115 protein-coding genes and 2 pseudogenes (2 of these 117 running past the window's edge) are annotated in these 113,069 nt (G+C 61.5%); 95 read left to right on the top strand and 22 right to left on the bottom strand.

Annotated elements, in window-relative coordinates:
- Window positions 1-133, top strand: partial view of a type II toxin-antitoxin system RelB family antitoxin gene (gene relB / locus HX866_RS15690; RefSeq protein WP_177092623.1) — the 3' portion only. It extends 59 nt beyond the left edge of the window; only the last 133 of its 192 coding nucleotides appear in the window; its start codon lies off the left edge, out of view; the stop codon is at window positions 131-133.
- Window positions 123-392, top strand: a complete 270-nt coding sequence (locus tag HX866_RS15685) for a type II toxin-antitoxin system RelE/ParE family toxin (protein ID WP_177092622.1) — start codon at window positions 123-125, stop codon at window positions 390-392. Before relB ends, HX866_RS15685 begins: the two co-directional genes overlap by 11 nt.
- A gap of 6 nt (window positions 393-398) precedes the next feature.
- On the opposite strand, the gene HX866_RS15680 is transcribed toward HX866_RS15685, so the two are convergent.
- From HX866_RS15680 to HX866_RS15655, 6 genes are all read right to left on the bottom strand, one after another.
- Window positions 399-1,733, bottom strand: coding sequence for a sensor histidine kinase (locus HX866_RS15680; RefSeq protein ID WP_177092621.1), 1,335 nt, complete (start codon window positions 1,731-1,733; stop codon window positions 399-401).
- Window positions 1,734-1,807: 74 nt separating this feature from the next.
- Window positions 1,808-2,233 (bottom strand): Spy/CpxP family protein refolding chaperone, encoded by a 426-nt coding sequence (locus tag HX866_RS15675; protein ID WP_177092620.1) that lies wholly within the window; start codon window positions 2,231-2,233, stop codon window positions 1,808-1,810.
- A gap of 207 nt (window positions 2,234-2,440) precedes the next feature.
- Window positions 2,441-3,118, bottom strand: coding sequence for a response regulator transcription factor (locus tag HX866_RS15670; protein ID WP_177092619.1), 678 nt, complete (start codon window positions 3,116-3,118; stop codon window positions 2,441-2,443).
- 32 nt (window positions 3,119-3,150) lie between these two features.
- Window positions 3,151-3,561, bottom strand: a complete 411-nt coding sequence (locus HX866_RS15665) for a translation initiation factor 2 (RefSeq protein WP_177092618.1) — start codon at window positions 3,559-3,561, stop codon at window positions 3,151-3,153.
- 107 nt (window positions 3,562-3,668) lie between these two features.
- Window positions 3,669-3,968 carry a YciI family protein gene (locus HX866_RS15660; RefSeq protein ID WP_177124938.1) on the bottom strand — a complete coding sequence of 100 codons (300 nt, stop codon included), beginning with the start codon at window positions 3,966-3,968 and terminating at the stop codon, window positions 3,669-3,671.
- A gap of 1 nt (window position 3,969) precedes the next feature.
- Window positions 3,970-4,566 (bottom strand): septation protein A, encoded by a 597-nt coding sequence (locus HX866_RS15655; RefSeq protein WP_177092616.1) that lies wholly within the window; start codon window positions 4,564-4,566, stop codon window positions 3,970-3,972.
- Window positions 4,567-4,650: 84 nt separating this feature from the next.
- Here HX866_RS15655 and HX866_RS15650 point away from each other — a divergent pair, with 84 nt between their 5' ends.
- The 6 genes from HX866_RS15650 (at window position 4,651) to HX866_RS15625 (ending at window position 10,958) form a co-directional block, all read left to right on the top strand.
- Window positions 4,651-5,514 carry a PHP domain-containing protein gene (locus HX866_RS15650; protein ID WP_177092615.1) on the top strand — a complete coding sequence of 288 codons (864 nt, stop codon included), beginning with the start codon at window positions 4,651-4,653 and terminating at the stop codon, window positions 5,512-5,514.
- A gap of 13 nt (window positions 5,515-5,527) precedes the next feature.
- Entirely contained in the window at window positions 5,528-6,157 is a 630-nt protein-coding gene (locus HX866_RS15645; protein WP_177092614.1) for an L-threonylcarbamoyladenylate synthase, read from the top strand.
- A gap of 120 nt (window positions 6,158-6,277) precedes the next feature.
- Entirely contained in the window at window positions 6,278-6,976 is a 699-nt protein-coding gene (locus HX866_RS15640) for a segregation and condensation protein A (protein WP_177093350.1), read from the top strand.
- A gap of 12 nt (window positions 6,977-6,988) precedes the next feature.
- Window positions 6,989-8,026 (top strand): SMC-Scp complex subunit ScpB, encoded by a 1,038-nt coding sequence (scpB, locus tag HX866_RS15635; RefSeq protein WP_177140073.1) that lies wholly within the window; start codon window positions 6,989-6,991, stop codon window positions 8,024-8,026.
- Between the two features lie 125 nt (window positions 8,027-8,151).
- The gene (rluB, locus tag HX866_RS15630; protein ID WP_177100107.1) at window positions 8,152-9,357 is read left to right on the top strand and encodes a 23S rRNA pseudouridine(2605) synthase RluB; all 1,206 of its coding nucleotides are present in this window, start codon (window positions 8,152-8,154) and stop codon (window positions 9,355-9,357) included.
- 251 nt (window positions 9,358-9,608) lie between these two features.
- Window positions 9,609-10,958 (top strand): MFS transporter, encoded by a 1,350-nt coding sequence (locus tag HX866_RS15625; protein WP_177140072.1) that lies wholly within the window; start codon window positions 9,609-9,611, stop codon window positions 10,956-10,958.
- On the opposite strand, the gene HX866_RS15620 is transcribed toward HX866_RS15625, so the two are convergent.
- Complete coding sequence (locus HX866_RS15620; protein WP_371319255.1) at window positions 10,918-11,814, bottom strand: helix-turn-helix domain-containing protein; 897 nt, start codon at window positions 11,812-11,814, stop codon at window positions 10,918-10,920. The two genes, HX866_RS15625 and HX866_RS15620, sit on opposite strands and share 41 nt — an antisense overlap.
- Before the next feature lie 379 nt (window positions 11,815-12,193).
- Between HX866_RS15620 and HX866_RS15615 the strand changes: the two genes are divergently transcribed.
- The 3 genes from HX866_RS15615 (at window position 12,194) to HX866_RS15605 (ending at window position 17,753) form a co-directional block, all read left to right on the top strand.
- Entirely contained in the window at window positions 12,194-14,686 is a 2,493-nt protein-coding gene (locus tag HX866_RS15615; RefSeq protein ID WP_218179700.1) for an autotransporter family protein, read from the top strand.
- A 134-nt stretch (window positions 14,687-14,820) separates the two neighbouring features.
- Window positions 14,821-16,917 (top strand): tetratricopeptide repeat-containing sulfotransferase family protein, encoded by a 2,097-nt coding sequence (locus HX866_RS15610; RefSeq protein WP_177140071.1) that lies wholly within the window; start codon window positions 14,821-14,823, stop codon window positions 16,915-16,917.
- 14 nt (window positions 16,918-16,931) lie between these two features.
- Entirely contained in the window at window positions 16,932-17,753 is an 822-nt protein-coding gene (locus HX866_RS15605; protein ID WP_371318763.1) for an alpha/beta hydrolase family protein, read from the top strand.
- Between the two features lie 16 nt (window positions 17,754-17,769).
- Here the strand turns inward: HX866_RS15605 and HX866_RS15600 are convergent, their stop codons facing one another.
- Together HX866_RS15600 and HX866_RS15595 are read right to left on the bottom strand one after the other, a co-directional pair.
- Entirely contained in the window at window positions 17,770-18,735 is a 966-nt protein-coding gene (locus HX866_RS15600; RefSeq protein WP_177092607.1) for a leucyl aminopeptidase, read from the bottom strand.
- Window positions 18,736-18,794: 59 nt separating this feature from the next.
- The gene (locus HX866_RS15595) at window positions 18,795-18,932 is read right to left on the bottom strand and encodes a hypothetical protein (RefSeq protein WP_040063234.1); all 138 of its coding nucleotides are present in this window, start codon (window positions 18,930-18,932) and stop codon (window positions 18,795-18,797) included.
- A 667-nt stretch (window positions 18,933-19,599) separates the two neighbouring features.
- Between HX866_RS15595 and HX866_RS15590 the strand changes: the two genes are divergently transcribed.
- Window positions 19,600-21,012 carry an amino acid permease gene (locus HX866_RS15590; RefSeq protein ID WP_177092606.1) on the top strand — a complete coding sequence of 471 codons (1,413 nt, stop codon included), beginning with the start codon at window positions 19,600-19,602 and terminating at the stop codon, window positions 21,010-21,012.
- A 132-nt stretch (window positions 21,013-21,144) separates the two neighbouring features.
- A complete protein-coding gene (arfB, locus tag HX866_RS15585) occupies window positions 21,145-21,558 on the top strand; it encodes an alternative ribosome rescue aminoacyl-tRNA hydrolase ArfB (RefSeq protein WP_177092605.1) in 414 nt (137 codons plus the stop codon).
- Window positions 21,559-21,562: 4 nt separating this feature from the next.
- On the opposite strand, the gene HX866_RS15580 is transcribed toward arfB, so the two are convergent.
- From HX866_RS15580 to HX866_RS15570, 4 genes are all read right to left on the bottom strand, one after another.
- Window positions 21,563-22,762 (bottom strand): MFS transporter, encoded by a 1,200-nt coding sequence (locus tag HX866_RS15580; protein WP_177092604.1) that lies wholly within the window; start codon window positions 22,760-22,762, stop codon window positions 21,563-21,565.
- A 167-nt stretch (window positions 22,763-22,929) separates the two neighbouring features.
- The gene (locus tag HX866_RS34370; protein WP_256261166.1) at window positions 22,930-23,061 is read right to left on the bottom strand and encodes a hypothetical protein; all 132 of its coding nucleotides are present in this window, start codon (window positions 23,059-23,061) and stop codon (window positions 22,930-22,932) included.
- A gap of 166 nt (window positions 23,062-23,227) precedes the next feature.
- On the bottom strand, window positions 23,228-23,542 hold the full coding sequence (locus tag HX866_RS15575; RefSeq protein WP_177092603.1) for a cupredoxin domain-containing protein: 315 nt from the start codon (window positions 23,540-23,542) through the stop codon (window positions 23,228-23,230).
- A 13-nt stretch (window positions 23,543-23,555) separates the two neighbouring features.
- Window positions 23,556-24,527: a metallophosphoesterase family protein gene (locus HX866_RS15570; RefSeq protein WP_177092602.1), complete on the bottom strand. Its 972-nt coding sequence runs from the start codon at window positions 24,525-24,527 to the stop codon at window positions 23,556-23,558.
- 148 nt (window positions 24,528-24,675) lie between these two features.
- Between HX866_RS15570 and HX866_RS15565 the strand changes: the two genes are divergently transcribed.
- Entirely contained in the window at window positions 24,676-25,188 is a 513-nt protein-coding gene (locus HX866_RS15565) for a sigma-70 family RNA polymerase sigma factor (RefSeq protein WP_177092601.1), read from the top strand.
- A complete protein-coding gene (locus HX866_RS15560; RefSeq protein ID WP_177092600.1) occupies window positions 25,181-25,948 on the top strand; it encodes an anti-sigma factor family protein in 768 nt (255 codons plus the stop codon). Before HX866_RS15565 ends, HX866_RS15560 begins: the two co-directional genes overlap by 8 nt.
- A gap of 127 nt (window positions 25,949-26,075) precedes the next feature.
- Here the strand turns inward: HX866_RS15560 and HX866_RS15555 are convergent, their stop codons facing one another.
- The 3 genes from HX866_RS15555 to phhA all read right to left on the bottom strand — a co-directional run bounded on the left by HX866_RS15555 (window position 26,076) and on the right by phhA (window position 28,516).
- Complete coding sequence (locus HX866_RS15555; RefSeq protein WP_218177286.1) at window positions 26,076-27,272, bottom strand: amino acid aminotransferase; 1,197 nt, start codon at window positions 27,270-27,272, stop codon at window positions 26,076-26,078.
- Complete coding sequence (locus tag HX866_RS15550) at window positions 27,272-27,628, bottom strand: 4a-hydroxytetrahydrobiopterin dehydratase (RefSeq protein WP_040063248.1); 357 nt, start codon at window positions 27,626-27,628, stop codon at window positions 27,272-27,274. Before HX866_RS15550 ends, HX866_RS15555 begins: the two co-directional genes overlap by 1 nt.
- Window positions 27,629-27,730: 102 nt before the next feature.
- Window positions 27,731-28,516 (bottom strand): phenylalanine 4-monooxygenase, encoded by a 786-nt coding sequence (phhA, locus tag HX866_RS15545; protein ID WP_177140070.1) that lies wholly within the window; start codon window positions 28,514-28,516, stop codon window positions 27,731-27,733.
- A gap of 292 nt (window positions 28,517-28,808) precedes the next feature.
- Between phhA and HX866_RS15540 the strand changes: the two genes are divergently transcribed.
- Window positions 28,809-30,368 carry a sigma-54-dependent transcriptional regulator gene (locus HX866_RS15540; RefSeq protein ID WP_177092598.1) on the top strand — a complete coding sequence of 520 codons (1,560 nt, stop codon included), beginning with the start codon at window positions 28,809-28,811 and terminating at the stop codon, window positions 30,366-30,368.
- A 23-nt stretch (window positions 30,369-30,391) separates the two neighbouring features.
- On the opposite strand, the gene HX866_RS15535 is transcribed toward HX866_RS15540, so the two are convergent.
- Together HX866_RS15535 and HX866_RS15530 are read right to left on the bottom strand one after the other, a co-directional pair.
- Window positions 30,392-31,114, bottom strand: coding sequence for a TylF/MycF/NovP-related O-methyltransferase (locus HX866_RS15535; protein ID WP_100938982.1), 723 nt, complete (start codon window positions 31,112-31,114; stop codon window positions 30,392-30,394).
- On the bottom strand, window positions 31,111-31,977 hold the full coding sequence (locus HX866_RS15530; protein WP_177092597.1) for a hypothetical protein: 867 nt from the start codon (window positions 31,975-31,977) through the stop codon (window positions 31,111-31,113). The genes HX866_RS15535 and HX866_RS15530 overlap by 4 nt, the downstream gene beginning before the upstream one ends.
- Before the next feature lie 337 nt (window positions 31,978-32,314).
- On the opposite strand from HX866_RS15530, the gene HX866_RS15525 reads away from it, so the two are divergent.
- The 66 genes from HX866_RS15525 to HX866_RS15200 all read left to right on the top strand — a co-directional run bounded on the left by HX866_RS15525 (window position 32,315) and on the right by HX866_RS15200 (window position 101,914).
- Window positions 32,315-33,055, top strand: coding sequence for a flagellar basal body rod protein FlgF (locus tag HX866_RS15525; protein WP_177092596.1), 741 nt, complete (start codon window positions 32,315-32,317; stop codon window positions 33,053-33,055).
- Between the two features lie 46 nt (window positions 33,056-33,101).
- The gene (gene flgG / locus HX866_RS15520) at window positions 33,102-33,887 is read left to right on the top strand and encodes a flagellar basal-body rod protein FlgG (RefSeq protein WP_177092595.1); all 786 of its coding nucleotides are present in this window, start codon (window positions 33,102-33,104) and stop codon (window positions 33,885-33,887) included.
- A 55-nt stretch (window positions 33,888-33,942) separates the two neighbouring features.
- Window positions 33,943-34,620, top strand: a complete 678-nt coding sequence (flgH, locus tag HX866_RS15515) for a flagellar basal body L-ring protein FlgH (protein WP_177092594.1) — start codon at window positions 33,943-33,945, stop codon at window positions 34,618-34,620.
- A gap of 11 nt (window positions 34,621-34,631) precedes the next feature.
- Window positions 34,632-35,741 carry a flagellar basal body P-ring protein FlgI gene (locus tag HX866_RS15510; RefSeq protein ID WP_177092593.1) on the top strand — a complete coding sequence of 370 codons (1,110 nt, stop codon included), beginning with the start codon at window positions 34,632-34,634 and terminating at the stop codon, window positions 35,739-35,741.
- A gap of 13 nt (window positions 35,742-35,754) precedes the next feature.
- Complete coding sequence (flgJ, locus tag HX866_RS15505) at window positions 35,755-37,053, top strand: flagellar assembly peptidoglycan hydrolase FlgJ (RefSeq protein WP_177093347.1); 1,299 nt, start codon at window positions 35,755-35,757, stop codon at window positions 37,051-37,053.
- Window positions 37,054-37,063: 10 nt separating this feature from the next.
- Window positions 37,064-39,115 carry a flagellar hook-associated protein FlgK gene (flgK, locus tag HX866_RS15500; RefSeq protein WP_177092592.1) on the top strand — a complete coding sequence of 684 codons (2,052 nt, stop codon included), beginning with the start codon at window positions 37,064-37,066 and terminating at the stop codon, window positions 39,113-39,115.
- 13 nt (window positions 39,116-39,128) lie between these two features.
- On the top strand, window positions 39,129-40,694 hold the full coding sequence (locus HX866_RS15495; RefSeq protein WP_177092591.1) for a flagellar hook-associated protein 3: 1,566 nt from the start codon (window positions 39,129-39,131) through the stop codon (window positions 40,692-40,694).
- A gap of 112 nt (window positions 40,695-40,806) precedes the next feature.
- Window positions 40,807-44,400 carry a glycosyltransferase gene (locus tag HX866_RS15490; RefSeq protein ID WP_177125009.1) on the top strand — a complete coding sequence of 1,198 codons (3,594 nt, stop codon included), beginning with the start codon at window positions 40,807-40,809 and terminating at the stop codon, window positions 44,398-44,400.
- Between the two features lie 170 nt (window positions 44,401-44,570).
- Window positions 44,571-45,344, top strand: coding sequence for a glucose-1-phosphate cytidylyltransferase (rfbF, locus tag HX866_RS15485; protein WP_177092589.1), 774 nt, complete (start codon window positions 44,571-44,573; stop codon window positions 45,342-45,344).
- Window positions 45,326-46,408 (top strand): CDP-glucose 4,6-dehydratase, encoded by a 1,083-nt coding sequence (gene rfbG / locus HX866_RS15480; protein WP_177092588.1) that lies wholly within the window; start codon window positions 45,326-45,328, stop codon window positions 46,406-46,408. Before rfbF ends, rfbG begins: the two co-directional genes overlap by 19 nt.
- Window positions 46,405-46,965 (top strand): dTDP-4-dehydrorhamnose 3,5-epimerase family protein, encoded by a 561-nt coding sequence (locus HX866_RS15475; protein WP_177140069.1) that lies wholly within the window; start codon window positions 46,405-46,407, stop codon window positions 46,963-46,965. The genes rfbG and HX866_RS15475 overlap by 4 nt, the downstream gene beginning before the upstream one ends.
- Window positions 46,962-48,188 (top strand): class I SAM-dependent methyltransferase, encoded by a 1,227-nt coding sequence (locus HX866_RS15470; RefSeq protein WP_177140068.1) that lies wholly within the window; start codon window positions 46,962-46,964, stop codon window positions 48,186-48,188. The genes HX866_RS15475 and HX866_RS15470 overlap by 4 nt, the downstream gene beginning before the upstream one ends.
- A 5-nt stretch (window positions 48,189-48,193) precedes the next feature.
- Window positions 48,194-49,051 (top strand): NAD-dependent epimerase/dehydratase family protein, encoded by an 858-nt coding sequence (locus HX866_RS15465; RefSeq protein WP_177125013.1) that lies wholly within the window; start codon window positions 48,194-48,196, stop codon window positions 49,049-49,051.
- The gene (locus tag HX866_RS15460; protein ID WP_177140067.1) at window positions 49,041-50,111 is read left to right on the top strand and encodes a class I SAM-dependent methyltransferase; all 1,071 of its coding nucleotides are present in this window, start codon (window positions 49,041-49,043) and stop codon (window positions 50,109-50,111) included. Before HX866_RS15465 ends, HX866_RS15460 begins: the two co-directional genes overlap by 11 nt.
- A 20-nt stretch (window positions 50,112-50,131) precedes the next feature.
- A complete protein-coding gene (locus HX866_RS15455) occupies window positions 50,132-50,866 on the top strand; it encodes a cephalosporin hydroxylase family protein (protein WP_177092584.1) in 735 nt (244 codons plus the stop codon).
- A 53-nt stretch (window positions 50,867-50,919) separates the two neighbouring features.
- Window positions 50,920-53,844: a TIGR00180 family glycosyltransferase gene (locus tag HX866_RS15450; RefSeq protein ID WP_177125005.1), complete on the top strand. Its 2,925-nt coding sequence runs from the start codon at window positions 50,920-50,922 to the stop codon at window positions 53,842-53,844.
- A 30-nt stretch (window positions 53,845-53,874) separates the two neighbouring features.
- Window positions 53,875-54,876 carry a UDP-N-acetylglucosamine 4,6-dehydratase (inverting) gene (gene pseB / locus HX866_RS15445; protein WP_177092582.1) on the top strand — a complete coding sequence of 334 codons (1,002 nt, stop codon included), beginning with the start codon at window positions 53,875-53,877 and terminating at the stop codon, window positions 54,874-54,876.
- Complete coding sequence (gene pseC, locus HX866_RS15440) at window positions 54,873-56,042, top strand: UDP-4-amino-4,6-dideoxy-N-acetyl-beta-L-altrosamine transaminase (protein ID WP_177140066.1); 1,170 nt, start codon at window positions 54,873-54,875, stop codon at window positions 56,040-56,042. The genes pseB and pseC overlap by 4 nt, the downstream gene beginning before the upstream one ends.
- A gap of 34 nt (window positions 56,043-56,076) precedes the next feature.
- Window positions 56,077-56,697: a pseudaminic acid biosynthesis-associated methylase gene (locus HX866_RS15435; protein WP_177140065.1), complete on the top strand. Its 621-nt coding sequence runs from the start codon at window positions 56,077-56,079 to the stop codon at window positions 56,695-56,697.
- Window positions 56,694-57,404 carry a pseudaminic acid cytidylyltransferase gene (gene pseF, locus HX866_RS15430; protein ID WP_177140064.1) on the top strand — a complete coding sequence of 237 codons (711 nt, stop codon included), beginning with the start codon at window positions 56,694-56,696 and terminating at the stop codon, window positions 57,402-57,404. The genes HX866_RS15435 and pseF overlap by 4 nt, the downstream gene beginning before the upstream one ends.
- On the top strand, window positions 57,401-58,906 hold the full coding sequence (pseG, locus tag HX866_RS15425; RefSeq protein WP_177140063.1) for a UDP-2,4-diacetamido-2,4,6-trideoxy-beta-L-altropyranose hydrolase: 1,506 nt from the start codon (window positions 57,401-57,403) through the stop codon (window positions 58,904-58,906). The genes pseF and pseG overlap by 4 nt, the downstream gene beginning before the upstream one ends.
- The gene (gene pseI / locus HX866_RS15420) at window positions 58,899-59,951 is read left to right on the top strand and encodes a pseudaminic acid synthase (RefSeq protein ID WP_177124999.1); all 1,053 of its coding nucleotides are present in this window, start codon (window positions 58,899-58,901) and stop codon (window positions 59,949-59,951) included. The genes pseG and pseI overlap by 8 nt, the downstream gene beginning before the upstream one ends.
- A 229-nt stretch (window positions 59,952-60,180) precedes the next feature.
- Window positions 60,181-61,107 carry a ketoacyl-ACP synthase III gene (locus HX866_RS15415; RefSeq protein ID WP_177140062.1) on the top strand — a complete coding sequence of 309 codons (927 nt, stop codon included), beginning with the start codon at window positions 60,181-60,183 and terminating at the stop codon, window positions 61,105-61,107.
- A gap of 81 nt (window positions 61,108-61,188) precedes the next feature.
- The gene (locus HX866_RS15410) at window positions 61,189-62,481 is read left to right on the top strand and encodes a motility associated factor glycosyltransferase family protein (protein ID WP_177140061.1); all 1,293 of its coding nucleotides are present in this window, start codon (window positions 61,189-61,191) and stop codon (window positions 62,479-62,481) included.
- Entirely contained in the window at window positions 62,478-62,747 is a 270-nt protein-coding gene (locus HX866_RS15405) for a hypothetical protein (protein WP_177140060.1), read from the top strand. Before HX866_RS15410 ends, HX866_RS15405 begins: the two co-directional genes overlap by 4 nt.
- 192 nt (window positions 62,748-62,939) lie before the next feature.
- The gene (locus tag HX866_RS15400) at window positions 62,940-63,791 is read left to right on the top strand and encodes a flagellin domain-containing protein (protein ID WP_177092573.1); all 852 of its coding nucleotides are present in this window, start codon (window positions 62,940-62,942) and stop codon (window positions 63,789-63,791) included.
- 67 nt (window positions 63,792-63,858) lie between these two features.
- Complete coding sequence (locus tag HX866_RS15395; protein WP_177092572.1) at window positions 63,859-64,230, top strand: flagellar protein FlaG; 372 nt, start codon at window positions 63,859-63,861, stop codon at window positions 64,228-64,230.
- Between the two features lie 82 nt (window positions 64,231-64,312).
- The gene (gene fliD / locus HX866_RS15390) at window positions 64,313-65,755 is read left to right on the top strand and encodes a flagellar filament capping protein FliD (protein ID WP_177124998.1); all 1,443 of its coding nucleotides are present in this window, start codon (window positions 64,313-64,315) and stop codon (window positions 65,753-65,755) included.
- 130 nt (window positions 65,756-65,885) lie between these two features.
- Complete coding sequence (gene fliS / locus HX866_RS15385) at window positions 65,886-66,281, top strand: flagellar export chaperone FliS (protein WP_177092570.1); 396 nt, start codon at window positions 65,886-65,888, stop codon at window positions 66,279-66,281.
- Between the two features lie 10 nt (window positions 66,282-66,291).
- The gene (locus HX866_RS15380; RefSeq protein ID WP_177092569.1) at window positions 66,292-66,588 is read left to right on the top strand and encodes a flagellar protein FliT; all 297 of its coding nucleotides are present in this window, start codon (window positions 66,292-66,294) and stop codon (window positions 66,586-66,588) included.
- A 170-nt stretch (window positions 66,589-66,758) separates the two neighbouring features.
- Window positions 66,759-68,234 carry a sigma-54 dependent transcriptional regulator gene (locus HX866_RS15375; protein ID WP_177092568.1) on the top strand — a complete coding sequence of 492 codons (1,476 nt, stop codon included), beginning with the start codon at window positions 66,759-66,761 and terminating at the stop codon, window positions 68,232-68,234.
- Between the two features lie 128 nt (window positions 68,235-68,362).
- The gene (locus HX866_RS15370) at window positions 68,363-69,559 is read left to right on the top strand and encodes a sensor histidine kinase (RefSeq protein ID WP_256261182.1); all 1,197 of its coding nucleotides are present in this window, start codon (window positions 68,363-68,365) and stop codon (window positions 69,557-69,559) included.
- The gene (locus tag HX866_RS15365; RefSeq protein WP_177092566.1) at window positions 69,556-70,968 is read left to right on the top strand and encodes a sigma-54-dependent transcriptional regulator; all 1,413 of its coding nucleotides are present in this window, start codon (window positions 69,556-69,558) and stop codon (window positions 70,966-70,968) included. The genes HX866_RS15370 and HX866_RS15365 overlap by 4 nt, the downstream gene beginning before the upstream one ends.
- Before the next feature lie 132 nt (window positions 70,969-71,100).
- Complete coding sequence (gene fliE, locus HX866_RS15360; RefSeq protein ID WP_177092565.1) at window positions 71,101-71,430, top strand: flagellar hook-basal body complex protein FliE; 330 nt, start codon at window positions 71,101-71,103, stop codon at window positions 71,428-71,430.
- A gap of 21 nt (window positions 71,431-71,451) precedes the next feature.
- Entirely contained in the window at window positions 71,452-73,239 is a 1,788-nt protein-coding gene (fliF, locus tag HX866_RS15355; RefSeq protein ID WP_177092564.1) for a flagellar basal-body MS-ring/collar protein FliF, read from the top strand.
- Window positions 73,232-74,251, top strand: a complete 1,020-nt coding sequence (fliG, locus tag HX866_RS15350; RefSeq protein WP_100939016.1) for a flagellar motor switch protein FliG — start codon at window positions 73,232-73,234, stop codon at window positions 74,249-74,251. Before fliF ends, fliG begins: the two co-directional genes overlap by 8 nt.
- Before the next feature lie 10 nt (window positions 74,252-74,261).
- On the top strand, window positions 74,262-75,044 hold the full coding sequence (fliH, locus tag HX866_RS15345) for a flagellar assembly protein FliH (protein ID WP_177092563.1): 783 nt from the start codon (window positions 74,262-74,264) through the stop codon (window positions 75,042-75,044).
- Entirely contained in the window at window positions 75,034-76,392 is a 1,359-nt protein-coding gene (gene fliI, locus HX866_RS15340) for a flagellar protein export ATPase FliI (RefSeq protein WP_177092562.1), read from the top strand. Before fliH ends, fliI begins: the two co-directional genes overlap by 11 nt.
- Window positions 76,393-76,398: 6 nt before the next feature.
- Window positions 76,399-76,848: a flagellar export protein FliJ gene (fliJ, locus tag HX866_RS15335; RefSeq protein ID WP_177092561.1), complete on the top strand. Its 450-nt coding sequence runs from the start codon at window positions 76,399-76,401 to the stop codon at window positions 76,846-76,848.
- An 88-nt stretch (window positions 76,849-76,936) separates the two neighbouring features.
- Entirely contained in the window at window positions 76,937-77,242 is a 306-nt protein-coding gene (locus HX866_RS15330) for an STAS domain-containing protein (RefSeq protein ID WP_040069840.1), read from the top strand.
- Between the two features lie 5 nt (window positions 77,243-77,247).
- Complete coding sequence (locus tag HX866_RS15325; RefSeq protein ID WP_177092560.1) at window positions 77,248-78,954, top strand: ATP-binding SpoIIE family protein phosphatase; 1,707 nt, start codon at window positions 77,248-77,250, stop codon at window positions 78,952-78,954.
- Window positions 78,955-78,995: 41 nt separating this feature from the next.
- Window positions 78,996-79,340 (top strand): Hpt domain-containing protein, encoded by a 345-nt coding sequence (locus HX866_RS15320; RefSeq protein WP_177093345.1) that lies wholly within the window; start codon window positions 78,996-78,998, stop codon window positions 79,338-79,340.
- 103 nt (window positions 79,341-79,443) lie between these two features.
- The gene (locus HX866_RS15315; RefSeq protein WP_177092559.1) at window positions 79,444-80,910 is read left to right on the top strand and encodes a flagellar hook-length control protein FliK; all 1,467 of its coding nucleotides are present in this window, start codon (window positions 79,444-79,446) and stop codon (window positions 80,908-80,910) included.
- A 209-nt stretch (window positions 80,911-81,119) separates the two neighbouring features.
- Entirely contained in the window at window positions 81,120-81,626 is a 507-nt protein-coding gene (gene fliL, locus HX866_RS15310; RefSeq protein ID WP_177092558.1) for a flagellar basal body-associated protein FliL, read from the top strand.
- Between the two features lie 9 nt (window positions 81,627-81,635).
- Window positions 81,636-82,604 carry a flagellar motor switch protein FliM gene (gene fliM / locus HX866_RS15305; protein ID WP_103495952.1) on the top strand — a complete coding sequence of 323 codons (969 nt, stop codon included), beginning with the start codon at window positions 81,636-81,638 and terminating at the stop codon, window positions 82,602-82,604.
- Between the two features lie 56 nt (window positions 82,605-82,660).
- Window positions 82,661-83,128 carry a flagellar motor switch protein FliN gene (gene fliN, locus HX866_RS15300; RefSeq protein ID WP_177092557.1) on the top strand — a complete coding sequence of 156 codons (468 nt, stop codon included), beginning with the start codon at window positions 82,661-82,663 and terminating at the stop codon, window positions 83,126-83,128.
- Window positions 83,129-83,563, top strand: coding sequence for a flagellar biosynthetic protein FliO (fliO, locus tag HX866_RS15295; RefSeq protein ID WP_177092556.1), 435 nt, complete (start codon window positions 83,129-83,131; stop codon window positions 83,561-83,563).
- Window positions 83,563-84,315: a flagellar type III secretion system pore protein FliP gene (gene fliP / locus HX866_RS15290; protein WP_177092555.1), complete on the top strand. Its 753-nt coding sequence runs from the start codon at window positions 83,563-83,565 to the stop codon at window positions 84,313-84,315. Before fliO ends, fliP begins: the two co-directional genes overlap by 1 nt.
- Before the next feature lie 15 nt (window positions 84,316-84,330).
- The gene (fliQ, locus tag HX866_RS15285; RefSeq protein WP_100939027.1) at window positions 84,331-84,600 is read left to right on the top strand and encodes a flagellar biosynthesis protein FliQ; all 270 of its coding nucleotides are present in this window, start codon (window positions 84,331-84,333) and stop codon (window positions 84,598-84,600) included.
- A 1-nt stretch (window position 84,601) separates the two neighbouring features.
- The gene (fliR, locus tag HX866_RS15280) at window positions 84,602-85,384 is read left to right on the top strand and encodes a flagellar biosynthetic protein FliR (protein WP_177092554.1); all 783 of its coding nucleotides are present in this window, start codon (window positions 84,602-84,604) and stop codon (window positions 85,382-85,384) included.
- Between the two features lie 3 nt (window positions 85,385-85,387).
- Window positions 85,388-86,527, top strand: a complete 1,140-nt coding sequence (gene flhB, locus HX866_RS15275) for a flagellar biosynthesis protein FlhB (RefSeq protein WP_177092553.1) — start codon at window positions 85,388-85,390, stop codon at window positions 86,525-86,527.
- Window positions 86,528-86,714: 187 nt separating this feature from the next.
- Window positions 86,715-87,374, top strand: a complete 660-nt coding sequence (locus HX866_RS15270) for a hypothetical protein (RefSeq protein ID WP_177092552.1) — start codon at window positions 86,715-86,717, stop codon at window positions 87,372-87,374.
- Window positions 87,375-87,493: 119 nt separating this feature from the next.
- Window positions 87,494-89,623, top strand: a complete 2,130-nt coding sequence (flhA, locus tag HX866_RS15265; RefSeq protein WP_177092551.1) for a flagellar biosynthesis protein FlhA — start codon at window positions 87,494-87,496, stop codon at window positions 89,621-89,623.
- An 11-nt stretch (window positions 89,624-89,634) separates the two neighbouring features.
- On the top strand, window positions 89,635-90,963 hold the full coding sequence (gene flhF, locus HX866_RS15260; protein ID WP_177092550.1) for a flagellar biosynthesis protein FlhF: 1,329 nt from the start codon (window positions 89,635-89,637) through the stop codon (window positions 90,961-90,963).
- 121 nt (window positions 90,964-91,084) lie between these two features.
- Window positions 91,085-91,918: a flagellar synthesis regulator FleN gene (fleN, locus tag HX866_RS15255; RefSeq protein ID WP_040069867.1), complete on the top strand. Its 834-nt coding sequence runs from the start codon at window positions 91,085-91,087 to the stop codon at window positions 91,916-91,918.
- Window positions 91,915-92,655 carry an RNA polymerase sigma factor FliA gene (gene fliA / locus HX866_RS15250; protein ID WP_177092549.1) on the top strand — a complete coding sequence of 247 codons (741 nt, stop codon included), beginning with the start codon at window positions 91,915-91,917 and terminating at the stop codon, window positions 92,653-92,655. Before fleN ends, fliA begins: the two co-directional genes overlap by 4 nt.
- Window positions 92,656-92,825: 170 nt before the next feature.
- A complete protein-coding gene (locus tag HX866_RS15245; RefSeq protein ID WP_003183998.1) occupies window positions 92,826-93,197 on the top strand; it encodes a chemotaxis response regulator CheY in 372 nt (123 codons plus the stop codon).
- Window positions 93,198-93,219: 22 nt separating this feature from the next.
- The gene (locus HX866_RS15240) at window positions 93,220-94,008 is read left to right on the top strand and encodes a protein phosphatase CheZ (protein ID WP_177140059.1); all 789 of its coding nucleotides are present in this window, start codon (window positions 93,220-93,222) and stop codon (window positions 94,006-94,008) included.
- 14 nt (window positions 94,009-94,022) lie between these two features.
- On the top strand, window positions 94,023-96,314 hold the full coding sequence (locus tag HX866_RS15235; RefSeq protein ID WP_177100158.1) for a chemotaxis protein CheA: 2,292 nt from the start codon (window positions 94,023-94,025) through the stop codon (window positions 96,312-96,314).
- 52 nt (window positions 96,315-96,366) lie between these two features.
- Window positions 96,367-97,503: a protein-glutamate methylesterase/protein-glutamine glutaminase gene (locus tag HX866_RS15230; RefSeq protein WP_177092546.1), complete on the top strand. Its 1,137-nt coding sequence runs from the start codon at window positions 96,367-96,369 to the stop codon at window positions 97,501-97,503.
- On the top strand, window positions 97,503-98,243 hold the full coding sequence (locus tag HX866_RS15225) for a flagellar motor protein (protein ID WP_177092545.1): 741 nt from the start codon (window positions 97,503-97,505) through the stop codon (window positions 98,241-98,243). The genes HX866_RS15230 and HX866_RS15225 overlap by 1 nt, the downstream gene beginning before the upstream one ends.
- A gap of 10 nt (window positions 98,244-98,253) precedes the next feature.
- The gene (gene motD, locus HX866_RS15220; protein WP_177092544.1) at window positions 98,254-99,141 is read left to right on the top strand and encodes a flagellar motor protein MotD; all 888 of its coding nucleotides are present in this window, start codon (window positions 98,254-98,256) and stop codon (window positions 99,139-99,141) included.
- 51 nt (window positions 99,142-99,192) lie between these two features.
- A complete protein-coding gene (locus HX866_RS15215) occupies window positions 99,193-99,981 on the top strand; it encodes a ParA family protein (protein WP_177092543.1) in 789 nt (262 codons plus the stop codon).
- An 84-nt stretch (window positions 99,982-100,065) separates the two neighbouring features.
- On the top strand, window positions 100,066-100,965 hold the full coding sequence (locus HX866_RS15210) for a CheW domain-containing protein (protein ID WP_177092542.1): 900 nt from the start codon (window positions 100,066-100,068) through the stop codon (window positions 100,963-100,965).
- A 73-nt stretch (window positions 100,966-101,038) separates the two neighbouring features.
- Window positions 101,039-101,521 carry a chemotaxis protein CheW gene (locus HX866_RS15205; RefSeq protein WP_040069887.1) on the top strand — a complete coding sequence of 161 codons (483 nt, stop codon included), beginning with the start codon at window positions 101,039-101,041 and terminating at the stop codon, window positions 101,519-101,521.
- Window positions 101,522-101,914 carry a DUF2802 domain-containing protein gene (locus HX866_RS15200; protein ID WP_177092541.1) on the top strand — a complete coding sequence of 131 codons (393 nt, stop codon included), beginning with the start codon at window positions 101,522-101,524 and terminating at the stop codon, window positions 101,912-101,914. It begins immediately after the preceding gene.
- A gap of 54 nt (window positions 101,915-101,968) precedes the next feature.
- Here HX866_RS15200 and HX866_RS15195 read toward each other — a convergent pair whose 3' ends face one another.
- Both HX866_RS15195 and HX866_RS15190 read right to left on the bottom strand, forming a co-directional pair.
- Window positions 101,969-102,763, bottom strand: a complete 795-nt coding sequence (locus HX866_RS15195; protein ID WP_177140058.1) for a hypothetical protein — start codon at window positions 102,761-102,763, stop codon at window positions 101,969-101,971.
- 244 nt (window positions 102,764-103,007) lie between these two features.
- On the bottom strand, window positions 103,008-103,961 hold the full coding sequence (locus tag HX866_RS15190) for an alpha/beta hydrolase (protein WP_256344929.1): 954 nt from the start codon (window positions 103,959-103,961) through the stop codon (window positions 103,008-103,010).
- A 127-nt stretch (window positions 103,962-104,088) separates the two neighbouring features.
- On the opposite strand from HX866_RS15190, the gene aroC reads away from it, so the two are divergent.
- The 6 genes and pseudogenes from aroC to HX866_RS34365 all read left to right on the top strand — a co-directional run.
- A complete protein-coding gene (aroC, locus tag HX866_RS15185; RefSeq protein WP_177092538.1) occupies window positions 104,089-105,180 on the top strand; it encodes a chorismate synthase in 1,092 nt (363 codons plus the stop codon).
- Window positions 105,180-106,340, top strand: a complete 1,161-nt coding sequence (locus tag HX866_RS15180; protein WP_177140056.1) for an MFS transporter — start codon at window positions 105,180-105,182, stop codon at window positions 106,338-106,340. Before aroC ends, HX866_RS15180 begins: the two co-directional genes overlap by 1 nt.
- Window positions 106,337-106,957 (top strand): methylthioribulose 1-phosphate dehydratase, encoded by a 621-nt coding sequence (locus HX866_RS15175; protein WP_177092536.1) that lies wholly within the window; start codon window positions 106,337-106,339, stop codon window positions 106,955-106,957. The genes HX866_RS15180 and HX866_RS15175 overlap by 4 nt, the downstream gene beginning before the upstream one ends.
- A gap of 101 nt (window positions 106,958-107,058) precedes the next feature.
- Entirely contained in the window at window positions 107,059-107,604 is a 546-nt protein-coding gene (locus tag HX866_RS15170; protein ID WP_177092535.1) for a 1,2-dihydroxy-3-keto-5-methylthiopentene dioxygenase, read from the top strand.
- 31 nt (window positions 107,605-107,635) lie between these two features.
- Entirely contained in the window at window positions 107,636-108,319 is a 684-nt protein-coding gene (mtnC, locus tag HX866_RS15165; protein WP_177124989.1) for an acireductone synthase, read from the top strand.
- A gap of 427 nt (window positions 108,320-108,746) precedes the next feature.
- Window positions 108,747-108,926 (top strand): annotated as a pseudogene (locus tag HX866_RS34365) (helix-turn-helix domain-containing protein); the annotation flags it as partial.
- Window positions 108,927-109,003: 77 nt separating this feature from the next.
- Here the strand turns inward: HX866_RS34365 and HX866_RS15155 are convergent.
- Complete coding sequence (locus HX866_RS15155) at window positions 109,004-109,276, bottom strand: DUF3509 domain-containing protein (protein ID WP_177092533.1); 273 nt, start codon at window positions 109,274-109,276, stop codon at window positions 109,004-109,006.
- A gap of 327 nt (window positions 109,277-109,603) precedes the next feature.
- Here HX866_RS15155 and HX866_RS15150 point away from each other — a divergent pair, with 327 nt between their 5' ends.
- The 6 genes and pseudogenes from HX866_RS15150 to HX866_RS34360 all read left to right on the top strand — a co-directional run.
- A complete protein-coding gene (locus HX866_RS15150; protein WP_103495928.1) occupies window positions 109,604-110,122 on the top strand; it encodes an ankyrin repeat domain-containing protein in 519 nt (172 codons plus the stop codon).
- A 146-nt stretch (window positions 110,123-110,268) separates the two neighbouring features.
- A complete protein-coding gene (locus tag HX866_RS15145) occupies window positions 110,269-110,799 on the top strand; it encodes a hypothetical protein (protein ID WP_177092532.1) in 531 nt (176 codons plus the stop codon).
- An 87-nt stretch (window positions 110,800-110,886) separates the two neighbouring features.
- Entirely contained in the window at window positions 110,887-111,075 is a 189-nt protein-coding gene (locus tag HX866_RS15140; protein ID WP_121138082.1) for a PLDc N-terminal domain-containing protein, read from the top strand.
- A 242-nt stretch (window positions 111,076-111,317) separates the two neighbouring features.
- Window positions 111,318-111,506, top strand: a complete 189-nt coding sequence (locus HX866_RS15135; RefSeq protein ID WP_177093343.1) for a hypothetical protein — start codon at window positions 111,318-111,320, stop codon at window positions 111,504-111,506.
- 44 nt (window positions 111,507-111,550) lie between these two features.
- Window positions 111,551-111,721 carry a hypothetical protein gene (locus tag HX866_RS15130; protein ID WP_177100174.1) on the top strand — a complete coding sequence of 57 codons (171 nt, stop codon included), beginning with the start codon at window positions 111,551-111,553 and terminating at the stop codon, window positions 111,719-111,721.
- A pseudogene (locus HX866_RS34360) lies at window positions 111,717-111,809 on the top strand (polyamine aminopropyltransferase); the annotation flags it as partial. The gene HX866_RS15130 and the pseudogene HX866_RS34360, both read left to right, overlap by 5 nt.
- On the opposite strand, the gene HX866_RS15125 reads toward HX866_RS34360, so the two are convergent.
- On the bottom strand, window positions 111,804-111,956 hold the full coding sequence (locus HX866_RS15125; protein ID WP_177092531.1) for a DUF3309 family protein: 153 nt from the start codon (window positions 111,954-111,956) through the stop codon (window positions 111,804-111,806). The pseudogene HX866_RS34360 and the gene HX866_RS15125 sit on opposite strands and share 6 nt — an antisense overlap.
- 319 nt (window positions 111,957-112,275) lie before the next feature.
- Here HX866_RS15125 and HX866_RS15120 point away from each other — a divergent pair, with 319 nt between their 5' ends.
- A protein-coding gene (locus HX866_RS15120) for an SDR family oxidoreductase (protein WP_177092530.1) crosses the window boundary here: on the top strand, window positions 112,276-113,069 show its 5' portion. Its footprint extends 22 nt past the window's final position; the window shows 794 of its 816 coding nt (coding positions 1-794); its start codon is at window positions 112,276-112,278; its stop codon lies off the right edge, out of view.

The following is a 113,069-nucleotide window of genomic DNA, read 5'->3' as shown; positions in this document are numbered from 1 at the left end:
CTATGACCGTTGGTTTCGTGCCAAGGTACAGGCTTCCCTGGATGACCCTCGTCCCAACGTCCCACATGATGAAGTGATGGCTGAAATGCGTGCCTTGATCGCTTCGAAGCGCAATCGAAACGATGCAGGTTGAGTGGCGGCCCGAAGCTCGGGCCGAACTCCGTGAGATCCTGAATTACATCGCTGATCGCAATATTGTGGCGGCCGAGAACTTAAACGACGCCATTGAGGATGCGATCTCAGTCCTTCCTTTACATCCTTCCCTCTATCGATTTGGCCGTGTGCCGGGCACTCGTGAAATCATCGTGCATCCGAACTATCTGGTGGTCTACCGCGTTACAGATTTCATCGAGATAGTCACGGTGTTGCATGCACGGCAAGAGTACCCCTAACGGTACTTAAACCAGTGCGCCAGGCTCCAGGGGCAGATCCAGTTTGGCGACAAACCCTCCTTCGGGATGATTCCCCAGTACCAGGCTGCCACCGTGCCGCTCCGCTGCCCGCCGGGCGATGGCCAGCCCCAGGCCGTGGCCCGGGGCGGTCTGGCCGGGTGCCCGGTAAAAGGGTTCGCCCAGTTGCGCCAGATGCGCAGCCTCCACGCCGGGGCCATGGTCGCGCACGCTGATTTCGATGCGTTCACCCTGACGTTGTGCATGCAACTCAATGGCTTGGCCCTCGGGATTGAACCGCTGGGCGTTGCGCAGCAGGTTATCCACAGCGCGTTCGATCATGGTCGGCCAGCCCTTGAGGTTCAGCGGCGACTCGCCGTCGAAGTGCACCGGCTGCTCCGGACAGCCCAGGTTGGCATCTTTCTGCAAAGTGGAGAGCAGTGGGCTGAGGTCGACTTCTTCGGCGCTGGCCTGGTCGGAATCGACCCGGGCCAGGGTGAGAATCTCACTGATCAGCGCTTCCAGTCGGTCGCACTCGCGGGTCAGGCGTGGCCAGAGCCGTTCGCGTTCCTCTGGGCCGGCGCGTTCGGCCAGGGCCAGGGCAATGCGCAGGCGTGCCAGGGGTGAGCGCAATTCGTGGGAAACATCCCGCAGCAGTTGGCGCTGGCTGCCGATCAGGCTTTGCAGGCGTGCGCCCATCAGGTTGAAATCCTTGGCCAGCACCCCGAACTCATCGCGCCGCCCGGCCAGTTTCGCCAGGCTGTTCTGCTGATAAGTGGTCTGTCCCAGGTCATGCACGGCACCGCGCAGGCGGCTCAGGGGGCGGGTGATGGACAGGGTCACGAGCAAGCTGAACAAGGTCAGCACCACCAGGGCAATGCCCAGGGCACTGAGGGGTCGCAGCAGGCTTTCGCGGTGCCAGGCGTCCAGTTCCGGGTGGGGAATACGGTAGATCAGCAGGTAGGTCTCGCCGCTTTTCGGGCTGGTGTACTCCACCGTCAGGCGCCGCCAGGGCAGCTTGCGGTCATCGTTGTTCTGGCGTGCTTCAAAAGCCGCGGCCCGGCGTGGAAAAGTCCCGCGGACCAGCGGATCGCCCCCTTCGTTGAGTACCTGGACGTCAATGTGATAACGCTGCTTGCGCTGTTCCAGAATCGCCTGGGCCGCTTCTTCGCCCTGGCTTTCATAGGTTTGCGTCCACTCTTCGGCCAGGGTATTCAAGCCCGGATGACGACTGAGAATCCAGTTGTCCTGGTTGAGGATATGCATGAGCAGAATCGATAGGCCCGCGACAAGGGCAATGGCCAGCCAGAAGCTGGCCAGGATGCGCCAGAACAGTGATCGCACAGCAAGTCCTCAACCAAACGGTACAAACGAAGAAAACCCGACGGCGTTGGCCGTCGGGCTGGAGCATCAGCGGATTATTGCGCTTTTTGCGGTTGTTGCGCCTTCCAGGCTTGGAATTCTTTCCATTCGGCGCGACGTTCGGCCTGTTTTTTCTGCATTTCGTCAAAGGCCTTCTGCTGTTCAGGTTTCAGCAGGGCACGGATCTGGCCCTGGGTTTTCTGGCGCGAGGCGTCCAGCTCAGCCTTGAATGCCGTTTGATCGGCTGGCGAGAGTTTTTCCAGGTATTTGCCGACGATCTCTTTACGAGCGTGCCATTGTTCGCCCATCAGCTTACGGATCTGATGGCGCTGTTCCTTGGTCAGGTCCAGTTTTTGGAAGCCACCTTTACCGTGATGCTGGCCGTATGCCGGGCCGCCCATCGGGCCACCGCCTTCAGGCATGGCCATGGCCACGGTAGGGAGTGCAGCGGCGAACATCAGGGCGATAAGGGTCTTGCGCATGGTGTTTCTCCTTGTCTCGATTCCGGTCAGTCCGGATGAGTACAGATTAAGGAGTTCAAGGTCAGCGGCGGTCAGCGGAGGGTAAAGCTTGGGTAAAGACGTTTTTGCGGCGGGTTGACACTTGTGGGGGGGGCTGCCGCAATGTCGGTCAGTCTGGATGGACACTATCCATGTAGGAGCCGGCAATCCGGCTCCCACGCAGGAACGTTACAGGCTGTAGTAGTAACCACGGCTACGCAGGGCGACGATGCGCGGACGTCCGTCCGAGTGCGGGCCGATCTTCTTGCGCAGGTTGCTCACGTGCATGTCCAGGCTGCGGTCGTATAAGGTCAACTTGCGGCCCAGGGCGATCTGCGCCAGTTCCTGTTTGTCGAGGGGCTCGCCGGGTTGTTGCAGCAAGGCTTCGAGCAGGCGGCTTTCGGAGACGGTCAGGGTGAAGTCCTGCTGGTCGATGGTGACCACGCCCCGCATGGGGCTGAAACACAGGTCGCCCAGTTCCATCTGGCTCGGGGCGGCGGTCGGGTGGCTGCGGCGCAGTACGGCGCGCAGGCGTGCGGTCAGTTCCCGAGGGTCACAGGGCTTGGCGAGGTAGTCGTCGGCACCTAGTTCCAGGCCGAGAATGCGGTCCAGGGGTTCACCACGGGCCGACAGCATCACCACCGGCAACTCCGGGTGATCGCTGCGTAACTGTTTGAGCAGTTCCAGGCCGCTGCCATCGGGCAACATCACATCCAGCACCACGGCGGCCGGGGCGCTGTCCGCCAGGGCCTTGCGCGCGCTGTGGCCATCGTGGCAAGCGCGTACCTGGAAGCCTTCCTGGCTCAACCAACTGGTCAGGAGCTCACATAACTCCTGGTCATCGTCTATCAGTAACAGGTCGCTCATGACTCTCTCGATTACGGATCGCTAATGGCCGCTCAATTCAGCCATTGCCGACGTTGTCTACGTCCGCCGCTGGCGAAGATACCGCAGAGCAGGGCCAGGAGTGCAACTCCCGCACCGGTCACAAACCATTGCTGCTGATCGGTCAGCAGGCGTGGACCGGTACTGGCCTGGATTTCCTTGAGTTGCAGCTTCAGGCGCTGGTTTTCCTGGCGCAGGCGGCTCAATTGGGCGCTTTCGCGTTCGGCGTCGGCGCTTTGTAATTGTTGGCTCAACTCTGCTCGTTGTCGTTCGCTTTCTTTCAAACGTTGCTGCAAATCGGTGATCTGGCTGCCGGCACTCAAGGACAAGGGTGTCGAATTACTCGAACCCTGGCTCTCTTCGGCATGGGCGGCAGCCCCTATCGACAAGATGACCACTAGCAGCAACAACGGACCTTGGCGCATCGCAAACTCCTGATTCCAATCGGCATTGGGCAGGTTGTCGGCTGATGAACGAGAATAATGAGCGATTGGGCCGCGATGAACCCGGAAGGTTCATCGCACCGATCATTTTATGGCAGGACTTGCTTGAACGGTTTTACCAGCACGTTGGCGTAGACGCCGCCGGCGACGAACGGGTCGGCCTCGGCCCAGGCTTGCGCCGCTGTCAGGCTGTCGAATTCGGCGATGATCAGGCTGCCGCTGAAGCCGGCGGCGCTCGGGTCGTTGCTGTCCACGGCCGGGTGCGGGCCGGCCAGGACCAGACGGCCTTCAGCCTTGAGCTGATGCAGCCGCTCCAGGTGCGCCGGGCGCACGGCCAGGCGTTTTTCCAGGGAGTTTTCGACGTCGGTGGCGATAATCGCGTAGAGCATGTCAGTCCTCGGTTTTCGGGATGGTCGGGTCGGCGTCGTGCAGGTGGCGGGACAGGTAGATGCCCTGGCCGACCAGGAACAGCAGGGTCATGCCCAGGCTGCCGAACACCTTGAAGTCGACCCAGTACTGCTGGAACGTGAAGGCGACAAACAGGTTGGCGCCGCCGCAGAACAGGAAAAACACGATCCAGGCCAGGTTCAACCGGGTCCAGATCGGCTCGGGCAAGCTCAGGGCGTGGCCCATGATGCGCTTGATCAGCAGGCGGTCACCGATGAAGTGGCTGCCGGCAAAGGCCAGGGCGAACAGCCAGTTGACCACCGGGGCTTTCCATTTGAGGAAGGTTTCGCTGTGGAAGGCCAGGGTCAGGCTGCCGAAGACCAGGCAGGCGATCAAGGTCAGCCACTGGCTCTTCTCCAGCTTGCGATGGGTGATGAACAGGGCGCCGTAGACCACCAGGGAACTGACGATCAGCATCGCCGTGGCGCTGTAGATACCGCCCACGGTCAGGCTGTGGCCGGCGATCTCCATGACCCGCGGTTCGATCTTGTAGACGATGAAGAACAGGAAGAGCGGGATGAAATCGATGAATTGTTTCACAGTGGCAGCCAGAAGCAGGATGTGACGGCATAATAACAAACATAATTGCCAGCGAAAGCGTCACCTAGAGGTTATTCAACTCCCGTGGAAATCGACCTGCACTGCCATAGCACGGCCTCCGACGGCGCTCTCGCGCCCGCGGTCCTGGTTGCCCGTGCGCACGAGAGAGGCGTGCGAGTCCTGGCCCTGACCGATCACGACACCCTCGAAGGTCTGGCCGAAGCCCGTGCGGCGGCGGATGCGCTGGGTATGCGGCTGGTCAATGGCGTCGAGCTGTCCTGCACCTGGGGCGGCGCGACCATCCATGTGCTGGGCTACGGTTTCGACGTCATGGCCCCGGCGCTGGTGGAGGCCATCGCCCGTTTGCACGAGGGGCGCTGGCTGCGTTCCGAGGAAATCAGCCGCAAGCTGGCGCTCAAGGGCATGCCCGGCGCGCTGGAAGGCGCGCGGGCGATCCAGCAGGAGCTGGGCGACAGCGGCAATGCTCCGGCGCGTCCGCATTTCGCCGATTTCCTGGTGCGTGAAGGGTTCGTCAAGGATCGCGCCGAAGCCTTTCGCAAGTGGCTTGGCGCGGGCAAGCTGGGGGACGTCAAGCTGCACTGGCCGACCCTGGAAGACACCGTCGGCACCTTGCGCGAGTCCGGGGCCTGGGTCAGCCTGGCCCATCCCTGGCACTACGATTTCACCCGCAGCAAGCGCCGCAAGCTGATTGCCGACTATATTCAAGCAGGTGGCCACGCTATCGAGGTGGTCAATGGGCATCAACCCGCCGAGCAGGTAGGCAGTCTGGCGATCCTTGCCCGTGAGTTCGGGCTGCTGGTCAGTGCCGGCAGTGATTTCCATGGTCCTGGAGGCTGGTCCGAGATCGGTGAGTACCGCCCGGTCCCTGAAGATCTGCCGCCACTCTGGTGTCGCTTCAAACATGAGCAACTTACTGCCGTCGTCTGAACAGGTAGAAAATGTGAGTCAGTTTTTCCAAATTCATCCGGAAAACCCGCAGGCGCGCCTGATCAAACAGGCGGTGGAGATCATTCGCAAGGGTGGGGTGGTGATCTATCCCACCGATTCGTCCTATGCCATCGGTTGCCAGATCGGCGACAAGGCGGCGGTCGAGCGCGTGCGCCGTTTGCGGCAGTTGGACGATAAGCACAATTTTGCGCTGATCTGCAGTGATCTCTCGCAATTGGGGTTGTTCGCCAAAGTCGATACCGGCCTGTTCCGTCTGCTCAAGGCCCATACGCCAGGGCCCTACACCTTTATTCTGAACGCCACCCGGGAAGTCCCGCGGCTGTTGCTGCATCCGAAAAAACGTACCATCGGCCTGCGCATCCCCAGCCACCCGATTGCCCTGGCGCTGCTCGAAGAGCTGGGCGAGCCGCTGATGAGTGTCAGCCTGATCATGCCGGGGGAGACCGAGCCGATGAGCGATCCCTACGAGATCCGCCAGTTGCTCGAACATCAGGTCGACCTGGTGATCGACGGCGGTTTCGGCGGGATCAAGGCGTCGACGGTGATCAACCTGGCTGACGGCGAGCCGGAAGTCGTGCGTGTGGGCTGTGGTGATCCTGCGCCGTTCATGGTCGAGGCCTGAATGTCCGCCGTGGAAACCGTCGACAGCCAGGCCGATGCCCAGCAGGAATTGCCGTTCGCCCTGGTCTATGGCCAGGCGGTCACCGAGATGCCGGTGGACTTGTATATCCCGCCGGACGCCCTGGAAGTCTTCCTCGAAGCCTTCGAAGGTCCGCTGGACTTGCTGCTCTACCTGATCCGCAAGCAGAACATCGATATTCTCGACATCCCGGTGGCGGAAATCACCCGTCAGTACATGGGTTATGTCGAACTGATGAAGTCGGTACGTCTGGAATTGGCGGCCGAGTACCTGGTGATGGCGGCGATGCTGGCCGAGATCAAGTCGCGGATGCTGCTGCCGCGTTCGGCTGAAATCGAGGCGGAAGAGGACGATCCGCGGGCTGAACTGATCCGCCGCCTGCAGGAGTATGAACGTTTCAAGAGCGCCGCCGAGGGCCTTGATACCTTGCCCCGGGTCGGTCGCGATGTGCTGGTGCCCAAGCTCGATGCGCCCGAGGCCCGGGCGCGCAAGCTGTTGCCGGACGTGAGTCTGGAAGAGGTGTTGATGTCCATGGCCGAAGTCCTGCGCCGTGGCGACCTGTTCGAAAGCCACCAGGTCAGCCGCGAGCAACTGTCGACCCGCGAGCGCATGAGCGATGTGCTGGAGCGCCTCAAGGGCGGCGGCTTCGTACCCTTTGTCGAGCTGTTCACGGCCGAAGAAGGGCGCTTGGGGGTGGTGGTGACCTTTATGGCGATTCTCGAGCTGGTCAAGGAATCCCTGGTCGAACTGGTGCAGAATGAACCCTTTACGGCGATCCATGTGCGGGCGCGCGCTGAATAACGAGCACAATCCATGAACCTGAGTGAACCCCGCGAGCTGGCCCCGCTGCTTGAAGCCTTTCTGTTGGCCTCGGGAAAGCCGCAATCCCTGGAGCGGCTGTTCGAGCTGTTCGAGGAGGCCGAGCGGCCTGAGCCGCCGGTCTTCAAGAAAGCCCTGACCATTCTCGCCAAGTCCTGCGAAGGGCGCGCCTTCGAGCTGCGGGAGGTGGCTTCCGGCTATCGCCTGCAGGTGCGCGAGAAATTCGCTCCTTGGGTGGGGCGGCTGTGGGAAGAGCGTCCACAACGTTATTCCCGGGCAATGCTGGAAACCCTGGCGCTGATTGCCTATCGTCAACCCATTACCCGGGGCGAGATCGAGGATGTGCGCGGCGTGGCGGTCAACAGCCAGATCGTCAAGACCTTGCTGGAGCGCGAGTGGATCCGGGTCGTCGGTTACCGTGAGGTGCCAGGTAGACCGGCGATGTTCGCCACCACCAAGGCGTTTCTCGACCATTTCAACCTGAAGAACCTCGACGACCTGCCGCCCCTGGCCGAACTGCGGGAGATGGAGCCCGAGCCGCTGCTCGATGTCGAGGACGCACCGGTGCCCGCGAGCCTGCAGGCCCTGGCCGATGCCAGCCTCGATCCGGAGGGTGCCGAGGCGCCGAAGGAGGAAACCAGTTTCCATACCCTGTTGCTGGAGCTGGACTCCATGGAAGAGGGGATCAAGACTGACTTCGATGATTTGCTGCGCGACGGCGATATGGCGCCGATAGGTGAGTTACTGCCTGCGGAGCCTGTGCTTGAAGGCGTTGAGCCGGATGTGACGGTTGAGGCCGTCGAGGTCGACGAAGCGCTGGAAGAAGCGCTGGAGCCGGAGCCGGAAATAGCCGAAGAGCCTGAAGCGCCGGCGCCGGACCTGGTGGGCGCCCAGCAAGCCCGGGAACAATTGCTCGCGGCGGTTGCGGCGCTGGACAAGGCCGCCGGCCAGCCACAACTGAGCGATGAAGAAGCCGAGGCCCTGGCCCTGGCCGAGGCCATCGAACAGGAACGACACTTGTTCGACGATTGATTGCGCAGGTGCATAATGGCCAACATCGGCGTATGATTCGCGCCCCCGCGGCGATCCCTTCGCCCAGGCAACAGATTCAATTTCTTCAGGCCAAGGCCTGAATCGACACACCGGGAGGTGCCCAGATGAGTGATATCAAGCAGAAAGACGACCAGGAAATCGGCCCAGCAGGCGAAAAACTGCAGAAGGTCCTCGCCCGTATCGGCGTCGGCTCGCGCCGCGACGTGGAAGGCTGGATCAGCAAGGGCCGGATCAAGGTCAACGGCAAAGACGCCACCCTCGGCCAGCGCGTCGACATGCATGACGCCATCACCATCGATGGCAAGGTGATCAAGCGTGAAGAGGCGTCCGAATCGGTTCGCCGCGTGATCATGTACAACAAGCCCGACGGCGAAATCTGCACCCGTGACGACCCGGAAGGCCGTCCGACCGTGTTCGACAAGTTGCCGCGCCCGAAAGAAGGCCGCTGGATCAATATCGGCCGTCTGGACATCAACACCACCGGTCTGCTGATGTTCACCACCGACGGTGAGCTGGCCAACCGCCTGATGCACCCGTCCTACGAAATGGACCGCGAGTACGCTGTGCGTGTCCGTGGTGAAGTGGACGAGGAGATGATTGCCCGCCTCAAGGCTGGCGTGATGCTCGAAGACGGTCCGGCGAAGTTCACCGATATCCAGGAAGCGCCTGGCGGTGAAGGTTTCAACCACTGGTACCACTGCGTGGTGATGGAAGGTCGTAACCGCGAAGTGCGTCGTCTGTGGGAGTCCCAGGGCTTGGTGGTCAGCCGCCTGAAGCGCGTGCGTTTCGGTCCGGTGTTCCTCAATTCCGACCTGCCGATGGGCCGCTGGCGTGAAATGACCCAGTACGAGGTGGATGTCCTCAGTGCCGAGGTCGGCCTGACGCCGGTAGCGATGCCGCAGCTCAATGCCAAGAGCAAGGACAAGCTGGAGCGTATGCAGCGCAAGTCCTCCCGTCCGGTCGGCAAGGGCGAGCGTGTACGGACCTTGCGTCCGGCTGCTGGTGCACCTGTCGAGCGCAGCGAACGCGAGCCGCGGATCGAAGGCGAGCGTCCGGCCCGCAAGCCGGCCCCGCGCCAGGATGGCGAGCGCGCACCGCGAGCTCCACGTCCGGCGGCCGGTCGTGGCGAGTCGACCCGTGGTACGCCAGTGGCGGATCGTCCGACCGACAGCAAGCGTCCGGCCAAGCCGGCACCCAAGACCAAGCGTCCAAGCCTGGTCCTGGACAAGGACGCGCCGTCGGGCAAACGTCGTGGCGCACCGGCCGGTTCCGGTCAGCGCCCGGGGTTCGGGCGTCGCAAGCCTGAGTAAAGCGGGCGCTTGAGCGCACCGCGAGACCCGAAACCCCATGACGTGCCAACGTCATGGGGTTTTGTTTTTTTAGGAGGCGATATCAATTTGACATTGACTGTCCTTCCGGGTACCCAGGCTGCATCGGTAGCTGATTCGCAACGGAAGAGCGGTATCACCCGTACAATCACTACATATCTGCACACATGTTCATGGCAAGGAGGCTGAAGTGAGCGTTTTCTGATTTTCAGTACTGTCCAAGGGCAGGGGAAATGCAAAATTCCGCGGTATCTCCACAAGCTTCAGCGTCATTAATCGAGTTGTCGGCACGCGCCCGTGCGCACAAAAAACGCGTGGCCCTCGCCGCCGCTATCGGTAATGGCTTGGCGACTTATGATTTCACGGTTTACAGCTTTTCGGCAGTGGCCATCGGCAAGATGTTCTTTCCTTCCGGCAACGCGTTTGTATCGCTGTTGCTGTCGTTGCTCACCTTTGGTGCCGGGTTCGCGATGCGTCCGATCGGTGCGTTGTTCATTGGCCATCTGGCCGATCGCAAAGGGCGAAAGGCGGGCCTGACCTGCTCTATCGCGTTGATGACGCTGGGCACCGCGTTGATGGTATTTGCGCCGCCCTATAGCGTCATGGGGCCAGGGGGCACGCTACTGATCGTCGTCGCGCGGCTGATGCAGGGGGTCGCGGTGGGCGGCGAGATTGGCGTTTCCTCGGTGGTGCTGATGGAACTGACCGCCCGGAAGAGCCGTTGTTATGGGGTCAGCTGGCGCGCGGCGAGCCAGGCTGCGGCCGCGCTGGCAGGGGCTCTGGTCGGCGCCTTTACCACGATGTTGCTGAGCCCTGAGGCATTGCTCCAGTGGGGTTGGCGTATTCCGTTTGCCGCCGGATTGCTGATTGGGCCGGTCGGCTGGTACCTGCGTCGGCAAATGCCTGACGCGGTGATGAATAAGTCCCGTCGCCCGGCCATGAAGACACTCCTGGCGCAGCACTCCCGGCCGTTCTGGCTAGGCATACTGTTGATGGCAACACCGACAGCCGGTATTTATATACTGGTGTTTTACATGCCCATTTATCTGGTTGGCACGCTGCATATGCCAGCGACCGTCAGTCTGCTATCGGCCTGTCTGTCGAGTACCCTGATCTTCATCGGCGTGCCACTGCTGGCACACGTCGCCGACAGGCAACGCCTGCGCAAGCCGATCCAGTATTGGACGATGATCAGCAGCATCGTGCTGGTTTACCCGGTTTTCCTGCTATTGACGAGAGGGATTGGCGAGCCACTCTCATTGCTGGTCATCGGTGGGTATTCGCTGCTGTTGTTGTGCAGCAACGCCGCCACCACCGTGATGATGTTGGAAGCCTTTCCCCGTCATTATCGGGCGACGGCCATTTCGACGATCTACAGCCTGGGAACACTGATTTTTGGTGGCTTTTGCCCCTTTATCGTGGCCTGGATGATCGGCGTGACCGGCAATCCAATGGCACCTGCCTGGTATCTGTTGGCAGTCATGTGTATCAGCCTGTTTGCACTGATCCTGTTTCCAGACAGCCTTCAACGATTACGTTCGATCAGGTCCGCGAACCCTTGCGCAGACGCTGCGACGCGATGAACCGCAGATCCTGGGGTGCCATTTCGTAGGTCCGACGAAAGGCCCGGGTAAAGTCCGAAGCGCTTTTGAAACCCAGCCCATAAGCGATTTCCGTCACCGACACGTTCGGGGATTTGACCAGTTCATCGGCCGCTTCGCGCAGCCGGCGATTGCGAATATAGGCGCCAAGTCCCCCCTCATGCTCGAACAGACGATAGAGCGTCAGGCGGGGTAATTGCAGGGCTTCCAACAAATTTTCGGGGGACAGTGAGGCTTGATGGAGGTTGGCCTGAATATAACGTCGGGCTTTGTCGAACATGGCTGCGCGCACCGCGGCACGTGCGTTGCCGCTGAGTTTGCTCTGTTTGCCAAGCGCGGCGAGCAGCAGTTGCACACTCACATCGAAGGCACTGTCCGCTTCATGTGCACTCAGCCCGGGAAGGTTCCTGGAAAACGCCAGCACCTGCTCAATGAACAATTGCATCAGGGGAGAGGTGTTTTCAAACACTCTGCCGTGGATGGCTTCTGCATGGGGAAAGGCTGCGTCCACCACTGGCCGGGGTACGAAAAATGTCAGCACCTGGCAAGCGCTACGTTGCATGCGTATCGGCTGATTCAGATCGGTGGCGAAAACACTGGCGGTCGAATGCCCTCGACCGCATGACGGACCGCCCCTCCCAACGGAGTCGATCCCGCCCGCCGTGAATACGTGAAAGACATAATCGCGCTGGTTGTCCGTGGAGATACGTGCCACTGAACGATCGAGCACCATGGCATCGCTGCGGCAATCGGTGAAGCGTCCAGTGCCGAGATCGTATCGGTCGATGACCCCATGGAAAGAGGCTTCGACTTGTGCCAATGAAGGCAGTACATCCATGACATGACCGACCCGCTCTCGCCAGGCCAGCAACTGTCGAGATACTGGCTCACCACTGACATTGAAGTGATGGTGCTGGAGTTCGAGAACAGGCCATGGACCACCATTGGGTTTTTTGATTGTGGCGCTATCCATCCAATCGTTTCCGCCAAGACGTGGTTAGCCACACGTTAACGCACGATGGCACTCAGGTTCAAAAAAAGTTCAAGAACTGATACGCACGGTCAAGTGCTTTTCGGAAAGTCTGGCAAAATGCCACCCAAAAAACGTAGAGCCTAAAAGCTGCCAGTCAGGTCGTGATTCAGGAAGGCGTGCTGTTACGCATGGTCGATCCTGAAAATCACAACGACCCTTTTATTACCGTTCGGGGAAACACCACATGCACTCGTCCAGACATCCATCATCACGAACACCAGGCCGCTTGACGGTCCTGGCCATCGCCATTGCTTCGGCGTTGGCCGCAGGTCAGGCCAGTGCAACCCTTCCTAATGTTGGTTTAAACAACAGCGCCCCGATCTCCACTCTGAACAATCCGCTGGGGACCACCATCAGTGGCGGCCTTAACGGGATTGTCAACTCCTCCAGTATCGGGACGCTGAGCAACAGCGGCACTGTTTCTGGCAACAGCGCTGCCATTGTCAGCACGGGTACCATCACTTCGCTGAACAATGAGACTGGCGGTACTATTTCTGGCGGCAACACAGGTATCAGCAACGGCGGCAACATAGGGACGTTGAGCAACAGCGGCACCATTCACGGTGGCTCCTCCTCTGGCGTTTACAATTACAGCAGCATCGGGACACTGAGCAACAGCGGCAGTATCTCCAGTAGCAGCAATAATGGTGTGGGTAACTTCGGTACCCTCACCTCGCTGAACAATGAGGCTGGCGGCAGTATCTCGGGTGGGCTCACGGGTGTTTACAACGGCGGTGGCGCTACTCTCACCTCGCTGAACAATGAGACTGGCGGCACTATCTCTGGCGGGCAGACGGGTATTTACAACGCCGGCCACATCGGGACACTGAACAACAGCGGTATCATCACGGGCACCCAATACGCCCTTTACGACAATTCAGCGGCGACTCTGGGCACTCTTATCAACTCCGGCACCATCGCCGGCACGATCCGCAATGACGCCACACAGGATCTGATGATCAATGGCGGCACCGGCTCGGAGTTCGGCATCCTGACCGGCGCAGGCGTCGGTGGTGTGAGCGCCGGCAACATCGGTCAGATCACCAATAGTTTCTCGAACCTGGTATTCGGCTCTGGCAACCTGTTGCTCAATGACAACATCAACGTTTCGGGTGACCCTACCCATACGGTGTCCAACCTGGCGGCCACGCTGCTGCTCAATAACACGATCCATATCAACGGTAATTACACCCAGGGCAGCAGCGCCAGCCTGATCCTCGGTGTGGCCGACAACGCCGTGACCACCGGTAATATCAACACCGACGCCGGCTATGGGCGCCTGGTGGTGTCCGGTAGCGCGAACATCGCCTCGGGCTCCACGATCGGTCTGCAGAAGCTGGGCAGCTATGGCTTTGCCCAAGGCCAACGCTACGTGGTGATTCAAGCCAATGCCGAGGGGACAAACTACAACGCCGGCACCCTTCACTACAGCGTTGCGGGTTTTAACGCAGCGGGCACCAGCGTGGCCGATGGCACGAATGCCGACTTGCTGGTAACGCTGGGAACGGTGGCGTCGACAGCGCCGCTCAACCAGGCGACCAGCGCCAATGGCAACGCCACCCTGGCCGGGCTGTTCCATTACGACGGTCTGAATGCCGGCTTGATGAACCTGTTCAACGCCGCCGCCGCCCTTGATTCTTCGGCTGCCGGCAACCACGCCGGGGCGCAGTTGAGCCCGACCGCGAACACCAGTGCCGCTACCCAGGCGTCCACCGCCTCCACCGTGCAAGTGCTCAACGTCGCCGCGGCGCACCTCGATGGGTTGCGTACCGCGCAGAACGATAGCGTCGGCAGCGGTGTCGCCACCGGTGAAAGCGCCCGCAACACCGGGCTTTGGGGCCAAGCCTTCGGTGGCAGTTCGCGCCTGGGTGAGCGCGACGATATCGCCGGTTACCATGCCCGCTACAGCGGCTTCCTGCTCGGCGCCGATGGGTTGGTCAACGACAGCTGGCGCGCCGGCGGCCTGTTCAGCTACACCAAGACCACGGTCAACAACGACGGCGACAACAGCGGCAGTTCCGCCGATGTTAAGTCCTATGGCCTGTTCGGTTATGCCAGTTACCAGGCCCAGCCGTGGTACCTGGACCTGTCGCTCGGTGCCATCCAGCATCAATACGACACCCAGCGTGAAATCGATTTCAACGGCTTTAACGGTTCGGCCAAAGGTCAGCATGACGGCATGCAGTACATCGCTTCCGCGGTGGTCGGCTACCCGATCGACCTCGGCCCGACGCTGGCCCACACCATCCTTACGCCAATTGCCGGCCTGACCTACAGCACCTTGCGCCAGGACAGCTACACCGAGAGCGGCGGCAATGGTGCGGCACTGCACCTGGACTCCAGCAACACCACTTCGCTCAAGAGCGACCTGGGCGCCAAGCTGGAGCGTTCCTTCGCCACGTCCTACGGCAGCGTAGTGCCTTCGGCGCAACTGACCTGGCGGCATGAGTATCACGACAACGGCCTGCAATCGGTCGCCAACTTCGCCGCCGATACCTCGGGCGCCACCAGCTTCACCAGCCCGGGCGCGAAAGCGATTGCCGACACCGGCGTGCTGGCGTTGGGCGTGACCCTGCTGCGCAGCGAAAACCTCAGCCTGGGGGCGAAGTACACCTTGGAGGCGGCGAATGGTTACACCGCCAATACCGGCGATGTGCAGGTGCGCTGGAACTTCTGATCCGCTACATTGCGCTTAGCCGAAAACGCCTGTTGTTCAGTGATGAGCAATGGGCGTTTGTCTTTCGGTTGGTAGCGGATGTGAACAAAGATTCGTTGCACAACAGTTTTCACCTCCCATTTAGAAGGTCTTGTATGAGCGGCACACCGACAACTTCCGGCACCCCACAACTGACGTTTGTCGAAGCCATGGCGCTGGCTCATCAATACTGGAACGCGGGCCAGGCACAACAGGCCGAGCAGCTGTGCCAGCGCATCCTGGGGCAATGGCCGCAACAGGCCGATGCCCTGCATTTGCTCGGGCTGATCGCCCATGCGTTCGGTCGGCTGGAGTTGGCCGTGAGCTACCTGCGCCAGGCTTGCCAAACACTGAGCGCACCGGCGATCTACTTCAGCAATCTGGCCGAGATGTGCCGCCAGCAAGGCTTGCTGGTCGAGGCCGAACAGGCGGCTCGACAGGCTGTTGCGCTGGACCCCGCGCTGGTGGATGCCTGGAGCAACTTGGGGATCATCCTGCAGGAAAGCGGCAAACTGGACGACAGCCTCGCGTGTTTGCAGCGCGTCGTGGCGCTGCGGCCGGAAGCGGCACAAGCCCACAACAACCTGGCCAATACCTATCGCCGCCTGGATCGACAAGACCACGCCGAGTGGCATTACAAACAGGCGTTGAGCCTCGATCCGAATTACGCCGAGGCCTGCAGCAACCTGTCTTTTTTGCTGAGTTCACAAGGGCATTTCGATGAGGCGGTGGCGGCCGGACGCCGGGCTGTCGAACTCAACCCGCGGTTGGTCGATGCGTACCTGAATATCGCCGAAGCCGAAACCCAACGCCTGAACCATGGCGAAGCGTTGCGTTGGTTGGATGCCCTGCACCGGGTTGCCCCCGGCCATGTCGGTGGCTTCACGGCACGGGCCATGGTCTTGAGAAAGGGCGGACTCTTCGACGAGGCCCTGCACTGCGCGCGGCAAGCCTTGGCATTGGCGCCCAATGACGCCAGTGTGCACAACGCCATGGGCAATGCGCTTCAGGCCAGTGGCCTGCACGATCAGGCCCTGGAGCATTTCAATCAGGCGGTGGCGCTGCCTGGCTCGGTGACCGAAGAGGCGATGATCGCACGGGGCGTGCTGCTCCTGGAAAGTGGTCGCAAGGAAGAGGCCGCCGTGGCCTTTGAACAGGCGTTGAGCGCGTTTCCGGGGTCGATCCGCGCACTGACGGGGCGCTCGGACAGCAAAACCTTTAAACCCGGTGATGCCGATATCGCCGCCATGGAGGCCGGGTTGGTGCGCGAGGGGGGTCTGCTGCTGGCCGACAAACTGTCGACCCACTTTGCCTTGGGCAAGGCGTATCTCGACACGGGTGATTCCACGCGAGCCTTCCATCACCTGGATAGCGGAAACCGACTCAAGCGCTCCACCTTTGCCTATGACTCTCAGACTGCGCGGCAATGGATGCAGAGCATTGCCGGGTTGTTCAGCGATGAATTTCAATCTGCGCGCCAAGGGCAGGGCGCGGCATCGTCGCTGCCGGTCTTCATCGTCGGCATGCCACGCTCCGGCACCACCCTGGTCGAGCAGATCCTCGCCTCCCATCCGCGGGTGCAGGGCGCGGGAGAATTGTCGTCGCTGCGTCTGGCAGTGGAAAACCAAGGAAGATTTCCGCAAAACCTGGCCAACTGCTCAGCGCAGGATCTGGCCAGAATCGGTCATGACTACCTTGAGCGAGTCAAACCCCTGGTCGACGCACGGGATCGCCTGGTGGACAAGATGCCGGGCAATTTTGTCTATGCCGGCCTGATTCCGTTGATCCTGCCCGGTGCCCGTATCATTCACTGCCGCCGCGATCCGGTGGATACCTGCCTGTCCTGTTACAGCAAGCAATTCAGCGGCGATCAGCCGTTCAGCTACGACCAGGCTGAATTGGGGCAGTTCTATCGCGATTATGAAGTCTTGATGAGTCACTGGCGCCAGCTGCTACCTGCCGAATCCTTTATTGAAGTGGACTACGAGTCGGTGCTGGACGACCTTGAAGGGCAGGCCAAGCGCTTGATCAGCTTCATTGACCTGCCGTGGGACGAAGCCTGCCTGGACTTTCACAAGACCCGGCGCGTGGTGCGCACTGCCAGCGTCAATCAGGTGCGCCAGCCCCTCTACAAAACCTCGAAAGGTCGCTGGCGTGCGCATGCCGAACAGCTTGGGCCGCTGTTGGCGGCGCTGGGCCTTGCCGAGGCATGAAAGGCTTGAACAGGGTGCTGCTCACGTGTCTGTGTGCGCTGCTGGGCATACTCGCAGGCTGTGCCGATCCGAACCGACACGCCGAAACCCTGGCGCACACCGCTCACTTGCAGCGAGAACAGGTCGATACCGACAGTTTTGTGCTGACCAGCTTTTACCGGATAACCCGTCCTGACCTGCCGCTGAACCTCTACATCGAGGGCGACGGCCTGGCCTGGCGCTCGCGTACGACCCCGTCGGAAAATCCAACGCCGCATCAGGCCGAAGGCCTGGCGTTGGCAGCGGCGGATCCGGCGGCCAACGTCGTGTACCTGGCACGCCCCTGCCAGTTCACACCGCTGGCGCTCAGCCCGCGTTGTGATAAAGCCTACTGGACGCAAAAGCGCTTTGCCGAGGAAGTCGTGGTGGCAATGAACCAGGCCGTGAGCCACTTTGCTCTCCAGGTGCCGGGGCAGCGCATCCATCTGGTCGGCTATTCGGGAGGCGCTGCCGTGGCGGTATTGATCGCCGCCCGGCGTAGCGATATCGCCTCGCTGCGCACCGTGGCCGGCAACCTCGATCATGCCGAGATCAATCGCCTGCATCACGTCTCGGCGATGCCGGAGTCGCTCAATGCCATTGATGTTGCACGCCAGGTGGCGTCCATCCCGCAGCTTCACTTCAGCGGGGCCGACGACAGTGTTGTGCCACCGCTGATTGCGCAGCGTTTTGTCAGCGCCGCTGCCGGTGTCTGCGCCCATAGCCAGATCGTGCCGGGCATGGGCCATGAAAGCGACTGGGCCACGCTCTGGCCGGCACTGCTCAAAATCCCTTTGCGGTGTGCAATGGGGCCTTAGCCAGACCGAGTCATCGTCAAAACGCAAACTGCCCGTCAAACACCGGCTTGTCATCCAGCGCCAGCACGCCGCTGGCAAAGATCAGGTCCAGGTGATGGCTGCCCTTGGCGCCACCGCCCAATCCCAGATGCAGGCCGCAATGGCGCTCCTCGAAGCCCGAGTTGCGCGCATACAGGGCCTTGACCCCCTCATTCGTACCGATCCCCAGTTCCTCGACCCGTCGGTTCGACGGATTGGCATTCAGGTACTTGTTGAAGTCCGCCTCCAGCCCTGGCACTTCGGTGGCAATGCGGCAGATGGTCGAATCCTCGATCCACAGCTCCAGCGGCGACTCCAGCACCCCATACTTGCGGGCAAAGGGAATGGTGCTGAGGAAGGTCCCGACAAACTTCACGCAACCGTTGATGGCATCGCTGTGGGTGGCGATTTCCCCAGGGGCCAGGTCGTGGTTGCCGACGCCATTGATATTGGTCCACTTGTGGATGCTGCTCAGCGGCGCGTGCAGATGCGAACCGTGGCGGTCCTTGAAGCTCAAGGTCGTGGCCTGGGACATGCGCTCGATCAGGTTCTCGTTGAGATCGGCAATGCGTTGCGGGCTGATACTGAAGGTGTCGTAGAAATAGTCGCCATAATCCTTGAAAAGCAGCGATTTTCGCCATTGCTCGGCCATGACGCCATGTAGCGCATGCAAGAACTCGGGGCCTTGGGGGCGAGGTGGGGAGAGCATCGAGGAATCGTAGAAGAAGATATACAGGTCGCTGTCGCCGATGGCTTTGATCAGACTCTCGGCCGGTTCGAGGTCCAGGCGCCGGGCATGGAAGTCGAACTGCTGGTGCTGGGCGTCCTGGCCGATGATGGCCTCGGCGATCTCGCTGTACTCTGGCGTATGGCCCAACAGGATCTTCGGCTGGCTGAGCCCTTCCAGGGCCGGGTGCCAGGCGAGGTAGTAGAGAAAATGTTCGAGGGCGCGGGTCTTGTCCATGACGTCGTTCCTGGTCCTGCAAGAGGGTGGGTGCGGCAAACCGCACCCACCTGACGGCCTTAGAAAGGCCACATCGCGGTGCCGAACGGCACGACAGCATCGGCTTGCATCATTTCCACGGCCGCTTCGTGGGTGGGGGCTTCAAACCAATCGTCCAGTTGCAGTTCAGTGCTCACGTCCTGATCCGAGACTTGCATGGTGAATCTCCTTGGGAATGTTATTGCTGGACGGTCGAAAAGGCTTTCTGTGAGGAAAAGTCCTACGCATGAAATCCATTTCTCCGGCTTGCCGTCTGTAGGTTTCGGCAAGTGGCTGAAAACCTAGTGCAGGATCCCGGTGAGCGCAAAAAAAATATTTTCAAAAAATTTTTCCAGAATTTGAGCACAAAAAACTTCTCCAGGAAAAACAGCGATTCAGTCGCTAAAGTCAGAGCTAAACAGTTCGTCTGTCAATTTTAGAACAGAGAGTTTTATGCCTTTATTGGCAAGAAAACGTGACAGTTTGTCAGGAAAAGCTGACGATCTGGACAGTAAAAGTGCCTGTTAAGGGAGCGTTCTGACGGACGTAAGGAATAGTTGCCGAGGATGGCTGTAGGATTTTTCTTTGTCGCTAAAACGGCCCTTGTCCTCCCGCGCTGGGGGCGGTGAGATGCGCGGATGCCTGCCGGTGGCGGTCTGGCGGTGTACAATGCGCGGCGTTTTACCTGTGACTCAACTGCGTACCCGCGCATTTTTGTGGCTGTCGGCGACTGCCTTGCGATGTCCCGAAAGCCCGTGCACTCAAGGCTATCCGCCTTGTTCACTCCATCGCGTCATAAGCGCGATGGGTTCGATTTCGTCACAGATAAAAACAAACAGGTGACGCATGACCCCAGATACACCCCTTGCTTCGGGCGAGCTTAAGCGCGGCCTGAAAAATCGTCATATCCAATTGATCGCCCTTGGTGGCGCCATCGGTACCGGCCTGTTCCTGGGTTCGGCCGGGGTGCTCAAGTCCGCCGGTCCGTCGATGATCCTCGGCTACGCCATCTGCGGTTTTATCGCCTTCATGATCATGCGCCAGTTGGGCGAGATGATCGTCGAGGAGCCGGTTGCCGGTTCGTTCAGCCACTTTGCCCACAAGTACTGGGGCGGTTTCGCTGGTTTTCTGTCGGGTTGGAACTGCTGGATCCTCTACATCCTGGTGGGCATGTCGGAACTGACCGCCGTCGGCAAGTACGTCCACTACTGGTGGCCCGATGTCCCGACCTGGGTCTCGGCTGCGGCTTTCTTTGTCTTGATCAACGCGATCAACCTGGCCAACGTCAAGGTTTTCGGCGAAGCGGAGTTCTGGTTCGCGATTATCAAGGTGGTGGCGATCGTCGGCATGATTGCCCTGGGCAGCTATCTGCTGGTCAGCGGCCACGGCGGTCCACAGGCCTCGGTGAGCAACCTGTGGGAGCACGGTGGGTTTTTCCCCAATGGGGTTAGCGGCCTGGTGATGGCCATGGCGATCATCATGTTTTCCTTCGGCGGCCTGGAAATGCTCGGTTTCACCGCCGCTGAAGCCGACCAGCCGAAAACCGTGATTCCCAAGGCCATCAACCAGGTGATCTACCGGATCCTGATTTTCTACATCGGTGCCCTGGTGATCCTGCTGTCGCTGACCCCATGGGACAGCCTGCTGAGCACACTGAATGCTTCGGGCGACTCCTACAGCGGCAGCCCGTTCGTCCAGGTGTTCTCGATGCTCGGTAGCAACACTGCGGCGCATATCCTCAACTTCGTGGTGTTGACGGCGGCGCTGTCGGTGTACAACAGCGGCACCTACTGCAACAGCCGCATGCTGCTGGGTATGGCCGAGCAGGGTGATGCACCGAAGGCGCTGGCCAAGATCGACAAGCGCGGCGTACCGGTGCGTTCGCTGCTGGTTTCGGCGCTGGTGACCTTCATCGCGGTGGTGATGAACTACCTGATGCCGCAACAGGCCCTGGAATTGCTGATGTCCCTGGTGGTGGCGACCCTGGTGATCAACTGGGCGATGATCAGCTACTCGCACTTCAAGTTCCGCGAGCATATGAACCGCACGAAGCAGCGCCCGCTGTTCAAGGCCCTGTGGTATCCCTATGGCAACTATGTGTGCCTGGCGTTTGTGGTGTTCATCCTGGGTATCATGCTGATGATTCCGGGGATCCAGGTCTCGGTGTACGCGATTCCGGTGTGGGTGGCGTTCATGTGGGTCTGCTACGGCATCAAGAATCGGCGCAGTGCCCAGCAGGCATTGTTGGCGGTGAAGTAGGCCGCTCTGCGTTGCAAGGACAAACCCGGCAGTTGCCGGGTTTGTTGTTTCTGTGGGCCTGTGGATGGGCGAACCGGCTCGCCGGGGTGCAGATCGGGTATCCTGAACACCCTGACGTCGGACGCTTTTCAAATGCTGGTGATTTCCAACAATGTGCATCTGCCGGATGCCGAGATCGAGTGGACGGCCATTCGCGCCCAGGGTGCGGGTGGGCAGAACGTCAACAAGGTCTCCAGCGCCGTGCACCTGCGTTTTGATATTCCGGCTTCGTCCCTGCCGCCGTTCTACAAGGAGCGCCTGCTGGCCCTGCGTGACAGTCGTATCACCAGCGAAGGGGTGATCGTGATCAAGGCCCAGCAATACCGGACCCAGGAGCAGAATCGCAACGATGCCCTGGAGCGCCTGACCGAACTGATCCTCAGCGCCACCAAGGTGGAGAAGAAGCGCCGTGCGACCAAGCCGACCCTCGGCTCGAAGAAGCGTCGCCTGGAAGGCAAGTCCCAGCGCGGCGCGATCAAGGCCGGACGGGGCAAGATCGACTTCTAGGCCTTCAGGCTTTTTCCCGTAACTCGCGTTGTTTCGGCGCCTGCCGGTAGAGATAAAAACTCAGCAGCAACCCGGAAAATGACGCCAGGGCGGCGAACAGGAAGATCGAGGCAAAGCCCAGGCCTGCCGCGATCGCCCCGGCCAACGGCCCGGTGATGCCCAGCGACAGGTCGATGAACAATGAGTAGGCACCCACCGCCGCGCCGCGACTGGATGCCGGCACCAGGTTCACCGCCTCGACTCCCAGCGCCGGGAACACCAGGGAGAAACCGAATCCGCTCAAGGCCGCGCCGGCCAGTGCCCACTGGGCGTCCGGTGCCAGCCACAACAGCAGCAGGCCGAGGGTTTCCACCGACAGGCAGGCAATCGCCACGCGAAAGCCTCCAAGTCGATTGATCAGGTTGCCGAATAACAACCGTGCACTGATAAAGCTGGCACCGAACAGGGTCAGGCAGAGCGCTGCGTTATCCCAGTGCTGGGTGCTGTAATACAAGGTGATAAAGGTGGCGATGGTGCCGAAACCGACACCGCCCAGGGCCAACGCCGTACCGTGGGGCAGGACGCGACCCAGTACATGAAGGAAGGGCAGGCGAACACCGACGACAATCGGTGCAGCCCGCTTCGGCCAGGCCAGCAGCAGGCCCAGCGTGGCCAGTAGCAGGATGCTCACACCGATGCTCCACAGACCGAACCGACTGGCCATCCAGACCCCCAGCGGTGCACCGATGGCCAGTGCGCCGTAGCTGGCGATGCCGTTCCAGGAAATCACCTTGGCGGTGTTCGTCGCGCCGACCCGGCTGATGCCCCAGCCGATGGCCCCGGTGCCCACCAGGCTTTCCGCGCTCCCCAACAGCACGCGACCGACGAACAGGCTGCCCAGGCTCAGTAATGGCAGCCCCTGGAGAAAGCTCGACAACAGCATGAACACACCGCTCAGGCCACAGCCTGCCAGGCCGAATATCACCGCGCGCTTGCAACCCTGGTTGTCGATGATCCGGCTGGCATAAGGGCGGCTCAAGAGGGTCGCCAGGTATTGGACGCTGATCACCAGGCCGGCGATGACCGTGCCGAAGCCCAGGTCACTGTGTACATAGCCGGGCAGCACGGCCAGGGGAATGCCGATGTTCAGGTAACCGATAAAGGTAAACAGGACAATGGAAACGACTTGCAGCGTGACCGCCAGGGGCCGCTGTGTATCAGACATGGACAGGGACCACCGTTGACGCGGAGAAGAAAGATAGGAAGCTTATGATAGCGGTGTGAGACCGGTTGCAGGAGGGGGGAAGCGAAAAAACTTGCGGGAGGCTGTGTATCCGGTTGCGTGAAAAACACCAGGGAACAGGCTTTTCACGCGACCGGTTGAGCAAGCGTTCAGTCTTCGCTGTCGGCCTTGAGGCTTTCTACGGCCTCGTTGTTTACCGGCTGCTGGGCAGCGGTTTGTGGCGGGGTTTTCTGCTCAGTTTCGTGCAGGCTTGGGAAGGGGAAGTTGGGTATCTCATGCATCGTCGTCGCTCCTCGCAAGGTCTGTTTTTAAATCGCTGGGTAGATCCGCGCTTTTAAAAAGCCTGGGCAGGATACAGCAGTGAAAATGACAGAAAGACTTTTTTCACCCCGGGTTCGACGGCCATTCGTCAGTTCTGCGGGAGCCGGCAGGCCGGCTCCCACAAGGTCAGGGGCTGACGATGATTTTTCCGATCATCTGCGGATGCAGTGCGCAGAAGTACTCATAGGTGCCCGCGGTCGTGAACTCATAGGAATAGCTGTCGTTGGTGTCCAGCGCGCCCGAGCGGAACAGCTTGTGGGTTTCGGCCACGGTGTGGGGGATCTGGTCGTCGTTGACCCAGGTGACCTTGGTACCGGGCGCGACGGTCAGTTCCTTGGGGCCGAACATGAATTCCTTGATATCGATTTTCACTTCCTGGGCCCGAACCGGGATCGACACCGCCAGGCAAACCAGTGCCAGCATCTGTAAAAGCTTTTTCATTTCCATGTCCTCCTTAAACCAGTGTCGAGTCAATCAGCGCCAACGGGTGATCACCTTGTGTCGCACGGACATCGGTAATCCCCAGGTAATTGCGCAACTGATCGGCGGCCACGGTCATCGGCCCGGGCGAGGGGGCGGCCCCCGGCGCCGGTTGCGGGTAGGCCGTACCGCGCGCGGTGTGGAAGGTGATGTTGCCTTCGACCTTCTGGATCACCTGGTGGATATGCCCATTGAGCACGGTTACCGAGCCATATTTGCGCAGCAGGGCAATGGCCTGGTCGCCGTCTTCCGTGCCCCAGCCCCAGGGCTGATAAATGGTCCACAGGGGAATGTGGGTGAACACCACGATCGGTGTGCTGGTTGCCACTGCCCGCAGGTCATCGGCCAGCCAGGCGAGCTGGTCGGCACCGAGGTTGGCCTCATGGCCGGCCTGGAAATTGAAGACGTTCACCAGCGCGATGAAGTGCACGCCATGGTCGTCGAAGCTGTACCAGCCGTTGCCCTTGGTGCCCTTGCCGTAACGCTGCAGATAGAGCTGGCCGCCGCCTTCGTCGAGGGTGTCGTGTTCGCCTGGCACATAGTGCACGGTCGCGGGCAGGGCCTTGAGCAATTGCGCGGCGGTGTCGAACTCCTCTGGCTTGCTGAGATGGGTAATGTCCCCGGTGTGGAGAATCAGCGACGGTCGTTTGGGCAGGGCGATGACCTTGTCGATGGCCACTTGCAGGGTCTTCACCGGCTCGGGGTTGGCTTCCTTGTTGAAACCGATATGCGAATCGCTGATTTGTACGAAGTGAAAGCTCGCGGCCAGGGCGGCCGGGTCGGTGGGTTGGCCGTTCTGGTCCAGGGCAAAGGCCCGTGGAATGCCACCGCTCAAGGCCCAGAGGACCCCGGCGCCGGCCCAGGCCGAGCATTTGAGCAGGTTCCGGCGCTCAGGATCGAGCGGGCCGTCGGTACGTTGGTCTTGGGGTGTTGGGTGCAGGTCCATGGGAACGCCCTCGCTGGCGGTCTACAGTGATTGAGCTCACATCTGTAAAACCGGGCGACGCGGGACTTTATTCCAGAAAATAAAAAAATTATTTCGGGAATAAAACCGGCTCTTTCACCGTTATAGGGACAAAGGTATCGGAGCCACTATGAAGCGATTCGAGGCGCTGTTTGCGCCGCATCTGGATGCGGCCTATAACCTCGCGCGCTGGCTCACCGACAGTGAGAGCGCCGCGCAGGATGTGGTTCAGGAAAGTGCGTTCAGGGCCTTCAAGTTCCAGCACCGTTTTGTCGACGGCAATGCCAAGGCCTGGTTCCTGACCATTGTCCGCAATGAAAGCTACAACTGGCTCAAGGCCTCGATGGGGCCGCGCTGGGTCGCCATCGACGAAGAGTGGCTGCAGGACGACTCGGCGCTGGCGGATGTCCGTACACCGGAGTCACAGGTCATCCGGGCCGAGGCGTCCGAGCAACTGCGCCTGGCGTTGTTGGCGCTGGCGCCGGCCTTCCGCGAAGTGATTGTCCTGAAGGAGTTGGAAGACATGCCCTACAAGGACATAGCGAAAATCGTCGATATCCCCTTGGGGACCGTCATGTCACGGTTGGCCCGGGCGCGCGGAATGCTCAAGCGCGAACTGCTGAAGTTGCACACCTATGAATGAACTCGACTGCAAGACCTGTGGTGAATGGATCCATGGCTACCTCGACCATGAACTGGATGCGGCGACTGCGGCGCGGGTAGCCGCGCATCTGGTGGGCTGCACCGAGTGCGCACGCCTGCATGAGCAGGCCCGCCAATTGATCGATGACGTCAAGATTCGGGCCCCCTATTACCGCGCGCCCGAAGCCCTCAGTCGGCATCTGCTGGGGGCTGCCCCGGCGCGCTCCTGGGATGTCGCCGGTTTCCTGCAGGGGTTGCGAACCTCGTCGGGACGCTGGTGGGCCCCGGTGTTCTCGGCGGCGGCGTTAAGTCTGGCGCTCATGCTCTACGTCGTGACGCCGTCCGCCGAGCAGCCCTGGCTGGATGAGGCGGTGTCCAGTCATGTGCGCTCGCTGATGGCCGAGCATCTGAATGATGTGGTGTCGTCCGACCGGCACACGGTGAAACCCTGGTTTACCGGCAAGCTCGATTTCGCACCGCCGGTTTTCGACTATGGGGCGCAGGGCTATCCGTTGTTGGGTGGTCGACTGGATTATCTGCAACACCAGACCGCTGCCGCGCTGGCTTACCGGCATGCCAAGCACACCATCAACCTGTTTATCCTGCCAACGGCCGAGGCTGATCGGGCTCGGGAGAGCCTGTCGTTGCGCGGCTATAACGTGGTCTCATGGCGACGTGATCACCTGCGCTTCATCCTGGTTTCGGACCTGGAGAAGGGCGAGTTGGAGGCGTTCGGGCAGTTGGTCGAGAAGGGTGGGTGAGCGGGGCGGTGTCCTCTGTAGGAGCGAGCTTGCTCGCGATGGGCGTCAACGATAACGCGGGGAAATTGATGCCCCGTGGTGCCAGAGCCACCATCGCGAGCAAGCTCGCTCCTACAGAGGGTCGTAGTTACTCCTTACAGACTGCCGCAATCGCCTGCGCCAACGCTGCCAGGCGCGTCGCATCGATACCGGCCACGTTGGCCCGACCGGAGCTGACCATATACACGCTGTGCTCGTCGCGCAGGCGTTGGACTTGGGCCGGCGACAGACCGGTGTAGGAGAACATGCCACGCTGCACGCCAATGTGCGCAAACCGCTCGGCCAGACCATGGGGCTGCAGTGCCTCCACCAAACCGCTGCGCAGTTGGGCAATGCGCGCACGCATGGCCTCCACTTCATCGGCCCACAGGCTCTTCAGCTCGGCATTGCCCAGAATGGTGGTCACCACCGCCGCACCGTGATCCGGTGGGTTCGACCACAGGTTACGGGCCACCGCGGCCAGTTGGCTGCGCACATCCAGCAGTTTTTCAGCATCGCCGGTGCAGACGATCAGCGCGCCGGTGCGCTCACGGTACAAACCGAAATTCTTCGAGCAGGAACTGGTGATCAGCACTTCCGGCAGTTCCCGGGCGAACAAGCGCACCGCCCAGGCATCCTGCTCCACGCCATCGCCAAAGCCCTGGTAGGCGAAGTCGATCAGCGGCAGCAGTTCGCGGCGACGGACGATGTCCAGCACCTTGTACCAGTCGTCGTGGGACAGGTCGAAGCCGGTCGGGTTATGGCAGCAGGCGTGCAACAGCACCACATCACCCTGGGGCACCTGCTCCAGGGCCGCCAGCATGCCCTCGACGTTCAGGCGGTTATCGCTGTCGACGTAAGGGTAGTGACTGATCTTCAAGCCGGCGGCGGCGAAGATGGTCTCGTGGATCGGCCAGGTCGGATCGCTGAGCCAGATGCCACGGCCCGGCAGGCAGTGGGCGATAAAGTCGGCACTCAGGCGCAAGGCACCGGTGCCGCCCGGGGTCTGGGTCGCACCGACGCGCTGGGCTGCGATCAGCGGCGAGTCGGCGCCCATCACCAGCTCGTTGAGCAGGCTGCCGAAGCGCAGGTCGCCGTGACCACCGATATAGGACTTGGTCCGCTGTTCGTCCACCAGTCGCTGTTCGGCCAGCTTGACCGAGTGCAGGATCGGGGTCAGGCCCTGGGCATCCTTGTAGACGCCGACGCCCAGGTCGAACTTGTGCGGATTGGTGTCCTGGGCATAAGCCTCCAGCAACCCGAGAATCGGGTCGCCGGGTACACGCGCGATGGCGTCGAAATGCATTATTTACGGCCCTCGGCGGCGTGGCTGACCTCGTCGGTGCGTGCCGCCATGATGAAATCGTTACGGTGCAGACCCTTGATCGAATGGCTCCACCAGGTCACGGTGACTTTGCCCCATTCGGTCAGTAGGCCCGGGTGATGGCCTTCGGCTTCGGAAATCTCGCCGACGGCATTGGTGAAGGCCAGGGCGAACTTGAAGTTCTTGAACAGGAAGACCTTCTCCAACTGCATGATGCCGTCCCGGACTTCGATGTTCCAGTCCGGAATCTGTTTGATCAGTACCGGCAGTTCTTCGTCGCTGACCTGGGGAGCATCGGCACGGCAGGCTTCGCAGTGGGCTTGGTTCAAGGTGTTCATGGTGGATTCCTGAAATCGATTTTTTATTCAAGGACGCCGTTCGAATACGCTATTCGAAAACGTCGGTTCGAGAAAGCCGCAGGTACCGCGCAAAGTCGCGGATCAGGCGGCCTTGGGCGGAAATTTCGGAGTGTGCAGACCCAACTGCATACCGCGCTCGACCATGCCCATGATGTCTTCGTGGGCCAGGTCGAACAAGCGCTTGAGGTCCGGCAGGACGAAGTACAGCGGTTGCAGGATATCGATGCGATAAGGCGTGCGCATCGCCTCCAGCGGGTCGAAGAGCTGGTGTTCGGGCTGGTCGGACAGGCTGTACACGCTCTCCTTCGGTGAGGAGAGAATGCCACCGCCATAGATGCGTCGGCCTTGGGGAGTGTCCACCAGGCCGAATTCGATGGTCATCCAGTACAGGCGCGCCAGGTACACCCGTTGCTCTTTGCTGGCTTGCAGGCCGAGCTTGCCGTAGGTGTGGGTGAATTCGGCGAACCAGGGGTTGGTCAGCAGCGGGCAGTGGCCGAAGATCTCGTGGAAAATATCCGGCTCTTGCAGGTAGTCGAGTTCTTCTTCGGTGCGAATGAAGGTCGCAACCGGAAACTGTTTGTTGGCCAGTAGCTCGAAAAAGGTCTGGAACGGAATCAGCGCTGGCACCCGGGCGACTTGCCAGCCGGTGGTGGCGCCGAGGACCTGGTTGATCTCGCTCAGTTGCGGAATCCGGTCGTGGGGCAGGGCCAGCTTTTCGATGCCGTCCAGGTATTCCTGGCACGCGCGGCCCTCGATCACTTTCAGTTGACGAGTGATCAGGGTATTCCACACGGCATGCTCGGCGGCCGGGTAGTCGATAAAACCTTGCGCATCGGGCTCGCGAGCCACGTAGTGCGTCTGCTTCATACAGCTCTCCTGCTGGGGATGCGTTCTTGTTATGTGTAGCGATGGGCCTAGTGTTAACCCGTTGAGGGGCTGTGCGCATCTGGGGTGAAGCGTTGGAGAACGAGATGAAAGCCGGTATTTCGTAAAGAAAACGTTACGAATTGGCGCGCTGCTGATTCATAAAGCGTTTTGCCGTGGTGCTCTGGTTGGTTTTTGTCACATAATCTTGACGACTAACTGCGGTGTACTGGAAAAAGTGCCCGCTCCGCAGGGGCTGACGCGCCCCGGCCATCGCCCTTCTTCGAGCCTTTCCATGCGTATCAAAGTGCATTGCCAGAACCGCATCGGCATTCTTCGCGACATTCTCAACCTGCTGGTGGACTACGGCATCAACGTTGCCCGTGGCGAGGTCGGTGGCGATCAGGGCAATGCCATCTACCTGCACTGCCCGAATCTGATCAACCTGCAGTTCCAGGCCCTGCGGCCCAAGTTCGAAACCATTGCCGGTGTCTTTGGCGTCAAGCGCGTCGGCTTGATGCCCAGTGAACGTCGGCATATGGAACTCAACGCTCTGCTCGGGGCGCTGGAGTTTCCGGTGCTGTCCATCGACATGGGCGGCTCGATTGTTGCCGCCAACCGCGCGGCGGCGCAGCTGCTCGGGGTCAGGGTCGATGAGGTGCCGGGTATCCCGTTGGCGCGCTACGCGCCGGATTTCGATCTGCCGGAGTTGGTGCGCGCCAACAAGTCGCGGATCAATGGTCTGCGGGTCAAGATCAAGGGTGACGTTTTCCTGGCGGATATCGCCCCGTTGCAGTCGGAACACGATGACAGCGAGGCGATGGCCGGCGCGGTGCTGACCTTGCACCGCGCCGATCAGGTCGGCGAGCGCATCTACAACGTGCGCAAGCAGGAACTGCGTGGCTTCGACAGTATCTTCCAGAGTTCGAAAGTCATGGCCGCGGTCGTCCGTGAGGCCCGGCGCATGGCGCCGCTGGACGCGCCGTTGCTGATTGAAGGTGAGACCGGCACCGGCAAGGAATTGCTGGCGCGGGCCTGCCACCTGGCCAGTCCGCGTGGGCAGGCACCGCTGATGGCACTCAATTGTGCGGGGTTGCCGGAGTCCATGGCTGAAACCGAGCTGTTCGGTTACGGCCCCGGCGCGTTCGAGGGCGCCCGCGCCGAGGGCAAGCTCGGGCTGCTGGAGCTGACGGCCGGCGGCACCTTGTTCCTCGATGGGGTCGGGGAGATGAGCCCGCGTTTGCAGGTCAAGTTATTGCGCTTTTTGCAGGACGGCGGGTTTCGTCGGGTCGGCAGCGATGAGGAGGTGTACCTGGATGTGCGGGTGATCTGCGCGACCCAGGTCGATCTCTCGGAGCTGTGTTCGCGGGGTGAGTTTCGCCAGGACCTCTATCACCGCCTCAACGTGCTGTCCCTGCATATTCCGCCGCTGCGCGAGTGCCTGGACGGGTTGGCCCCGCTGGTGGAGCACTTCCTCGACCAGGCCAGTCGACAGATCGGCTGCCCGTTGCCGAAGCTGGCGCCGGCGGCGATGGATCGTCTTGCGCATTATCACTGGCCGGGCAATGTCCGGCAGTTGGAGAACGTGCTGTTCCAGGCGGTTTCCCTGTGTGAGGGCGGGGTGGTCAAGGCCGAGCATATCCGTCTGCCGGATTATGGCGTGCGCCAGCCCCTGGGGGATTTTTCCCTGGAAGGCGGGTTGGACGAGATTGTCGGTCGGTTCGAGCGGGCGGTGCTGGAGCGTCTGTACTCGGAGCATCCGAGCAGTCGCTTGCTGGGTAAACGGCTGGGGGTTTCCCATACCACCATTGCCAACAAGCTGAAGGAATATGATGTCGTCAAGGGCGGGCAGTAACCAAGCCTCCCGCCCCGGCCCGATCAGATGTGGAAGTAACCCACGCACGAGTCGAACGGCAGGCGCTTGAGCTCGATCTTGTTCATGTCGAACACTTCACGCAGGGCCTTGGTCTCGCCCGGGAAGTTGCGATAGGCAACTTCGTCGAGCACCACGATGGCACCTTTTGGCATGTACGGCAGGAAGGTTTCCAGGGCAACCTTGGTCGGCTCGTAGAGGTCGGTGTCGAGGATCAACATGGCCACGACCAGGTCCGGACGGGACTTGACGAATTCCGGCACGGTCTTGCAGATGTCGCCCTTGACCAGCTCGCAACGGGGGATGCGGTTGACCGGACGCAGCAGGTCGTTGGCATCGATCATGTCCTGGATCAGCGACTGGTCGGTGTCGGAGAACATGTTCTCGTTGATGTCGGCCGGGTCTTCGTCCTTGTTGATGCTGGTGAAGCCTTCGAAGGTGTCGAAACCGACGATCGAACGGTTGATCGCGTACGGCTCGAGGATCATCGACAGGTGCATGTAGAGCATCAGCGAGTTGCCCTTGTACACGCCGCATTCAATGATCGCGCCCGGTACGTCCATGACTTTCTTGAACAGCTCCATGCGCGACAGCGCGGCGGTCACGTTGATGCGGTTGGCGAACACGAACGGTGCGTCGGCCACGTACTCGGCATCGACCCGCTTGAGCACGCCGGCACGGGTTTCGTTGTATTGAGCCTCGGCAGGCGTAATGCGGCGCTTGGTCATTGATAGATTCCTTGGAAATTCGAGAAGTCGTGGGCGTGGAAATAGTCTTTGAAGCCGGCCCCGACATCCGGGCAGGCGCTGTCGACGTTGGGGGCGCCGCGCTTGTGCTGCAGGTCGTCCAGGTGCATCAGGCGGAAGTCCACGCTGAAGCGGGTCTGTTCGGTGTAGTTGGGGACGGTGCCATGCAAATGTGAACCGGAGAAGATCAGCATCTCGCCGGTGTTGCCGGCAATCCGCATTTCCGACGAGGTATCGATGTCGGCCAGGGGCACCGGGTGGACACGTACTTCCTCGGTCAGGTTGTCCTTGGCCTTGTGCCGCTGGTTGTTGATCCAGTCGTTCAGGCTCCAGTCCTTCGAGGTGTTGAGCACCGGTTTTTCGAAGTAACCGGCATTGATCATCATGGTCTGGTTCGGGGCGATGGTGTAGACCGGCATCCAGGTGTTGATCTGGCAATCGACGCTGCCGTACCAGGTATCGCGATGGGGCTTGTAGGCGTAGCTGACGCCGGCGTGCAGGTAGTTGTAGTTGGGTACGACGCGCAGGCGCGGCACATCGAAGATGTACTCGCGCGGGTCGATGCCGACTTCATGAATGAATCCCAGGATCAGGTCCTTGACGCGCTGGCTGTTGGTGAACTGGCCCTTGAGGCGGGTCACCCGGCTGACGAATTCCTCGACTGGCATCATCTTGTGCAGGGACTGGTGATCGGTCTCACCGTCGAAGGCCAGGGTGATGCTTTCCTTGGCAAAGCTACAGAGCTCTTTGGCGGTCGCCAACTGGGTGTCCAGGAAGATGGCGCCTGAATAGATGTCTTCCTTGAAGTCAGCTTTTTTCTGTAGTTGGTTGATGTACAGGTTCACGTCAGCCCTCCTGAATACTGTGGCTAATTCTGAATGTCGGCAGTCCCTGGGCAAACTTGACGTTGGTCGCCGTATATCGGGTTGGCTTGCAAGGTCTATTCCAGGGTGGTTTTTCTGGCGCCCGTCGCGCCGCAGAGGAATGACCGATATTTGCCGCCAGCGGCATAACGGCGCCGCTTTTTCGTCTGCCCTCAAGACCTTGAAAGCCTGCGAAAGGTACTCAAACTCCCGCTCTGTTGGCTTGTCCTGCGTCAAAAAACAAGTTGGTTCGGAAATTGCTTGCGCCACTCAAAGTACAGCGGTGGCGGCAAACGCCCGTCAGGAATGAGGAAAGACTGTGGACAAGTACCTTTACGTGGCAATGACCGGTGCGGCCCAGAATGCCCTGGCGCAAAAGGCCCATGCCAACAATCTGGCGAACCTCTCGACCAACGGTTTTCAGCGTGACCTGGAACAGGCTCGTTCGATGCCGGTGTTCGGTGACAGCTTTCCGTCGCGTGCCTACGCCATGTCCGAGCGTCCGGGGACGGATTTCACGGAGGGCCCGATGGTCGAGACCGGTCGCGATCTCGACGTGGCGGTGGCCGGTGACGGCTGGGTGGCCGTGCAGACGCCTGACGGCGGCGAAGGTTACGTGCGCACCGCAAGCATGAATATTGACGCCCTCGGGGTGTTGCGTGCCGGCAACGGCATGCCGGTCATGGGCAATGGCGGGCCGATTGCCGTGCCGCCCGAGTCGAAGATCGAAGTGGGTGAGGACGGCAGCATCAGCATTCGTGCCATGGGTGAGGGGCCGCAAGTGATTGCGGAAGTCGATCGCATCAAGCTGGTCAACCCGGATCTCAAGAACATGGTCAAGGGGCCGGATGCCGTGATTCATACCAAAGACGGTACGACAGCGCCGGTCGATGCCAACGTCAAGGTGGTCTCGGGCTTCCTGGTTGGCAGCAACGTCAATGCCGTCGAGGAAATGACTTCGGTGCTGGCCCTGTCCAAACAGTTCGAATTGCATATCAAGATGATGAGCACCGCCAAAGAAGATGACACGGCTATGGCTCGGGTCTTGCAGAACAGCTAATCACCAGAACGTAGCGCCGTAAAACAGGCGCGCGAAGGAGAACAGAATGCTTCCGGCTCTATGGGTTGCAAAAACAGGTTTGGCGGCACAAGACACCAACCTGACGACTATTTCCAACAACCTGGCCAACGTCTCGACCACCGGCTACAAACGTGATCGCGCCGAGTTCCAGGACCTGCTGTACCAGATCAAGCGTCAGCCGGGTGCCGAGTCGACCCAGGACAGCGAACTGCCGTCGGGTCTGCAGCTGGGTACGGGTGTGCGGATCGTCGGCACCCAGAAGAACTTCGCCGCTGGTAGCCTGCAAACCACCGACCAGCCGCTGGACATGGCCGTCAACGGCCGCGGTTTCTTCCAGATCCTGCAACCGGACGGCACCACGGCCTATACCCGTGACGGTACCTTCCACCTGAGCAACACCGGGCAGATCGTCACCGCCAACGGTTTCACCCTGCAGCCGGCGATCATCATCCCGAACAACGCCCAGACCTTCACCGTGGGCCAGGACGGCACGGTCTCGATCACCGTCGCCGGCAACCCGGCTTCGCAAGTGATCGGCAATATCCAGACCGCCGACTTCATCAACCCGGCCGGCCTGCAGTCCAAGGGCGGCAACCTGTACCTGGAAACCGCCGCCAGTGGCGCGCCGCAAGTCGGCACCCCGGGCCTCAACGGTTTCGGTACCACCGAGCAGAGCACCCTGGAAACCTCCAACGTCAGCACCGTGGAAGAAATGGTCAACATGATCACCACCCAGCGGGCCTACGAAATGAACTCCAAGGTGATCTCCACCGCCGACCAGATGCTCCAATACGTCGCACAGAACCTGTAATCAAGTCTATGGGGCGGCCTTAAGGGCGCCTGCAACACCGTGAGGTAATAGGGTCATGAATCGGTTGTTTCCCCTGCTCGCATTGAGCTCGATGGTGCTGTTGGCCGGTTGCATGAGCCCGCCACCCAAGCCCAATGACCCGTATTACGCGCCGGTGTTGCCGCGCACCCCGTTGCCCGCTGCGGCGAACAACGGTTCGATCTACCAGGCGGGCTTCGAGCAGAACCTGTATGGCGACCGCAAGGCTTTCCGGGTCGGCGATATCGTCACCATTACCCTGAACGAAGCCACCCAGGCGAGCAAGAACGCCAACTCCGACCTGTCGAAGAAAGATGCCAACAACTTTGGCCTGACCACGCTCTTCGGCTCGTCGGTGACCAGCGGCAACGCGAACCTGAGTGTCGGCTATGGCGGCACCAAGACCACCGACGGTTCGTCCAAGGCTGCGCAGAGCAACAGCCTGACCGGTTCGATCACCGTGACCGTGGCTGACGTGCTGCCCAACGGCATCATCGCCGTGCGTGGCGAGAAGTGGCTGACCCTCAACACCGGCAATGAGCTGGTGCGTATCGCCGGGATGATCCGGGCGGATGATATCGCCACCGACAACACCGTTCCGTCCACTCGCGTGGCCGATGCGCGCATCACCTACTCGGGTACCGGCGCGTTTGCCGACACGAGCCAGCCGGGATGGCTGGACCGCTTCTTCCTCAGTCCGCTCTGGCCTTTCTAGGTGCTATGACCATGTTCAATTTCAAGCATGTGATGGCGGCTGTGCTGCTGATGTCTACCGCTCTCGGTGCCCAGGCCGAGCGGTTGAAGGATATCGCCAGTATTTCCGGTGTGCGCTCCAACCAACTGATCGGCTACGGCCTGGTGGTTGGTCTCAACGGTTCGGGTGACCAGACCACGCAGACACCCTTTACCCTGCAGACTTTCAACAACATGCTTTCGCAGTTCGGCATCAAGGTGCCGGCCAACGCCGGGACCGTGCAGTTGAAGAACGTCGCGGCGGTGTCGATCAGCGCTGATCTGCCGGCGTTCGCCAAACCGGGGCAGGTGGTGGATATCACCGTCTCGTCCATCGGTAACGCCAAGAGCCTGCGTGGCGGCACCTTGTTGATGACGCCACTCAAGGGTATTGACGGTAACGTCTACGCCATCGCCCAGGGCAACCTGGTGGTGGGTGGTTTCGATGCTTCGGGCGCGGACGGTTCGAAGATCACGGTCAACGTTCCGTCGGCCGGTCGTATTCCCGGCGGGGCTTCGGTGGAGCGCGCGGTACCGAGTGGTTTCAACCAGGGCAACAGCCTGACCTTGAACCTCAACCGCTCCGACTTCACCACCGCCAAGCGGATTGTCGACAAGGTCAACGACCTGCTCGGTCCGGGCGTGGCCCAGGCCATCGACGGCGGCTCGATCCGCGTCACCGCGCCGCTGGATCCGAGCCAGCGGGTCGACTACCTGTCGATGCTGGAGAACCTCGAGGTTGATCCGGGCCAGGCGGTGGCGAAAGTCATCATCAATTCGCGCACCGGCACTATCGTGATCGGCCAGAACGTCAAGGTTTCACCGGCTGCAGTGACCCACGGCAGCCTGACCGTGACCATTACCGAAGACCCGATCGTCAGCCAGCCGGGGGCGTTGTCCAACGGCACCACGGCGGTGGTACCGCGTTCGCGGGTCAATGCCCAGCAGGAAGCCAAGCCGATGTTCAAGTTCGGCCCGGGGACCACCCTGGACGAGATCGTTCGTGCGGTGAACCAGGTGGGTGCGGCGCCAGGCGACTTGATGGCGATTCTCGAAGCCTTGAAACAGGCCGGCGCCTTGCAAGCCGACCTGATCGTGATTTGAGGTCGTCGATATGGTGGATATGCGCAAGAGCGGGCTGACAACGACCGGCGACTCCGGTGCCTACAGCGACCTGAATCGACTGAACAGCCTGAAGGTCGGCGACCGCGACAGCGACGCCAACATTCGCAAGGTGGCGCAGGAGTTTGAGTCGCTGTTCGTCGGCGAAATGCTCAAGTCCGCGCGCGCGGCCACGGATGTCATCGGCCAGGATAACCCGCTCAATACCCCGGCGACCAAGCAGTACCAGGAAATGTACGACCATCAGTTGGCCGTGACCATGTCGCGCCAGGGTGGCGGTATCGGCCTGGCCGATGTGCTGGTACGCCAGATGACCAAGAACAAACCGAAGCGGCCTGCCGATGGCGGGCTCAAGGTCGGGCCGCCGGCCGGCACGGTCGCCACCGAAGCGCCAGTGGCGACACCGATCGACGCCGGCATCACCACGGCGGCGACCGCGGCTTCGCCGTTCGCGCGCTCCAATGGCCAGCGGCCCTTGTGGGCCACGCGGGTCGCGAGCCCGGCCCACAACAGCGATGGCAGCCTGCACAACGACATGGCCAAGATCAACCAGCGCCGCCTGGCATTGCCGAGCAAGCTGACCGATCGCCTGGTCGCCGGGCTGGTGCCATCGGCTGACGGCAGCCTGGCCGCGCTCAACGCCCAGCCCGTGCCGGCGCGCAGCAGTGCTCTCAGCGATGCCGTGCTCCAGGGGCAGGCTCAGACTGCCCGCAGTGTGGGCGGCGTGTCTAACTCGAATATGCAGTTCTACGGTCGTGCCATGGCCCAGCCGCCGTTGGCGCCAGCCAAACAGGCTTTCAGTTCGCCCGACGAATTCGTCGCCACCATGCTGCCAATGGCGGAGCAGGCGGCCAAGCGTATCGGTGTCGACCCGCGTTATCTGGTGGCCCAGGCGGCCCTGGAAACCGGTTGGGGCAAATCGGTCATGCGTCAACAGGACGGCAGCAGCAGTCACAACCTGTTCGGCATCAAGGCCGGCAGCAGTTGGCAGGGGCCCCAGGCCCGCGCCATCACCAGCGAGTTTGAAAATGGCCAGATGGTCAAGGAAACGGCGGACTTCCGTTCCTATGGTTCCTACCAGGACAGCTTCGATGACCTGGTCACCATGTTGCAAAGCAATAATCGCTATCAAGATGTGCTGAAGTCGGCCGATAAACCTGAACAGTTTGTACGCGAGTTGCAAAAGGCCGGGTATGCCACCGACCCGGACTACGCAAGCAAGATTTCGCAAATAGCAAAACAGATGAAGAGCTACCAGAACTACGCTGCGGCGGGCGCTTCCACGAATTTATAAGGTCTGAATCATGAGCTTGCTCAATATTGGTATGACGGGGTTGAACGCGGCCTCGACGGCTTTGAACACCACCGGTAACAATATTTCCAACGTGAATACGCCGGGCTATTCGCGTCAGTCGACCGTTCAGACCAGCTCTGCCTCGCAGCAATATGGCAACGTGTTCATCGGCACCGGCACGACCCTGGCGGATGTCCGTCGGGTCTACAGCGCCTACCTGGATTCACAGTTGCAGACCTCGACGGCGCTCAACAGCGATTCGTCCTCGTACCTGGCCCAGGTCACGCCGACCGACTCGATGCTGTCCGATGCCAACACCGGCATGACTGCTTCGTTGCAGCAGTTCTTCTCTTCCCTGCAAAGCGTGTCCACTACCCCGACGGATGATGCGTCCCGCCAGACCACGTTGACCAGCGCCCAGGCCTTGAGCAACAAGCTCAACAGCCTCTCCCAGCAGTTGAGCCAGCAGAACACCGGAATCAACAGCAACCTGTCGGACATGTCCGACCAGGTGAACAAGCTGGCGACCACCATCGCCCAGTACAACGATCAGATTTCCAAGGTCACCACCGCCGCCGGGGCACCGAACGACCTGCTGGACCAGCGCAGCGAAGCGGTGCGCCAATTGTCCGAACTGGTCGGGACCCAGGTGGTCCAGCGTGGTTCGAGTTATGACGTCTATATCGGCAACGGCCAGCCGCTGGTGATGGGCAACACCACCAACACCCTGTCCGCCGTGCCGAGCAAGGACGACCCGAGCCAGTCGGCCTTGCAACTGGATCGTGGCAGCAGCACCGTCGATATCACCTCCACCGTGACCGGTGGCGAGATCGGTGGTCTGCTGCGCTATCGCAGCGATGTACTCGAGCCGTCGATCAACGCGCTGGGGCGCATTGCCATGGTCACGGCCGACCAGATGAACAAGCAACAGGCCCAGGGCATCGACAAGAACGGCAACTTCGGCTCGCCGCTGTTCACCGATATCAACAGCCCCTCGCTGATCAGCCAGCGCAGTATCGCCAACGCGAACAACAGCGCCGGCTCCGGCAACCTGAACGTGACCATCGCCGACACCGGCGCGCTGACCACCAACGATTACCAGGTTACCTTCAGCAGCGCGACCAACTACAGCGTCACGCGCTCCGACGGCACCGCCATGGGCACCTTCAGCACCACGACCACGCCGGCCCCGGTGATCGACGGGATCACCCTGAGCCTGACCGGCGGCGCGATGAGTCCCGGCGACAGCTTCAAGGTGACCCCGACCCGCAGCGGTGCCAGTGATATCCAGACGGTGATGACCAACGCGCAGAACATTGCCGCGGCGGCGCCGCTGACCGGTGTCACCAGTGCCAACAACGGTGGTACCTACACTCAGCCGACCCTGGTCGACCAGTTGGGCACGTCCAACGCGACCAATAACGCGCAACTGCAGGACGCCATCAAGTACGGCACGCCGGTCAAGATCGTCTTTGGCGCACCCGGTACTGGTGCGACCGCGGGTACCCAGAGCTACACCCTGACCGACGCCCAGGGCAACACCATGGGCACCGGCACCATCGTGCCGGGGCAGTCCAACACCCTGAACCTGAACGTGAACATGGTCGACTCCACCGGCGCTGCGGTGCTGGACCCTGTGACCGGCCTGCAGAAGACGTTCACCGTTCAGACCACTGTGGCTGGCAACCCGACAGCCGGTGAAAGCTTCACCATGTCGATGACCGGCGCCGGTTCTTCGGACAACCGTAACAGCACCGCCCTGATCGCCCTGCAAAACAGCAAGACCGTGGGCACGGGCGCCACGAACGGCGGCAGCAGCATCTCGGATGCCTATGGCTCGTTGATCTCCACTGTCGGTAGCAAGGCGGCCCAGGCCACCTCGGACAACACGGCGACGACGACCATCCTGACCAACGCCACCAACGCGCAAAGCTCCCTGTCCGGCGTCAACCTGGACGAAGAGTCCGCCAACCTGGTCAAGTACCAGCAGTACTACACGGCCGCGTCGCAGATTATCAAAGCCGCCCAGGCTATCTTCAGCACGCTGCTCAGCAGCCTTTAAGGAGTCGTGATTCATGCGCATTTCCACCGCCCAGTATTACGAAACCACGGCTGCCAACTACCAGCGTGGCTACAACGACACACTCAAGACCAGTGCCGAGGCCAGCAGCCTGGTCAAGTACAACACCGCCGCCGATGACCCTGTGGGCGCGGCGCGGTTGGTGCAGTTGGGGCAGCAAAGCGCTGCATTGACCCAGTACTCGACCAATATCGGTTCGCTCAAAGGTTCGCTCAGCCAGTCGGAAACGGCGTTGAGCTCGATTCAGAGCGCCATGCAAACGGCCCGCGAAACCGCGCTGGCGGCCATCAGTGGCACCAACACCGATGCCGACCGCAAGGCTTATGCCGCGCAATTGGGGCAGCTTCAGGGACAGATCCTCGGGCTGATGAACAGCCAGGATGCCAACGGCAACTACCTGTTCGCCGGTTCGAAAACCAATACCCAGCCCTATACCGCCAATTCCGACGGCACCTACAGCTACAACGGCGATCAGTCGCAGTTGAACCTGGCCGTTGGTGCCAATAATTCGGTGGCCAGCAATGTGACCGGCTGGGACGCGTTCCAGCAGTCCATCAACACCGCCCGCACCCAGGTCACCCTGACCTCGCCGGCCGTGGACGACGGCCGCGTCACCCTGTCCAACGGCCAGGTCAGCAACAGTGCGACCTACGACGCCAAGTTCAGCGCAGGCCAGCCCTATACCGTCAGCTTCCTCAGCAGCACCCAGCTCAAGATCACCGATGCCAGCGGCAACGACGTCACTTCCGAAGCCAGCCAGAACGGCGTGATCAGCAACACCAGCGGCACCAATCAGACGGTCAACTTCCGTGGTGTGGACCTGGGGCTGAGCATCAACCTGCAGTCCGGCGATGTGCCGGATACCGTGATTGCCGGGCATAGCTTCACCCTGGCCGCGCAGCCGGATACCTTCAATACCACGCGCAGCGCCGGCAATCCGTCGACCACGGTGGTGACCGGGGCAACGACAACCAACCAGGCGGCCTACGACAGCACCTTCCCTTCCAGTGGGGCGATCCTCAAGTTCACCAGTGCCACGGCCTACGACCTCTACGCGTCGCCGATCACGGCCAGTAGCCGGCCGGTGTCCTCGGGCACCATGACCGGTTCGACGGCGACGGCGGCGGGGGTCAGCCTGACCTTGAGCGGTGCGCCGGCGGCCGGTGATCAGTTTGTGATCCAGCCGAACAATCACCAGACCCAGAACATCCTCGACACCTTGAACCAGATGATCACGTCGTTGAATACGCCGGCTGATGGCAACCCGGTTGCCCAACAGAAGCTGCTGGCGGTCATGAACGCGGGTGTCAGCAACGTCTCCAGCGCCATGGACCAGGCCGGCAGCTCGATCACCGCCATCGGTACCCGCGGCCAGACCATTGATTCCCAGGATGCCACCAATCAGAGCCTGGTTATCGCCAACACCACCGCTCAAGGGTTGATTGTCAACGCCGACCCGGCGGCGGTCATGACTCAACTGACCTTGCAGCAGACCATGTTGCAGGCGGCGCAGTTGGCGTTCAGCAAAATCAGTCAATTGGGCCTGTTCAACAAGATCTGATTCGACCCGGACGCGGGAGTCATCGTGGCTCTCGCGTCTCCATCAACCGCCTTTTTCAGCGGTGCGAGTGGCTCGTCCGATCGGGTAAGTCGCGCTGCTTGCGAGCCCCGCCGTGAACCCACTCCCCCTCGTCAGTCTCGTCATTCCCGCCGTCAATCCACGTTTTTTTGCCAAAGCCCTGTACAGCGCCTTGGGCCAGGGTTACGGCAATCTCGAAATCATCGTATGCGATGACAGCCAGGATGACGAAATCGGCCGCCTGGTCGAGGTCATGGGCGAAGAGGCGGGTCGGGCGATACGTTATGTCCGTAACGCGCGCAAGCTCGGGCATGTGGCTAACGTGCTCGCGGGGCTTGAGTTGGCCCAGGGCGAGTTCATCAAGTTTCTCTATGACGACGACCAGCTGTTTGGCGCCTGTATCGAACGTCAGGCCCAGGTCCTGATCGAGCAGACCGACGTCAATCTGGTGCTGGCGCAGCGCATGTTCTGGGACGCCTACGATCTGCAACTGCCGATGCGTCTTGAGAACGCGACGTTGGCGCCCACCTGCTCGGTCTTCAAGGGCGAAGACCTGCTGGCGATTTTCGAGACCTTTCCAGTCAACATCCTGGGCGGTTTCAGCAATGCGCTGCTGCGTCGCGCGGATGCGCTGGAATGGCTGCCTGCCTTGACCCAGCCGGGGCATTGTTTTGTCGCTTCGCTGGAGCTTGCGTTTTACATCTGCCTGTTGCGTCGCGGCAACATGGTGATGCTGAACCACGTCCTGAGTGTCGAGCGTCGTTACCCGGAACGCCCCAACCGGCAGCAGGCGATACGTGAGGCGGTGCTCTCGGAGCGTGAGTGGCTGCTGCAAATGCTCAAGGCGCGCAGTGGCGAGTCGGCCCCGGCCCATGGCTGGGTCCGCTTGTTGCCGCTGACCCGTGCCGCAGAGTCGCCACGGGTCTGGGATGAGCTGGCGTTGCTGCGGACCCTGGGCACCAAGCAGACCACCGAGATCTGGCGCGTCGGGGTGACCAGCGAAAGTTTTTCCGAAATGTATGCCCAGTGGCTGGCCTGTCGGACCCTGACGGAGCCTGAGCGCAAACTGCTACCCGATGCTCTGCTCGAATGGTCGTGGCAGCCGAAGATCGTGGCGGTGGTGATCGATCGTGAAGGCAGTTTCGCCGCCCTCGACACGACCCTGCAGAGCCTGGCCGGGCAGCTCTATCCGGCCGAGTTGACCCTGGTACTGTCTGACACCTGTAACGAAGCCGTGCTGTTGGACCGGGTATTTACCTTGCCGTTGCAAGAGGACTGGCAGCAGCAACTCAATGAGCTGTTGGCCCAGATTGACGGCGCTGACTGGTTTTATCTGTTGCGTGCCGGCGATCGTCTGGTGGAGCCCGCGCTGTTGGTGCTGGCTGATCGCATCGTGCAGGCGGGCGAGGAATGCTGTTTTTATAGTGACGAGAGCTGTTTGCACGACGGCGAGTCAGCGGAGCCGGTGTTCAAGCCCGACTTCAACCTGGACCTGATGCGCAGCTATCCGTATGTCGGCCGTGTCCTGGCCTTCAAGCGCGAGCCTTTCCTGGCGCTCGGTGGCTTCGAGTCGCGACATGGCGAATTGGCGCCTCACGACCTGCTTTGGCGGCTGGTCGAGCAGTTCGGTACCCAGGTGGTCGGGCATATTACCGAGGTGCTGGTGGAGTCCGTGCTGTCGCTTTCCCAATGGATCTCGCTGCCCGAGTTGCTCGAACTGAACGCACCGCTGCTCGAGGCGCATCTGTGGCGCCTCGGTGTGGCCCATGAGCTGCGTGACAGAGGTCGTGGGTTGTTCAACCGTGTGGATTATCTGCACGCCGATCGACCGCTGGTCTCGATCATTATCGTCTGCAAGGATCAGTTGGCGGCGGTGCAGCGTTGTGTCGAAACCTTGTTGGAAAAAACCGTTTACAGCGAGTACGAGTTACTGCTGGTGGATAACGGCAGTGAAAGTCCGGAGGCGTTGGCCTGGCTGAACGCCATGGCGAGCATGGGCAGCGATCGCTTGCGCGTATTGACCTTTGCGCATCAGGGCCGGGCTGGCGTTATCAACGCCGCTGCCGAGCAAGCCAGGGGCGACTATCTGTTGCTGTTCAACCCCTATCTGATGGTGACTGACGGCCTTTGGCTCGACGAGATGCTCAACCATGCCCAGCGCCCGGAAGTCGGCGTGGTGGGCGCCAAGCTGTTCAATGCCGACGGGCAGGTGGTCCATGCCGGTCTGGTGCTTGGCTTGCATGGGCCGGCGGGTCTGCCTTTTCATGGCGAGTCCCTGCAGTCCCCGGGCTATATGCATCGTTTGCAGATCGCTCATGACCTGAGTGCGGTCGGTGCCGATTGCATGATGGTGCGCAAGAGCGTGTTCGACAGTGTGCAGGGGTTGGATGAAGCACAGTTTGTGCACTCGCTCAGTGAAGTCGATTTGTGCCTGAAGATTGGACGCAGCGGTTACCTGGTGGTCTGGACCCCCGATGCGCAACTGGCCCTGGGGGCCCGTCCGGGCGTTGTGCTCGAGGCGGACCAGCAGGTCTTGCGTGAGCGTGAGCAAGAGGCTTTTTATCTGCGCTGGCTTCCGGTCATCGCACGGGACCCGACCTACAATCCCAACCTGAGCTTGCGGGCTCTGGGCGGCGGCAGTTTCGGCCTCGAACCGGGCCTGCTGTCTGGATGGACGCCGTTTTCCGTTCGCAGTCTGCCGAAGGTGCTGGCGATTCCGGTGAATGCCTCGGCCATCGGCCACTATCGGGTGACGCAACCGCTGATCGAGCTGCAAGCCGCGGGGCGTGCGGTCGGACGGGTCATGTATGAAATGCCGTCGATTATCGAAGTCGAGCGTCAGTCTCCTGACGTTATCGTGCTGCAGGGGCGTTATACCGAAGGGCCGATCAATGAATGCGTGCCGCTGAAGACCTACTCGAATGCCCGGCGCATCTATGAGCTGGATGACTATGTGATCCAGCCGACCAAGAAAAACGCCCATGTCCGCAATATGCCGACCCGTGACGAGATGGAAGCGCTGGTTCGTCGTGGTATCGGCCTGTGTGATCGGGTCGTGGTCTCGACCGAGCCGCTGGCCGACGCCCTGTCGTCCATGCACAGCGATATTCGTGTGGTTCCCAATATGCTGGCGACCCAACTGTGGACAGGCTTGAAGGGGCAGCGCCGGACGTCGAAAAAGCCCCGGGTCGGCTGGGGCGGCGGCACCAGTCACTCCGGTGACCTGGCGGTGATTGCCGAGGTCGTGCGCGAGTTGGCGACGGAGGTCGACTGGGTCTTTTTCGGCATGTGCCCGGACGACTTGCGCCCTTACATGCATGAGTTCCATGGGGTCATCGCGCTGGATATCTATCCGGCGAAACTGGCGAGCCTGAACCTGGACCTGGCCCTGGCGCCGCTGGAGTTCCACATCTTCAACGACTGCAAGAGCAATCTGCGGCTGCTGGAGTACGGGGCTTGTGGTTATCCGGTGATCTGCACCGATACCAAGGCCTATACCGGCTATCTGCCGTGCACCAAGGTCAAGACCAACTCCACGGATGAGTGGTTGCAGGCCATTCGCATGCATCTGTCCGACCCCGATGCCAGCTACCGCATGGGCGACGAGTTGCGTGAGATCGTTCTGCGCGACTACATGCTGCGCGGCGACAACCTGCGTTACTGGGAGAACGGCTGGCTGGCCGATTGATCCCCCTGTAGAGCTGGCGCGTTTCCTGCAAGTCCCCCTGCATATCGCCATAAATCGTGCATTTGGCGGCGCGGCCCACGGGCGGTGTGCCGCTGGCGCGATTTGACCCGGCAGTCTGGGAAGTCCCACAGCGCCTCAGCAGGCGCTGTGTCGAACAGGAGGGGACGTTGATGAAGGCAGTTATTCTGGCGGGTGGCCTGGGCACGCGGATCAGCGAGGAATCGCACCTCAAGCCCAAGCCGATGATCGAGATCGGCGGCAAGCCAATTCTCTGGCACATCATGAAGCAGTACTCCGCCCACGGTATTCACGACTTCGTGATCTGCCTGGGGTACAAGGGCTACGCCATCAAGGACTTCTTCGCCAACTACTTCCTGCACACCTCCGACGTCACCTTCGACATGAGCAACAATCGCATGGACGTTCACCAGAACTACAGCGAGCCATGGCGCGTGACCCTGATCGACACCGGCGAAGAAACCATGACCGGCGGCCGCCTGCGCCGTGCCGGGCGTTACCTGGAGAAGGAAGAGGCGTTCTGCTTCACCTACGGTGACGGTGTCTCGGACCTGAACATCGGCGCGCTGGTGGACTTCCACCGGTCCAGCGGCAAGTTGGCGACGGTCACTGCCGTGCAGCCGCCAGGCCGCTACGGCGCACTGGAGCGCGACGGCGACATGGTCCGTGGTTTTATCGAGAAGCCCCGTGGCGATGGTGGCTGGATCAACGGAGGTTTCTTCGTCCTGTCGCCCAAGGTGCTCTCGCTGGTCAAGGACGATAGCTCCGTGTGGGAAGCCGAGCCCTTGGCGGAACTGGCGGCCCAGGGGCAACTGAATGCCTTCCAGCACGATGGCTTCTGGCATCCGATGGACACCCTGCGGGACAAGAATCATCTGGAGCAACTGTGGCAGAGCGGGGAGGCCCCATGGAAGCAGTGGGACTGAGCCGCGCCTTCTGGAGTGGCAAGCGGGTCCTGCTGACCGGCCACACCGGTTTCAAGGGCAGTTGGCTGGCGCTCTGGCTCGAGAGCCTGGGGGCCCAGGTCAGCGGCTTCGCCCTCGACCCCGGCACCGAGCCCAGCCTGTTCGAACTGGCCCGGGTCGGCGAGGGCCTCAATGACCAACGCGGCGATCTGCGCGACCTCGGCGCCTTGCTGGAACTGATCGCCGAGACCGAACCGGAAATCGTCCTGCACCTGGCGGCCCAGCCGCTGGTACGCGAGGCCTATCGTGATCCGCTCGGCACCTACTCGAGCAATGTCATGGGCACCCTCAACCTGCTGGAAGCGATTCGCCAGGTCGGTGGGGTACGCGCCTGCGTACTGGTGACGACCGACAAGGTCTACGCCAACCAGGAATGGGCCTGGCCCTATCGCGAGAACGAAGCCCTCGGCGGCCATGATCCCTACAGCAGCAGCAAAGCCTGTTGCGAGTTGTTGGCGCAGTCCTATGTGGCGTCCTTTTTTCCCGCTGAACGCTACGAGGCCCATGGCCTGGCGGTGGCGACCGCGCGGGCCGGCAACGTCCTGGGGGGCGGCGATTTTTCCCCGGAGCGACTGATCCCCGATGTGCTCCGGGCCTGGTCGGCGAATGAGCCGGTGACCCTGCGTTATCCACAGGCGGTACGGCCCTGGCAGCATGCCCTGGAACCCCTGGCCGGCTACCTGCAACTGGCCGCCGCGCTCTATGAGCGTGGGCCGGAAGCGGCGGGGGCGTGGAACTTCGGACCCGGCGAGGATGACATGTGCAGCGTCGGCGACGTCGTCGCCCGGCTCGCCGGACGCTGGCCACACGCGCCGGGCCTACGGGTCGAACCCAGCGAACTGCATGAGGCCGGCCTGTTGCGCCTGGACAGCAGTCGCGCCCGGCAGTTGCTCGGCTGGCAACCGCGCTGGTCGTTGCAGCAATGCCTGGAACAGACCCTCGACTGGCATCTGGCCTGGAAAAACGCCGAGGACATGCGCGGCGTGACCCTGGCGCAGTTGAATCTGTACCGGGGTGAGCTTTGAGTGAATTCCTGATTCAGGCTTTGCCCCTCAGGGGGCTGTTCAGCGTGCAGCACAAGCACCATGCCGATCAGCGCGGGCATTTTTCCCGGCTGTTCTGTGAAGGCAGCCTGAGTGCGTTCGGCGAGTCTTTTCATATCCGCCAGATCAACCATTCCTGCACCCGCGAGCGGGGCAGCGTGCGCGGCCTGCATTATCAGAATGCACAGGCCCCGGAAGCCAAGCTGATCACCTGTCTACGCGGTGAAGTCTGGGATGTCGCGGTAGACCTGCGTCCGGATTCAGCGACCTTCCTGCAGTGGCACGCCGAGCACCTGCGTGCCGGCGATGGTCGCAGCCTGTTGATTCCCGCCGGTTTCGCCCACGGTTTCCAGACCCTCAGCGACGACGCCGAACTGCTCTACCTGCACAGTGCCGACTATACGCCGGACGCCGAGGGCGGCCTGTCGGTGTTCGATCCGCGCCTGGCAATCGCCTGGCCCGAGGCTGTCAAAAATCTGTCGGCCAGGGACAGCAGTCACCCCCTGATCGATACGTCTTTCCCTGGAGTGCGTTTATGAACTGCCGAGGTTGCGGCACCCCGCTGGTTTTGCCGTTGATCGATCTGGGCACCTCGCCGCCCTCCAATGCTTACCTGCGGGCTGACCAGTTGGAGCAGGCCGAGCCATGGCTGCCGTTGAAAGTCGCCGTATGCCAGAGCTGCTGGCTGGTACAGACCGAGGACTACACCCGCGCCGATACGCTGTTCGATGCCGACTACGCCTACTTCAGTTCGTTTTCCAGCACCTGGCTGGCGCATGCCGAGTGTTATGTGGCCGAGATGGTCGAGCGCTTCGAACTGACCGCGGACAGCCGTGTGGTGGAGGTGGCCGCCAACGATGGCTACCTGCTGCAATATGTCGCCGGGCGCGGTATCCCGTGCCTGGGCGTCGAGCCGACCCGCAGCACCGCCCAGGCGGCGCGGGACAAAGGCCTGGAGATCCGCGAGCTGTTCTTCGGCCGCGACAGCGCCTTGCAGTTGCTTGAAGAGGGCTGGGCGGCCGACCTGATGGCGGCCAATAACGTGCTGGCCCATGTGCCGGACATCAATGACTTTCTCCAGGGTTTCGCGACGCTGCTCAAGCCGACGGGGGTGGCCACTTTCGAGTTCCCACACCTGCTGGCCTTGATCGCCGGACAGCAGTTCGACACCCTGTATCACGAGCACTACTCCTATCTGTCGCTGACCGCCGTGCAGGCCTTGTGCGTGCGCAACGGCCTGGAAATCTTCGATGTCGGCGGCTTGCCGACCCATGGCGGTTCGTTGCGGGTCTTCGTGCAGCGCGCCGACGGTTCGCGTCGCGCGGTGCAAGCGGTGGTTCGCCAGGTGCTGGAAGCCGAACTGGCCGCGGGGGTGAAGACCCCGACGTTCTACGCGACCCTGGCACCGGCCGCCGAACGTATCAAGCACGACCTGCTGCGCTTCCTGCTGCAGGCCAAGGCCGAAGGCAAGCGCGTGGTGGGTTATGGCGCGGCGGCCAAGGGCAACACTTTGCTCAACTACGCCGGGATCCGCTCGGACCTGTTGGCCTGGGTGGCCGATGCCAACCCGCACAAGCAGGGCAAGTTCTTGCCGGGCAGCCGCATTGCCGTGGTCTCGCCCGAGCGTATCGCAGCGGAAAAACCGGACTACGTACTGGTGTTGCCGTGGAACCTGTTGCAGGAAGTGAGTCAGCAGCAGGCTGTCGTGCGCGAATGGGGCGGGCGTTTTGTCGTCGCCGTGCCCGAGTTGACGATCCTGTGAGTGGCCTGAAAGTGCTGGTGACGGGGGCGACCGGTTTTGTCGGTCGCCATCTGGTCTCGGCCTTGCTCGCGCGGGGGCATTCGGTACGCGCCGTGGCTCGCAACCCTGAGGCCGCGCGCAAGCTGCCGTGGATCGATGAGGTGGAATTTGTCGCCGCCGATGTGCATGCCGCGGACCTGGACCTGGCCACGTTGACCGAAGGCGTGGATGCCCTGGCCCATCTGGCCTGGCCGGGGTTGCCGAACTACCAGGCGCTGTTTCACTTCGAACACAACCTGTTCGCCGATTACCGATTTATCAAGCAGGTGGTCGAGGCCGGCATCCCCCAGGTCCTGGTGACCGGCACCTGCTTCGAATATGGCTTGCAGAGTGGGCCATTGAGCGAAGCGACAGCGCCGCAACCGAGCAACCCCTACGGCCTGGCGAAGAACACCCTGCGCCTGTTCCTGGAGACGTTGAGTCAGCAGTTGCCGTTCAACCTGCAATGGGCGCGCCTGTTCTACCTGCACGGCGAAGGACAGAACCCCAACAGCCTGCTGGCCAGCCTGGACCGTGCCATCGAGGCCGGCGACAGTCACTTCAACATGTCGGCGGGCGAGCAACTGCGCGATTACCTGGCGATTGAAGTGGCCGCCGATTACCTGGCGCGGCTGCTGGAACAACGGGATTTTTCCGGCGTGGTCAATTGCGCCAGCGGCCGGCCGATCGCGGTGCGGACCCTGGTCGAGCAGCGCCTGCGCGAGCGTGAGTCGTCCATCGCGTTGAACCTGGGTCACTACGGTTATGCCAGTCACGAGCCCATGGCGTTCTGGGGCGTGGCCGAGCGACTGCAACAGCTACTGGGAGTCGAACATGGCGCATGAGTTGTATCGGGCAGCTGAGCTGCCGGTCCTGCAAAACCGCACCTTTGCCGACGCGGCCTCGGCCAGGGCTTCGGCCAGTGCCGATATCGTGTTGGTACAAGATGAAGTCAGCGGCTTGATCTTCAACCAGGCCTTCGATGCCGAGAAGTTGAGCTACGACAGCGACTATCAGAACGAGCAGGCCCATTCCGGCCAGTTCCAGCAGCACCTGAACGATGTGGAAGGCATCATTGCCCGGCACTTCAAGGGCCGGAGCCTGATCGAGGTCGGTTGCGGCAAGGGCTATTTCCTCGAGCTGCTGCGTGGCCTGGGCTACGCCATCACCGGCATCGACCCGGCCTACGAGGGCAGCAATCCCGAAGTGATCAAGGCCCCGTTCACCCGAGGCCTGGGCCTGGCCGCCGATGCCCTGGTGCTGCGTCATGTGCTGGAACATATCGCCGATCCGGTGGCGTTCCTGGCGGCGATGGCCGAGGCCAACCAGGGTGGGCAGATCTATATCGAGGTGCCTTGCTTCGACTGGATCGTCGAGCACCGAGCCTGGTTCGATCTGTTCTATGAACACGTCAACTACTTCCGTCTCGATGACCTGCGCCGCTTGTTCGGCACCGTGCACGAGGCCGGCCATCTGTTCGGCGGGCAGTACCTGTACATCGTCGCCGACCTCGGCAGCTTGCGCCTGACACCGACCGAGTCGGTGCGGCACCAGCATTTGCCGGATGATTTCACCGCCAGCCTGGCCAAGGCGATCCGCATCATTGGCGAAGCTCCCGAACAAGGCTCCTGCATCTGGGGCGCGTCCTCCAAGGGCGTGATCTATTCACTGTTCCTGCAGCGGGCGGGCGTGGCGGTGGACCAGGTGGTGGATATCAATCCGGCCAAGCAGGGACGTTACCTGCCCCTCAGCGGTGTGCGCGTGTCGTCGCCGCAGGAAGCCCTGGACACCTTGCCCGAAGGTGCCAACCTGTTTGTGATGAACTCCAATTACCTCGAAGAAATCAAGCGCATGACGGGTGGGCGATACGTCTACCACGCCGTCGACAGCGCCTCCTTTCAATGAACTTTTGCCGAGACCGAACAATGACCAAGACCGTTATGCAAGCCTTCGAAGCCGAATGCCAAGCCGAAATCGCCGCCCAGGGCCAGGATGAAAAACTCCAGGGCCTGGCCCGTGACTTCTTCAACGAGTCGGCCAAGCACAAGTACAGCTACCACTTCTCCTGGATGGGCCGGCCGATCATTCAGCTGCCCCAGGACATGATGGCGATGCAGGAGATCATCTGGCAGGTCAAGCCGGACCTGGTGATCGAGTGTGGTATCGCCCATGGCGGTTCGATCATCTACTACGCCTCCCTGCTGGAACTGCAAGGCCATGGCGAAGTGCTGGGCATCGACCGCGATATCCGTCCGCACAACCGCGAGGCCATCGAGAGCCATCCGATGAGCAAGCGCATCAGCATGATCGAGGGTTCGAGCATCGAGATGTCGACTGTCGAGCAGGTCCGTGCGGCTGCCGAGGGCAAGAAGGTCATCCTGGTGCTGGATTCCAACCACACCCACGATCACGTGCTGGAAGAGCTGCGCCTCTACGCACCGCTGGTTTCGGTCGACAGCTACTGCGTGGTGATGGATACCGTGGTCGAAGACATGCCGGCGGAGTTTTTCCCTGATCGTCCGTGGGGTCCGGGCGATAACCCGAAGACCGCGGTCTGGGCTTATCTGAAAGAGAACAATGATTTCGAGATCGATAAACAGCTGCAGAACAAGCTGTTGGTCACCGTTGCACCTGATGGCTACCTGCGCCGGGTTCGCTAAGTAGCCAGATCATCCTGAGTTCATTTGTCGATTCGAAGTTTTGGGGAAAGGTTATGCAAGGCAACTACGTTTCTGAGCAGGCGTTGGTCCTGGGTGATTTGTTGACGGTGGTGCTGGTCACCCATAACCGGCCGGCGTTCCTGCGCCGGGCGGTGAAGTTCTACAGCGCGTTGCCTTGCAAACTGCTGGTGCTGGATTCCTCCCCGGTGGCCTATGCCGAAGTCGCGCTGGGGCATGATTCGATCGAATACCTGCACGTGCCGCAGTACGACTACTGGAAACTGCAGAACAAGTTCGCCCATGGCGTGATGAGCGTGACCACGCCGTACATGGTGTTTGCCGCCGACGACGACTTTATCGTTCACGGCGCGCTGACCGAGTCGGTGGCGTTTCTGGAGAACAATGCCGACTACGGCATGTGCCATGGCTACTGCATGATGTACCTGTCGTTGCCGAACAGCGTCAGTTACTACCGACGTGACAAGAAGGTCTGTGAGGACTACGCCTCCGAGCGGGCCCAGGATCGCGTGGTGGACTACATGCACCAGTACGTGCCGCCGTTCTACGCCGTCCACCGTACCGCGCTGATGCGCGACTGGCATTCGGCCCTGCCGGAAGGCACCAGTTTCCAGTGGCAGGAAATCGGCCATGTCTACTACATGCTTGCCCGGGCCAAGGCGCGCATCCTGCCGATTCCCTATGTGGTCCGTGAGGTCAACTATGGCGATTCGGAACACAGCACCGAGGTCTATCACTCGCTGACCTACACCGATGCCAAGTCGGTGGCCGAGCGTGAGGCGTTTGCCGAGTTCCTGGCCTCGTTGCCTACCGCGATCGAGGGCCTTGATCCGGCACAGGGCAAAGCCTTTGCCCTGGAAAGTTTCGAAGCCATGACCGACAGCTTGCGTACCGGGCGCGCGCTGACCATGGAAGGGCTTTTCGAGTCCACCTGGGTCAGCATCAAGGATGCTCCCGTGCGGCGTTTCGGGCCCAAGCAGTACATGGAAATGCCTTACTACAACCAGGCATTTTTCGATCAGTTGACCCAATTTGAATTCCTGCTCCATGGGATGCCGGCCGGCCGCGTGCAGTTGATGGGGCTGGAGGGGATATGGACCCGCCAGGACGCCCTGATGCGTGCGCACAACAACGACACCCCGGAAAGCGTGGTGGATCGTCTGTGGCAGGCCCAGGCGTGCAACCTGTTCAACCGCCGGGTGGTCAAGCGTCTGGCCCAGCAGCTGGAAAGCCTGGGCGAAGAGCAGGAAGCCCGGGATATGTTCGCCTGGGCCGAGCGCCTGGACGCGGTCTCCAGCGAAGACAATCACTCGACGTTCAAGGCGATGCTTTCCGGGCGTCTGCTCGACTGGCTGAAAGCCCGTGAACCGTCCAATGCCGAGCTGGATGCGATTGGCAACTACGCGGCGGCGCAGGGCCGGGGGCCGGTGTTCGGCCTGCTGGTACTGAATCTGGACGACGACATCGGCAAGTTGCAGGTCACCCTCGACAGCCTGGCGGAAGGGCACAGCAAGGCCTTCCGCATCGTCGTCTTCACCACGGGCGAGCCGCAGACGGCGACCACCCTGCAGAACACCCTGCACTTTATCCGGGTGACCCCCGGCAACCTGGTGGACAAGCTGAACCAGACGATCCGCCAATTGCCTTGCGACTGGGTGCTGCTGACCGAGGCCGGTGACGAGTTCACCGCCGGCGGCCTGCTGCGCGCCGGTCTCGAACTGCGCGCGGCCGAGGGCTGTCGTGCGGTGGCCACCGATGAAATCCAGCGCGACGTCAATGGTGCGTTGACCGATGTGTTCCGTCCTGACTTCAACCTCGACCTGCTGCAAAGCGTACCGGCGCTGATGGCCAGGCACTGGTTGATCCGCCGTGAAGCATTGCTGGAGGTGGGCGGCTACAAGGCCGACTTCAGCAAAGCCCTGGAATTCGATCTGTTGCTGCGCTTGATCGAGCAGGGCGGCATGGCCGGATTGGCTCATCTGGACGAGTCGTTGCTGATTTCCAGCCTGCCGGCGCTCGAAGAGAACGCCCATGAACGCCTGGCGTTGCTGCGTCACCTGGGCACGCGTGGCTACAAGGCCCAGGTCACTTCGCAGAATCCGGGCAGCTACTTTGTCGATTATCGGCATACCGGGCGCCCGCTGGTGTCGATCATCCTCCACGGCCAGGCCGACTTCGTCGAGCTGGAGCGCTGCCTGAACGCCGTCCTGCAAAAGACCCGCTACCTGAAATACGAAGTGCTGGTGGCCGATCACCCGAGCTACAGCGATGCCCTCGCAACGTGGCTCCGGGCACAGCCCCTGGCCGGCAAAGTCAGTGTGCTGCAAGGCGACTGGTCGAGTGCCTCGGCGTTCTGCAACGCGGCGGCAGGCCAGGCATTGGGCGAGTACCTGGTGCTGCTCGCGCAAGACAGCGAAGTGGTCAACCCCAACTGGATCGAGTCGCTGCTCAACCAGGCCCTGCGCCCGGAAGTCGGTGTGGTCGGCGCCAAGCTCTACGGTCGTGATGGGAAGGTCTCCCAGGCCGGGCTGATTCTCGGCTTGAACGGCGGTGTCGGTTCGCCTTTTGTCGGCGAGAAGACGGAGGCCAGGGGCTACATGCAGCGGTTGGCGGTGGAGCAGAACTATTCGGCCGTTTCGGCGGTGTGCCTGATGGTGCGCAAGGCGTTCTTCGAGGCCGTCGGTGGCCTGGACGAAGGTGACTTTGCCGAGGCCTTCGCCGATATCGATCTGTGCCTCAAGATCGGCCAGGGTGGCGGCCTGATCGCCTGGACGCCGCAAGTGCAGGTGCTCCACCCGGGTCTCCTGCCCGAGGCGCCACAGGCCCTGGCCGTTCTGCGCGAAAAATGGGCGGCGAACTTCCAGCACGACGCTGCCTACAACCCACACCTGTCCTTGACGGGCAAGGGGTTCAGCCTGGGCAGCGCCAGCCCAGTGGGATGGGCGCAGTTGCTCGTTTAAGCCTGGCAGACAGTTAAAGGGACTCACGGCATGTTCAACGGCAAATCGATTTTCATCTCCGGCGGCACCGGCTCGTTCGGTCGCAACTTCATCCGCCGCCTGCTGGAGCAGTACCAGCCGCGGCGGGTGGTGGTGTTCTCGCGTGACGAGCTCAAGCAGTACGAGATGCAGCAGACGTTCAACGCGCCGTGCATGCGCTATTTCCTCGGTGATGTCCGGGATGCCGAGCGTTTGCGCCTGGCCATGCGCGGTATCGATTTTGTGGTGCATGCCGCGGCCCTGAAGCAGGTGCCGGCGGCCGAGTACAACCCCACCGAATGTATCCGCACCAACGTCAATGGGGCGGAAAACATCATTGCCGCGGCCATCGACAATGGCGTGCAGAAGGTTGTCGCCCTGTCCACCGACAAGGCGGCCAGCCCGATCAACCTCTACGGGGCGACCAAGCTGCTGTCGGACAAGCTGTTTGTCGCCGCCAACAATATTGCTGGCGAACAGGCGACCCGCTTTGCCGTGGTGCGCTACGGCAACGTGGCCGGTTCGCGGGGTTCGGTGGTGCCGTTCTTCAGCAAACTGATCGCCGAGGGCGCCCGGGAACTGCCGATCACCGACGAGCGCATGACCCGTTTCTGGATCACCCTCGACCACGGCGTGCAGTTCGTGCTCGACAGCTTCGCCCGTATGCACGGTGGTGAAGTGTTCGTCCCGAAGATCCCGTCGATCCGCATCGTTGACCTGGCGTCCGGCATGGCCGCTCACCTGCCCCATAAACACGTGGGCATTCGACCGGGTGAGAAGCTGCATGAGCTGATGGTGCCGCTGGACGATGCGCGCATGACCCTGGAGTTCGCCGACCACTACACCATCCAGCCGTCGATCCGCTTCACCAGCGTCGATGTCGATTTTGCCGTGGACGGCCTGGGTGAGCAGGGCAAGGCGGTCGGCGAGACGTTCGAATACCGTTCCGACACCAACCCCGACTTCCTCGATGTGATGCAGATCGCCGATCTGCATGCCGGGCTGTCGATATGACGCCCTATCAGATTCCCTATGGTCACCAGAGCATCGAGCAGGCAGATATCGACGCGGTGGTCGAGGTGCTTCACTCGCCCTGGTTGACCCAGGGGCCGACCGTGCCGCGCTTCGAGGCGGCGCTGGCGGCGCATTGCCAGGCCGATTTCGCCGTGGCGGTGTGCAATGCCACGGCGGCTTTGCATATCGCCTGCCTGGCGGCGGACCTGGGGCCGGGGGACCTTTTGTGGACCAGCCCCAATACCTTTGTCGCTTCGGCCAACTGCGGTCGCTACTGTGGGGCCGAGGTGGACTTTGTCGACATCGACCCGCTGACCCTGAACCTCGATGCCGGCCTGCTGGCAGAGAAACTGGCCGCCGCCGAGGTGGCCGGTCGGTTGCCCAAGGTCGTGGTGGCGGTGGCCTTTGCCGGCCAGAGTTGCGATATGCGCGCCATCGCCGCCTTGTCCGAGCGTTATGGCTTCACGCTGATCGAGGATGCCTCCCATGCGGTCGGTGCCTCCTACCTCGGGCGACCGGTGGGCTGCGGTGCCTTTGCGGCGATGACCATCTTCAGTTTCCATCCGGTGAAGATCATCACCTCGGCCGAGGGCGGCATGGTCCTGACCAACCGCCCCGAATTGGCCGAGCGCCTGCGTCGCCTGCGCAGCCATGGCATCACCGGTGACCCGACGCAGATGAATGTGCCCGCCGAGGGCCTGTGGTACTACCAGCAGTTGGAGTTGGGCTTCAACTATCGGATGACCGACCTGCACGCGGCCCTGGGCCTGGCGCAAACGGCCCGGCTCGACAGCTTTGTCGCCCGCCGCCGTGAACTGGCCGCCCGCTATGACCGCTTGCTGGCCGAGTTGCCGCTGCAACTGCCGGTGGCCCAGGCCGGCGCCGAGTCGGCCTGGCACCTGTACGTGGTGCGTTTGCAGCTCGAGCAGATCAAGGTCAGCCAGCGTGAAGCCTTCGAGACCTTGCGCGCCGCCGGCATTGGCGTGAACCTGCATTACATTCCCGTGCACCTGCAACCCTATTACCGTGAGCAGGGCTTCAAGGACGGGGACTTCCCCGAAGCCGAGCGTTACTTCGGTGAAGCCCTCAGCCTGCCGTTGTTCCCGTTGCTCACTGAAGCGCAGCAGGACTATGTGGTCGAACAGTTACGAAACCTTGTCGGTTAAACGACGCTCAATGACCCGAGGATAAGCACCCGACATGCGTGAGTTCAGCGAGCAGGAAGTGTTCTGGCGTGGTGAGTTCGGCGATCAATACGTGGGCCGCAACCAGGGTCAGGCCTTGGTCGCCGCCAACCTGGCGCTGTTCGCCAAGGCCCTGGCGCGTACCGGTCGGCTCGCCAGCCTGCTGGAGTTGGGCACCAACACCGGCAACAATCTGCAAGCCTTGCATCAGTTGCTGCCCGCGTGTGCCCTGCAGGGCGTGGAAATCAATGCCAAGGCCTGTGAGCAGGCGCGTGAGCTGGGCATCGCCGAGATCTGGCACGGCTCGTTGTTCGATTACCCGCGCGAGCGTAGCTTCGACCTGACCCTGAGCAAGGGCGTGCTGATCCACCTGGCGCCTGAACTGCTGGCGACGGCCTATGAGCAGCTGTATACGCTCAGTGGACGCTATATCCTGATTGCCGAGTACTACAACCCGGTGCCAGTGGAAGTGTCCTATCGCGGTAACAGCGGCAAGCTGTTCAAGCGTGACTTCGCCGGGGAAATGCTCGACCGTTACCCGGACCTGCAACTGCTGGACTACGGTTTCAGTTACCACCGCGATCCGCAGTTCCCGACCGACGACATCAACTGGTTCCTGTTGGAAAAGCGCTCTTGAGTGCAATTGCAATCATTCCGGCGCGCGGTGGCAGCAAGCGTATTCCGCGCAAGAATCTCAAGCTGTTCCATGGCGAGCCGATGATTGCCCGCTCGATTCGCCTGGCGCTCGATTCGGGGCTGTTCGAACATGTCGTCGTCAGTACCGATGACGAGGAAATCGCCGCCCTGGCCCTGGACCGTGGGGCAGAGGTGCCCTTTATGCGCCCGGCGGCCCTGGCCGATGACTTCACCGGCACGGCGGCGGTAATCGCCCATGCCGTGGAGGCCTTGCAGCAGGCCGGGTATGTGTTTGAGCATGCCTGCTGCATCTACGCCACCGCGCCGTTGTTGCAGGCGCGGTTTTTGCGCCAGGGCCTGGATCTGCTCGAGGCCCACGCTGAAAAGTCCTTTGCGTTTTCGGTCTGCGAATTCGGTTTCCCGGTCCAACGCGCCTTGACGCTGGGCCAGGACGGCGGGTTGACGCCGCTGTACCCCGAGCATCGACAGACTCGCTCCCAGGATTTGCCCCGCGCCTTCCAGGATGCCGGACAGTTCTACTGGGGGCGCAGCGCGGCCTGGCTGCGAGGCGATGTGTTGTTTTCGGAGCAAAGCCTACCGGTGATCCTGCCCCGGCATCTGGTTCAGGACATCGATACCGACGAGGATTGGCGACGCGCCGAGTATCTTTACAGTGCCTTGCTGGCCGGCGGGGAGCTGGAACCATGAGGGTGCTGATTCGCGCCGACGCCTCGCCGGCCATTGGCAGCGGTCATGTGGCGCGCTGCCTGAGCCTGGCGCAGGTGTTGCGCAGTGGCGGCGCCGAAGTGCTGTTCGCTTGCCGGGCCTTGCCCGGGCACTCGCTGGCGCGGATCGCCGAGCAGGGTTTTCGTGCCCTGGCGTTACCGGCCGAGTATGCCGGCGAGGTGCCTCGTCTGGATATCGAGGCGCCGTTGCTGTGGCAGGCGGATATCGCCGCCCTGGGTGCCTGTCTGGTCGGCGAGCCCGACTTCGACTGGATTGTCGTCGATCACTATGGCCTCGATCACGCCTGGCAAACCGCCGCTCGCCAGTGGGCGCGGTGGATTGCGGCGATCGATGACCTGAACAATCGCCAGCATGCCGTGGATATACTCTTCGATCAGAATTTCACTGCGGGCGATCCCGAGTACGCCAACCGCTGCTTGCAGCCCTGCCGTGAGCTTTTCGGTCCGCGTTATGCGCTGATTCGTGACGAGTTCTGCCAAGGTCCGCTGCCCATCAACGTGCAACCCCGTCGGGTACTGGTGAATTTTGGTGGGCTGGATGCTGCCGGAGAAACCTGGAAAGCCATGCGCGCCCTGGCGGATTTCAGCGCGTTGGAAGTGGATTTTATCGCCGGCACCGCCAACCCCATGCTGGCCTCGATCCAGGCCCTGGCGGCTGATCGTCCGCAGTGGCGGGTGCAAACCTTTGTCAGCGACTTCGCCGCGCTGATGGCCCGGGCCGATCTGTTTATCGGTGCCGGTGGCGGTACCAGTTGGGAGCGCGCGGTCCTCGGCCTGCCGACCCTGTGTATTGCCGTGGCGCCCAACCAACGTGCGAATGCCGAGCGGCTGGCGGCAGCCGGCGTGCATGTCTATCTCGGTAGCAGCGACGAAGTGGACGTCGACAGCCTTCGCCAGGCCATCGGTTTTGTCCTCGGCAATGTCAGTCTGCGGCGCAGTTTGGCCGAGCAGTCGCGGCGTCTGGTGGATGGGTTGGGGGCGCGGCGGTTCGCCGTGGCCCTGGCCGGTGCCAACCTGGGTTTGCGCCGGGCCACGGCAGCGGATTCGCAGTTGTTGTTCGACGGCCGCAACGCCGAGTCGGTGCGGCGTGCTTCGTTAAGCCACGAACCCATCACTTGGCAAGCCCATCAGGCCTGGCTGGCCGCCAGCCTGCTCAAGCCCGGGCGCCTGCTACTGGTCGCCGAGGCGGCGGATGGCCCGGTGGGCATGTTGCGCTACGATCTTGTGGGCAGCCGTGCCGAAGTCTCCCTCTATCTGTTCCAGGGCCGCGCCGGTTTGGGTTGGGGCAGGGCGCTGCTGGCACGGGGCGAAGCCGCCTTGCGTGAACACTGGCCGCAGGTGACGGCGATTGACGCCCAGGTACTGCCGGACAATCCGGCTTCCATCGAATTATTCCGTCACGGCGGTTATGTCCAGTCGGTCTGCCGTTTCGAGCGAGTGGTAAAGGATCAGCACCATGACTAGTTTCAAGATCGGCCAGCGGGTGATCGGCGCGGACGCGCCACCCTTCATCATTGCCGAGATGAGCGGCAACCATAACCAGTCGCTCGAAGTGGCGTTGCGGATTGTCGAGGCAGCGGCCAAGGCCGGTGCCCATGCGCTCAAGCTGCAAACCTATACCGCCGACACCATGACCCTGGACCTGGACGAAGGCGAGTTCTTCATCCAGGACCCGGCCAGTCTCTGGGCCGGCTCGTCGCTCCATGCCTTGTATGAAAAGGCCCATACGCCCTGGGAGTGGCACGCGCCGATCTTCGCCCGTGCCCGGGAACTGGGCATGCTGGCGTTTTCCACGCCTTTCGATGAAACGGCGGTGGCGTTTCTCGAAAGCCTCGACGTGCCGGCCTACAAGATCGCCAGTTTCGAAAATACCGACCTGCCGTTGATCCGGCGCGTGGCCGCGACCGGCAAGCCACTGATCATTTCCACCGGCATGGCCAGTGTCGCCGAACTGGATGAAACGGTGCGCACCGCCCGGGCCGCCGGTTGCCGGGACCTGGTGCTGCTCAAATGCACCAGCACCTACCCGGCCAGTCCGCAAAACAGCCATGTGCGGACCATTCCTCACCTGCGTGAATTGTTCGGCTGCCAGGTCGGCTTGTCCGATCACTCCATGGGCGTGGGGGTGGCGGTGGCCGCGGTGGCGTTGGGGGCGACGGTGGTGGAGAAACATTTCACCCTGGATCGCGCCGATGGCGGTGTGGATTCGAGCTTTTCCCTGGAGCCCGCCGAACTGGCCAGCCTGGTCGTCGAGACCGAGCGCGCCTGGCAGGCCCTGGGCCAGGTGCACTACGGCGTCACCGAGGCGGAACGCAAGTCCCTGGTGTATCGCCGCTCGCTGTACGTCACCCGCGATATGGCCGCGGGGGAAACCTTCAGCGCCGACAACCTGCGGGCGATCCGCCCCGGCCTGGGACTGGCGCCCCGGCACCTCGACGCCGTGCTCGGGCGCACGGCCCGACAGGCCCTCAAACGTGGGACGGCGCTGGCCTGGTCACTGATCGAATAGTGCTTTGTCGGGCTGATTCGGCAAAATAGCGTGACCTGTGAGTCATAACGCGCATCTTCACTGTATTGTATCGACCTGGAAGATGGCGCCCGGCGCGTAAGTGATCCGGTGATAGCCTTTTGCTCTTTCAGCAGTCGCTCCCCCGTGGGCGGCGTCAAATCTCTGTTTGTCGGCAGCCTTCGGTCCTGGGGAACGAGGGTTTTCAGCTGTTTATTATTGGGAAGCCGTAATGATTGGCATAAAAAGCATTGCGAGCTACGTGCCTGTAGCCGGCGTGGACAATTACGCACAAGGTGCAAAATTCGAGAAGGATGAAGCCTTCATCCTCGGCAAGATCGGTTCGGCTTTCTTGCCGCGCAAGGATGACGGGCAGGAAACTTCGGACCTGTGTGTCGAAGCCGTGAACGCGTTGTTCGCCCGCAATCCCGAGCTCAAGCGCGAATCCATCGATGCGCTGATCGTGGTCACCCAGAACGGCGATGAGGAAGGCCTGCCGCACACCGCCGCCATCGTCCAGGACAAGCTCGGCCTGCCCACCACGGTGGCCGCGTTCGATATTTCCCTGGGTTGCTCCGGTTATGTCTATGGCATCTACGCGATCAAGGGCTTCATGGAAGCCGCTGGCCTGAAGAACGGCCTGCTGGTGACCGCCGACCCCTATTCGAAGATTGTCGACCCGGAAGATCGCAACACCACCATGCTTTTCGGTGATGCGGCGACGGCCACCTGGATGGGCGAAGACGCGCCCTGGCAGTTGGGCAAGGCCAAGTTCGGCACCGACGGGGCCGGCGCGCCGCACCTGAAGGTCAGCAATGGCGTGTTTTTCATGAACGGCCGCCAGGTCTTCAACTTTGCCTTGCTCAAGGTTCCGGCGCACCTGCACGAGTTGCTCGAAGAGTCCGGCCTGCAAACGGACGATATCGATGCGTTCTGCATTCACCAGGGCAGCGCGGCGATTGTCGATGCCGTGGCGCGGCGTTTCGAGGGCGAGCCCGAGAAGTTCATCAAGGACATGGTCGAGACCGGCAACACGGTGTCATCGAGTATTCCGCTGTTGCTGGAAAAACATGTCCTGGACTCGACCTGGAAGCGCGTAGCCCTCAGTGGCTTCGGCGTGGGGTTGTCGTGGGGCTCGGCGATTATTCATCGGCCTTGATTGCATAAGGTCGCAAAATGGCGCTCCAGGTGAGATAACCTGCGAGCGCCATTTTTTTGCGCGGACGTTGAGTGAGGCGGCATGAGCGAAAGTTTCGAGCAGAATCTGCTGGTCATTGGCGACCGTTGGCCGGGCTTGCTGGCGCGACTGTTGGCCGAGGACAGCGAGTCGTTGCCGGTCGAACTGGTGGAAGGGCTGGGTTCGACCCTGAGCGTGGGCGGCATCCAGCTCACCAGCCGGCATGATCGTACCGCCGAGGCCCGCCTGCAGGCCGCCAGCCTGCCGCCGCAGAGCCCCTTGCTGCACCTGTACGGCACCGGGCTGGGGGATCTGCAACAGGTCCTGCTGGAGCGACCGACACTGCAACGCCTGTGTGTGCATGTCCTCAATGGCGCGTTGTTCAAGTTGGTGCTGGGGCTGTTGGATCAACAGTCCTGGCTGAACGATCCGCGGGTCGAGCTGAGCTACGCCGCCGACCATCCCGAGATTCTCTTGCCGTTTTTCGCGCTGCCGGCCGAACTGGTACTGGCCGATGATTACAATGCGCGGATGCGTGATCGCCTGGTTGGCGAGGTGCACCTGACCTTCAATAACCGTGAGTTCGATCCGCAGTCCACGGAAATTGTCCAGCGCCTGCTGGATACCCGCGAGGTGTTTGGCACGGATCGCGATGTCGCCGAGCTGTTTGAGACGCGCCCGGGCCAGCACCTCTATGTGATTGGCACCGGGCCGACGCTGGAGCAGCAGTTCGACAAGTTGCGCGCGATCAGCGCGCAACCGGACCGGCCGTTGCTCATCAGTGTCGACACCGCCTACCGGCCTTTGCGTGAGCAGGGGATCAGGCCGGATATCGTGGTCAGCATCGATCAGCGCATCGGTTTCCGGCATTTGCCCCCCGAGTTGTCCGATGGCATTCCCCTGGTCTATATGCCGATGAGCGATCCCCAGGTGCTGCATGCCTGGAAAGGCCCGCGCTACGGTGGTTATTCCATCAGTCCGATCTATGCCTCGGTGCGTGAGCAATGCCGGCGCGGTCTGTTGTTCGTCGGCGGCAGCGTGCTGCACCCGGCGGTCGACCTGGCGGTGAAGATGGGCGCGGCGCGCATCACCCTGTTCGGTGCCGACTTCGCCTTCCCGATGAACAAGACCCATGCCGGTTGGAACGATGGCGATCTGGGCCCGGGTGTCGACCTGGCGCAGCACTGGGTCATGGACGGTCAGGGGCAGCGGGTCAGGACGCAGTTGAACTTCCGGCGTTACCTGGTGGAGTTGGAGCGCTACATCGCCCGTCATCCGCAGGTGGCGTTCTTCAACAGCAGTCGGGCGGGGGCGCGGATCGTCGGTGCCGGGTTCGACCAGGAGTTTGTCCAATGAGCCGGCTGGCGCAGTGTGTCGGGGAGGCCCGTGAATGTGCCGGGCTGTTTCGCCTGGGCCGCGATGTGGAGGCGGCCTTGAACATGGTCGAGGTGTTCGATGCCGCGCAGTTGGCGTTGGCGAGCGCGCCGCAGGAGGTTCGGCAACAGTGGGCGCAACTGTTGACGCGCATGCTGGTTTGTCAGGAGTCCCAGGACTGGTTGGGGCTGGCCGACTGGATGGAATACGAACTGGTGGGGCTGCTGGAGTCGGTGGCAATTCCCTGACGTCATTTTTCCTCTGGGGGCAGGGCGCCAAGCCCTTGTTTTCCAAGGGGTGGCAGGGTGATGGCAATTTTTTTGAAAAAAGCCCTCAAGCAACTTGCAATCCCGACGATAACTATTACGAAGGTTCTCTAGGCCATACCCGGCGCTTGCCAGGGCCGGAAGCCGCAGTACCCAACCAACGAGGATTTCGTCATGGCTTTAAGCGTAAATACCAACGTCACTTCCCTGGCTGTTCAGCAGAACCTGAACAACGCCGCCTCTTCTCTGTCCACCGCGATGACCCGTCTGTCTTCGGGCTTGCGCATCAACAGCGCTGCGGACGACGCCGCTGGCCTGCAGATCTCCACTCGTATGAGCAGCCAGATCCGTGGTATGACCGTAGCGATCAAAAACGCCAACGACGGTATCTCCCTGGCACAGACCGCTGGCGGCGCGATGTCGACCGACACCGACATTCTGCAACGTATGCGTGAACTGGCCGTACAGGCCCGTAACGGTACCAACAGCACCGCGGACCAGACCGCAACCAACGCTGAATTCGCCCAGATGTCGGACGAATTGACCCGTATCGCTTCCAGCACCCAGCTCAACGGTAAATACCTGCTGAACGGTTCGGCCGGCGTTGTCACCCTGCAAGTAGGTGCTAACACCGGTACCGCCAACCAGATCAGCCTGAACCTGAGCGGCAAGTTCGACGCCGTCAGCCTGTCCGTGGACAGCGGTACTCTGGTTCTGACCGGTGCTACCAGCGCCGCCGCCGCTTCCAACATCGACAACGCAATCACCGCGATCGACGCCGCAATTGCTGCCATCGGTGCTACCCAGGCCAGCCTTGGTGCTTCGCAGAACCGTCTGACCAGCACCATCAGCGTTCTGCAGAACGTCGATCAGAACACCACTGCTGCACAGGGTCGTATCCAGGATACCGACTTCGCTGCTGAAACCGCCGAGCTGACCAAGCAGCAAACCCTGCAACAGGCTGCTACCTCGGTTCTGGCCCAGGCCAACCAACTGCCTTCCTCTGTACTGAAGCTGCTTCAGTAATTTCGGGATTGGTTTTGGCGGGGGGGTGTGCTTGTCACGCTCTCTCGCTTTTTCACGTTGAGAGGTGATGGATATGGACATGAGTGTAAAGCTTGGCCTGTCTTACCCCGCTGTTACGCCGGCCAGTACGAGTCCTGTTGCCGACAAGCCGGTACCGGCTGCGGCGACGCCTCAGGCGGTAACACCCGTTTCGGCCGCCAGCAAGGACTCGGCCTCTTCCGATAGGCTCAAGCAGGCTGTGCAGGATATCGAGAAGTTTGTTCAATCGATCAAGCGCAATCTGGAATTTTCCATCGACGAGCCCTCCGGGCAAGTCGTAGTCAAGGTGATCGCCAGTGACTCGGGTGAGGTGATTCGACAGATCCCCACCGAGGAAGTCTTGAAGCTGGCTGACAGTTTGAGTTCAGCGAGTAATGTGCTGTTTGATGCGAAAGCCTAACCGCTGGCATGAATCGTGTGTGCAGGTACTTTTGGCACTGATAAGGGTCAAAAGACTGACTGCAAATTGAAGGGAGATAAACATGGCAAGTCCAATTTCACCGTCTGTGGGCCTGGGTTCCGGCCTGGATATCACCTCGATCGTGACCGCATTGGTCAACGCCGATAAAACGGCCGCGCAGACACAGATCACCAATTCGCAAGCCACCAACACCATGCAGCTTTCCGGCGTGGGTTCACTGAAAAGTGCGCTGACGACCTTCCAGACTGCATTGACCAACCTCGGCAGCACGACCACTCCGCAGTTCGCCGGCTTCTCGGCAACTTCCGGAACACCGTCGACCTTGACGGCCACCACCGACAATACCGCGGTGGCCGGTAGCTACAACATTACGGTGAATGCCCTCGCCACAAGCTCGCAGATAGCCAGTGCTTCTTTTTCCGGTGGGGCGAGCAGTGCCATTCCGAGTGGTACCCTGACCATCAGTCAGAATGGCACTAATTACAATGTCACCATTCCGGCCAATGCGACGCTGCAGAGCACCCGTGACGCGATCAACTCCTCGCTCTCGGGTAACGGCATATCCGCCAACATCGTGACCGACAGCAGCGGCGCTTCGCGTCTGGTGTTCGGCTCCACCACCACCGGCGCGGGTTCCGATTTGTCGGTCAGTGGTATTGCCGGCCTGCAAATCGACGGCACCCAGGTGATGTCCAATCCCCCGACGGCAACCAGTTCGGGGGCGATCACTGCGACGGCCCAGAATGCCAGCCTGACGGTCAACGGTCTGACGGTCACCAGCACGAGCAATACCGTCAGCGGTGCTGTCAGTGGTATGACACTGAATCTGCTCTCGGCAGGGACTCCACCCGCGGGCGCGAGCTCGACGGTCACCGTGGGCACCAATAGCTCCGGTCTGCAAAGCTCGATCCAGACGTTCGTGAACGCCTACAACAGCCTGATGACCACCATCGGCACCCTCACGACCCCATCGACCGATGCCAATGGTAATGTCGTGCCGGCGGCGTTCACTGCCGACTCCATGCCTCGCTCGCTGATTTCCAGTATCCGTGGTGTGCTCACCACGCCTGGGTCGGGTGGTCAGTTGGCGGTGCTGTCGCAACTGGGTGTGGGGACCGATCCGGTTACGGGTAGCCTGAACTTCAACACCACGACGTTCAACCGGGCCATGACCACCGATGGCCTGAGCGGTCAGGTGCAGACGCTGTTTACCGGGACCACCGCCAACTCGGGGTCGGACGGTGTGCTGGCGCGGATGACTGCAGCGATCTCCTCCTACGTCCAGACCGGCGGTTTGCTCGATCAGCGTACCGACAGCCTGAACACCCAGGCCAGCAGTCTGACCAGCCAACAGGCGGCATTGGATCTGCATGTCACCAACATGACCGCCACCCTGACGGCCAAGTACAATGCGATGGACACGCTGGTCGGACAGTTGAAGGCGACCTCCAGCAGTATCACGTCGTTCTTCGCCTCGTTGACGGCGCAGCAGTCGGCCAGCTAAGGGCCGGCTTCACGCCAAAAACCCGGCTGCGTTTACCGCGTGCCGGGTTTTTGCCTTCTGGGTCTAAAGTTTTATGACTCAAAGGCGATACACTTGTTATACGAACCCTTGAGTGGCAATGAGGTAGAACATGAATCCGATGCTAGCCCTTCGGCAATACCAGAAGGTAGGTGCCCAGGCCCAGACCTCCGAAGCCAGTCCTCACCGTCTGGTGCAGATGTTGATGGAAGGTGGTCTGGATCGTATCGCCCAGGCCCGGGGGGCTATCCAGCGCAAGGACATTCCGGGCAAGGGCATCGCCATCGGCAAGGCTATCGATATTATCGGTGGGTTACGCGATGGTCTGGACCTGGAGAAATCGGTGGATTCGGTGGGTAGTCTGGACAAGCTTTACGCCTATATGGCGACGCGCCTGCTGCAAGCCAATATCAACTCGGACATCGGCATGCTCGACGAAGTCACCGGCCTGCTGACGACGGTCAAGGAAGGTTGGGACGCCATCGCACCGCCGGGTCCGCAGTTCTGAGGAGAACATCATGAGTCTCGTACTGCAGCGTATCGAAGAAACCCGTGAAGCCCTGGTGAGGGCTTTGGCTGGGCGTGACTGGGAGTCCATCACCCAGCTGGACCTGGCCTGTCGCGCTTGCATGGAAGATGTGCTGGGCGAGACGGGGCTGGACGAGGAGGCACTGCGCCTCAAGCTGGAAGAATTGCTGCACGTCTATCGTATGCTGCTGGAAGCGGCGATGGGCGAACGCCAGTCGATTGTCGATGAGATGTCGAAGATCCAGCAAGCAAGGAACGCTGCAAAGGTTTACCATCTGTTCGGTTAATGTTGGGTTAATCGAACCGTATTGCGCCATAAATTTGACTATGTACGCTTTTTTGACTTAACTAGTGCTGTTTCCAGATTTCAGTCGTCCTTGAAGGCCGTTTCCGGCCTCGGATGTCTAGCTTGCCCACCCGTACCGGGCATCGAGTTGACTAGGGAAGTTGCTATTGCATGTGGCGTGAAACCAAAATTCTGCTGATCGATGACGATAGCGTTCGCCGCCGCGACCTGGCGGTGATCTTAAATTTTCTCGGCGAAGAAAATCTCTCCTGTACCAGCGATGACTGGCAGCAGATGGTTGGCTCTTTGTCGTCCAGTCGCGAAGTGCTGTGCGTCCTGATCGGGACGATCAATGCAGCGAGCGGACTGAATGGCTTGCTTAAGACACTGTCGACCTGGGATGAGTTCCTTCCCGTGCTGCTTCTGGGCGACATTTCTTCTGCCGACCTGCCTGAAGACCAGCGTCGCCGGGTCCTGTCCAACCTGGAAATGCCCCCCAGCTACAGCAAACTGCTCGACTCCCTGCACCGTGCCCAGGTCTATCGCGAGATGTACGACCAGGCCCGTGAGCGCGGTCGGCAGCGCGAGCCCAACCTGTTCCGCAGCCTGGTCGGTACCAGTCGTGCCATCCAGCACGTACGTCAGATGATGCAGCAGGTGGCCGATACCGACGCCAGCGTGCTGATCCTCGGCGAGTCCGGCACCGGCAAGGAGGTGGTGGCGCGCAACCTGCACTATCACTCCAAGCGTCGTGACGCACCCTTTGTGCCGGTCAACTGCGGGGCGATCCCTGCCGAGTTGCTGGAAAGCGAACTGTTCGGTCACGAGAAGGGCGCCTTTACCGGAGCCATCACCAGCCGTGCCGGGCGTTTTGAGCTGGCCAACGGCGGTACGCTGTTCCTTGACGAGATCGGCGACATGCCGCTGCCGATGCAGGTCAAGCTGTTGCGTGTGCTGCAGGAGCGTACCTTCGAGCGCGTGGGCAGCAACAAGACCCAGAGCATCGACGTACGCATCATCGCGGCGACCCACAAGAATCTCGAGAGCATGATCGAGGTCGGCAGCTTCCGCGAAGACCTCTACTATCGCCTGAATGTGTTCCCCATCGAGATGGCACCGCTGCGTGAACGCGTCGAAGATATTCCGTTGCTGATGAACGAGTTGATCTCGCGCATGGAGCACGAAAAGCGCGGTTCCATTCGTTTCAACTCGGCGGCGATCATGTCGCTGTGCCGTCATGCCTGGCCGGGCAACGTCCGCGAGTTGGCCAACCTGGTGGAGCGCATGGCGATCATGCATCCGTACGGGGTGATCGGCGTTGCCGAGCTGCCGAAGAAATTCCGCTACGTCGATGACGAAGACGAGCAACTGGTGGACAGCCTGCGCAGCGATCTCGAAGAGCGGGTCGCGATCAATGGCCATACCCCTGATTTCACCACCTCGGCCATGCTGCCGCCCGAAGGCCTCGACCTCAAGGACTACCTCGGTGGTCTGGAGCAGGGCTTGATCCAGCAGGCGCTGGACGACGCCAATGGCATCGTGGCCCGCGCCGCCGAGCGCTTGCGTATCCGCCGTACTACCCTGGTGGAGAAGATGCGCAAGTATGGGATGAGTCGTCGCGAGGGTGATGAACAGGCGGATGATTGACGCCCGTTTTTCAACCTGCTGAAAAGTGGCCGGTTTTTTTTCGGCACGGGTATTGCTAAGTCTCTTGTAACGTTCCGTTTAAATGACGGTCAGTCAAGCGAGAGAACACCATGCCCCATGCCGCCCCGATGTCACCTGTCCCTGAAGCCACGGAGACCTCGTCGTCCGTCGAGCAGGTCAGCCGGTTGGGCCTGGAGCAGGCCTTCTCGCTGTTCAATCAGATGTCGACGCAACTCAACGATTCCTACAGTCTGCTCGAAGCCCGGGTCACCGAACTCAAGGGCGAGTTGGCCGTGGTTAGCGCCCAACGCATGGCGGAACTGGCGGAAAAAGAGCGTTTGGCCAATCGCTTGCAGAACCTGCTTGACCTGTTGCCGGGTGGGATCATCGTCATCGATTCCCATGGCCTCGTCAGTGAAGCCAATCCGGCGGCCCGGGAGCTGCTCGGACTGCCGCTGGTGGGTGAGCTCTGGCGTCAGGTGATTGCCCGTTGCTTCGCTCCGCGCGAGGACGACGGCCATGAAATATCCCTCAAGGACGGTCGGCGCCTGTCGATCTCCACCCGTTCGCTGGACGCCGAGCCGGGCCAGTTGGTCCTGCTCAACGACCTGACTGAAACCCGTCTCCTGCAGGATCAGTTGGCCCGGCATGAGCGCCTGTCCTCGCTGGGGCGCATGGTTGCCTCCCTGGCGCACCAGATCCGCACACCGCTCTCGGCGGCCTTGCTCTATGCCAGTCATCTCACCGAGCAGGCCTTGCCGGTGGAAACCCAGCAACGCTTTGCCGGGCGCTTGAAAGAGCGCCTGCATGAGCTGGAGCATCAGGTGCGCGACATGCTGGTGTTCGCCCGTGGCGAGCTGCCGCTGACCGATCGGCTGACGCCTGGCGCCTTGATGCAGGCGTTGCAGGCGGCGGCACAGATCCATGTCCAGGGCGCCGTTGTGCGCTGGCAGTGCGACAGTCATGTCGGTGAATTGTTGTGCAATCGCGACACCCTGGTCGGGGCGTTGCTGAACCTGATCGAAAACGCCCAGCAGGCCAGCGCGGGTGGGGTGCGTCTGAAAGTGCACCTGTACGCTCGCGGCGCCACCTTGCGCCTGTGTGTCAGTGACAATGGTTCGGGAATCGCCCCGGCCGTGCTGGCGCGCCTGGGTGAACCGTTCTTTACCACCAAGACCACCGGCACCGGCCTCGGCCTGGCCGTGGTCAAGGCCGTTGCCCGGGCGCATCAGGGTGACATGCAACTACAGTCGCGGCTCGGGCGTGGCACTTGTGCGATGGTCTGCCTGCCGCTGATTCCGGGTGCCATGGAGGCTCAAGAATGATACCGCTGCTCAAGGTCCTGCTGGTTGAGGATGATCATGCCTTGCGTGAGGCGCTGGCCGATACCCTGCTGCTGGCCGGGCATCGCTTCCATGCGGTCGGTTCGGCCGAGGAGGCGCTGGAGGCTGTGGCCGCGGAGCCGTTCGCTCTGGTGATCAGTGACGTCAATATGCCGGGCATGGACGGACACCAGTTGCTCGGTCTGTTGCGTGCGCGCCAGCCGCAATTGCCGGTGTTGCTGATGACTGCCCATGGGGCGGTGGAGCGGGCGGTGGATGCGATACGCCAGGGTGCGGCCGATTACCTGGTCAAGCCGTTCGAGCCCAAGGCCTTGCTTGATCTGGTGGCGCGGCACGCCCTGGGGCAGTTGAGCGCGGTGGACAGCGAGGGGCCGATCGCCTCGGAGCCGGCCAGTGCGCAGTTGCTCGAACTGGCGGCACGGGTGGCGCGCAGCGATTCGACCGTACTGATTTCCGGCGAGTCCGGCACCGGCAAAGAGGTGCTGGCGCGTTATATCCATCAGCAATCCCCGCGTGCCAGTCAGCCGTTTATCGCCATCAACTGTGCGGCGATTCCCGACAACATGCTCGAGGCGACCCTGTTCGGTCATGAAAAGGGTTCGTTCACCGGCGCCATCGCGGCCCAGGCCGGCAAGTTCGAGCAGGCCGATGGCGGGACCCTGCTGCTCGATGAGATTTCCGAAATGCCCCTGGGTCTTCAGGCCAAGCTGTTGCGCGTGCTCCAGGAGCGCGAGGTCGAGCGGGTCGGTGCACGCAAACCGATCAGCCTGGATATCCGTGTGGTGGCCACCACCAACCGTGATCTGGCGATCGAGGTGGCGGCGGGGCGTTTCCGTGAGGATCTTTACTATCGCCTGTCGGTTTTTCCGCTGGCCTGGCGTCCGCTGCGCGAACGTACCGCCGATATTCTGCCACTGGCCGAGCGCCTGCTCGCCAAGCATAGTGCCAAAATGAAACATGCCTCTGTTCGACTGTCACCCCAGGCCCAGGCTTGCCTGATAGGCTATCGCTGGCCGGGTAATGTGCGTGAGCTGGACAATGCGATCCAGCGGGCGTTGATTCTGCAGCAGGGCGGTTTGATCCAGGCCGAGGATTTCTGCCTGGCTGGCCCGGTCGGCACGCTGTCCGTGTCTGGGCTCGCGGCGATCGCCCGGCCGTCTGTCGGCGAGCCCGTGGTGGCCGAGGGGGCGCCGGGGGAGCAGGCCGGAGGCCTGGGTGACGACCTGCGTCGGCGCGAATTCCAGATGATTATTGACACCCTGCGCGCCGAGCGCGGGCGGCGCAAGGAGGCTGCCGAGCGGCTGGGTATCAGTCCGCGTACGCTGCGCTACAAACTGGCGCAGATGCGCGACGCAGGCATGGATGTCGAGGCCTATCTGTTTGCTACGTAAGTCGATTCAGGCTCGGATGTCGTGTATCGGATTTTGTTCGAGAACGACAAGGAGCTGGCACCCTTGTTGCTAATCCTTCACTAACAGCTGCACAAGTGTCAAAAAATTGCAGGCCGCCGGAGAGAGACTTTCATGAGCCAGGGTGTTGAATTTAATCGCTTGATGCTGGACATGCGCTCCATGCAAATGGATGCCATGGCTCAATCCAAATCGACTGCAGCCGTGCCGGAAGTCAGCGGCAGCAGCTTTTCTGATTTGCTCGGCAATGCCATCAACAAGGTCAACGATGTGCAGACCGCATCGGGCCAATTGTCCAACGCATTCGAGATCGGCAAGAGTGGCGTCGACCTGACTGACGTCATGATCGCCTCGCAGAAAGCCAGTGTTTCGTTCCAGGCCTTGACCCAAGTGCGCAACAAATTGGTTCAGGCCTATCAAGACATCATGCAGATGCCGGTCTAAGGGTTAGGGACGTAAATAGTCATGGCAGAAGTTCTCGCCGATAACGTACCGGCCAAGTCCAGTCCTTCAGACGGTAAACCACCGCTGTTCGGGCTGTCCTTTCTGGAAAATCTTTCCGAAATGACCATGCTCCGTCAGGTTGGCCTGATGGTCGGCCTGGCGGCCAGCGTGGCGATCGGCTTTGCCGTGGTGTTGTGGTCCCAGCAGCCTGACTACCGGCCGCTGTATGGCAGCCTGGCGGGGATGGATGCCAAGCAGGTCATGGAAACCCTGGCGGCGGCGGATATTCCCTACACCGTCGAGCCGAACTCCGGCGCGCTGCTGGTCAAGGCCGATGACGTGTCCCGGGCCCGCCTGAAACTGGCTGCCGCCGGCGTGACGCCGAGCGACGGCAACGTGGGTTTCGAGATTCTCGACAAGGACCAGGGCCTGGGTACCAGCCAGTTCATGGAAGCGACCCGTTATCGGCGCGGCCTGGAAGGCGAGTTGGCGCGGACCATTTCCAGCCTGAACAACGTCAAGGCTGCCCGTGTGCACCTGGCGATCCCGAAAAGCTCGGTCTTCGTGCGTGATGAGCGCAAGCCCAGCGCCTCGGTACTGGTTGAGCTGTATTCCGGCCGCTCCCTGGAGCCCGGCCAGGTGCTGGCCATTATCAACCTGGTGGCCACCAGCGTTCCTGAGCTGAACAAGTCGCAAGTCACTGTCGTCGACCAGAAGGGCAACCTGCTCTCCGACCAGGCGCAAAACTCCGAATTGAGCATGGCCGGCAAGCAGTTCGATTACAGCCGGCGCATGGAAAGCATGCTGACCCAGCGGGTGCACAACATCCTGCAACCGGTTCTGGGCAACGACCGCTACAAGGCTGAAGTCTCCGCCGATGTGGATTTCAGTGCGGTCGAGTCGACTTCCGAACAGTTCAACCCTGACCAGCCAGCACTGCGCAGCGAACAGTCGACCACTGAACAACGGACTGCCAGCAGCGGTCCGCAAGGTGTACCGGGGGCCCTGAGCAACCAGCCACCAGGCCCGGCCACTGCTCCGCAGACCACCGGCGGTGCCGGCGCGTCGACCGGTGCAATTGCCGCCGGCCAGCCGCTGCTCGACGCCAATGGCCAGCAGATCATGGACCCGGCCACCGGCCAGCCTATGTTGGCGCCGTATCCGGCGGACAAGCGTCAACAATCGACCAAGAACTTCGAACTGGATCGCTCCATCAGCCACACCAAGCAACAGCTGGGTCGCTTGACCCGTCTGTCGGTGGCGGTGGTGGTCGACGACCAGATCAAGGTCAACCCGGCCAATGGCGAGACCACCCGTACACCGTGGAGCGCCGACGAATTGGCACGTTTCACCCGCCTGGTCCAGGACGCCGTCGGTTTCGAGGCGGCTCGTGGCGACAGCGTCAGTGTGATCAACGTGCCATTCTCCGCCGAGCGTGGGGAAGTGATTGCCGATATTCCGTTCTACTCGCAACCCTGGTTCTGGGATGTGGTCAAGCAGGTACTGGGTGTGCTGTTTATCCTAGTACTGGTGTTCGGTGTCCTGCGTCCGGTGCTCAACAACATCACCAGTGGCGGCAAGGGCAAGCAGTTGGCGGGTTTCGGCGGCGACGTCGAACTCGGTGGCATGGGCGGCCTGGATGGCGAACTGGCCAACGACCGTGTCAGCCTGGGTGGCCCGCAAAGCATCCTGCTGCCAAGCCCGAGCGAAGGCTATGACGCACAGCTGAACGCCATCAAGAGTCTGGTAGCCGAAGATCCGGGCCGTGTGGCACAGGTCGTCAAAGAGTGGATTAACGCCGATGAGTAATAACGCCGCCGTCAACCAGAAGCTGACCCGTGTCGACAAAGCCGCGATCCTGCTGCTGTCGCTGGGCTCCACGGATGCTGCACAAGTGTTGCGCCACATGGGCCCCAAGGAAGTCCAGCGGGTCGGCGTGGCGATGGCGCAGATGCGCAACGTGCACCGCGAGCAGGTCGAGCAGGTCATGAGCGAGTTCGTCGAGATCGTCGGCGACCAGACCAGCCTGGGCGTCGGCTCCGACGATTACGTGCGTAAAATGCTCACCCAGGCCTTGGGCGAAGACAAGGCCAACGGCCTGATCGACCGCATCCTGCTGGGTGGCAACACCAGCGGCCTGGACAGCCTCAAGTGGATGGAGCCGCGGGCGGTGGCGGACGTGATCCGTTACGAGCACCCGCAGATCCAGGCGATTGTCGTGGCTTACCTCGATCCCGACCAGGCCGGCGAAGTGCTGAACAACTTCGACCACAAGGTGCGCCTGGACATCATCCTGCGGGTTTCGTCGCTGAACACGGTACAGCCGGCGGCCCTCAAGGAACTCAACCAGATTCTCGAGAAACAGTTCTCCGGCAACTCCAACGCGGCCCGTACCACCTTGGGCGGTATCAAGCGTGCCGCGGACATCATGAACTTCCTCGACAGCTCGATCGAAGGCCAGCTGATGGACTCGATCCGCGAAGTCGACGAGGATCTGTCGACCCAGATCGAAGACCTCATGTTCGTCTTCAACAACCTTTCCGACGTCGACGACCGCGGTATCCAGGCGCTGCTGCGCGAAGTGTCTTCCGACGTCCTGGTGCTGGCGCTCAAGGGCTCCGACGAAGGCGTCAAGGAAAAGATCTTCAAGAACATGTCCAAGCGTGCGGCGGAACTGTTGCGCGACGACCTCGAAGCCAAGGGTCCGGTTCGCGTCAGCGACGTCGAGACTGCGCAGAAGGAAATCCTTACCATCGCCCGCCGTATGGCCGAAGCCGGAGAAATCGTCCTCGGTGGCAAAGGCGGCGAAGAGATGATCTAAGGATCAAGCCATGACCGATCCAACCGATCTGATCCGCGCTCGGGACGTGGGTGGTTTCGACCTCTGGTCGCTGCCCAGTTTCGACCCGCATGTCGAGGAGCCCGAACCCGAACCGGTAGAAGAACTACCGGTCGAGATGGAAGAAGTGCCGCTGGAGGAAGTCCAGCCACTCACCCTTGAAGAACTCGAAAGCATTCGCCAGGAAGCCTACAACGAAGGCTTCGCCGTGGGTGAGCGCGAAGGTTTTCACAGTACCCAGATCAGGGTCCGCCAGGAAGCCGAAGTCGCCCTCGGTGCCAAGCTCAAGGCCCTGGAAACACTGATGGCCAATCTGTTCGCGCCCATCGCCGAGCAGGATCGGCAGATCGAGCAGAGCCTGGTGGGCCTGGTCGAGCACATGGTTCGCGAGGTCATCCAGCGTGAGCTGAAGACCGATTCCAGCCAGATCGAGCATGTCCTGCGCGAAGCCCTCAAGCTACTGCCGCTGGGCGCCGAGAATGTCCGTCTGTACATCAATCCCCAGGACTTCGATCAGATCAAGGCCCTGCGCGAGCGTCATGAAGCCACTTGGCGCATCGCCGAGGACGAGGCCCTGCAGGCCGGTGGTTGCCGGATCGAAACCGAACACAGTCGGATCGATGCGACCGTTGAAACCCGCATCAGCAAGGCCATCGCTCAGTTGTTCGATCAGCTCCACGAACAATCCCTGCACCCGGCGGTGCCCGACATGGCACTGGAGCTGGAGGAGGCGCTGACGGCGGCTTCCGAAGCGGACCTGTCCGATGCGTCTTGAACGCACCAGCTTCGCCAAGCGCTTGGGCGGTTACGCCGAAGCCATCGATCTGCCTGGGCAGCCGATTCTCGAAGGACGCCTGTTGCGCATGGTCGGCCTGACCCTCGAAGCCGAGGGCTTGCGCGCCGCCATGGGCGCGCGCTGCATGGTGATCAACGACGACAGCTATCACCCGGTGCAGGTCGAGGCCGAGGTGATGGGCTTTTCCGGTGGCAAGGTATTCCTCATGCCGGTGGGCAGCGTGGCCGGTATTGCGCCGGGTGCCAGGGTGGTGCCGCTGGCCGATACCGGGCGCCTGCCGATGGGCATGAGCATGCTCGGGAGGGTGCTTGACGGCGCCGGTCGGGCCCTCGACGGCAAGGGTGGGATGAAGGCCGAGGACTGGGTGCCGATGGACGGTCCGACCATCAACCCGCTCAACCGCGACCCCATCAGCCAGCCGCTGGACGTGGGCATTCGCTGCATCAATGGTTTGTTGACCGTGGGCCGTGGCCAGCGCCTCGGGCTCTTCGCCGGTACCGGCGTGGGCAAGAGTGTGTTGTTGGGCATGATGACCCGCTTCACCGAGGCCGACATCATCGTCGTCGGCCTGATCGGCGAGCGGGGTCGCGAGGTGAAGGAATTTATCGAGCACATCCTCGGCGAGGAAGGCCTCAAGCGTTCGGTGGTGGTGGCTTCGCCGGCGGACGATGCGCCGCTGATGCGTTTGCGCGCCGCCATGTACTGCACGCGGATTGCCGAGTACTTCCGCGACAAGGGCAAGAATGTCCTGTTGCTCATGGATTCCCTGACCCGTTTCGCCCAGGCCCAGCGGGAAATCGCCCTGGCCATCGGCGAGCCGCCAGCGACCAAGGGTTATCCACCTTCGGTGTTCGCCAAGCTGCCCAAGCTGGTGGAGCGGGCCGGTAACGCCGAGGCGGGCGGCGGCTCGATCACCGCGTTCTACACCGTGTTGTCCGAAGGTGATGACCAGCAGGACCCGATTGCCGACTCGGCGCGGGGTGTGCTCGATGGGCATATCGTCCTGTCCCGGCGCCTGGCCGAGGAAGGCCATTACCCGGCAATCGATATCGAAGCCTCCATCAGCCGGGTCATGCCAGCGGTGGTCAGCCCCGAACACATGAGCCGCGCCCAGCATTTCAAGCAGCTCTGGTCGCGTTACCAGCAGAGTCGCGACCTGATCAGTGTCGGTGCCTATGTCGCCGGCGGCGACCGTGAGACCGACACGGCTATTGCCCTGCAACCGGCGATGGTCAAGTACCTGCGCCAGGGTCTGAACGCCAATATCAGCCTGGGCGAAAGCGACGCACATCTGGCGTCGGTGTTCGCTCCCGCGGCTGGCGGTTGATCGATCATGGCCCTGAGCCGTGCTGCGCGCCTGGCCCCGGTGGTCGATATGGCGGAAAGCACCGAGCGCACGGCTGTCCAGCGTCTCGGCTATTTTCAGGGGCAGGTGCGGGTCGCGGAAAACAAGTTGGAGGATCTCGAGCGTTTTCACCTCGAATATCAGGAACAGTGGATTCAGCGTGGCAGCCAGGGGGTCTCCGGCCAATGGTTGCTGGGCTACCAGCAGTTTCTCGCCCAGCTGGATACCGCGATCGGCCAGCAGCGCCAGAGCCTGGCCTGGCACCAGAACAATCTCGACAAGGCGCGTGAAGCCTGGCAACAGGCCTATGCCCGGGTCGAGGGCCTGCGCAAGCTGGTGCGGCGTTATGTCGACGAAGCGCGCCAGTTGGAAGACAAGCGGGAACAGAAATTGCTGGATGAGCTATCTCAGCGTTTGCCACGGCAGAGTCCGTATTGATCTGCAGGAATTTTGACGCTCACAGTTGCCCTACCCTCGGCGGGGTGCTAAACCTTGTACACGTCGCCACTGACAAGGAAGCTGGATCATGGCTGTAGTCGCAGAAGTATCGCCCGATGGCGCAAAGTTGACGATCTCGATCAAGGGGCGTTTCGACTTTGGCCGGCATCAAGAATTTCGTGAGTCTTACGAGGGACTTGCCAAGAAACCGTCATCCATCGTGGTCGACTTGAAAGAGGCGACCTATCTGGACAGTTCCGCACTGGGCATGTTGCTCTTGCTGCGCGATCACGCCGGTGGTGATCATTCCGATGTACGGGTGATCAACAGCAATTCTGACGTGCGCAAGATCCTCGCCATTTCCAATTTCGACAAACTCTTCGACATCGGCTGATCCTGATGCAGTCGGGAGCGGAATCGCTGACGGTACTGATCGCCGAGGATGGCGCGGCCGATCGATTGTTGCTCTCGAGCATCGTCAGGCGCCAGGGCCACGGCGTGCTGACCGCCAGCAATGGTGCCGAGGCCGTCGCCTTGTTCGCAGCGCAGCGACCCCAACTGGTGCTGATGGATGCGATGATGCCGGTGATGGACGGTTTCGAGGCGGCGCGTCGGATCAAGGTACTGGCGGGTGAGTCCCTGGTGCCGATTATCTTCCTGACCTCGATGACCGAAGTCGATGGGCTGGTGCGCTGCCTGGAAGCCGGCGGCGACGACTTTCTGGAAAAACCCTACAACCAGGTGATCCTCGGGGCCAAGATCAAGGCCATGGATCGCCTCCGGCGCTTGCAGGACACCGTCCTGCAACAGCGCGACCTGATTGCCCGGCACCATGACTACCTGCTCAACGAGCAGCGGGTGGCCAAGGCGGTGTTCGACAAGGTGGCCCACGCCGGCTGTCTGAACGCGCCGAATATCCGCTATATGCAATCGCCTTATGCGCTGTTCAACGGCGACCTCTTGCTGGCGGCCTATACCCCGGCCGGCGACATGCACGTGCTGCTCGGCGACTTCACCGGCCATGGCCTGCCGGCGGCGGTTGGGGCGATGCCGCTGGCAGAAGTGTTCTACGGCATGACCGCCAAGGGCTATGGCCTGGGGGAAACCCTGCGGGAGATGAATGCCAAGCTCAAGCGTATCCTGCCGGTGGACATGTTCTGTTGCGCGACCTTCCTCTGCCTGAGCTCGCAGCGTCAGGTGGTGGAGGTGTGGAATGGCGGCATGCCCGATGGCTACCTGCACCAGGTCGCCACGGGGGAGCGCCTGCAACTGGTGGCCCAGCATTTGCCGCTGGGGGTGTTGGGGGCCGAGTTGTTCGACCACCGCACCAATGTCTACCCCATGGCCCACGGCGATCGGGTGTTCCTGCTTTCTGACGGAGTGATCGATACCTGCGACAGCGACGAGCAGTTGTTTGGCGTGGAGCGTCTGCAGGAGGTCTTCGCGGCCAATCTGGAACCGGATCGCCTGTTCGAGGATATCCAGGACGCCTTGCATCGCTTTCGTGGCGAGGCCCGCGATGATGTGAGCATGGTCCAGGTCACTCTGCCGGCACCCACCCGGCAGCTGCCGAACACCATGATCTATTCCGACAGTGGTGAGTCCTGCCCGCTGGATTGGTCGGTGAGTTTCGAATTTCGTGCGGCGACCCTGAAGCGTTTCAATCCGTTGCCGTACATGTTGCAGTTGCTGATGGAGGTGCATGGCTTGCGCACGCAGAGCGGGGCGCTCTACAGCGTTCTCGCCGAACTCTACTCCAATGCCCTGGAACACGGTGTCCTGGGCCTTGATTCGAGCCTCAAGCGCGATGTGCGGGGATTTGCGCAATACTATGAGCAACGTAATCGACGTCTGCTCGAACTGGAAGAGGGATTCGTCCGCGTGCGCCTGCAGGTGATCCCCCAGGGCGAGGGCGGTCGGTTGAGCATACAGGTCGATGACAGCGGCAATGGTTTTGACGTGAGCCAGGTGATGGACCGTCCGGCGACGACCGACCGGCTGTCGGGGCGCGGCGTCGGGCTGGTACGCCAGCTCGGCCGCAATGCTTGCTGGTCGGACAATGGGCGCAGTGCCCACGTGGAGTTTTCGTGGGAGGCTCAGGCATAATTCGCGGGTGTGGAGCAGGGAGCGATGAAGTGAACAACGATATGGAACATCTGGACCGCGATGCACTCAGTGCATTGCAGGACATCATGGAAGATGAGTATCCGCTGTTGCTGGATACTTTTCTGGAGGATTCGAGAAAGCGCCTGGTGCAGTTGCATCAGGTGAGCAATGCCGTGGACCTCGGAGCCGTGGCCCACAGCTTCAAGGGCAGCAGCAGTAACATGGGCGCGCTACGCCTGGCCGAGCTTTGCCGGCAGTTGGAACAGCTTGCCGCGCAATCGCCGCGGGTGGGTGTCGAAGAGCTGATCAACCAGATTGATCATGAATATGAAGTGGTGCGGCGTTTTTACGAAACCGAGCGCGAGCGCTTTCCGGTCAGGCCTTAGCACCCGGATGGGGCGCGCCTGAGTCGGCAGGGCGAATTTGGCCCGAACCTTGCTATTACTTCCTGCACTGTACTTATGACCCCGTGCAGCGGAGACCGTATCAATGTCATTCGTCCCTAATTCGCTTCTCCAGGCCAGCGCTGCCGTCAAGCCGCAAGCGGATCCTGTCATTCCGGCGCCAACCGTTGTCGCGCCGCCCAAGGACAATGCTTTCAGCTTCGCGCAGGTCTACCAGAATACCCAGAGCAATCCGGCCCAGGTTGCCTTCAATCCGGTCAAACCGATGGCGGACAAGGCTCCGGTGGTAGCGTCGAAACCGGATGCGCCGGCCAGCAACGCCAATAATCAGGATGCCGCCCCACAGTCGTCGGTTGCCGGTAGCGGCAAATCCTTGCCTGCCGACAAGACCACCAAGGTGGATGGCAAGACGGCCTCTGCCGATGACAAGGGTGCCCCTGACAAGACGGCGGCTGACGGCACGACGGCATCGACCGATACCTCGAAGTCCGACGACAAGACGGCTTCCAGCGACGACACCGGCACGACGACCGATACGCCCGTCGCCGTGGCGACGCCGGACCCGACCGTTGACCCGGCCCTGCTCCAGGCCGCTGCGGCTGCGACTCCGGTTCCCGCTGCAGCGGCACCGGTCGATCCGACTCTGATCCAGGCTCCGCTGGCGACGGCGGTCAAGGCCGCGACCACGCCGGCGACAGCGCCTGGCGCTGGCGGTGATTTCGACCCGTCCGCCGATCCGCTGGACAACCTGCCGGCAGTACGCCTGGCCATGGAGCAGGGGGGGCACGTCTCGAGTGGCAGCCAGACCTCGGCGAAGTCCACCGATAACACCAACACTGATGCCACTGATTCGACGCTGGCGCAGAACCAGGCCAATAACGTCGTCACCATGCTGGATCAGAAAACCGATCCGGGCAGCAGCGACCAGGGCGGCGACAAATCCTTCAAGAGCCTGATCGATGATGGCCTCAAGGATATCAAGAGTGCGTCCAGCGACACCCGGGTCGACGACTTCGCCAATCGCCTGGCGGCCCTGACCCAGGCAGCCACGCCCAAGAGCGCGAATGCGTTGCCGGTCAACCAGCCGTTGGCGATGCACCAGAGCGGTTGGAGCGAGGAAGTGGTTAATCGGGTCATGTACCTCTCCAGTGCCAACCTCAAGTCGGCGGAGATCCAGTTGCAGCCCGCCGAGCTGGGGCGCCTGGATATCAAGGTGAACATGTCCGCCGACCAGCCGACGCAGATCAGCTTCATCAGCGCCCACGCCGGGGTGCGCGACGCCCTGGAAGGCAACATGCCACGCCTGCGTGACATGTTGCAGCAGCAAGGCCTGGGGCAAGCCGATGTCAGTGTTTCCGACCAGGCCCGTGGCTGGGCCGGCCAGGGCCAGGGCGCGCAGCAGCAACAGCAGCAGGCGCAAAAAGGCAGTGGCACCGGCGCTAGCCTGGGCGACGACAGCCAGGATGACCTGTCGATTGCCGCGGTCAGTGAGGCGGCTGCCGTCAGCGCCAGCGTGGTGGTGGGGTCCAGCGCGGTCGACTATTACGCCTGACGCCGCCCGCGCTGTAGGGGCGACGCCGTCACTGTGGGAGCCGGCTTGCCGGCGATGAGGCCCTCGAGCCTGGCGGCGTCCATCCGGACGCCATCGCCGGCAAGTCAGCTCCCGCAGGATTCATGCCTCCCTTGCTTCCAATCTGGCATAACACTTGCTCCAGCCTTGCCGTACGACTATGAAAAATCGAATAGTGACGGATTATTGGCATGGCGAAGAGCGAAGCAGCGGTAAAAGAACCCGGCAGTAAAAGCAAACTCAAGCTCATCATCGTCATTGTGCTGGGCGTGCTGCTGGCCGTCGGCTTGTCGGTGGGGGCGACCTGGTACTTCATGCACAGTGCCCAGAGCAAGCCGGCACCGGCACCGGCCGAAGCCGCCACCAGCGGTAAGCAGCCGGCGATCTTCGAGCCCATGGCGCCAGCCTTTGTCACCAACTTCAAGGACGCCACTGGCCGCCAGCGCTACATGCAGGTGAGCATCACTTTGCTGGCGCGTAACCAGGCCGACCTGGATGCTCTCAAGGTGCACATGCCGGTAATCCGCAACAACCTGGTGATGCTGTTCTCCGGTCAGACCTACGAAACCCTGGCGACTCCGGTCGGTCAGGAACTGCTGCGCCAGAAAGCCACTGCCAGCGTGCAGGAAGTGGCGCAGAAGGAAGTCGGCAAAGTGGTGGTCGAACAGCTGCTCTTCACTAACTACGTATTGCAGTAGGATCACGACATGGCCGTGCAGGATCTGCTGTCCCAGGATGAGATCGACGCCCTCTTGCATGGCGTCGATGACGGTCTGGTACAGACCGAAACCGCTGCCGAGCCCGGCAGTGTCAAAAGTTACGACCTGACCAGCCAGGATCGCATCGTCCGTGGACGCATGCCGACCCTGGAGATGATCAACGAACGTTTCGCCCGCTACACCCGCATCAGCATGTTCAACATGTTGCGCCGTTCCGCCGACGTGGCGGTGGGTGGTGTGCAGGTGATGAAGTTCGGCGAATACGTGCACTCGCTCTATGTTCCCACCAGTCTCAACCTGGTGAAGATCAAGCCGTTGCGCGGCACCGCCCTGTTCATCCTCGACGCCAAGCTGGTGTTCAAGCTGGTGGACAACTTCTTCGGCGGCGATGGCCGCCACGCCAAGATCGAAGGCCGTGAATTCACCCCCACTGAACTGCGGGTGGTGCGCATGGTGCTGGAGCAGGCGTTCATCGACCTCAAGGAAGCCTGGCAGGCGATCATGGAAGTCAATTTCGAGTACATCAACTCGGAAGTGAACCCGGCCATGGCCAACATCGTCGGTCCCAGCGAAGCGGTGGTGGTATCGACCTTCCATATCGAACTCGACGGTGGTGGCGGCGACCTGCACGTGACCATGCCGTACTCGATGATCGAGCCGGTGCGGGAAATGCTCGACGCCGGTTTCCAGTCGGACCTGGACGACCAGGACGAGCGCTGGGTCAAGGCCCTGCGCGAAGACGTGCTCGATGTCGCCGTGCCGCTCAGTGCCACGGTTGCCCGTCGCCAGCTGCGCCTGCGGGACATCCTGCACATGCAGCCGGGCGACGTGATTCCGGTTGAGCTTCCGGAAGAGATGGTCATGCGCGCCAATGGCGTGCCGTCGTTCAAGGTCAAGCTCGGTTCCCACAAGGGCAACCTGGCACTGCAAGTGATTGAGGCGATCGGGCGCCGCTAGGGTGTCGATCAGGAATGCGCTGTGTTAACTGAATTTCTGCTTGCCGAGGACAACTGATGGCTAATGATAACGATATGACTTCTCCGGACGACCAGGCCCTGGCTGACGAATGGGCTGCCGCACTGGAGGAAACCGGTGATGCCGGCCAGTCCGATATCGATGCCTTGCTGGCGGCTGATTCCGGCAACTCGTCGGGTGGAAGCCGTCTGCCCATGGAAGAGTTCGGCAGCGTGCCGAGGAACAACGATCCGGTCACCCTGGACGGTCCGAACCTGGAGGTGATCCTCGACATTCCGGTGTCGATCTCCATGGAAGTCGGCAGCACCGATATCAACATCCGCAACCTGCTGCAATTGAACCAGGGCTCGGTGATCGAGCTTGATCGCCTGGCCGGCGAGCCATTGGACGTACTGGTCAATGGCACGCTGATCGCCCACGGTGAAGTGGTGGTGGTCAACGAAAAGTTCGGTATCCGTCTGACCGACGTGATCAGCCCGAGCGAACGCATCAAGAAGTTGCGCTGAATGAGCCGGCTTCTCGGCATCTTGCTGCTGTCGCCCCTCAGTGCCTGGGCGGCGGAGCCGCTGGCCACGGCAGCGGCGGCCACGCCGAGCGCGCCTGGCAGCATGGCCGGGCAGTTGACGCAACTTTTGCTCGGCTTGCTGCTGGTGCTGGGGATCATCTTTGTCCTCGCCTGGCTGTTGCGTCGTGTGCAACAGGTCGGGCCGGGGGCCAAGGGGCGGCAGGTCATCGAGCTGATCGGCTCGCGGGCCCTCGGGCCACGTGATCGCCTGGTGCTGGTGCAGGTCGGCAACGAGCAGATCCTGCTCGGGCTGACGCCAGGCACCATCACTCCGTTGCATGTGCTCAAGGAACCGGTCCAGATGCCGAGCGGCGAGCAGGCCACGCCTGAGTTCGCTCAACGCCTGATGGAATTGCTGGGTAAGGATAAGAAGTGATGGGCGCTTTGCGTTTAGTCTTGACGCTGGTCTTGCTGTTGGCGGCGCCGTTGGCGCTGGCCGCCGATCCGTTGTCGATCCCGGCGATCACCCTGGGCACCGGGGCCAACGGCCAGCAGGAATATTCGGTCAACCTGCAAATCCTGCTGATCATGACGGCGCTGAGTTTTATTCCAGCGTTCCTCATGCTGATGACCAGTTTCACCCGGATCATCATTGTCTTCTCGATCCTGCGTCAGGCCCTGGGCCTGCAGTCGACGCCGTCGAACCAGATCCTCACGGGCATGGCGCTGTTCCTGACCATGTTCATCATGGCGCCGGTCTACGACAAGGTGAATCATGACGCCCTGCAGCCCTACCTGGCTGACAAGATGTCGGCCCAGGACGCGGTGCTCAAGGCCGAGGGGCCGCTGAAGGACTTCATGCTGGCACAGACCCGCAGCAGCGACCTGGAGCTGTTCATGCGCCTGTCCAAGCGTACCGACATCGCTACGCCCGACCAGGCGCCGCTGACCATTATCGTGCCGGCCTTCGTGACGTCGGAGCTGAAGACCGCGTTCCAGATCGGCTTCATGATCTTCATTCCCTTCCTGATCATCGACCTGGTGGTGGCCAGTGTGCTGATGGCCATGGGTATGATGATGTTGTCGCCACTGATTATTTCCCTGCCGTTCAAGATCATGTTGTTTGTGCTGGTGGATGGCTGGGCGCTGATCATCGGTACCCTGGCCGGCAGTTTTGGCGGTGTCTAGAGTGAGTGACGTGCAATGACTCCTGAAGTCGCAGTCGACATATTCCGCGATGCTCTCTGGCTGACCACCCTGATGGTTGCCGTGCTGGTGATCCCGAGCCTGGTGGTGGGCTTGATCGTGGCGATCTTCCAGGCGGCCACCCAGATCAACGAACAGACCCTGAGCTTCCTGCCGCGCATGCTGGTGATGCTGGTCACCCTGATCGTCGCCGGGCCTTGGCTGGTGCAGAAGTTCATGGAGTACATCCTGTCGCTGTACGGCAGCATTCCGCAGGTCATCGGCTGATATGTCGCTGCTCGCGCTGACCGATACGCAGATCAGCAGCTGGGTCGCGAGCTTCATGCTGCCGGCGTTCCGGGTCGGCGCGGTGATCATGACCATGCCGATTTTCGGTACCACCCTGTTGCCACGCCGGATCCGGATGTATTTCATCCTGGCAATCACCGTGGTCATCACCCCCGGACTGCCGCCGATGCCTGAGGTGCATCCGCTGGACCTGAGCGGGTTGCTGCTGATCGCCGAGCAGATCATCTTCGGTGCCTTGCTCGGTTTTTCCCTGCAATTGTTTTTCCAGGCCTTCGTGGTGGCCGGGCAGATCATCGCGATTCAGATGGGCATGGGCTTTGCGTCCATGGTCGACCCGGTCAACGGGGTTTCGGCGGCGGTGATCGGACAGTTCTTCACCATGCTGGTGACGCTGATGTTCCTGGCAATGAACGGTCATCTGGTGGTTATCGAAGTGCTGACCGAGAGTTTCACCACCTTTCCGGTGGGCAGCGGGCTGTCGACCACCGACTTCTGGGAAATCGCCGGCAAGCTCGGCTGGGTGCTCGGGGCGGCGCTGGTGCTGGTGTTGCCGGCGATCACCGCGTTGCTGGTGGTGAACATCGCATTCGGCATCATGACCCGTGCGGCGCCGCAGTTGAACATCTTCTCCATCGGTTTTCCGCTGATCCTGGTGCTGGGGATGTTCATTCTCTGGATCAGCCTGGACGACATTCTCAATCAGTATCAACCGCTGGCCGTTCAGTCCCTGCAGTTTTTACGCGATCTGGCACGGGCGCATTGAGCCATGGCAGAGAGCGAGAGTGGCCAGGACAAGACAGAAGACCCCACGGACAAAAAGAAAAAGGATGCCCGGGATAAGGGTGAGGTTGCCCGATCCAAGGAACTCAACACTTTTGCCGTGATGATGGCCGGTGCCAGCGCCTTGCTGATTTTCGGCGGCGCCCTGGCCCAGGATCTGGCCGAGTTGATGCGCATGAACTTCACCCTGACCCGGGAAGTCGTGCTCGACCAGCGCTACATGACGATTTTTCTCCTGCGCTCGGGGGAAATGGCAATCTGGGCCGTGCAGCCGATCCTGCTGACCGCCCTGGCCGCCGCCCTGATCGGGCCGATCGCCCTCGGGGGGTGGCTGTTTTCGGCCAGCTCCCTGGCGCCGAAGTTCAGTCGGATGAACCCCTTCCCGGGGATCAAGCGGATGTTCTCGGCCAAGTCGGTGATAGAGCTGCTCAAGGCGATCGGCAAGTTCACCATCATCCTGTTCGTGGGGCTCTCGGTGCTGTCTTCGGATATCGACGACCTGGTGCGGATCGCCCATGAACCGCTGGAAATGGCAATCATCCACAGCCTGCAGGTGGTTGGCTGGAGTACCTTGTGGATGTCCTTGGGGTTGTTGATTATTGCCGCGGTGGATGTCCCGGTGCAGCTCTATACCGCCCGCCAGCGCTTGCTGATGACCAAGCAGGAAGTCCGTGACGAGCACAAGGACCAGGAGGGGCGGCCAGAGGTCAAGCAGCGGATACGTCAGTTGCAGCGCGAGATGTCCCAGCGGAGGATGATGGCGGCGATTCCCGAGGCGGATGTGGTGATCACCAACCCGACCCACTATGCCGTGGCGCTCAAATACGACGCGGACAAAGGCGGAGCGCCGCTGTTGCTGGCCAAGGGCAGTGACTTCGTGGCCTTGAAAATTCGCGAGATCGCCGTCGAACACGACATCCTGCTGCTCGAATCGCCGGCCCTGGCGCGTTCGATCTACTACTCCACGGAGCTGGATCAGGAGATTCCGGCGGGCCTTTACCTGGCGGTGGCGCAGGTACTGGCGTACGTCTTCCAGATCCGCCAGTACCGCGCCGGCAAGGGCAAGCGCCCGGAGCCGCTCAAGGGCGATCTGCCAATTCCGCCGGACCTGCGCCGCGATTCCTGAGGCGGCTGAAAGCGTCCGGTTTACGCATTCCACATTGATCGTTTTCCAGGGGAAGGCGACCAGTGGCAATGTTTTTTGCGCAAAACTGTCAATTCTGACAGTAGATCCTGTTCGTTTGCCTGGCGTCTTATGGGGGCATGGAGAGTTCATTGTTCTCAAGGATGACCCCTCAAGAGAGCGAGCGATCATGAGCGACAATCAATACGAGCACCTGCAAGGAATGGGTTTGGTATTTGTATCGGGGCGGCTGGAAGACAAGCCCGAGATCGGTGCGATCGGCTATTCGATGACCTTCAGGTTGTTACTGGATTTCGAACGTTTCAAAGAAGTGGCCGACGCCCATATTCCGGGTTATCTCGATGCGCCTATCAATGCCATCCGTCCCGAGTTGGCCGGGCTGGCCTATCACCATTCGTATAGTTATCTTTCCGGCGCTGCGGGGCGTATCCATTCATTCGAGCAGCTCTGCAGGGTATTCAGCAATCCGGATAACTACTTGAGTGATTGGTCCGCGAACGACTTTTCGAGGCGTTATGGCAAGCCGGTTTTCGAGTTCTTCGACGATGATGTCTTTATCACGGTCGGGCAGGATTTTCGCTGGCACGACCGCAAGCGCAAGATCGTCATTGCTGATTTGCCCATCATCGAATTTCAGTGGGCACTCAATTTGATGCTGGGGCATGACCTGCTTTCGCGTGCCCCGACGGCGGTGGTCGTTCTGGGGTATTTCCATGAGGACAAGGTCAAGGTCGGGGATGCCTGGTTGAATCGTGGGATCTTGTACATGAAGGGGAGTGACCTGCACTTTGGCAAGCTGACCGCGAGCGAGATCGGCATCGCCCAGTGAAACCCTTCGTAGGAGGCGGCTCGTTACCTTGACCTGCAAAAGTTGGAAGGCTTCTTGCAGAGGCAGGCCTATGGCGCCCGTGGCGTCAAAAGTTTGCTTCAAGGTGACGGGGAATACCGGTGGATCGCTCTCAACTTCTCAACTCGGCGCGCAGCAACCTGAGCAGTCTCGGTCGGGGCAACCTCGGTGTGCCGGTACTGCTGTTGATCATGCTGGCAATGATGATGTTGCCGGTGCCGGCGTTCCTGCTGGACGTGTTCTTCACCTTCAACATTGCGTTGTCGCTGGTGGTCCTGCTGGTCTGCGTCTACGCCCTGCGGCCGCTGGATTTCGCGGTATTCCCGACCATCCTGCTGATCGCCACGCTGTTGCGTCTGGCCTTGAACGTGGCCTCGACCCGGGTGGTCATGCTTCACGGCCAGGAAGGTCACGCCGCCGCCGGTAAAGTGATCCAGGCCTTCGGTGAGGTGGTGATCGGCGGCAACTACGTGGTCGGTATCGTGGTCTTCGCGATCTTGATGATCATCAACTTCGTCGTGGTCACCAAGGGTGCCGGACGGATTTCCGAGGTGAGCGCGCGTTTCACCCTCGATGCGATGCCCGGCAAGCAGATGGCGATCGACGCCGATCTCAACGCCGGCCTGATCGATCAGCCACAGGCCAAGCTGCGCCGTCTGGAAGTCGCCCAGGAAGCCGAGTTCTACGGCTCCATGGACGGTGCCAGCAAATTTGTCCGCGGTGACGCCGTCGCCGGCCTGCTGATTCTGTTCATCAACCTGATCGGCGGCATGGCGGTCGGGATCTTCCAGCACCATATGAGTTTTGCCGACGCCGGCAAGGTCTACGCCTTGCTGACCATCGGTGACGGTTTGGTGGCGCAATTGCCATCACTGTTGTTATCCACAGCGGCGGCGATCATGGTGACCCGGGCTTCCGGCTCGGAAGACATGGGCAAGCAGATCAGCCGGCAGATGTTCGCTTCGCCCAAGGCCCTTGGTGTTGCCGCCGGCCTGATGGCGGTGATGGGGTTGGTGCCGGGCATGCCGCACTTCTCCTTCCTCAGCCTGGCCGCCGTTGCCGGTGGCATCACTTATCTGGCCTGGAAAAAACAGAACGTCGCCAAGGTCCAGGCCCTGGCTGAAGTCCAGCGCCAGCAGGAGCTGCTGCCGTCGCCAGCGCGGACCATGGAAACCAAGGAACTGGGCTGGGATGACGTGAGTCCCATCGACATGATCGGCCTGGAAGTCGGCTATCGCCTGATTCCGCTGGTGGACCGCAACCAGGGTGGACAGCTGCTGGCGCGGATCAAGGGGGTGCGCAAGAAGCTCTCCCAGGACCTGGGCTTCCTGATGCCCACTGTGCATATTCGTGACAACCTCGACCTGGCACCGAGTGCCTACCGCCTGACCCTGATGGGCGTAACCCTGGCCGAAGCCGAGATTTACCCGGATCGCGAGTTGGCGATCAACCCGGGCCAGGTCTACGGCTCGCTCAACGGGATTACCGCCAAGGACCCGGCCTTCGGCCTTGAGGCGGTCTGGATCGAGGTCAGTCAGCGTTCCCAGGCGCAGTCCCTGGGCTATACCGTGGTTGACGCCAGTACCGTGGTGGCAACGCACCTGAACCAGATTCTCTACAAGCACTCCAGCGAGCTGATCGGTCACGAGGAAGTCCAGCAACTCATGCAATTGCTGGCCAAGGGCTCGCCGAAGCTGGCTGAAGAGCTGGTGCCGGGGATCATTTCGTTGTCGCATCTGCTCAAGGTGTTGCAGGCGTTGCTGGCCGAACACGTGCCGGTCCGCGACATACGCAGCATTGCCGAAGCGATCGCAAACAATGCCATCAAGAGTCAAGATACTGCCGCTATGGTTGCCGCGGTGCGCGTCGGATTGTCCCGCGCAATCGTCCAAAGCATTGTAGGGCTTGATCCGGAGCTGCCTGTGATCACCTTGGAACCAAGGTTGGAACAGATATTGCTCAATAGTCTGCAGAAGGCCGGACAAGGCTCGGAAGAAGGCGTTCTTCTGGAGCCGAGCATGGCCGAAAAACTCCAGCGTTCGCTGATCGACGCCGCCCAGCGCCAGGAAATGCAAGGGCAGCCGGTGATCCTGCTGGTAGCTGGACCGGTTCGCGCGATGCTTTCGCGGTTTGGACGACTGGCGGTGCCAAGTCTGCATGTCTTGGCCTACCAGGAAATTCCGGACAACAAGCAAGTGACCATCGTTGCGACAGTAGGGCCCAACGGCTGAGGTAGTGGGTTATGCAAGTTAAGCGTTTTTTCGCCGCCGATATGCGTCAGGCCATGAAGCTCGTTCGTGATGAGCTGGGCTCTGACGCGGCCATTATCGGCAACCGCCGGATTGCGGGCGGTGTCGAGCTGACGGCTGCCCTGGACTACAAGCTCTCGGCGCTGTCGCCGCGGGTGCCGAACATGGAACTCGAAGACGAGCTGCGCAAGACTCAGTCGCGCATCGTCACCGCCCAGGCCGAACTGAGCCTGCGCAGCGAAGGCGACACCGACACCGCGACCAATCGCCAACTGTTCGCCGGCTTGCCGTTGACCGCTGCCGAGCCGTTGATCGAGCCAACCTTCGACGAACCGCGACGCCCGGCCCCAGCTCCGGTGGTGCACGCCCCGGCGGTGGACCAGCGGGTCTTCGACTCGATGCGTTCTGAACTCAACGGCCTGCGCGAGCTGCTGGAAGTCCAGCTTGGCTCCCTGGCCTGGAACCAGTTGCAAGGCCGTCAGCCGCAACAGGCCAACCTCTGGCGTCGCCTGCAGCGCATCGGCCTGTCCGGGCCGCTGTCGCGGGACCTGCTGGAACTGATTACCGAGATCGACGAGCCACGCCAAGCCTGGCGCATGTTGCTGGCGCATCTGGCGCGGATGATCGTCACGCCGGAAATCGAGCCGCTGGAAGAGGGCGGTGTGATTGCCATGGTCGGTCCCGCCGGCATGGGCAAGACCACCACGCTGGCCAAGCTGGCGGCGCGCTACGTGCTCAAGTACGGCGCACAGAACATCGCGCTGGTGAGCATGGACAGCTTCCGTATCGGTGCCCAGGAGCAGCTCAAGACCCTGGGACGGATCCTCAATGTGTCGGTGACCCATGTCGACCCGGGCCAGTCCCTGGCCCAGGCCCTCGATCCGCTGCTGCGCAAGCGCGTGGTGCTGATCGATACCGCCGGCCTGCAGGCCAGCGACCCGGCGTTGCGCATGCAACTGGAAAGCCTGGCCGGACGCGGGATCAAGGCGAAGAACTATCTGGTACTGGCGACCACCAGCCAGAAACAGGTGCTGACCGCCGCCTACCACAGCTACAAGCGCTGCGGGCTGGCCGGGTGCATCCTGACTAAACTTGATGAAACGGCGAGCCTCGGCGAAGTGCTGAGCCTGGCCATCAGTCACGAATTGCCCGTGGCCTATCTGACCGATGGACCACGCATTCCGGATGACCTGCACCTGCCGCGACGGCATCAGCTGGTGTCCCGGGCAGTCAGCGTGCAAATGCAGGAAGAACCCAGCGAGGAGGCCATGGCCGATATGTTCGCTGATATCTATCACAGCCCGTCAAAGCGGGTGGGCTGAGATGAGTATTGAGACGTTGCAAATTACCTACATCGATGGTCTGCCACGCATTGTTCCGACAAGTGAACGCGCAGCCACTTATGTGGCCTTCCGTCTAAGCAAGACAAGGTAAGAAGAGAACATGGGCAGCATGCATCCCGTACAGGTGATCGCGGTGACCGGCGGCAAAGGTGGCGTCGGGAAGACCAACGTGTCAGTGAACTTATCCCTGGCGCTGGCTGAGCTTGGCCGTCGTGTCATGCTGCTGGATGCCGATCTGGGACTGGCGAATGTCGACGTCCTTTTGGGCCTGACCCCCAAACGCACCCTGGCCGACGTGGTCGAGGGCCGTTGTGAACTGCGCGATGTGCTGTTGCAAGGCCCGGGCGGGATTCGCATCGTGCCGGCGGCCTCGGGTACCCAGAGCATGGTACATCTGAGCCCGGCACAGCATGCCGGCCTGATCCAGGCGTTCAGCGATATCGGTGACAACCTCGACGTGCTGGTGATCGACACCGCCGCGGGTATTGGTGAGTCGGTGGTCAGTTTTGTCCGCGCGGCCCAGGAAGTGCTGCTGGTGGTCTGTGACGAGCCGACGTCGATCACTGACGCCTACGCCTTGATCAAGTTGCTCAATCGCGACTACGGCATGAACCGCTTCCGCGTACTGGCCAACATGGCCCAGAGCCCGCAGGAAGGCCGCAATCTGTTCGCCAAGTTGACCAAGGTCACGGATCGCTTCCTGGACGTGGCCCTACAATACGTCGGCGCCGTTCCTTATGACGAGTGTGTGCGCAAGGCCGTGCAAAAGCAGCGTGCGGTCTATGAGGCATTTCCTCGTTCGAAATGTGCCTTGGCGTTCAAGGCTATCGCTCAGAAGGTCGACACCTGGCCGTTGCCCGCCAATCCGCGGGGGCATCTGGAATTTTTTGTCGAGCGTCTGGTGCATCAAACGAGTGCGGGACCGGTGCTATGACTGCCAGTGGCTATCGCATGTATTCCAAGTCGTCGCGTGACAGCCAGTATGAATTGATCGAACGTTACGCGCCCCTGGTCAAACGTATCGCCTATCACTTGCTGGCGCGGCTGCCGGCCAGCGTTCAGGTCGAGGATCTGATCCAGGCCGGGATGATCGGTCTGCTGGAAGTCTCGACCAAATACGACGCAAGCAAAGGTGCCAGTTTCGAGACCTACGCCGGCATTCGTATCCGTGGTGCGATGCTCGATGAAGTGCGCAAGGGCGACTGGGCGCCGCGCTCGGTGCACCGCAATACACGCATGGTCAGTGACGCAATTCGTGCAATTGAAGCAAAAACCGGTCGCGACGCTAAAGATCACGAGGTTGCAGCCGAACTCCAGTTAAGTCTCGATGATTATTACGGGATTTTGAACGATACCTTGGGCAGCCGCCTGTTCAGTTTCGACGACCTGTTGCAGGACGGCGAGCATGAAGGGCTGCACGAGGACGGCGCGAGTGCTCATCTCGAACCGTCGCGCGACCTGGAAGATGAACGCTTCCAGGCGGCGCTGGCGGATGCGATTGCCAATTTGCCGGAGCGTGAGCGACTGGTGTTGGCGCTGTACTACGACGAGGAGCTGAACCTCAAGGAAATTGGTGAGGTGCTGGGGGTCAGCGAGTCGCGAGTCAGCCAGTTACACAGCCAGTGCGCGGCCCGTTTGCGGGGGCGTTTGGGGGAGTGGCGAGCGCGCTGAAGGCAGTGTGGGAACACTGCGTACGAGACCGACTTGGCGTTACGCCTGGTGGGTGACTCGGCCGGATGGGGTTTCCATGCAGTCGTTGAGTGCTGTGCCGAATTGATTGAACAGCGCGTCCAGGTGCTGAACGCGTTTAAGACTGCTTGGAGGTCGAATTGGACAAGAACATGAAAATCCTCATCGTTGATGATTTTTCAACGATGCGGCGGATCATCAAGAACCTGTTGCGTGACCTCGGGTTCACCAACACGGTTGAGGCGGATGACGGTACTACCGCGATTCCCGTCCTCAACAGCGGTAGCATCGACTTTCTGGTCACCGACTGGAACATGCCCGGCATGACGGGTATCGATTTGCTGCGTCACGTGCGCGCCGATGAAAAGCTCAAGCACCTGCCGGTGCTGATGGTCACGGCTGAAGCCAAGCGCGAGCAGATCATCGAAGCTGCCCAGGCCGGTGTAAACGGCTATGTGGTCAAACCATTCACAGCCCAGGCGTTGAAAGAGAAGATCGAGAAAATCTTCGAACGCATCGGCTGATGAAGTCCACCACGGGGGCGCTATGGAGCACAACGAATCTTCACTGGGTGATTTTGAACTAACCCTGAAAAAACATGCCCGCGAACTGGTCGAAAGCCTTGAAAGAGGTCGGTTTGGCGACGCGGTGCAAATGATCCATGAGCTGAATCAGACCCGTGACCGTGGCCTGTACCTGGAAGTTGGCAAGCTCACTCGCGAATTGCACAGCGCGATCGTCAACTTCCAGATCGACCCGCATATGCCGCAGGCCGAGGAGGTCTCGCAGATCACGGACGCCACCGAACGCCTGTCCTATGTGGTCCGGCTGACCGAGGCGGCGGCCAATCGCACCATGGATCTGGTGGAGAGTGCGACCCCGAGGGTCACTGGCCTGAACGTGGAAGCCAAGGCCCTGAGCGCCGACTGGAGCCGTTTCATGCGGCGCGAAGTCGGTGCCCAGGAGTTTCGTGAGCTGGCGCGCCGGGTCGAGACGTTCCTGTCCCGCAGCGAGCAGGAAACCCGCTCGGTGTCGAGCGAGCTGAACGATATTCTGCTGGCCCAGGATTACCAGGACCTTACCGGTCAGGTGATCAAGCGCGTGACCACGATGGTCACCGAAGTGGAAAGCAATTTGCTCAAATTGGTGCTGATGGCCAGTCAAGTCGACCGCTTTGCCGGTATCGAACATGACCGTGATGCGCTTCTTGCCGAAAAAGACCCACAAAAACAGATGGCCCAGGGTGAAGGTCCGCAGATTCATGCCGATAAACGTGAAGACGTTATGTCCGGTCAGGACGATGTCGACGATTTGCTTTCCAGTCTTGGATTCTAGGAGCACCCAAACACATGAGCTTCGGCGCCGATGAAGAGATCCTTCAGGATTTTCTGGTTGAGGCCGGCGAGATTCTGGAGCAACTGTCCGAACAACTGGTCGAGCTGGAAAGCCGGCCTGATGATGCGGACCTGCTCAATGCAATCTTTCGCGGTTTTCACACTGTAAAAGGGGGCGCCGGCTTCCTCCAGCTCAATGAGCTGGTGGAGTGCTGTCACATCGCCGAGAACGTGTTCGACATCCTGCGCAAGGGTGAGCGGCGCGTCGACTCGGAGCTGATGGACGTGGTCCTGGAAGCGCTGGATGCGGTGAACGGCATGTTCAGCGAAGTGCGTGAACGTGGCCCGATCACTGCGGCGACCCCGGAGCTGCTGGCGGCCTTGGCGCGCCTGGCGGAACCGGCGGGTGCCGAAGAAGTGGCCGCGCCAGTGGCCGAGGTGGCGGAGCCTGAACCGGTCGCTGAAAGCGAGTCCGGCGACATCACTGACAACGAATTCGAGTTGCTGCTCGACTCCTTGAACAGCGTCAAGGCCGAGGCTGAGGCCGAAGCGCCAAAAGCCGTGGCGGCAGCGCAAGGCGAGGCCGGCAGCGACGAAATCACCGATGCCGAGTTCGAGTCCCTGCTCGACCAGTTGCACGGCAAGGGCCAGTTCGCGGCAGATGCCGTGGCGGCGCCGACGCCATCGGCGGCCCCTCCTGCTGCCAGCGGCGGGGCTGAAAAAAGTACCGATATTACCGATGACGAATTTGAAGCCTTGCTCGATCAGTTGCATGGCAAGGGTTCGTTCAAGGTCGAGGCGCTCGACACCACGGCGGCTTCGGCCCAGGCGGCAGAGAAAACCGGCGCTGCAAGCGGCGACCTGATCACCGACCAGGAATTCGAATCGCTGCTCGACGAGCTTCATGGCAAGGGCAAGTTCACCGAAGTGGCCGCAGCCACCGCCGTGGCCACTCCGGTCGCGAGCAAACCGGCTGCCGCCGCCGCGCCTGCGCCAGCTGCCAAGGCGCCAGCCCCGGTGGCCGCTACCCCGTCTCCGGCCAAGGCCGCACCGGCGCCTGCTGCCGCTGCGGCACCGGCTCCGGCCCGTGCCCCGGCGCCTGCCGCTGCGGCTGGCGAAAAGCCGGCCGCCAGCGAAGCGGAAACCACTGTGCGGGTCGATACCGCGCGCCTGGACGAGATCATGAACATGGTCGGCGAACTGGTGCTGGTGCGTAACCGCCTGGTGCGCCTGGGCTTGAACAGTGGCGATGAAGCCATGTCCAAGGCCGTGTCGAACCTCGACGTGGTGACCGCCGACCTGCAGACCGCGGTGATGAAAACCCGCATGCAGCCGATCAAGAAAGTCTTCGGCCGCTTCCCGCGCCTGGTTCGCGACCTGGCCCGGCAGTTGAAGAAAGAGATCAACCTGGAACTGGTGGGCGAAGAGACCGACCTCGACAAGAACCTGGTGGAGGCCCTGGCCGACCCGCTGGTCCACTTGGTGCGCAACTCGGTCGACCACGGCATTGAAGAACCCGCCGACCGCGAAGCCATGGGCAAGTCCCGCAGCGGTCGGGTGATCCTTTCCGCCGAGCAGGAAGGCGACCACATCCTGCTGTCGATCTCCGATGACGGCAAGGGCATGGACGCCGACGTGCTGCGCAGCATCGCGGTGAAGAAGGGGCTGATGGACAAGGATGCAGCCGATCGCCTGAGCGAGACCGACTGCTTCAACCTGATCTTCGCCCCGGGCTTCTCGACCAAGACCGAGATCTCCGACGTCTCCGGGCGCGGTGTGGGCATGGACGTGGTGAAAACCAAGATCGCCCAGCTCAACGGCACCATCAACATCTACTCGACCAAGGGCAAGGGCTCGAAGATCGTCATCAAGGTCCCTTTGACCCTGGCGATCATGCCGACCCTGATGGTCATGCTCGGCAACCAGGCCTTTGCGTTCCCGCTGGTCAACGTCAACGAGATCTTCCACCTCGACCTGTCGCGCACCAACGTGGTCGACGGCCAGGAAGTGGTGATCGTCCGGGACAAGGCCCTGCCGCTGTTCTACCTCAAGCGCTGGCTGGTCAGCTCGGCTGCTCACGAAGAGCAGCGTGAAGGCCACGTGGTGATCCTTTCGGTGGGCACCCAGCGGATCGGCTTTGTCGTCGATCAGTTGGTGGGTCAGGAAGAAGTGGTTATCAAACCGCTGGGCAAGATGCTGCAGGGGACACCGGGCATGTCGGGCGCCACCATCACCGGTGACGGTCGCATTGCGCTGATTCTCGACGTGCCGAGCATGCTCAAGCGCTACGCCGCACGGCGTATTTGATTCTGGTCCGGCGGCGGTGCTCAAGCCCGCCGCCGTGCCTAACGGAGTGTTTATGGTAGTCAAGGTCCTGGTGGTGGATGATTCGGGGTTTTTCCGCCGCCGCGTCTCGGAAATCCTTTCGGCGGATCCGAGCATTCAGGTCGTCGGTACGGCGACCAACGGTAAAGAAGCGATCGATCAGGCCCTGGCCCTCAAGCCGGACGTGATCACCATGGACTACGAGATGCCGATGATGGATGGCATCACGGCCGTGCGGCACATCATGCAGCGCTGCCCGACACCGGTGCTGATGTTCTCGTCCCTGACCCACGAAGGCGCCCGAGTGACCCTCGATGCGCTGGACGCCGGGGCCGTGGACTTCCTGCCGAAGAATTTCGAAGACATCTCGCGCAACCCGGAGAAGGTCAAGCAACTGTTGTGCGAGAAGGTGCACAGCATCTCGCGCAGCAACCGTCGCTTCAGCAGTGTGCCTGCCGCGCCGCAACCGGCACCCACGCCGGCAGCGACCTCCAGCAGCTACACCAGCTCCGCGCCGGCACCTGTGCGGACCACGCCGGTGGCCAGCCGCGCTCCGGCACATGCTCCGGCACACGCCTCGGTCTCGACCTCCGGCGCGCCGAAGCGCAAAGCCTACAAGCTGGTCGCCATCGGTACGTCCACCGGCGGCCCGGTGGCTCTGCAGCGGGTCCTGACCCAGTTGCCGGCCAACTTCCCGGCGCCCATCGTGTTGATCCAGCACATGCCGGCGGCCTTTACCAAGGCCTTTGCCGAACGTCTGGACAAGCTCTGCCAGATCAGCGTCAAGGAAGCCGAGGACGGTGACATCCTGCGCCCGGGCCTGGCCTTGCTCGCGCCGGGTGGCAAGCAGATGATGATCGACGGGCGTGGCGCGGTGAAAATTCTGCCGGGCGACGAGCGTCTCAACTACAAGCCGTGCGTGGATATCACCTTTGGTTCCGCAGCCAAGTCCTACGGCGACAAAGTTCTGGCGGTGGTCCTCACCGGCATGGGCGCCGACGGTCGTGAAGGCGCGCGCCTGCTCAAGCAGGGTGGCAGTGCCATCTGGGCCCAGGACGAAGCCAGTTGCGTGATCTATGGCATGCCCATGGCCATCGTCAAGGCCGAGCTGGCCGACGCGGTCTACAGCCTGGATGAAATCGGCAAGCATCTGGTCGAGGCCTGCCTCTGATGGATGTGTTGAGCCTTATCGGGATGATCCTGGCGTTTGTCGCCATCATCGGCGGCAACTTCCTCGAAGGCGGGCACCTCGGGGCCCTGGCCAACGGTCCGGCCGCCTTGATCGTGCTCGGCGGGACCATTGGCGCGGCCTTGCTGCAATCGCCGATGAGCGCGTTCAAGCGAGCCATGCAGATTGTCATCTGGATCCTCTTCCCCCCGCGTATCGATCTGCCTGCCGGCGTCGAGCGCGTGGTCAACTGGAGCCTGACGGCGCGCAAGGAAGGCCTGCTGGGCCTGGAAAGCATCGCCGAGTCCGAGCCGGATACCTACTCACGCAAGGGCCTGCAACTGCTGGTCGATGGCGCCGAGCCGGAGGCTATCCGCAGCATTCTCGAAGTGGATTTCTACACCCAGGAAAGCCGTGATATCGAAGCCGCCAAGGTCTTCGAAAGCATGGGCGGCTATGCGCCGACCATCGGTATCATCGGTGCGGTCATGGGCCTGATTCACGTGATGGGCAACCTCGGCGATCCTTCGCAACTGGGTAGCGGCATTGCCGTGGCCTTCGTTGCCACCATCTACGGTGTGGCCAGTGCGAACCTGGTGCTGCTGCCGGTGGCGAGCAAGCTCAAGTCGATTGCCCTGCGCCAGTCACGCTACCGGGAAATGCTCCTTGAAGGCATCCTGTCGATTGCCGAAGGCGAGAACCCGCGCTCCATTGAATTGAAGCTGCAAGGCTTCATGGACTGATGGAGTAGACATGGCCAGACGTCGCCAACACGAAGAGCATGTGAATCACGAGCGCTGGCTGGTTTCCTACGCTGACTTCATCACGCTGCTGTTCGCCTTTTTCGTGGTCATGTACTCGATTTCCTCGATCAACGAAGGCAAGTACAAGGTGATCTCGCAGGCGCTGGTCGGGGTGTTCAGTGACGTCGACCGCAGCCTCAAGCCGATTCCCATCGGTGATGAGCGCCCGGTCACGGTCAAGCCGGCCGAGCCACTGATCAAGGACAGCGAACAGACCGACGCCGCCCTCGGCCAGGGTGCCAAGGATCCACTCAAGAGCATCGCCGACGATATCAGTGCGGCCTTCGGCGACCTGATCAGTTCCAACCAGATGACCGTGCGTGGCAACGAGCTGTGGGTCGAGATCGAACTCAACTCCAGCCTGCTGTTCGGCAGCGGTGATGCGATGCCCAGCGACATGGCGTTCAACATCATCGACAAGGTGGCGAAGATCCTCAAACCCTTCGACAACCCGATCCACGTCGAAGGCTTTACCGATGACCAGCCGATTCGCACCGCGCAATACCCCACCAACTGGGAGCTGTCCTCGGCTCGCTCGTCGAGTATCGTGCGGATGATGGCCATGGAAGGGGTCAACCCCAGCCGCCTGGCCTCGGTGGGTTATGGTGAGTTCCAGCCAGTGGCCAACAATGCCACTGCCGAAGGCCGGGCGCGCAATCGTCGGGTGGTGCTGGTGGTGTCGCGTAATCTCGACGTCCGCCGCAGCCTGACCGGCACCGGCACGGCCAATGCAACACCGGATGCCGCGTTGAAGCGTGCTGGCACACAAACTGCACCGCCAGCGATAAAGCAAGCGGTACGCGAGAACGCCGTCAAATCTCCGGCACCTGCTCTATAACTTGGCGCTATTTCTCGGCAGGTTTGACGCCTGCCGGGAGGAATACACTGAATGAGAGTCTGGGCAGTAGCCAATCAAAAGGGTGGCGTCGGTAAGACCACTTCCTCCATCGCTTTAGCCGGATTGCTGGCCGAGGCGGGCAAGCGCGTGGTCGTGGTCGACCTCGACCCCCACGGCTCGATGACCAGCTACTTCGGTTATGACCCCGATACCCTGGAGCACAGCAACTTCGACCTGTTCCAGCACCGCGGCACGGTGCCCACGGGCTTGCCCGGGCAATTGCTGCTGTCCACCAGCGACGAGCGGATTTCCCTGCTGCCCTCCAGTACCGCACTGGCGACCCTTGAGCGCTTGTCGCCGGGCCAGAGCGGCCTGGGCCTGGTGATCGCCAAGAGCCTGGCGCAGTTGTGGCAGGACTTCGATTACGCGGTGATCGACAGCCCACCGCTGCTGGGCGTGCTGATGGTCAACGCCCTGGCGGCGAGCCAGCAACTGGTGGTGCCGGTGCAGACCGAGCATTTGGCGGTCAAGGGCCTGGAGCGCATGGTCAACACGCTGGCGATGATCAACCGTTCACGCAAGCAGGCCTTGCCCTACACCATCGTGCCGACCTTGTTCGACCGCCGGACCCAGGCGTCCATGGGCACCTTGCGGGTGTTGCGTGACAAGTTCCCGGAGACCATCTGGGAAGGCTACATCCCGGTCGACACGCGCCTGCGCGACGCCAGCCGGGCCGGTGTCACTCCGTCGCAGTTCGACGGCAAGAGCCGCGGGGTGCTGGCTTATCGAGCTCTGCTCAAGCACCTGCTGACCCAGCAACTTATTCCTCAGGTGGCCTGACGTGACCCAGTCCTCAAGTCATCTGCCTGTCCAGCCGATACCCTTTACAGGTTACTGTAACGGGACATCTCCATGGGCATACACATGATCCGTCCTGTTGAAATCACCACACGGCCGCAAGTGGCGCTGCAGTCCTACCTGGATGCACTGCTGCAGGAGGCGACCGAAGAGTTACCGGTGGATATCGCCGTCGCCGTCGCCGTCGAGGTGCCCGTCTCGGTACCGCTGCTGGTGGAGCCGAGCGTGGCCACCGAGCTGGACGAGTTCCAGGCCGCCGTGCTTGAAGAACAGGCCCGCGATGCCTTGGCGGCGCAAGCCCCGATCGCCGCGCCGGTGGTCACGGCGCTCGCGCCGACCCCGCAGTTGCTGGAAGTGCCGGTGGCGATACCGCAGGTGGTGCCGGTCGCCCCGGTGGTGGTGGAACCGGTGGTCGAGGTGCATCTGCCTCCCGCCGCGAATATTCCGCCGCCGCCGGTGCAAGGCGACGAGCGTCCGCATTGGGCGGCCGAGCCTTTCGAGTGCCTGCTGTTCGATGTCGCCGGGCTGACCCTGGCGGTGCCGTTGGTGTGCCTGGGCTCGATCTATTCACTGGCGGGGCATGAGCTGACGCCCTTGTTCGGGCAGCCGGAATGGTTCCTCGGGATCTTGCCGAGCCAGGCCGGCAACCTGAAGGTGTTGGATACCGCGCGCTGGGTGATGCCGGACCGTTATCGCGACGATTTCCGCCAGGGCCTGCAATACGTGATCTCGGTCCAGGGCTATGAGTGGGGGCTGGCGGTGCATCAGGTCAGCCGCTCCTTGCGCCTGGACCCCAACGAAATCAAATGGCGTACCCATCGTGGACAACGGCCGTGGCTGGCCGGCACGGTCATTGAACACATGTGTGCGTTGCTCGACGTCTCCGAACTGGCCGAACTGATTGCCAGCGGTGCGGTGAAGCAACTGCAAACAAACAAGCCAACCAGTAAACCAACGAACAAATAACGGCGTCATCGCGGTCCCCCCGCGACGTTTGCCAGAGCACACACCGTATCAACGGTCATTGAGGGTCAGGGGTATGAATAAGTCGTCGTCCGCACAGAGTTCCGAAGATCCGATCCTGCAATGGGTAACCTTCAAGCTGGATAACGAGTCCTATGGGATCAACGTGATGCGCGTCCAGGAAGTCCTGCGCTACACCGAGATCGCCCCGGTACCCGGCGCCCCGAGCTACGTGCTGGGGATCATCAACCTGCGCGGCAACGTGGTCACCGTGATCGACACCCGCCAGCGTTTTGGCCTGATGCCGACCGAAGTCAACGACAACACCCGTATCGTGATCATCGAGGCTGACAAGCAAGTGGTCGGCATCATGGTCGACAGCGTTGCGGAAGTGGTCTATCTGCGTCAGTCGGAAGTCGAAACCGCGCCAAACGTGGGTAACGACGAATCGGCCAAATTCATCCAGGGCGTGTGCAACAAGAACAACGAACTGCTGATTCTGGTTGAGCTGGACAAGATGATGAGCGAAGAAGAATGGTCCGAGCTGGAGAGCATCTGATTGATTCTTGAGGTCGCCGTAATTCTCCTGGCCCTGTTGTGGGCCGGGACCGTGGGGATGTTTGTGGTCTACGCCCGCAACCAGCGGGTGATTGCCGGGCAGCAGGCCGAGGGTGATGCGCTGCGGGACCAGCGCATCAAGGAGCTGGCGCGGCGTGTGGATAACTTCCAGAACGGCACCGTGCGCATGGGCGAGGACCTGCACGAGTTGCGGGCCGTCGTCGCGCCGTTACCGGAGAAGCTGGCCCAACTGGAGCAGCGTGATCCGTCGAGCCTGTCTTTCGCCCAGGCAGCGCGGCTGGTGGGGATGGGCGCGAGCGTCGACGAACTGACCCAGTCCTGCGGCCTGACCCAGGCTGAAGCGGAGTTGATGAGCAAGTTGCATCGCGGTTGAGGCGTTTGCCGTCCGCCTGAGCGTGGCGCCCTCGGATGGGCGCCGCCGTGCGTCTCAGTGACGGGTGGCGATCCAGATCAGCAAGCCGGCCTGGAACATCGCAAAGGCCACCAGGCAGGTGATGGTGAAGCGCAAGCCGGTGTCTTCGCGCTTGAACTTGCCCACGCGCTCTTCTTGCTGGCGCAGTTTCACTTCCTGTTCGAGCAGGTTCTGCTCGGCGGTTTGCAGCATCTGCGCCGCTTCGAGTATTTCGACGAATTGCAGCTTTTCGGTGTTCCACGCCGTGCGCAGTTCGCCGACTTGCACATCTTTGTAGCTGCCCTTGAGGTGCAGGGGGGCATCCGCGTATTCCACTTCGTAACCCTGGACCTTCAGGAAGTGATCGCGGCGCAGTCGGGTGTCTTCGTTCAAGGCGTCCTTGTTTTGCAGGTCGGCGCCATCGACAACGTAGTGTGAGCCCTTCTTCTGCGCCCAGAGTGCCGCCTGGGCGGCCAGGAAGCGTCCGATACCGCGGTTTGCGGGTTCGATCTGCAGGCCGCTTTCCGGCCCGAAATGTACGCGCTTGGTGCTGTGGTCGACCCACATGTCCAGGTGGTTCTGTTCCTTGCGCACCCGTTGTCCCGGCAGTTGGATCTCCAGGCGCAGCAGGCTGCGCTCCTTGCTATGGCGCTCGGCGTAGCCGAACTGGACAAAACGCAAGGGGCGGGCGCCGGTGCTGCGCTCGGTGGGCAGGGGTGCCAGGCGCAGCAGCTTGAAGTGCTCGGCCTGGACATCTGCCCACGGCAGTTCCGCTACCGGGGTTTCGGCGGCTTCGGCAGTGCTTTCGGTTGAGGCTTGGGGTTCAGTCATTCGGCAAGATCCTGTCCGTATCCAGCTTGCCGATCACAATATCGGTACCGGCAATGGCTTATCGGCCGTTTTCAGCAGGACTGTAGGCGCAGCCGGTTGATCACGCCACGGTCTCGCGAACAACCCGCAACCCTGTAGGAGCGAGCTTGCTCGCGATGGGGCCCTTGAGGCTTGCATCGCTCTTGTGGCCGTCATCGCGAGCAATCGAGCGTCGACCGGCTGCTCCTACAGGGGGGCGGTGTTGTCAGTGGCGGGCAAGCCCGTCGATAAAGGCGAGGATCCGCTGGCCCAGCTCGGCAGCCAGGGGCAGTTGCGGGTCTTTGTAAGAGGCCAACTGGCTCTTGATGTCCTCGGGCACGATACGCAGCACATGGTTCATGCCGGCAATCAGCACCAGTTGCGCGTCCGGTTTGGCGGCCTTGAGCGCCTCCGCATCGCCGACGCCGACCTGGATGTCGTTGCGGCCCTGGACAATCAGCGTAGGGATCTTCAGCTGGGCGAAGGCCGCCGCCGGGTCCTGGCGAAACAGGCTGATCAAGTAGGGTTGGACGCTGGGGCGGAAAATCGGCATCAGCGGCGCGGGTATATCGTTGTCCAGATGTCCGGCCTTGAGGCTGTCGAGCAGTTCGTTGGCGCGCAACATCAAGGTCGGCGGCAGGTTATTGGCCAATTGCTGGCGGACCACGCTGTCGACCGGCCGGCCGCTACCGGCAACACTGATCAGCGCCGCGGCGTCCAGCTTGGGCGCCGCCAGGGTCGCGATCAGCGCGCCCTCGCTGTGGCCGAGCAGGATCAGTGGGCCAAAACGCGGGTCGGCCTTGAGCTTTTCGCCCCAGGCCACCACGTCCGCGGTATAGCCCTCGATACTCAGGGTGCGCTCGTCGGGTGCGGCAGCCAGGCTCGCAGCCACGCCACGTTTGTCGAAGCGCACACTGGCGATATTGTGGCTGGCCAGCACCCCGGCCAGGCGCTTGAGGCTGTCGGTACGACCGCCATCGGGATTGTTGCCGTCGCGATCGGTGGGGCCGGAGCCGGACACGATCAGCACCACCGGCACCGGAGCATCCGAGCGAGGCAGCAGCAGCGAGCCGAACAGCTTGCCGCTGCCGGTGTCGAGGGTGATCGGTTGTTGTAGCAGCACGGAGGCTTGGGCAAAACCGCTGAACAGGGCCAGGGTCATCAGGATCAATCGCAGCATTATCACGCCATCATCTACAGAGTGTCGGTTCGACTCGTCACCGAGAATAAGGTTCGAGGATGAACTACGGGAATAGCCTGCGTATACTGACACGCTTGATCTAGACTCGATTCGCGGAGCGCCCTGCATGTCCGGCAATACCTACGGCAAGCTGTTCACTGTCACCACCGCAGGCGAAAGCCATGGCCCGGCGTTGGTCGCCATTGTCGACGGCTGCCCACCGGGCCTCGAGCTGTCCCTGGACGACCTGCAGCGCGACCTCGACCGCCGCAAGCCGGGCACCAGTCGCCATACCACCCAGCGTCAGGAAGCCGACGAAGTGGAAATCCTCTCCGGGGTTTTCGAAGGCCGCACCACGGGTTGCGCCATCGGCCTGCTGATCCGCAACACCGACCAGAAGTCCAAGGACTACTCGGCGATCAAGGATCTGTTCCGCCCGGCCCACGCCGACTACACCTACCATCACAAGTACGGCGAGCGCGATTATCGTGGCGGCGGTCGCAGTTCCGCCCGGGAAACCGCCATGCGTGTGGCGGCCGGCGCCATTGCGAAGAAATTCCTGGCCAGCCAGGGCATTGTTATCCGCGGCTACATGAGCCAACTGGGTCCTATCGAAATCCCGTTCAAGACCTGGGACTCGGTGGAACAGAACGCTTTCTTCTGCCCCGATCCGGACAAGGTCCCCGAGCTGGAGGCCTATATGGACCAGCTGCGGCGAGACCAGGATTCGGTCGGCGCGAAGATTACCGTGGTCGCCGAGGGTGTGATGCCAGGCCTGGGCGAGCCGATCTTCGACCGCCTGGATGCCGAACTGGCCCATGCGCTGATGAGCATCAACGCGGTCAAGGGCGTTGAGATCGGTGCCGGTTTTGCCTGTGTGGCCCAGCGCGGTACCGAGCACCGCGACGAACTGACCCCGCAAGGATTCCTCAGCAACAACGCCGGCGGCATTCTCGGCGGGATTTCCTCCGGTCAACCGATTGTCGCGCACCTGGCCCTCAAGCCGACCTCGAGCATCACCACGCCGGGCCGCTCCATCGACGTTCACGGTAATCCGGTGGAGGTGATCACCAAGGGCCGCCATGACCCTTGCGTGGGCATCCGCGCTACTCCGATCGCCGAAGCGATGATGGCCATCGTGCTGATGGACCACCTGCTGCGCCATCGCGGGCAGAATGCGGACGTACGGGTCAGCACACCGGTACTGGGCCAGCTGTAATGCCGGGGGCGTCGCTCCCTTACTGGCGGTTGTCCAGCTTCTACCTGTTCTACTTCGCCTTGCTGGGAGCGACGGCGCCGTTCCTGGCGCTGTACTTCCACCATCTGGGGTTCGCCCCGGCGCGTATCGGCGAGCTGGTGGCGATTCCCATGCTGATGCGCTGTATCGCGCCGAATATCTGGGGCTGGCTGGGCGACTACAGTGGCCGGCGGCTGGCGATCGTGCGTTTCGGTGCGGTCTGCACCCTGCTCGCGTTTTCGCTGATCTTCTTCGACAAAAGTTATGGCTGGCTGGCCCTGGTCATGGCCCTGCACGCGTTTTTCTGGCATGCGGTGCTGCCGCAGTTCGAAGTCATTACCCTGGCGCATCTGAAGGTCCAGGGCCAGGCGTCGCGCTATAGCCAGATCCGCTTGTGGGGTTCGATCGGTTTTATCCTCACGGTGGTGGGGCTCGGACGCCTGTTCGAATGGCTGAGTTTGGATATCTATCCGGTGGCCATTGTGGTGATCATGACGGGCATCATCCTGAGCAGCGCCTGGGTGCCCAATGCCCAGCCGCCGAGCCAGGGCAGCCGCCTGGCCGGCGAAGGTTTTCTGCGGCAGTTGCGCAGCCCCGGGGTGCTGGCCTTCTATGCCTGTGTCGCGCTGATGCAGATGAGCCATGGTCCGTACTACACCTTCCTGACCCTGCACCTGGAAAGCCTTGGCTACACTCGCGGGGTGATTGGCCTGCTGTGGGCGCTGGGGGTGGTGGCGGAAGTGCTGATGTTCCTGGCCATGAGCCGGATCCTCGCGCGCTTTTCGGTGCGCCGGGTGCTGCTGGCCAGTTTCCTGTTGGCCGCCGTGCGCTGGCTGTTGCTGGGGTCGCTGGCCGATCACCTGATGGTGCTGTTGTTCGCGCAGGTGCTGCATGCGGCGACTTTCGCCAGTTTTCATGCCTCTGCCATCCATTTCGTGCAACGTAGCTTCGGCGCCCGCCAGCAGGGCCAGGGGCAGGCGTTGTATGCCGCACTGTCCGGCACCGGCGGGGCGATGGGCGCGTTGTACGCCGGTTATAGCTGGAACAGCCTGGGACCGACCTGGACCTTCAGTATCGCCAGCCTCGCGGCCCTGGCTGCGGCCATTATCATTGCCACACGCATGGAAGAGGAGCGGCCATGAGCTTGACCCGTGAACAAATGAGCCTGGAAATCATCGAAGCCGGGCGCTTTCTGTATGGTCGCGGTTGGTCGCCGGCCACCAGCAGCAACTATTCGACCCGCCTGTCGACCCGCCAGGTGCTGCTGACGGTGTCAGGCAAGCACAAGGGCCAGTTGGGCCTGGACGATGTCCTGGCCACCGACCTGGCGGGCAACAGCCTGGAACCCGGCAAGAAGCCCTCGGCCGAAACCTTGCTGCACACCCAGCTCTATAACTGGCGAGCGGAGATCGGCGCGGTGTTGCACACCCATTCGGTGAATGCCACGGTTTTGTCGCGGATGACCCCGGGCGAGTTCATCGAATTCGAAGACTACGAACTGCAAAAGGCCTTCTCTGGGGTTTCGACCCATGAGTCCCGGGTGCGGGTGCCGATTTTCGATAACGACCAGGATATTGCGCGGCTGGCGGCCAAGGTGCAGCCTTGGCTCGACATGCATCCCGAATGTGTCGGCTACCTGATTCGCGGGCACGGCCTCTACACCTGGGGGGCTCGCATGAGTGATGCCCTGCGCCAGATCGAAGCGTTCGAGTTTCTTTTTGAATGTGAGCTGAAAGTCCGTTCGCTGCGGCCTTCCTGAAGAGCGATTTTTGCGTGAGCGGTTGATTGTCTGATTATCCGGCGCGTCGGACCGGCCCCTAGAGCAGGCCGACGCTGAGTCCAGTCGAGGAATAGAGTCCCATGAGCAGCCTGTCCGTTTACCACATTTCATCCCCGGACCTCCCGAACAAGGTCCTGACCCACGTCGACGACATCACTTCGACCCTGGCCGAGCAAGGGGTGCGCTTCGAGCGTTGGCAAGCCGCGGCGCCGATTCAGCCGGGTGCCAGCCAGGAAGAAGTGATCGCCGCTTACCAGGTACAGATCGACCGCTTGATGACCGAGCACGGCTATATCACCGTCGACGTGGTCAGCCTGAACAGCGATCACCCGCAGAAGGCCGAATTGCGCGCCAAGTTTCTCGACGAGCACCGGCACGCCGAAGACGAAGTGCGTTTTTTCGTTGCCGGTCGTGGTCTGTTCACGCTGCACATTGGCGAATATGTCTATGGGGTGCTCTGTGAAAAGAACGATCTGATTTCGGTTCCGGCCGGCACGCCGCACTGGTTCGACATGGGTGAACATCCACATTTCGTTGCCATTCGCCTGTTCAACAACCCCGAAGGCTGGGTCGCCCAGTTCACCGGTGAGGACATCGCCAGCCGTTTCCCGCGTCTCGAAGACTGAGTCCGCCACTCTCCACCCAGAAGGACCTGACATGCCGATCAAAGCCATCCTTACGGATATCGAAGGCACCACCAGCGCCGTGAGCTTCGTCTTCGACGTGCTGTTTCCCTACGCGGCCAGGCATCTGCCGGATTTTGTCCGGCAACACGCCGAACGGCCTGAGGTGGCGGTGCAACTGGGGGCGGTGCGGCTGGACAGCGGTGAGCCGGCGGCGGATGTCGAGCGGGTGATCGAGATACTCCTCGGCTGGATTGCCGAAGACCGCAAGGCCACGCCGCTCAAGGCCTTGCAAGGTATGGTCTGGCAGCAGGGCTACGCCGCCGGCCAGCTCAAGGGGCATGTGTACCCGGATGCGGTCCAGGCGCTGCAGGATTGGCATGGGCAGGGTTATGCACTGTATGTGTATTCCTCGGGCTCGATCCAGGCGCAGAAGCTGATCTTCGGCTGTTCCGAAGCGGGCGACCTGTCGCCATTGTTCAGCGGCTATTTCGATACCACCTCCGGCCCCAAGCGCGAGGTCCAGTCCTATCGGCATATCAGTGAGGCCATCGGTTGCCCGGCGAACCAGATCCTGTTCCTCTCGGATATCGTCGAAGAGCTCGACGCCGCACGGCAGGCCGGCATGCTGACGTACGGCCTGGTACGCGATGGTGGAGAGTTGCCCGGCCACCCGAATGTGAGCAACTTTGCCGGGATTGATCTGACGACACTCTAGTCAAGGCGTTAAACAACGCATGGGCGGTCGGCTTGATTAAAACTTGAGTCGGCCTTTTGTACTTTGAGTTGTAGGAAATTGCCTGTTGAAATGTCGGGCATCCCTGTTTGTGTTTGTGGTTGCTTGTTAAATCTCCTTTCTGTGTAACTCTCTGTTTTTTGATGGGTGTTTATCTGTGGCCAATAAGAGTTAGTCACGGCTGGATGATCTATTGAAACCAGAGGGAGAAACAATGATGAACGTTCCCGAGATGCCGGGTGCCGATACCGTGCACAGGGTTTCGTGCAAGGTGGTCGATATTGCCGATTCGCGAGGGCGGCATAAACAGGACTTTATTCCTGGCACCCAGGAGTCGTCCCACGTCGTCGTTCTGCCGACGCTGGGTAAACCCCGACGATGCCGGCTTTCAAAGAGCAAGACGCTGAGCGAAAAGGAACTGGAAGTATTGCGTTGGGCGCGGGCGGGCAAGACCGTCTGGGAAATCAGCGTCATTCGCGATGTTTCCGAAGCGACGGTGAAGTTTCATCTACGCAATATCTATCACAAGCTGGGTGTGAGTAACCGTGCCCATGCCGTGGGAGAGGCGGTGAATCGTGGATTGGTGTGACAGGGCATGGAGCGTTTCAAGCGACAAGCCGAAGCTGCGCCTTGAGGCACGACAGGCTCCGGCTTTTGGCTGGCTGTTTATTGGTAGGTCGGCAGGGCAAAACGATTCTGGCTTTGCAGTTGGGCGATGGACGGCAGTTCACCGGGCTCGCTGGCGAGGTCGCGGCGAATGGCGCTGATCACCCAGGTGAGTTGTTCCGCGGTGTGAAGTTGCGCGTAGGAAACCGAACGCCTGACTGACTTGCCGTTGCTGTCCTGCAGGGTCAGCAGAATACCGCCATCCGGGCGCGGTTGGGTCGTGACCTTGTAGTTGGAAAACACCGAAGCGAACTTTTCCTGGATCAGGCTCATGTCTATGGACTCCTTTAGCGCATGAAGGGCATGAAGTCATAGGTGCAGTGATTGTGCCAGTATGGATTTTTAATAAAATCCTTATAAAACAGTAAGTTATGATTTTGTTGAGTTTGCTCGATCGTGCATTTTGCAAGAAAGGCCATCGTGCATCCTGCATTTTGCCGATGTTTGGCCGTCCGCTGCGGGCCTGGCGTCGGGCTGTCCCGTGGCTTCTATTGATTGTCTCTATGAATGCGCTTGAGAAATAAGGCATGACAGCGAGCGGGAGGCTCGGGAAACTGGAGGCCTTTAACGCTCTGTCCGAGCAACGCCAAGGAGAATCCCATGTCCGATCAGGCCCGACAAATGACCGAAGACCAAGCCGCCGAGTTTGCCGAGCAGGTGTTCGATGTCGCGCGCAAGGGCGATGCGCCGATGCTGGCAGCCCTGTTGAGCAAAGGTCTGCCGCCGAATCTGCGTAACCACAAGGGCGACACCTTGCTGATGCTGGCCAGTTATCACGGGCATGCCGATGCGGTGCGTGTGTTGCTGGAGCACAAGGCCGACCCGCAGATACAAAACGACAACGGCCAGAGCCCGATTGCCGGTGCGGCGTTCAAGGGCGACCTGGAAATGGTCCGGTTGTTGATCGAAGGCGGGGCCCAGGTCGAGGGGACGTCGAAGGACGGTCGCACGGCGCTGATGATGGCCGCGATGTTCAATCGCACGACCATTGTCGACTACCTGCTCAGCCAGGGCGCCGATCCCCGGGCCCAGGACGCCAACGGCGTCACCGCATTGGCCGCGGCGCAGACCATGGGCGCCCAGGACACGGCGGCGCAGTTGCAGAAAATTCTCGGCTGACACGCTGTTGCAAACGTCAGCCTTGCCGGCGATGAGGCCGTTGAACCCGGTACCGGGTACACGGTTGCCATCGCCGGCCATCCAGCCCTTGGTGTGAATTGGTGTATCCTTCGCGGCCGTCATTTTCCCCGCTGCAGGACCTGCCCATGAAAACCGCCCTCGTCGAACTCATCAGTAAAATCAGCTCCGGCTGCATGAGCGAGGCCGAAATCCTGCAGATCGCCGATGAAGCAGCCCAGGCCTACGCCGACCAGGCCGGCTTCCTGGCGGCCAATCCGGACATCAACTACGACGACAGCTTTCCGATGCCCCTGGGCGAGTGGGTGGTGGTCGGCAGCTTGCCCGAGACCGTGCTGTTCCAGGCTGACACCTACATGGATCTGTTCGCCCGGATCGTCGAGTCCTTCGGCAAGGATGTGCCTTTCAATATCAAGCCCAAGCAGTTGGCCAAGGTCGAGGCCTTGACCGCCTTGAATCGCATCCAGGTCCAACTGAGCAGCATGAACCCGGAAATGGGCGGCTACGTGCTGGTGAATTTCAGCCAGTTGCTCGACGACGAACTCCAGGCGGTGCTGGTCTACGGCAATGACCTGCCGCGGGTACTGGCCCTGTGCGAAGAAGTCGGTATCAGCGCTGCGCCGTCCCTGGAAGCCCTGCGGATCGCTCTGCACGTCTGAGTCCGCGATCGAGAGTGCGGTAATAAAGTGAACCCTGGCGGTGGCCGGCTATCCTATGGGGGCAGATCCTCATCAAGGAGCAAGACCATGGGTTCCACTTTCAACGGCCTGATCGGCCTGATCATCCTGGCGCTGGATATCTGGGCCATCCTCAACGTGCTGAAAAGCGGTGCCGAAACCGGGATGAAGATCCTCTGGATATTGCTGATCATCCTGCTGCCGGTGCTCGGCCTGATCATCTGGGCCATCGCCGGGCCGCGTGGCAATTTGCGCTAGTGGCCTGAGTGCAATCTCAAGCAAGGGGCCAACCCGGGCACGGATGCGGCAGATTCTGATCTCGTCTCGGAAATTGCCTACGATTTTGGTTGCAGGCGGCTGATGGTATTTGCGCGGATGAAGTCCTAGGGTTTGAACAAGGTAAAAAGCTTGGAAGCTTTGTCCCCCGGCCTCACCTGAATTCAAGGGAGGTGCTGCCCCGAAACCCAATGCTAAAGGATTAGCCCATGCAGGAGATGAGTATGGAACAGGCCCAGCTTGAGAGAACCCATGTCGAGATTGCCAAGCTTATCGCCGAGCAGCGCAAGCTCAATGCCGAAGCGGGAAAGATGACCCGGGAAACATTCTGGTACCCGGTTGCGATTGCCGTTGGTTTTGTTGGCACGGTATCGACGGTCACCGCACTGCTGATCAAATATCTCGTTCCTTGACCGGGTAAGCCGGTGGCCTTTGTCCTGGGACGGTTCTACCTGTCATGGTTCGCGACGTAGGATGCGCGCCTTTCTCGGATTACCGGGGCAATGGTCGCCCGCGCCCATTGCCACTCGAATTCACCGGAGCACTTGCCATGAGCCGCACGCCTGAAATCCTCTACGCAGGTTACGGTCAGCGCTTTCGCATGGACAAGTTGCTGCACGAAGAATGAAGGCGGCATCCTGGTGACCCAGAACGGCACGCCGTTCATGCAGTTGTCCGAAGTACAGACCACTGCGGGACGCCTGCGCAGCTTATATCCTGCCCAGCAGGAGCAGAATCAGCAGTACGATCAATACTGTCCCGATCACGCCCGATGGACCGTAACCCCAACTTCTGGAGTGGGGGAACACGGGCAGGCCGCCGACCAGCAGCAGGATCAGGATGACGATCAGAATAAGACTCATGGTGCTTTCCCTGTTCTGTTTTTCGAAGTGCTATCGCGCACGTTCAGCTGTTGAATCACAAGCTGCTTACTAAGTCCGACTTGAGCGCCGAGAAGAAAATTCAATTTTTTCCCGATCAATCGCGACCCTTCGTCCTAGTGGTTTGATTGATCGACCGTTGCCCCATCAACGGTGTCGAACCATGAAACTACGCTTCCCCCGACGGTCCCCTCGGTTACCACTTTGCCTGGAGCATTCAGCAATCTGATGGTGCATGGGCCTTTGATCGTCCTTCGCTACACTGCCGATCATCGTCCTCAGAACCCACAAGGCATCTGCTATGCACAATCGCATCATGATCACTGGCGCCGGCTCCGGCCTTGGCCGCGAAATCGCACTGCGCTGGGCCCGCGAAGGCTGGCGTCTGGCGCTGTCGGATGTCAGCGAACCGGGTCTGCAAGAAACCCTGAGGCTGGTGCGTGAAGCCGGTGGCGACGGTTTCACCCAGCGCTGTGACGTGCGTGACTACAGCCAGCTGACCGCCTTTGCCCAGGCCTGCGAGGTCAAGTTCGGCGGCATCGATGTGATCGTCAACAACGCCGGCGTCGCCTCGGGCGGGTTCTTCAGTGAACTGTCCCTGGAAGACTGGGACTGGCAGATCGCGATCAACCTGATGGGGGTCGTCAAGGGCTGCAAGGCGTTCCTGCCACTGTTGGAACAGAGCAAGGGCAAGATCATCAATATCGCCTCCATGGCGGCACTGATGCAGGGCCCGGCCATGAGCAACTACAACGTGGCCAAGGCCGGTGTGGTGGCGTTGTCGGAAAGCCTGCTGATCGAACTGGCGCAACAGGAAGTCGCTGTGCACGTGGTCTGCCCGTCGTTTTTCCAGACCAATCTGCTGGACTCTTTCCGTGGTCCTACGCCAGCGATGAAGGCCCAGGTCGGCAAGCTGCTGGAAAGTTCGCCGATCAGCGCCAGCGACATCGCCGACTACATCTATACCCAGGTCGGCCTGGGCGAATTCATGATTCTGCCCCACGAGCAAGGGCGCATGGCCTGGGCCCTCAAACAGAAGAATCCACAGTTGCTCTATGACGAAATGACCGTGATGGCCGACAAGATGCGAGCCAA

Source organism: Pseudomonas gingeri (assembly GCF_013386165.1).
Lineage (GTDB): Bacteria > Pseudomonadota > Gammaproteobacteria > Pseudomonadales > Pseudomonadaceae > Aquipseudomonas > Aquipseudomonas gingeri_C.
The sequence above is the reverse complement of the archived record's forward strand: the minus strand, read 5'-3'. Positions and strand labels throughout refer to the sequence as shown.

Bases quoted from the DNA above. Each gene is read 5' to 3' on its own strand.
- HX866_RS15510 (WP_177092593.1), top strand. From the start codon at position 34,632: ATGTTCAATTTCAAGCATGTGATGGCGGCTGTGCTGCTGATGTCTACC.
- HX866_RS34370 (WP_256261166.1), bottom strand. From the start codon at position 23,061: ATGCATGAGATACCCAACTTCCCCTTCCCAAGCCTGCACGAAACTGAG.
- fliO (WP_177092556.1), top strand. From the start codon at position 83,129: ATGAGCCGGCTTCTCGGCATCTTGCTGCTGTCGCCCCTCAGTGCCTGG.
- HX866_RS15240 (WP_177140059.1), top strand. From the start codon at position 93,220: ATGGAGCACAACGAATCTTCACTGGGTGATTTTGAACTAACCCTGAAA.
- HX866_RS15245 (WP_003183998.1), top strand. From the start codon at position 92,826: ATGAAAATCCTCATCGTTGATGATTTTTCAACGATGCGGCGGATCATC.
- HX866_RS15625 (WP_177140072.1), top strand. From the start codon at position 9,609: ATGCAAAATTCCGCGGTATCTCCACAAGCTTCAGCGTCATTAATCGAG.
- fliP (WP_177092555.1), top strand. From the start codon at position 83,563: ATGGGCGCTTTGCGTTTAGTCTTGACGCTGGTCTTGCTGTTGGCGGCG.
- HX866_RS15560 (WP_177092600.1), top strand. From the start codon at position 25,181: ATGAATGAACTCGACTGCAAGACCTGTGGTGAATGGATCCATGGCTAC.
- fliR (WP_177092554.1), top strand. From the start codon at position 84,602: ATGTCGCTGCTCGCGCTGACCGATACGCAGATCAGCAGCTGGGTCGCG.
- flgH (WP_177092594.1), top strand. From the start codon at position 33,943: ATGAATCGGTTGTTTCCCCTGCTCGCATTGAGCTCGATGGTGCTGTTG.
- HX866_RS15135 (WP_177093343.1), top strand. From the start codon at position 111,318: ATGGAACAGGCCCAGCTTGAGAGAACCCATGTCGAGATTGCCAAGCTT.
- HX866_RS15580 (WP_177092604.1), bottom strand. From the start codon at position 22,762: ATGTCTGATACACAGCGGCCCCTGGCGGTCACGCTGCAAGTCGTTTCC.
- HX866_RS15370 (WP_256261182.1), top strand. From the start codon at position 68,363: ATGTCACCTGTCCCTGAAGCCACGGAGACCTCGTCGTCCGTCGAGCAG.
- pseB (WP_177092582.1), top strand. From the start codon at position 53,875: ATGTTCAACGGCAAATCGATTTTCATCTCCGGCGGCACCGGCTCGTTC.
- HX866_RS15125 (WP_177092531.1), bottom strand. From the start codon at position 111,956: ATGAGTCTTATTCTGATCGTCATCCTGATCCTGCTGCTGGTCGGCGGC.
- fliM (WP_103495952.1), top strand. From the start codon at position 81,636: ATGGCCGTGCAGGATCTGCTGTCCCAGGATGAGATCGACGCCCTCTTG.
- flhF (WP_177092550.1), top strand. From the start codon at position 89,635: ATGCAAGTTAAGCGTTTTTTCGCCGCCGATATGCGTCAGGCCATGAAG.
- HX866_RS15570 (WP_177092602.1), bottom strand. From the start codon at position 24,527: ATGGACCTGCACCCAACACCCCAAGACCAACGTACCGACGGCCCGCTC.
- HX866_RS15270 (WP_177092552.1), top strand. From the start codon at position 86,715: ATGAGCGACAATCAATACGAGCACCTGCAAGGAATGGGTTTGGTATTT.
- fliL (WP_177092558.1), top strand. From the start codon at position 81,120: ATGGCGAAGAGCGAAGCAGCGGTAAAAGAACCCGGCAGTAAAAGCAAA.
- HX866_RS15235 (WP_177100158.1), top strand. From the start codon at position 94,023: ATGAGCTTCGGCGCCGATGAAGAGATCCTTCAGGATTTTCTGGTTGAG.
- HX866_RS15685 (WP_177092622.1), top strand. From the start codon at position 123: ATGCAGGTTGAGTGGCGGCCCGAAGCTCGGGCCGAACTCCGTGAGATC.
- flhB (WP_177092553.1), top strand. From the start codon at position 85,388: ATGGCAGAGAGCGAGAGTGGCCAGGACAAGACAGAAGACCCCACGGAC.
- HX866_RS15225 (WP_177092545.1), top strand. From the start codon at position 97,503: ATGGATGTGTTGAGCCTTATCGGGATGATCCTGGCGTTTGTCGCCATC.
- HX866_RS15140 (WP_121138082.1), top strand. From the start codon at position 110,887: ATGGGTTCCACTTTCAACGGCCTGATCGGCCTGATCATCCTGGCGCTG.
- HX866_RS15450 (WP_177125005.1), top strand. From the start codon at position 50,920: ATGCAAGGCAACTACGTTTCTGAGCAGGCGTTGGTCCTGGGTGATTTG.
- pseC (WP_177140066.1), top strand. From the start codon at position 54,873: ATGACGCCCTATCAGATTCCCTATGGTCACCAGAGCATCGAGCAGGCA.
- HX866_RS15535 (WP_100938982.1), bottom strand. From the start codon at position 31,114: ATGACCAAGCGCCGCATTACGCCTGCCGAGGCTCAATACAACGAAACC.
- HX866_RS15670 (WP_177092619.1), bottom strand. From the start codon at position 3,118: ATGAGCGACCTGTTACTGATAGACGATGACCAGGAGTTATGTGAGCTC.
- HX866_RS15540 (WP_177092598.1), top strand. From the start codon at position 28,809: ATGCGTATCAAAGTGCATTGCCAGAACCGCATCGGCATTCTTCGCGAC.
- HX866_RS15205 (WP_040069887.1), top strand. From the start codon at position 101,039: ATGAATAAGTCGTCGTCCGCACAGAGTTCCGAAGATCCGATCCTGCAA.
- HX866_RS15675 (WP_177092620.1), bottom strand. From the start codon at position 2,233: ATGCGCAAGACCCTTATCGCCCTGATGTTCGCCGCTGCACTCCCTACC.
- HX866_RS15145 (WP_177092532.1), top strand. From the start codon at position 110,269: ATGAAAACCGCCCTCGTCGAACTCATCAGTAAAATCAGCTCCGGCTGC.
- arfB (WP_177092605.1), top strand. From the start codon at position 21,145: ATGCTGGTGATTTCCAACAATGTGCATCTGCCGGATGCCGAGATCGAG.
- HX866_RS15155 (WP_177092533.1), bottom strand. From the start codon at position 109,276: ATGAGCCTGATCCAGGAAAAGTTCGCTTCGGTGTTTTCCAACTACAAG.
- HX866_RS15190 (WP_256344929.1), bottom strand. From the start codon at position 103,961: ATGCTGCGATTGATCCTGATGACCCTGGCCCTGTTCAGCGGTTTTGCC.
- pseG (WP_177140063.1), top strand. From the start codon at position 57,401: ATGAGGGTGCTGATTCGCGCCGACGCCTCGCCGGCCATTGGCAGCGGT.
- HX866_RS15565 (WP_177092601.1), top strand. From the start codon at position 24,676: ATGAAGCGATTCGAGGCGCTGTTTGCGCCGCATCTGGATGCGGCCTAT.
- fliG (WP_100939016.1), top strand. From the start codon at position 73,232: ATGAGTAATAACGCCGCCGTCAACCAGAAGCTGACCCGTGTCGACAAA.
- HX866_RS15320 (WP_177093345.1), top strand. From the start codon at position 78,996: ATGGAACATCTGGACCGCGATGCACTCAGTGCATTGCAGGACATCATG.
- fliJ (WP_177092561.1), top strand. From the start codon at position 76,399: ATGGCCCTGAGCCGTGCTGCGCGCCTGGCCCCGGTGGTCGATATGGCG.
- HX866_RS15195 (WP_177140058.1), bottom strand. From the start codon at position 102,763: ATGACTGAACCCCAAGCCTCAACCGAAAGCACTGCCGAAGCCGCCGAA.
- fleN (WP_040069867.1), top strand. From the start codon at position 91,085: ATGGGCAGCATGCATCCCGTACAGGTGATCGCGGTGACCGGCGGCAAA.
- fliN (WP_177092557.1), top strand. From the start codon at position 82,661: ATGGCTAATGATAACGATATGACTTCTCCGGACGACCAGGCCCTGGCT.
- HX866_RS15180 (WP_177140056.1), top strand. From the start codon at position 105,180: ATGCCGGGGGCGTCGCTCCCTTACTGGCGGTTGTCCAGCTTCTACCTG.
- HX866_RS15175 (WP_177092536.1), top strand. From the start codon at position 106,337: ATGAGCTTGACCCGTGAACAAATGAGCCTGGAAATCATCGAAGCCGGG.
- fliA (WP_177092549.1), top strand. From the start codon at position 91,915: ATGACTGCCAGTGGCTATCGCATGTATTCCAAGTCGTCGCGTGACAGC.
- HX866_RS15230 (WP_177092546.1), top strand. From the start codon at position 96,367: ATGGTAGTCAAGGTCCTGGTGGTGGATGATTCGGGGTTTTTCCGCCGC.
- fliE (WP_177092565.1), top strand. From the start codon at position 71,101: ATGAGCCAGGGTGTTGAATTTAATCGCTTGATGCTGGACATGCGCTCC.
- fliD (WP_177124998.1), top strand. From the start codon at position 64,313: ATGGCAAGTCCAATTTCACCGTCTGTGGGCCTGGGTTCCGGCCTGGAT.
- HX866_RS15380 (WP_177092569.1), top strand. From the start codon at position 66,292: ATGAGTCTCGTACTGCAGCGTATCGAAGAAACCCGTGAAGCCCTGGTG.
- motD (WP_177092544.1), top strand. From the start codon at position 98,254: ATGGCCAGACGTCGCCAACACGAAGAGCATGTGAATCACGAGCGCTGG.
- HX866_RS15215 (WP_177092543.1), top strand. From the start codon at position 99,193: ATGAGAGTCTGGGCAGTAGCCAATCAAAAGGGTGGCGTCGGTAAGACC.
- fliQ (WP_100939027.1), top strand. From the start codon at position 84,331: ATGACTCCTGAAGTCGCAGTCGACATATTCCGCGATGCTCTCTGGCTG.
- fliF (WP_177092564.1), top strand. From the start codon at position 71,452: ATGGCAGAAGTTCTCGCCGATAACGTACCGGCCAAGTCCAGTCCTTCA.
- HX866_RS15550 (WP_040063248.1), bottom strand. From the start codon at position 27,628: ATGAACACCTTGAACCAAGCCCACTGCGAAGCCTGCCGTGCCGATGCT.
- HX866_RS15330 (WP_040069840.1), top strand. From the start codon at position 76,937: ATGGCTGTAGTCGCAGAAGTATCGCCCGATGGCGCAAAGTTGACGATC.
- HX866_RS15375 (WP_177092568.1), top strand. From the start codon at position 66,759: ATGTGGCGTGAAACCAAAATTCTGCTGATCGATGACGATAGCGTTCGC.
- HX866_RS15395 (WP_177092572.1), top strand. From the start codon at position 63,859: ATGGATATGGACATGAGTGTAAAGCTTGGCCTGTCTTACCCCGCTGTT.
- scpB (WP_177140073.1), top strand. From the start codon at position 6,989: ATGAACCTGAGTGAACCCCGCGAGCTGGCCCCGCTGCTTGAAGCCTTT.
- HX866_RS15555 (WP_218177286.1), bottom strand. From the start codon at position 27,272: ATGCATTTCGACGCCATCGCGCGTGTACCCGGCGACCCGATTCTCGGG.
- mtnC (WP_177124989.1), top strand. From the start codon at position 107,636: ATGCCGATCAAAGCCATCCTTACGGATATCGAAGGCACCACCAGCGCC.
- rluB (WP_177100107.1), top strand. From the start codon at position 8,152: ATGAGTGATATCAAGCAGAAAGACGACCAGGAAATCGGCCCAGCAGGC.
- HX866_RS15615 (WP_218179700.1), top strand. From the start codon at position 12,194: ATGCACTCGTCCAGACATCCATCATCACGAACACCAGGCCGCTTGACG.
- HX866_RS15130 (WP_177100174.1), top strand. From the start codon at position 111,551: ATGGTTCGCGACGTAGGATGCGCGCCTTTCTCGGATTACCGGGGCAAT.
- HX866_RS15325 (WP_177092560.1), top strand. From the start codon at position 77,248: ATGCAGTCGGGAGCGGAATCGCTGACGGTACTGATCGCCGAGGATGGC.
- HX866_RS15170 (WP_177092535.1), top strand. From the start codon at position 107,059: ATGAGCAGCCTGTCCGTTTACCACATTTCATCCCCGGACCTCCCGAAC.
- rfbF (WP_177092589.1), top strand. From the start codon at position 44,571: ATGAAGGCAGTTATTCTGGCGGGTGGCCTGGGCACGCGGATCAGCGAG.
- flgG (WP_177092595.1), top strand. From the start codon at position 33,102: ATGCTTCCGGCTCTATGGGTTGCAAAAACAGGTTTGGCGGCACAAGAC.
- HX866_RS15665 (WP_177092618.1), bottom strand. From the start codon at position 3,561: ATGCGCCAAGGTCCGTTGTTGCTGCTAGTGGTCATCTTGTCGATAGGG.
- HX866_RS15470 (WP_177140068.1), top strand. From the start codon at position 46,962: ATGAACTGCCGAGGTTGCGGCACCCCGCTGGTTTTGCCGTTGATCGAT.
- HX866_RS15365 (WP_177092566.1), top strand. From the start codon at position 69,556: ATGATACCGCTGCTCAAGGTCCTGCTGGTTGAGGATGATCATGCCTTG.
- HX866_RS15455 (WP_177092584.1), top strand. From the start codon at position 50,132: ATGACCAAGACCGTTATGCAAGCCTTCGAAGCCGAATGCCAAGCCGAA.
- HX866_RS15410 (WP_177140061.1), top strand. From the start codon at position 61,189: ATGAGCGAAAGTTTCGAGCAGAATCTGCTGGTCATTGGCGACCGTTGG.
- phhA (WP_177140070.1), bottom strand. From the start codon at position 28,516: ATGAAGCAGACGCACTACGTGGCTCGCGAGCCCGATGCGCAAGGTTTT.
- HX866_RS15600 (WP_177092607.1), bottom strand. From the start codon at position 18,735: ATGGACAAGACCCGCGCCCTCGAACATTTTCTCTACTACCTCGCCTGG.
- HX866_RS15210 (WP_177092542.1), top strand. From the start codon at position 100,066: ATGATCCGTCCTGTTGAAATCACCACACGGCCGCAAGTGGCGCTGCAG.
- HX866_RS15150 (WP_103495928.1), top strand. From the start codon at position 109,604: ATGTCCGATCAGGCCCGACAAATGACCGAAGACCAAGCCGCCGAGTTT.
- HX866_RS15400 (WP_177092573.1), top strand. From the start codon at position 62,940: ATGGCTTTAAGCGTAAATACCAACGTCACTTCCCTGGCTGTTCAGCAG.
- fliH (WP_177092563.1), top strand. From the start codon at position 74,262: ATGACCGATCCAACCGATCTGATCCGCGCTCGGGACGTGGGTGGTTTC.
- pseI (WP_177124999.1), top strand. From the start codon at position 58,899: ATGACTAGTTTCAAGATCGGCCAGCGGGTGATCGGCGCGGACGCGCCA.
- HX866_RS15405 (WP_177140060.1), top strand. From the start codon at position 62,478: ATGAGCCGGCTGGCGCAGTGTGTCGGGGAGGCCCGTGAATGTGCCGGG.
- HX866_RS15620 (WP_371319255.1), bottom strand. From the start codon at position 11,814: ATGGATGTACTGCCTTCATTGGCACAAGTCGAAGCCTCTTTCCATGGG.
- HX866_RS15575 (WP_177092603.1), bottom strand. From the start codon at position 23,542: ATGAAAAAGCTTTTACAGATGCTGGCACTGGTTTGCCTGGCGGTGTCG.
- flgK (WP_177092592.1), top strand. From the start codon at position 37,064: ATGAGCTTGCTCAATATTGGTATGACGGGGTTGAACGCGGCCTCGACG.
- HX866_RS15495 (WP_177092591.1), top strand. From the start codon at position 39,129: ATGCGCATTTCCACCGCCCAGTATTACGAAACCACGGCTGCCAACTAC.
- HX866_RS15435 (WP_177140065.1), top strand. From the start codon at position 56,077: ATGCGTGAGTTCAGCGAGCAGGAAGTGTTCTGGCGTGGTGAGTTCGGC.
- HX866_RS15415 (WP_177140062.1), top strand. From the start codon at position 60,181: ATGATTGGCATAAAAAGCATTGCGAGCTACGTGCCTGTAGCCGGCGTG.
- HX866_RS15660 (WP_177124938.1), bottom strand. From the start codon at position 3,968: ATGCTCTACGCGATTATCGCCACCGACGTCGAAAACTCCCTGGAAAAA.
- HX866_RS15460 (WP_177140067.1), top strand. From the start codon at position 49,041: ATGGCGCATGAGTTGTATCGGGCAGCTGAGCTGCCGGTCCTGCAAAAC.
- fliI (WP_177092562.1), top strand. From the start codon at position 75,034: ATGCGTCTTGAACGCACCAGCTTCGCCAAGCGCTTGGGCGGTTACGCC.
- HX866_RS15595 (WP_040063234.1), bottom strand. From the start codon at position 18,932: ATGCAAGTCTCGGATCAGGACGTGAGCACTGAACTGCAACTGGACGAT.
- aroC (WP_177092538.1), top strand. From the start codon at position 104,089: ATGTCCGGCAATACCTACGGCAAGCTGTTCACTGTCACCACCGCAGGC.
- fliS (WP_177092570.1), top strand. From the start codon at position 65,886: ATGAATCCGATGCTAGCCCTTCGGCAATACCAGAAGGTAGGTGCCCAG.
- HX866_RS15610 (WP_177140071.1), top strand. From the start codon at position 14,821: ATGAGCGGCACACCGACAACTTCCGGCACCCCACAACTGACGTTTGTC.
- HX866_RS15315 (WP_177092559.1), top strand. From the start codon at position 79,444: ATGTCATTCGTCCCTAATTCGCTTCTCCAGGCCAGCGCTGCCGTCAAG.
- HX866_RS15590 (WP_177092606.1), top strand. From the start codon at position 19,600: ATGACCCCAGATACACCCCTTGCTTCGGGCGAGCTTAAGCGCGGCCTG.
- rfbG (WP_177092588.1), top strand. From the start codon at position 45,326: ATGGAAGCAGTGGGACTGAGCCGCGCCTTCTGGAGTGGCAAGCGGGTC.